We start from the raw sequence: 115,343 nt of genomic DNA, 5'->3' as shown, positions 1-115,343 counted from the left end.
CGACGCCTCCCGGCAGCGTGGTCGTATCCACGCGCACGGTGTACGTTCCGCCCGGCAGATTGCCGAAGAAGTACTGACCGAGCGCGTTGGTGGTGGTCACCGGCTCGCCTGCATCAAGCACACCATCGTTGTTCAGGTCGAGATACACCTGCACGCCGCCAATCCCCGACTCACCAGGGTCCTGTGCGCCGTCGCCGTTGCGGTCGAGCCACACGCGGTCACCCAACCCTGCGTCAGCCAGTTCCCCAAAGTTGTAGTTGATGCCGTCGGTTCCTGCTGACAGTGTGATGTTGCCGATCACGTCGTTGCTGACGAGCATGCCGACGGGTGTTCCGTCAATCGTGCCGATGCTCTCCAGCCCATCGCTATAGATCAGCGGCTGCGTCTCGCTAATGGTGTAGGTTCCCGCCAACAGGTTCTCGAAGCGGTAACTGCCATCCGCCAGGGTCAACGTCGTAAGAGTCACGGATACGCCGTTGACGTCAGTTCCGGTCAGCGTGACCGTCACGCCGCCAATGCCGCTTTCACCCGCATCGAACACACCATTGTTGTTGCTGTCCACATACACGTAGCCGCTCAGGGTGCTCACGGTCTCACCGAAGTTCTGATCGGTCAACCCTGTGAGCGGGACAGTCACGCTCAGGGTATTGGGGGTCGAACTGCCGTAGCCGGTTGGCTGCGTCTGCTCAATGACATAGGTGCCAGCTGGCAGGTTGTCAAAGATGTAGAAGCCGGTGATCGTCGTTGTGGTCGTCAGCAGCACACTGTTGCCCAGGAGATCGGTTCCCGACAGCGTGACGGTGACGCCGCCGAGTCGTCCGTTTTCACCACCGTCGAGCGTTCCGTCGCGGTCGGTGTCGATCCAGACGATGCCGCTGACGAAGGTTCCCCGTTCGCCGAAGTCGTAATTCACGGCATCGACCCCTGCGCCAAGCACGATGTTGCTGACCTGATCGTTAATCAGGTCGCCGCCTGCCGTCCCAGAGCGATCAATTCCGTCATTGTACGCGATTGGTTGCGTCTCGCTGACCGTGTAGGTCCCCGGACGCAGGGTGTCGAAGGTGTAGAACCCGGTGATGCTGGTCGTGGTCGTCAGCAGCACGCTGTTGCCCAGGTCGTCGGTTCCGGTCAGGGTGATGGTAACCCCGCCAATGCCCGGTTCGCCTGCATCAGGGATGCCGTCATTGTTGTCGTCGCGGTAGACCCGCCCCGACAGGCTCGCCGGACGCAGTTCGCCGAAGTTGTTGTTCAGGCTGGCAGCGCCGGAAGGCAGGGTGATGCTGGCGATCCGGTCGTTGAGCGTGGTGTCGCCGCCGAGGGTTCCCGCCGTGTCGCGTCCGTCGAGATAGCCGGACGGCTGGGTCTCGCTGACCGTGTAGGTCCCCGGACGCAGGTTGTCGAAGGCGTAGAAGCCGGTGATCGTGGTCGTGGTCGTCAGCAGCACGCCGTTGCCCAGGTCGTCGGTGCCGCTCAGGGTGATGGTGACGCCGGAGATGCCGCTTTCGCCCGTGTCGAACACGCCATCGTTGTCGTCGTCCTCGTACACGAACCCGGCGATGCGCGCCGCCAGCAGTTCGCCGAAGTTGTAGCCGGTCGCTGCAACGCCTGCGCTCAGGGTGACGTTGCCGATGACATCGTTGGTGATGACGCTTCCGCCCGCGCTGCCGACGCTCTCTGCGCCATCGAGATAGCCGGACGGCTGGGTCTCGCTGACCGTGTAGGTCCCCGGACGCAGGTTGGTGAAGGTGTAGACGCCGCTTGCATCGGTCGTCGTCGTCAGGGTGACCGTGTTGCCCAGGTCGTCGGTCCCGCTCAGCGTGATGGTGACGCCGGAGATGCCCGGCTCGCCCGCGTCGAGGCTGCCATTGTTGTTGTCGTCGCGGTAGACCCGTCCCGACAGGCTCGCCGGACGCAGTTCGCCGAAGTTGTTGTTCAGGCTGGCAACGCCGGAAGGCAGGGTGATGCTGGCGATCCGGTCGTTGAGCGTGGTGTCGCCGCCGAGGGTTCCTGCCGTGTCGCGCCCGTCGAGATAGCCGGTCGGCTGAGTCTCGCTGACCGTGTAGGTTCCCGGACGCAGGTTGTCGAAGGCGTAGAAGCCGGTCACGGTGGTCGTGGTCGTCAGCAGCACGCTGTTGCCCAGGTCGTCGGTCCCGCTCAGGGTGATGGTGACGCCGGAGATGCCGCTTTCGCCCGTGTCGAACACGCCATCGTTGTCGTCGTCCTCGTACCCGAACCCGGCGATGCGCGCGGGCAGCAGTTCGCCAAAGTTGTTGTTCTCCCCGTTGGTCGAGGCGTCAACTGGCAGAACAATGTTGCTCAACACATCGTTGCCGGTCGTGCCGCCCTGTGTGCCAATGGTGTCTCGTCCATCCAGGTAACCGGCTGGCTGGGTTTCCGCCAGCGTGTAGGTTCCCGGACGCAGGTTGTCAAAGCGGTAGAAGCCAGTGATCGTAGTCGTGGTCGTCAGCAACACGCTGTTGCCCAGATGATCGGTTCCCGACAGCGTGATGGTCACGCCGCCGATGCCGCTTTCGCCCGTGTCGAAGATGCCGTCGTTGTCGGCATCGACATACACGAAGCCGCTCAGACTGTTGCTGCGGATGGTCATGGTGTCGGACGAGTCGACCGGCGTCTGCACCCGCTCCGTCGGATCATCGCCTGGCAGACTGGTCGAACGCGCCATGCGCGCCGTGTTGACAATCGTCGCGCCGGGCGTCACTGTACCGGTCAGGTTGACGCGGAAGGTGAAGGTCACCGTCGCGCCAGCCGGGATCGGTCCGCCCTCGTAGCGCACCTCGCTACCGGTGCGCGATGGGGTGAACGTCGCCGGATAGTCGCTTCCCGCTGCGCCGAAGGTCGTGGTTGCAGCGTCGAAATCGGGTGGCAGCGTGTCGGTAATGACAACATCGAAGGCATCCGATGTGCCAGTGTTTGTCACCGTCAGCGTGATCGTGATCGGATCACCCGCATTTGCAACAGTCTGAACGATATTCTTGGTGATCGTCAGCTGCGGTTCGACGACGCGCACCGTTTCGGTATCGGTGAACGTTCGCGTGATGTTCGAGCCGTCGGTGTAGCGCATCGCTGCGGTGTTCGTCAGGGTGGTCTGCCCCGGCGGGATCAGCCCGACCATCCCCGGTTCGTCGAGCGCCCGCACGCGCACTACGACCAGGAAGCGGTTGTTCGCCGCATTGTTGTCGCCCGTCACCACAACGTCGCTATCGAACGTCAGGGTGACATCATCGCCGCTGCCCGCGCCGCCGGTCACGGTGATCGACGGAACGGTTCCGACGAAGTCCTGCGTCAGCAGTCCGCCGCTCTGCGCTGCGTCGGTGATGACCGTGAACCCTTCATAGTCGAGACCCGCAGGCAGATCGTCGGTCAACACCAGGTTGCGGATCGTGCCTTCCGGCAGATCGACGATCAGGGTATAACTGATGATCTCGCCGATGGTGATGTCCTCGCCGCTCGTATGTGGTGCGCTGGTGGCGAAGAGCTCCTTGCTGAACGCGCCCTGCCCGGTGGAAAGCGTCACGCTGCTGCTGGCGCTGCGGCTGCGCTCGCGGTCGGTTCCATCGCTGACGCCGGTCGTGTCCGGGCTGAGGTCCTGGTTCAGACCGGGCAGACTGGTGGAGGTCAGAGCGACGGTATTGGTGATCGTCTCGCCGGGCTGTACGCTTTGCCGCAACACGCCGGTGATCGTCACCGTGACGGTTGCGTTGAGCGGCAGCGTAAACGGTGTCGTGGTCGTCAGCGTGTTGCTCGTGACGCCAAAGTTGCCGGTAATATCACCATCAACCGAGTGCGTGGCATTCACCTGTGCAATCGTGATCGGCGCCGTGAGCGATGAGCCGATCGTTGCTGGCAGCGCATCAGTGATCGCCACGTCGAAGGCATCCGCCAGGCTGCGCGCCGTATGGCTCAGGGTGATCGTGTAGGTCACCGGGTCGCCGGCATCGCCGCTGGTCGGAGCGACCGACTTGGCAATCGCCAGTTCCGGCTCGACGACGGTGACGGTTGCGCCGTTGGGATCGATCAACAGGTCGACCGGCGGTTGCGGCGTCGAGGGCACATCGAATTGCCCGCTGTTCGTCAGTGTTGTCTGGCTGCCGGTGAAGCCGGTGTTGCCGGGCACATCGAGCACGACCGCCTGGTAGCGGATGAAGAACGTATTGTTGCGGGTGTCGTTGTCGCCCGGCAACGTGATCTGATCAAACGTGAAGCGCACGTCGGTTCCGTTGAGGAATTGCAGGCTGCCAATCGGCGTGACCGCCGGATCGGTCGGATCGCTGAAGACGCCGTTGAAGGCGAGCGTGCCAGCGCCCGCCGGATGCCCGCCGCTGAGCGCCGGGTCACCCGTGGCAAGCGTGCCGGTCACAAGCGTGGCGCTGCCCGGCAGGTACGCCATGCCTGCTGGAAGCGTATCGGTGATGACCAGCCCGCTCGTGACGCCTTCCGGCAGACTGACCGCCAGGCGGTAGGTGACGATCTCACCGATGGTGACATTCGTGCCACTCGTCGAAGGCGCCACCCCTTCGATCACCGACTTCGAGACGACCACCGGCGCAATGGCGGTGGTTGTCACCGATGAGATGAGACCGTAATTGTTGAGTTGCGTGTTGTCCAGGTTGCAGTTGCCGGGCAGACTGCTGCACTCCGGCGGGTTGGGAACACCGCTCCCATTGCGCTCATCAGGGTTGGCGCCGGGAGTGCTGCTCCAGAACATCGACGCACGGTTGGTAATGATCTGATCGGTCGTCACTGTGCTCGTCAGGTCGCCGGTGAAGGTGATGATCACCGTCGATCCGAGCGGCAGGGTGATCGGCGCAGTCGTGCGCAGGATGCGATCCGGTCCAACAGTTACGATCTCGAAGTCGGCGACGCTCACGGGCGCGCCTGTTGCGCTGACCGCGACAATCGTCGGGTTGATCAGTTCGGGCGCAATCGTGTCGCTGATCACCACATCGTAGGCGGTCATCTCGCTGCGCGGCGCGCTGTTCTCCAGACGGATCGTGTAAGTGATCGGGTCGCCGGCGTCGGCTGCCGCGCCGCTGACCGACTTCAGGATCGATGGCGTCGGCTCGACAACCGTCACCTGCGGCTCGGTCGGATCGCGCAGTGTCACATCCGCGCCGCTGTACCCATCGTTGTAGCGCAGCGCACCGCCGTTGGCGCGGGTTGCGCCGCTCTGGTTCGCCGTTGTGTTCGTCACAATCAGGCGCACGCGGATGATGAAGGCATTGTTGTTCGGGTTGTTGTCATCATCAACCGTGACATTCCCGAACGTGAACAGCGCGTCCACACCATCGTCGCCGAGCGTGCCTGTGCCGGAGACGGTCAGGGTCGGCGATGCAACCGCCGCCGGATTGCTGAAGTTGTCGGTGAGCAGACCGCCAGCAGAAGTAACGATCTGATAGCCGACGCCGTTGAACGACGTGTCGAAGCGCATCCCATCGGGAACGGCATCGACCACCCGCAGATTGTTGGTGGTTCCTTCGGGCATGGTGACGAGCAGGTCGTAGAGTACCGCTTCGCCAACGGTGACGCTGATGCCGGACGTGCCCGGCACGCTGGTGTCGTCATCGGAGATCGAACCACCCTGGAACTGCTTGTCGAAGGACGGTTGCGCCAGGCGGTTCAGCGCGATTGCGCCAACGCTGTAGTTGTTCCGAATGGTGTTGATCGATGGCGACGAGTTGTTGATCGGGTTGGGCACGTCGCCGCCGGTGCGCTCCCCGTTCTGCGTTCCGGCAGTTCCGGCTGCGACGCTCGATCCGGTGGGGTTGGCGATTGTGCCGCGCTCGCCGGGGAGACTGGTGTACTGCACCCGCGCCGTATTGGTGATCTGCGCGCCGGCGACCGTTCCCGCAACCACGCGCACCGTCGCCGTGACGACCACATCGGTTCTGCCGGAGGTAATGTCCTGGACTGAGTCGAGCCGGTCGAGCGTGTAACTGATCACCCCGCCGACACCCAGAGTTGAACCATTGGTCGCCGTCGTCCCCGTCGGCGCGTCGATCTGCACGCCGAGGAGTTCAAGGGTCGGCGGCAACTGGTCGTAGACAGTCACATCGAAGGCGGTCACCTGATCGACCAGCACGAATGTCAGTGAGGTTGTGATCGGTGTTCCAGAGGGCGCCCCTGAGACCGCGAACGTGCGCCCGGCGTTGATCGTTCCGCCGGTGACGTACACCTGCGTGCCGTCAATCGCTTCCGGGCGAGAGTCGAATTCAGCCACCCGTTCGAGGTTCATGGTCGATCCGCTGAAACCGGTCACGCGGTAGATGCCGTTCTGGCTTTGGGTCGTCTGGTTTTTGACGAGAATGCGTGTGCCGACCGGGAAGTTGGTTGCGTTGACCGTTACTCCGTCGATGACGGTTGCCGTTGTGCTGAGCGTGCCGCGTCCGAGCGTTCCGCCGGTCGCGTCGAACGTTCCGCCGCCCAGATTGCCGGTCGTTGCGACTGCGACCGTCAGCGCCGGATCGACGTCGCGCCAGAGGATCGGTCCGGCGTTGATCGACGACGGCAACGGCTCATCCAGGTAGTAGGTTCTGCCTGCCAGCGAGCCTTCCTGAACGATCACGCGGTAGCCGATCGCCAGTTCAGCGTTGCTGTCCAGGTCGGTAGCGCGATCCCAGGTGCGCGCGCCGGTGAACGGGTCGATGAAGACCAGCGTATAGACGCCGTTCTGCGCCGGGTTCGCCTGGCTGCGCACCAGGATGCGGTCACCGACATTCAACGTCACGCCATCGACGGTTGCGGGCGCATTGGTGAACTGACCGGTTCCGCCGAAGCCGCCAGTCGGATTGAACCCGGCGATGTTGCCGGTCGTGGCAACGCGCACCGGCACAGCCGGCGAGGAGGGCCATGCGACGCCGTTGGCGAAGCGCAGCGTGTAAGTGAACACGTCACCAGCGTCTGCCGGAGGCGCGCCGCTGATCGTCTTGCTCAGATTGTTGATCTGCGGCTCGACGACGGTGACGCGATTGACATCGTTGGTCACAGACGTCGTGCCAACCTGGATGCCGCTGCGGAGGTAGCGGAAATCGTTGTTCAGTTGCCTGCCGCTCTGGTTACCATCGCTGAATGTATTGAGCACCTGAGCATTGAACTCGACAACCACAAACTCCAGATCATCGTCGTTATCGTTGTTCACGACGTTCCCCAGGCGGAAGTACACATCACTCCCGTCGTTGAACGTGTCGGTGTCAGTAGTAACGGTGCTGGTGTTGGAAACATTGCCGTCAAATGCCGTTCCTTCGCCGATTGCCAGCCCGTTGCCGCTTCCGACTGCCAGGCTCAACCCGATGACGCTATCCTGGTTGCCGGTGATATTCAATCCTGCGCCGCTGAGCGCGGGAACCTGCGCACCAGCGCTTGTCGAAGTGATGACGCCGCTATTGCTGACAAACGCCACGCGCACGGTATCGTCGTTGATGAAGCGCATGCCGAAGGGAATGCGGTCGTGCAGTTGCAGGTTCGGCGATGTGCCTTCGGGAATGGTGGCGATCAGCCGGTAACGCACAATCTCGCCCGGCACGGCCGCATTGCCGAACGCGATGACCGCATCGATGTCGATGGCGAACTGAGCCGTGCCATTGTCGCCGCGGATTTCGAGCCGGGTGATGTTGCGCAGGTTGAGACCCGGTGTTGTACCGGCGGCGATGGTTGTGCTGTTGGGTCCGATCAGGCTCTGTGGCACGAGCGTGAATGTCGAGAAGTTGAAACTGCTCGCAGGGAAGCGCCAGCGCCAGTTGGTGCCGTCGGCGTCCTGGAGATGCACATCGATGTTGTCGGCGCCGTTCCCGGCGACCAGGCGTGCCGAAAGCGCCAGCGCCGTGTGATTGGAGAGGTCAACCGGCGAAGCGAAGGTGATGTACCCCCCGCCACTTTCGGTTGCACTTCCTGAGATGCGCACAAAGGTCGGGTATGTGAAGACGTTTGTATTCCAGGAACCTGTCAAGCCGTCAAACCCAGTGTTCGTGAAATCCGCCAGCACCAGCGGGTCGGCAGTGTGCGCTTCGGACGTGGCGACGATCCGCTTCGCCAGCGTCGGTGCAACGATGGTGACCGTCGCCGTGTCGCTGCCGGCATAGTCGTTGATCCCGCCAGAACCGTTGCGCTCGCCGGTGGCGCTGCCGCCGGAACCCGCCGTTGAGCCGAAGAAGCCGCCGGTGCCGCTGCTCCCCGGCAAACTGGTGTAGGTCAGCGTTGCAGTGTTGGTGATCGTCTGCCCCGGAATGACCGACACATTCAGCGTCGCCTGGTAGGTGACGGTCACACTGCACCCCGGCGGCACGCTCCCGACGGTGACATCGACCGTGTTCCCGGCGCTGCTGTTGGTGATGCCGGTGGCGCAGGAAGATGTGACTGCGACACTCCCGGTGATCAGGGTCATATCTGTGGGCAGGACATCGAGGAGACGCACATCGAAGGCGTCGGTCACTGTCACGCCAGTCGCGTTCGTGTAGGTGACCGTGTAGGTGATCACATCGAACGCATCGCCCGATGTCGGCGTCGCAATTTTGTTATTTGTCGCGACGTTGAAGGGAATGTTCGGTTCAACCACCGTCACCGTCACCTCTGGCGACGGAGCGGTCTCGAATGCGCCGAAGCCGGGCGGATTCATGCGCGCAACGACGGTGTTGGAACGCACATTGCCGGCATCGTTCGGGTCAAACGTGTCATTATCGACGATTGCGTTGAACTCAACAACGATAAACTCTTCACCCGGATCATTGTCGTTGTTCGACAGATTACCGAAGCGGAAGAACACGTCCGTTCCGCTGGCGTAGACATCCTGATTGACCGTTTCGTTGCTGGAAATGTTGCTGTCTCCAAAGGTGCAGTTAATGCTCGATGAGAGAAGGGTTGCTGGATTCAGCACATCCGCCAGCGTCGTTACCCCAGCCGGGCTGATTGCCGGGCACGATACCGGTGCAACATCGTAGACGCCTGCGGTCGTGATGTTGTTATCGGCGATGAAGACGAACCGCGCCGAGCCATCGTTGAGGAAGGTCAAACCTGGCGGGAGTCGATCAACCAGCGAGAAGGCATAGACCGAGGCTTCCGGTCCGCCAATGGCAATGCGGAAGCGCACAATTTCACCGATGGCAACGTTGCTGCCGGAGGTGTGCGCTTCAGAGGTGGCGATCAGCGCCTTGCCCGGCGTCACCGTCGGCACGATGAAGGCAACCGAGCCGGTGGCGGCATAATCGTTCAACGCGCCGCCGGGTCCATCATCGCCGGTGCGCTCGGTCGAAGCAGCGTTGTGCGTCGAACGCTGCCCTGGAGTCCCGTCGAGCGATGTCCAGCGCAGGAAGGCGGTATTCGTGATTGCCGCGCCGGGCATCGCCGCGTTGGAGAGCGTGCCGCGCACGGTGATCGTCACAACGCGACCGGGCGCAACGTCAACCGGCGTCGGGTTGCTGAGCGTCCAGGATGTCGCATTGCTGCCGGTCAGCGTGAAGTCGGCAGTAGTCAACGTACCGGCGCTATCGGTGACGCTCAGGATTGTCGGGGTGAGGATCAACGAGCCGCTGCCGAACGGATCGATCGGCAACGCATCGGTGAGCACCGCGTCGTATGCGGTTCCCTGGCTGCCAGCAGTATGGCTGAAGGTGATCGTGTAGTCGATCAGGTCACCGGCATCGTACACGCCGGGCGGGAGGGTCTTGGCGACGCCAAGGGTCGGCTCGATGATCGTGACATTGGCGGCTTCGACCGGCGTCAGCGCATATGAACCCTGACCGGAAACAACCCACGAGAACTCGACGCGGTTGTTGCGCTGCGCGCCGCTCTGGTTGGCGGACGTGTTCAGCACGATGGCGCGGTAGGTGATGACAATCGTTTCTTCGACGGTGTTGTCGCGATTGCTGTTGGTGATCGCGCCGAAATTGAAGGTGATGGTCTGTCCGCCTGCGCCGATCGTCGTGTTCGCCGGGGTTGCGCCGACCGTCGGCAGCCCGCCGCCGGTGAATGCGAGGGCCGGCGACGCGCTGACTCCCGTCACATCGACGAACGCCAGCCCCGCGTCGAGGGTGTCGGTGAGGGTGGCGTTCGACATGACCCCTTCGGGTACGGTGAGCGTCAGTGTGTACGTGATCAGTTCGCCGATGACTGCCTGCTGGCGGTTGTTGAACGAATCCTCGATTTCGGTAGCGGTCAGGGTCTTGGCAATGGTTGGGCGGCGGATGGTGACCTGCGCGGTGTCGAACGGATCGGGCTGATCATCCACCCCGCCGTCGCTGGTGGCGACATGGGTGAGGGTCGCCGTGTTGATAATCTGCCGGTTGGGTTCGACGTTATCGCCAAGGGTCACGTCATAGGTGATAATAACCGTATTTGAGCCATTCGTTACTGCGACGACATTGCTCGCCGGACCGGACGCGCCGCGACTGAGACCGCCGGGGCGATCATCGCGGGTTGGAGCGGTGGTGTTGCCCGCCGTGTAATTGTCCGCCAGCGTCACGCTGAAGACGCCGGTGAGCGGATTGTACACGGCGTAGTAATCGCTGACGCCGGCATCAGTCCAGGTGATCGGTGTGGTATTGAGGGTGATCGGTCCAGGCGTGCTGAAGGCGCGGTTGGCGTTGCTGCTCAGTCCGCCGAGCACCGCAACCCGGTAGCCGCCGGTCAGTTCGGCATCATCGTCGAAGTCGTCGGCGCGGGTGAGGGTCGCCTGATTGACGCCGGGAAAGACGCTCGTCACGACATAGATGCCATTCTGAGAAGCAACACTCTGGTCTTTCACCAGCACGCGGTCACCCACGTTCAATGTCACCCCGTCGATGATGCGCGGCGCATTGGTGAACTGACCGTTATTCGGCGACGTGGCATACGTTGCGCCGGTCAGTGGTGCGGTGGTCGCCACGCGCACCGTGCCGCTGACGACATCGCCGGTGAGCAGGGTTCCATCGCCGCGGCGCACGGCGAAATTCGCGGCAGCCAGCGTCGCCGGGCGGATGTAGTCGGCGGGAATAGTATCGGTGACAGTCACATCGTATGCGTCACCGCGCCCTTCGTTTTGCAGCACAATCGCATACCGCACCCGGTCACCGGCATCGGAGAGCAGTGACACATCGGACGAACCGATGGCGCTCGCCTGGGTTGCAGTATAGACCGGTGTCCCGCCGAAGGCGGTGGAACCGTCAGGCGGATTGAACGTCACCCCGCCGAGAGTCAGACCGACACCGTTGTACCCGACGATGCCCTTGTTGATCGTCACGTTCGGGCGAATAACTTCGAACATCACGATCTCGTCGAAGTACTGCGAACCGGCGTTGGTCGAAAACTCATTAACGCGCAGTTGGTTGGTCAGGAAGAGGTCATTCGCAAATGCGGCATCAGCAACGCGCAGGGTCACCAGCAGGTCGATCAACGACTCCCGTCGACCGCCGTCCACGTCGTCATGCCAGCCAAAGTTGAGGGTGAAACTGTTCCCGGCGGCATCGGTCGTGATGAACGGCGCCCACGTGATCGCATCGGTGTTGAAGGTGTTGAACGTGGGGTTCGACTGGCGGAAGTGCTGACCGGCATTGGTGGCGCCGGCAGTCACGCCGACGAGTGGACTGTTCGTGATTTCGCGCGCAGTGTCGAAGTCGGCGGCGCGGTTCCAGACGCCGCTTGCAGCATTCACAACCACATAGACGCCATTCTGTCGCGCATCGGTCTGATCCTTCACCAGCACCCGGTCACCGTTCGCCAGGGTGACGCCGTCGATGATGGAGGGCGCTCCGCTGAACGATCCAATGCCGGCAGGGTTGTAACCGGTCATATTGCCGGTGGTTGCGACGCGCACCGTGGTTGGCGGGTTGACCGTCGTCAGGTAGGTATCGCCAGGTCCACGGCTCACCATGTTCGCGCCGGGAACCGTGCCAGGCGCAGCGGAGGCGTCGAAGAAGAGTCGATCCGGCACAGGGAAGACCGGCAACGGCGGGAAGTCGATGAACTGGACATTCTCGAAACTGCTGATCGGCAGGCGATATGTCAACCGGTAGGTCACCAGATCGCCGGGCTGAACGGTCACCGGATCGCCGAGATTGGTCGTCTGCCCGTTGAGGGCGTAGATCGTCTTGTTTCGGTCGCCGATCGGCAGTTCGACGCTGGCGGCGGTATCATCGGTCGCCTGCCCGATAACCGTCGGCGTGGCATTGTTGATCGTGGTCGTATTGATCTGCTCGCCACGGATCTGCGGCACCGTATTCCTCAAAATATCCAGCTGGTCGACCGAGCGGTCGCCGGAGGGGAAATCATCGCTGAACTCGTCCTTGACTTCGGTGTAGAACGTAATGCGCCCTCTGGTTGGACCGAAGAGCGGCGGATTGTTGTTCTGGGGCGCACCGCCGGCATTCGGAATGTCGCCGCCGACCAGACGACCGCTCACGCCACGGGCGATCAGTTCACGCGAAATATCGAAGCGCACATACGTAGTGCCGCTCAGCGAGGGCGCCGGCGTCAGAATCGTGAACACTGGACCCGACGGCGGGCTGGTGGGATCGGAGAGTGGTGTGCCGCGAGTCGTGAAGCGTTGCTCGTATGTGATCACCCCCGTGCCGCTGAAGGGCGCAGCAGCGATAGTGGTGCGCGTGGGGGATGCACCGGTCACGTAAGCATTCTCGACCTGGAGCGTCGGAACGGTCGAGGTTATGCCTGATGTGCGCACAAACAGGCGCTGCCCATCGGAGATAATATCTTCGAGGTAGACATTCTGCACCGCGAAGTAGTCCGACACCTGGAAATCGATATCGTAGCGCAGCAGCGTCGAGCCGGGGATGATTGCACCGCCGGTAGGGTTCAGCGTGTTGCGGTCGACGGGTGTCACCGATTTCTGGGTTGCCAGGGAATGCTGCTGGAGCGTATGCGCATTGGGCGGCAGGGTGATCGTGATCGGCGTGGATGTGTCGCGGGTATCAATCGGCGTCCACGTTGCCGACGAACTGCCAGTATTGTTGGCGAATGTCGAGTCGGTTCCCTGCGGCACGGTTGGCGTCGCAGCGCTGGTATCGCGCGGGATGTAGAACTCGAACTCGAACGAGGCGTCAATTCCCCGGACGCCGGTTTTGTCGCCGAACGAATAGATCAGCGTACCGCCGGGCGCGGCAGGCGTGGCTGTGCCGGAGAGGTTCGCCGGTGTGAAGACCTCGGTGGGCATGCCTGGAGCATCGTAGCGGATCGCGCTCATCTGTGCGGCAGTATTGCCGGTGATACGCATGCTGTTCGCCAGCACGTCGGTGATCTGAAGGTTCGTCACGGGCTGGCCCTCGGCAATATCGACATCGAGGCGGTAGCGCCGCGGATAGTTGCGCCCGGTCGCAGTTTCGTCCTCAGGTCCCAGGTAGGTCTTCGTCAGCGTCCAGAGTGTCGGTGTGACATTAGCATCGGACGGCGTCGTCTGGCGGATGGGCGGATCGGCGCCGGGGTTGTCAAGCGGGTCGGCGCCGTAGCGGAAGCCAGCAACCGCCGTCACCGGCAGCGGCGTTCCCAGGTCTGCCAGATTGCTGATGCGAAGCGATACATCGATCGGCGCCGGCGGCTGCGTATTGGTGAAACTGCCGAACAGCAGGGTCAACACAACAATCGTATCGCCGTTCTGGAAGCGCGTTCCATAACCGGGAACCGACAGCGTCTGTCCGGTCAACGGATGGACATACGTCGGTCCGGTAATCGGGATCACTTCCATTCCCGGCAGCGGTTGCCCCAGATACGTCGCCCGCATACCGGTCGTCACCAGTCCATCGAAGGACGGAGCGCCATCAGGACCGGTGGTATCGAGAAACAGGTCGATGTAGGGACCGTAACCGGTCTGATCGCCCGTGCCGGTGCTGGCATTATCGAAGGTGACGGTCAGGGTCACCGTCTCGCCGATGAGACCGGTAGCATTGTTCACCGTTGCGACCGGCAGCGGATTGCCGCCGGCAAATACAGCGTTTGATGCGAGCAGACCCAGGCTCGCGGCCGTGACTGCAAGCACGAGAAACAATGACGCAAGGCGTGAACGGCGGTGCATGGCCAGGCTCCTTGTTGGACGAACATGTTTGGGTTGTACAAAGGGTAACAATCGGTTGCCCGATCATTGATGTTTTCTGCACAAAGTATATGAAGTCCCTGTAACCAGAACATAACAGAACAGGATCGAAACGATAGCGGATTTGATCGTGTACGATGAAGGGCGGAGGCAGTGCTGTTATTGTTCGTCTTGCGCCCCTCATCCCCCCGACCCCCTTCTCCCACGAGGGGAGAAGGGGGAGTTTGGGCGTTCTGATGGCTGAAGCGGGAGATGGCACGCAGGGGCTTGCCAAAACATCTGCTCCTGTGAGGGGTGAGACGGCGGGGAACATGCGAGCGGGACGCGCGCGCTCCCAGGGGTGAGGCGGCGGGGGATGCGGGCGCGACGCCCGCGCTCCCAGGGGTGAGGCGGCGGGGGATGCGGGCGCGACGCCCGCGCTCTCATCGCGCGGCGGTCACGACCCGCAGGGGTTCGGTGTGGGTCGTCGCATCGATGATCACCACCCAGCGGCGGGTGTGGTACGGCATCAGGATCTGCCGCGCCAGCGGCGCAGATCTCCGTTCTCGAGTCAGCCGCGGGGCATTGCGCACCCGCCGCAGCCAGCGTTCATAACGGGCTGCGCGCGTCGTCTGGGGCGTCAGGTACGCCAGGGCGCTGGCTATCCGGTGCAGCACAGGCGCGCCGCTGAGCAGGATGCCGGGCGTCAAAAACGCAAGGCGTTGGCGGGTTTGCATGGGCGGGGCGACGGCGCTCTGGCGGAACCACCCGTCGACCGCCGGTGGAAAATGACAGACACTGGCGCCAATGCAATGATCTCCTGGCATTAATCGCGAGTGCCACGACCAGCAGACCAGAACCATCACATTGGTGGGCGTTTCTTTCGCAATGAGACATTATCTCACGATATGAACGTATGTTCTGTCCGCCCTTGAGTCTGCTGGGATCTGGCGGGGTTGGATCGTGCGATATGGTCCGCCATCCATGCCCATCCGTGGTTCTTGCCAAACATAAGAGCGCACCGGAGCGTTACGCCTCTGCCGCTGCGACTGCCGAAACGACAGATTCGCGTCCGGGCAACGTCAGCGCCAGCGCTGCCGCCGGGAGCGCCAGCAGCACCGTGGCCTGCATCGCTGTGAACAGACCAACCGTATCAGCCAGCGCGCCGACCAGCGCAGTGCCGATGCCCCCCGTTGCGAAGGTGAACCCCAGGATCAACCCGGCGGCAAACCCCTGTCGCACCGGCAGCAACCGTTGCGCATGCACTACCAGCACACTGTGTTGCCCACCGATAACCATGCCGGCAACGCCGCATGCGATGAACGCTGTGAGTGGTGAAGGCGACCATATGCAGACCAGACCGGCAGGCACACTGATCAGGAGGGGCCAGATCGTCGCAGCACGCATACCAAAGCGATCGGCAATATCACCGGCAATGATATTGCCGATTGCAGCGGTAAACATGAATGTTCCGGCAATCGCGCCATAGGCAACCGGCGCCCAGCCGCGGTCGGCGAACAGTTTGGGCAGGAACGACATAAACACCGACTGAATAGACGAACGGAGCGCCACCAGCACAATGAACGCCGCCAGGATTGCCACCCCAACACGTACTGCAGCATGGGCGGCGCGTGCCGTACCGCCCACGGGTATCACAGGACGGGGCGCAGCAAACAGCAGCACCGCTGGCGCAAGCATCAACGCCGCAAGCACCAACATCAGACGTATGCCGTCTGGTGTCGTGAGTAATGCGCCGCCCAGCAACGGACCCAGTGAAAGACCGAGTTGCCCGCTGAAGAAGAAGATAGCGGTTGCACTCGCAGCGCGCGACGGTGCAGACGCCGCAGCGCTTGCCGTGCCGATCGGGTGGAAGAGACCCGATCCGAGCGCCATGAACCCGACGAGAAGAACGATCAGGGTCCAGTTCATCGAAAGCGCAATGGCGGCCAGGCAGATTGCCATCCACGCAACACCGCCGCCTGCCAGCGCGGCCGGTCGTGCGCTGAAGCGATCCGCCAGCCAGCCAAAGAGCGGTTGCGACAGCGCACCGGCAAAGATCTGGATCGTGAGCGCAACACCAATCTGGGCATTGCTGAGCGCCAGCGGCACTGCCAGCGTCGCCAGCAGGACCGGCACAACACTGTTGAGAACATCGACCGCAAAATGACCGGCGCTGATCGAAAGGAGAAGACGATTCTTGAGCACGGACGGAGACCTTTGTTTTCAATAAACGAGCGCTTACGATAATGCAATGACCTTTTCCGGCGACCAGACCTCACTGACGCCGATATGTGCCGGGGTAAGAGTCAGAGATGATCGATTATACACGATCAACACCACATGATTGTCATTTGTTTGAAAGGTGACAGGCTAAACCGGTTATGCTATAATTCCTTAACAATAGATTCGCCTTGGTGCGATGATCGTCCCGGCCGTTGTTCTTATCGCGTGATGACGCGCACCAGCCAGCATTTATGCACCCACACGCTGAAGAACAGCGGTCGGTTTTTTATGTCGAAGAACTATGCGTATCTTGATGTTGTCCTGGGAGTACCCGCCACACATCATTGGCGGCCTGGGGCGTCATGTCACCGATCTGTCCGATGCCCTGGCGCAGATCGGCGTTGAAGTTCACATTATCACTCCTCAACTCAAGGAGGGCAGCCGGTACGAGCGCACTGCACAGGGCGTTCATATCCATCGCGTTGCCGTCCCGCCGATCACTGATCGCATGCTCTTTCCGCTCACCCAGGAACTCAACGTTGCGCTGAAGCACGCTGCGCTCGATGTGCAGCGCTCCACCGGCAGCTTTGATCTGATCCACGCGCACGACTGGCTCGTCGCACAGGCAGGCATTGCCCTCAAACACCTGTGCCACCTCCCGCTCCTGGCAACGATCCACGCAACTGAACGCGGACGGCATCAGGGGCATCTGGCGAACGATCTCTCGCTTCAGATCGACCGTCTGGAACGCTTGTTGACCGGCGAGGCGCACCGTATCATTGCCTGCTCGCACTTTATGGCGCACGAGGTTCACACTACCTTCGATGCGCCACATGACAAGATCGATGTTGTCCCGAACGGTGTGGTTGTCCGCTCTTCCCCATTTCAGAGCGATGAGGAGCGCATAGTCTTCCGCCGTCGCTTTGTGCGCGACGATCAACCGCTTGTCTTCTCTGTCGGGCGGATTGTGTACGAAAAGGGGCTGCACCTGTTGATCGACGCCTGGTCACACGTGCTGGCTCAGTTTCCCCATGCGCACCTGATCATCGCTGGCACTGGCGGATATCTCGATACACTTCGTCAGCGCGCGCAGGACGCCGGTGTAGCCGACCATGTAACGTTTACTGGTCGCATCAGTGATGAGGAGCGTGACCGCCTGTATCACGCGGCGGATGCCGCCGTCTTTCCGTCGTTGTATGAACCCTTCGGCATCGTGGCGCTGGAGGCGATGGCAGCCAGATGCCCGGTCATCGTGGCGCACACCGGTGGTCTGGCGGAAGTGGTGAAGTTGCACGAAACCGGGTTAACGGTGTATCCCAATAATGTTGACTCGCTGGTCTGGGGGATTACACACACCCTGGCACACCCCAACTGGTCCCAGGCGCGTGCGCTCAATGCGTTCCACGACGTCTGCACCCGGTACAACTGGAACACGATCGCACAAACGACGCTGGATATCTATCGCCAGGTGTGCAACGAGTGGCGCCAGGTACAGCGCAACTCGCGCATGGTTTCGACATTCCAGTTTGCGGCGACGTATGGGTAGAGCGATGTGAGGTGCAGCAGACCCGCTCCTGCCCTTCATTTCTGCGCCCCCCAGCGCATATCACTGCGAGAAACAGAGCGACGACGCAATCTTCCAGCGCCCATATCCCTGGAAGATTGCGTCGTCTGCCGCATGCCCATATCCTGCGACGCGGACTCAATCAGGCGCAGGAGCTCACTTCTAACCCTTCTGCTCCTCCAGCACCGCCTGCGCTGCCGCGAGGCGAGCGATGACGACGCGGTACGGGCTGCACGACACGTAGTTGAGACCAACGCGGTGACAGAACTTGACACTTTCCGGCTCACCGCCATGTTCACCGCAGATGCCGGTCTTCAGATCAGGGCGGGTGCTACGCCCGCGTTCAACGCCCATCCGCACCAGTTGCCCCACACCTTCCTGATCCAGCACCTCGAAGGGATCATCCTTCAACAGTTTGCGTTCGACGTAGAGGGGCAGGAAACGCCCGACATCGTCGCGGCTCATACCGAACGTCATCTGGGTCAGGTCGTTGGTGCCAAAGGAGAAGAACTCGGCAACCGTTGCGATCTTGTCGGCGGTCAGCGCAGCGCGCGGCACCTCGATCATGGTGCCGAGCAGATAATCGATCTTCTGCCCGGTTTCCGCCATCACCTCATTGGCAACCCGCCGGACGATGTCGCCCTGCATCCGCAGTTCACTCACATCACCGACGAGCGGGATCATAATCTCGGGATGCACGTGAATGCCGCGCGCCTGACAGTTGGCAGCGGCACGGAAGATGGCGCGCGCCTGCATCTCGGTAATCTCCGGATATTCGATACCGAGACGGCAGCCGCGGAAGCCGAGCATTGGGTTCGCCTCGCGCAAACTCTCTACCTTTGCTTTGAGGCGGGCGAAGTCGATGCCCATCTTATGCGCCAGTTCCTCGATCTCCCGGTCGCCATGCGGCAGAAACTCGTGGAGCGGCGGATCGAGCGTGCGGATCGTTACCGGCAGACCATCCATGACCTCGAAGATGCCCTCAAAATCACCCTGTTGCAACGGCTCGATCTTTGCCAGCGCTTTGCGACGATCCTCAACAGTGTCTGCCACGATCATCTCGCGCACGGCATCGATCCGATCCCCCTCGAAGAACATGTGCTCGGTCCGGCAGAGACCGATGCCCTCGGCGCCGAACAACCGCGCAATCCGCGCATCGGTCGGCGTATCGGCGTTGGCGCGCACACCCAGGCGCCGCACTTCATCCGCCCAACTGAGGAATGTGCTGAAGTAGCCGTAGAGTTTCGAGTCCTCGGGCTTCATCTGGCCACGAATGACCTGAATGACCTCGGCTTCTCGCGTCTCGACCTGACCGGCGTACACCCATCCGGAGTGACCATCAACCGTGATCCAGTCACCCTCTTTGAGGATCGTGTCCGTCCCATGGACGTGGACTGTGCCAGCTTTGTAGTCGATCTCCAGATCGCCGCAACCGCAGACGCAGCACTTCCCAAGTTGACGCGCCACCACTGCGGCATGACTTGTAAGACCGCCGCGTGCCGTCAGGATCGCCTGCGAAGCGACCATACCGTGGAAATCCTCGGGCGCCGTCTCGGTGCGTACCAGGATGACGCGCTCACCCTGCTCCGAACGCGCCGCCGCTTCGTCGGGATCGAGCACGATCCGCCCCTGTGCAGCACCGGGACCGGCCGCCAGACCGTGCGCCAGCCTGGTTGCGTGTTCAGCAGCACGAGGATCGACGATGGGGAAGAGGAACTGATTGAGCATCTCCGGTTGCACCCGACGCAGCGCAGTACGCTTGTCGATCAACCCCTCGTTGACCATATCGACCGCGATCTTGACCGCTGCCATGCCGGTGCGCTTGCCGTTGCGCGTTTGCAGCATCCAGAGTTTACCGCGTTCGATAGTGAACTCGACGTCTTGTACATCTTTGTAGTGACGTTCGAGCATCTTGGCGATCTCGGAGAACTGCTGGTACACTTCGGGCATCTCTTCGCGCAGTTTGCTGAGCGGTTTCGGGGTGCGAATGCCAGCGACCACATCTTCACCCTGCGCATTGACCAGGTACTCGCCGTACAGTTCATCTTCACCGGTGGCGGGATTGCGGGTGAAGGCGACACCTGTGGCGCTGTCATTCCCCATATTGCCAAAAACCATCATCTGCACATTGACGCCGGTGCCTAGCGTATCAGGGATTTTATAGACACGGCGGTAATCGACGGCGCGGCGTCCCATCCAGGAATTGAAGACGGCGGTGATCGCCATGCGTAACTGCTCGTAGGGGTCTTCGGGGAAATCGATGCCGGTCTCTTCTTTGATGATCGCCTTGAACGTCTCAGCGATCTGCATCAGTTCGTCGGCTGTCAGATCAGTATCCTGACGATCCTTCCCTTTGGCTTCGTTCATCACGTGCTCGAACTTCTCGCCATCGACGCCGAGCACGATCTTGCCGAACAACTGAATGAACCGCCGGTAGGCATCAGCAGCGAAGCGCCGATTGTCGGTCAGGCGGGCAAGCCCTTCGAGCGTCTCTTTGTTGAGACCAAGATTGAGCACGGTATCCATCATGCCGGGCATTGATTCGCGCGCACCGGAGCGAACCGATACCAGCAGCGGATTGGACGGATCGCCGAATTTCTTGCCGACCTGCGCTTCGATCACCTTCAACGCTTCGAGAGTCTGCTCCCACAACCCTTCGGGGAACTGCCTGCCGCGTGCGTAGTATTCGTTGCATGCTTCGGTGGTGATGGTGAAACCGGGGGGAACGGGAACGCCGGTACGGGTCATTTCAGCGACGCCAGCGCCTTTGCCACCAAGGAGATCGCGCATCGACGCGTTACCTTCGGTGAAGAGATACACCCACTTTTTTGACATAGTGCTTCTCCTTTGCGGGACTGCCCGTGTTTCAACCGGCTGCGACAAAAAAAAGCGGAGTACTGTGAATATGCCGCAGCATTCGGAGTCTATCAGGATATTACATCAGTATGATGAATCGTGCAACGGGCATAATCGTGGGTATGGTTAAGAACCAAGAACCAAGAACCGAGAACCAAGAACCGAGAACCGAGAACCAAGAACCGAGAACCGAGAACCAAGAACCAAGAACCGAGAACCAAGAACCGAGAACCAAGAACCGAGAACCGAGAACCAAGAACCGAGAACCGAGAACCGAGAACCAAGAACCGAGAACCAAGAACCGAGAACCGAGAACCGAGAACCAAGAACCGAGAACCGAGAATCGAGAACCAAGAACCGAGAACCGAGAACCAAGAACCGAGAACCAAGAACCGAGAACCGAGAACCGAGAACCTGGAACCTGGAACCTGGAACCTGGAACCTGGAACCTGGAACCTGGAACCTGGAACTGGACGTTGTGCAGAGACCGGTCGTGCGTCTACCTGGCGCTTGACGAAGAATTAACATAAACCGGTATTCGCCTGGTAGCCCGGCGGCTCATGAAGATAACGTTCTGTCCGCAGGGCTGATGAAGATTGAGGATCACAGCATTTCTCAGATACGTTGACCATTGTTCATACCCGCCGTGTCGCACGAGGCGCCTGCTCCCGGCAGCGTGTAGACCGAAATTCATTTCGGTCGCGGCGTGGTGCGTGATGTTCGTTGCGGTCGTCCGCTACATTGACCATATGTGCCTATCCGCCACGTCGCACGAGGCGCCCGTTGCCAGCGGCGGGTAGACCGAAATTAGAGCCTATCCGAACCACTGGAACCGTTTCGCCTGCAGCGTGATCGCCGTGCGCGCCGCCGGGTTCTTCGGATAGGCTCTAAGACGTGGAAGTCCGACAGGCTTGTCTACGGGCGAGCGGGATGCGCCCCCGCAAGCCCGCGCAGGCGGGCTTCCCGCCTGCCAGCCGCGACTTCAGTCGCCAGGCGGCGAGCGGAACCACCCTGTCGCACAAGGTTCGTCGTTCCGCCACGCGAAACCGTCATGCGACCCGGTGTGCTCAGCGCCTATCCGAACCACTGGAACCGTTTCGCCTGCAGCGTGATCGCCGTGCGCGCCGCCGGGTTATTCGGATAGGCGCTAAGACGTGGAAGTCCGACGGGCCTGGCTACGGGCGAGCGGGATGCGCCCCCGCAAGCCCGCGCAGGCGGGCTTCCCGCCTGCCAGCCGCGACTTCAGTCGCCAGGCGGCGAGCGGAACCACCCTGTCGCACAAGATTCGTCGTTCCGCCACGCGAAACCGTCATGCGACCCGGTGTGCTCAGCGCCTATCCGAACCACGGTAACCTTTTCGCCTGCGGCGTGATCGCCGTGCGCGCCGCCGGGTTCTTCGGATAGGCGCTAAGACGTGGAAGTCCGACGGGCTGGTCTACGGGCGAGCGGGATGCGCCCCCTCACGCCCGCGCAGGCGGGCTTCCCGCCTGCCAGCCGCGACTTCAGTCGCCAGGCGGCGAGCGGAACCACCCTGTCGCACAAGGTTCGTCGTTCCGACACGCGAAACAGTTATGCAACCCGGTGTGCTCAGCGCCTATCCGAACCACTGGAACCTTTTCGCCTGTGGCGTGATCGCCGTGCGTGCCGCCGGGTTATTCGGATAGGCTCTTATGGAGATCGAGATTATAGCAGTCTGCCGCGTCGCACGAGGCGCCCGCTTCTGGAGTGTTCAATCTTCGTGCGCCTCCGGCGGGCTGAAGCCCTATCTGAGGTCGGGCAAGCCCTACGGGCTGGATCAACCCAGGTCCTCCCGGAATATGGCAAGGATGACTGAAACGCCAGCCCCGCAGGGGCTTCCATGCGCTCAGGGAGGGCTTTAGCCCGCACGAGCAGAGTCACGCCCGACGACGGATAATGTCGGGTGTCCTCTCTTACCGACTGACATTTCGGTCGCAGCGTGGGGCGCGATGTTCGTTGCGGTCGTCCGAGGAGTGTTCAACCTTGCCCGATAGGTTCAACCTCTGTGAGAACCGCTATGATTTCTTGAAGTTCATCATCCATACGATCAACAGGCGCGACGCGCACACTTCAGGATTGCACCGCTGGCGTCGCTGGCGACGCTACGGCGATACGCTCTGGCAGGCAGCGGAATGTCAGCGCCGCCGCGCCCAGCAGGACAAGTGCGGTAACAAGGAAAATCGACGGCAACCCGAACCAGGCGGCGAGAGCAGCGCCAAGCAGGGGCGCGGCGGCGCGCGCAGCGGAGTTCACCGAGTTGTCGATGCCAAATACCGCCCCTTCGTCGCCGCTGCCGGTGTAGCGCGCCAGCAGTGCGCTGAGCGCCGGATTCATGCCCCCTGTCGCTGCGCCGGTCAGCGCCTGAAGCATGAGCAGTTGCCATCCAGTTGTTACGAATGCCTGCGGAATGAAACCAAGCGCCGCAACCGCCGTTCCCGCCAGCAGCACCCGTCGGTGACCGATACGGTCGCCCAACCGCCCCAGGTAGAGCGCGCTGACAGTTCCTGCCGCCGAGGAGAGTCCGACGATAATGCCGGTAAAGGTGCTGACCCCTTCGTTGCCGTGCATGAGCGTGGCAATGTAGAGCGGCAGCACCGGCAGCAGCATGTTCGGACCGAGCCAGTTGAGGAAGCGGGTGGTGTATGCGGCGGCAACACCTGGCAACACCAGAATGCGCCGCCAATCACTCATAATCCCGGTTCTGCGCGTTCCCTGCGACGGCGGTGTGAAGCGCTCCTGCACGCCGAAGGTGACAACAATGCCCGATATGATCAACAGGATCGCGGTGACGATGAATGCTGCACGAAAGCCGAGCAGGTCGGCGACAACGCCGCCAAGCATAGGACCGGCAGCGATCCCTGCCCATAACCCGACCTGAAGCATCCCCATGGCGTACCCGACCCGTTCACGTGGCACGAGCGAGGCGGTGAGCGCATTGATCGCCGCAATGGTTCCGGTGATAGCGCCCTGGATGGCGCGCAACAGCGCCAGTTCTTCCGCCGAACGGGCAAAACCCATCAGCAAGATAATCACAGCGCCACCGTACATGGCACGCTCGATCATCGCTTTGCGCCCGAAGCGATCCGCCAGCGATCCCCAGATCGGTGAACTGATCGCCATGGTGAGCGCCTGCCCCGAAAAAACCATCCCCGCCCAGAATTCGAGGCTGAAGCCGGTGTTCGTACCGAGGCGCTCGACATACAACGGCAGGAACGGGAAGAACATACCGAAGCCGACGGCTGATACCAGTTGGGCGGCAACCAGGATGAAGAGCGTCTGCTGCCAGCGTGTCATGCGATGACCGTGCCTTCGCCGGCAAGCGCGCGCGAGACCGGTTCGGATACGCGCGCGTCACCGAGGATGACCCGCCCCACGCCCTGGTTGAGCGCTTCGGACGCGCCCAGGATTTTCTTCTTCATCCGCCCCTGCGCCAGCGGCAGGTACGCTTCGACATCGGCGCGCGGAATGTGCCGCACAAGGGTGCGTTCGTCGGGAAATGCGCGCAGCAGACCAGGAACGTTGGTCAGCAGCACAAGCGTGTCGGCGCCAAGCGCAGCCGCAATCGCTGCCGCCGCGCGGTCGCCGTCAACATTGAGCGCTTCGCCGATGGTGCTGACGGCAATCGGCGCAATGACCGGCAACAGTCCGGCGTCCAGCAGCAGACGCAGCAGGTCGGTGTTGACCTGTTCAACCGTCCCGGTCCAGTCGTCGCGCAGAACTTTCTGTTTGCCATCTTCGATGATGCGAATGACCGCCTTGCGCTGCCCCTGAAGGATGCGCCCGTCGAGACCGGAGAGACCGATGGCGTTCACTCCCATATGCTGGAGACGCTCAACGATCAGTTTGTTGACTTTGCCGGCGGTCGCCATCAGAAAGAGTTCCAGGGTCACACGGTCGGTGTAGCGACTGGTGTACCCGGAGGGTGATGTCACGAAGCGGGGTGGATGTCCGAGCCGTTCGGCAAGGGTGTTGGTTTCATGGGAGCCGCCATGCACCAGCACGAAACGCTGACCGGCGCGTGTCAGTGTCGCCAGGTCGTCGCAGAGCGGATCATAGGCGATGCTGGCGCCGCCGCCGACTTTGACGACAATCATGCGCATGCCTCCTTTGGACGGTAGAAGAGTCGGACGATCTCCATTGCCTGGTGATGGTTGATCCCGCCTTCGCGCACACTGGCGCAGCGAATCAACCGTGCAGCGAGTTCATCGGCGGTTGCCTCGTCGGTTGGAATATGCAGGCTCTCTTCGGCAAGATCATCGGCGTAGGGCGCAATTCTGAGGCGAATGTCATCGGGATGACGCAGGACCAGGTGTTCCCGTTCGCGCCAGAAGCGCACGTTGCTCTTGCCGCAGCCGAAGCAGGCGAGCACTGGCGTGCGCAGCGGCATGTCGTAGGGCGGCAGCGCCCCGGCGTAGGCGCTGTTGCCGAGATCAATCGCCCGCTGCCCTTCGTAGCCGTTCTCCAGCGCCAGGCGAAATGCGCGCAGGGTGGTGTCGGCGTGGACGCCGGAACCATCGTACTCGGTGTTCGATGAAAACGGACTCCGGTCGAACACAAAGCCGCTGCGCGCCAGAATCCGGTAGAAGAATGAATCGAGGTCACGGTAGCGGTTGACGAACAGTTCACCGTCGGGCAGCACACCAAGCTTCTCGCGCACTGCCTGACGGATGGCGGGCATCGACCGCGGGTAGAGGAGCAACAATCGCCGGTAGATGGCTTCGATCAGCGAACTGAGACCGATCGTCCCGTTGCGTTCGCCAATCCCCAGGATCGAGAAATCAGGGAGCATCATGATGCCCAGTCGCATGCAGAGGATCAGCGTATCGACGTATAACCGATCAGCGTGCCCGATGTCGTTGTGGATGTGACATTCGAGAAAGGCAAACCGGATGCCGATATGCTGCAGAATGGCGATCCGGTCACCGAGATCGTCAATCGTGCCAACGCCGACGGTGTCGGGGATGCCAATGCCATCGACGTGCAGGTTGTGACGGATCAGGCGATCCTGCAAGCGCTCATAGAAGGCGCGGTAGTCGTCCAGCGGCGTGCGGTAGGCGTCTTCGGTGCTGATGCGCACACAGTCGAAGCCGAGTTCGCGCGCCAGATGAATGGCATCGAAGGCGCGATCAGCAAGCTGCGTCGCGTTTGCGCGCACCGTTGCCTGCTTGATCGGGCTGACGCCGATGTAGAGGTGGAGACGGCGAAAGCCGGTTTCTGCGGCGGTGCGAATGTCGGTTGCCACACAGCGCGCATGCGCGGCGAAGGTCGTCGTCAGGCGATGGGCTTCGGCGCGCTCCAGCAGACGGCGGTTGAACGCCTGTCCCGGCGGGTTGGCGGGAAATGCGGGAAGTTCGATCACCCCGACTCCGAGCGAGTCCATGCCGCGCACGGCTTCCCATGCTTCATCGACGGTCAGATGAAATCCCTGGAGCGTCCCGTCGCGGCATTCGCCGACCGCCTGGAGGGACTCGCGGATGCTGAAGACCCCCCAGCGCATGGCTTTCAGGTAGTCGAACAGGGCAAACAGTTCAACCGCTTCGTGGTACCGCGGCTGCGCCGGGTTTTCGCTGCGCAAGAACTCTGGTATTGGTGACATGTCCATACATCTCTAGGCGATAGCCGATAGCCGATAGCCGATAGCCGATAGCCGATAGCCGATAGCCGATAGCCGATAGCCGATAGCTGATAGCCGATAGCCGATAGCCGATAGCCGATAGCCGATAGCTGATAGCTGATAACCGATAGGGTCACCGTTGGAGTTCGTGTTCCGCGCAGGCGGGCTTCGCCTCGCCTGCCCGAGGGCTTATGATCTTTAAGAAATTAAGTCCGGTATAGCCCGCGCAGGCGGGCTTTGCCCCGTATAGCCGAGGGCTTCAGCCCGACGGCAAAGGGCGAATACCGGCTCCATCAGCCCGACGGCATGCGTCAGCCCGCGCAGGCGGGCTTTGCCCCGTATAGCCGAGGGCTTCAGCCCGACGGCCAGAGGCGCAACCGGATTAAGTGCTCAATCTCCATTAGCCCCACGGCACGAGGCGCATACCGGTTTATTTCCTTAAGTTCTTCATCAACCGCCAGGTAGACGCACGACCGGTCTCTGCACAACATCCAGTTCTCAGTCCTCAGTCCCCGGTTCTCAGTTCCTGGTTCTCAGTCCTCAGTCCTCGGTTCTCGGTTCTTGGTTCCTGGTTCTTGGTTCTCAGTTCTCAGTTCTTAGTCCTCGGTTCTCAGTTCTCAGTTCTTAGTCCTCGGTTCTTAGTTCTTGGTTCTTAGTTCTCCTAAATCGGATGTAATCCAGGAAACTCCAGACCGGTACGCTCCTCGAAGCCGCACATCAGGTTCATACATTGCACAGCGGTTCCGGCTGCGCCTTTCATCAGATTGTCGATGGCGCAGATCGATACGATCCGTCCGGTCTCTTCATCGACGGCGAACCCGACATCGGCATAGTTGCTTCCCGCCAGGATTTTCGGTTCCGGCAGGCGGTACACCCCCTGCTTTTCACGTACAATGCGCACGAACGGCTCACTGCCATACGTAGCGCGGAATGCGCGCCACAGATCTTTTTCGCTCACCGGAGCGCTGGCGAATGCGTGCGCAGTGGCAAGCGCACCACGCACCAACTCGACGCTCGTGATCGACAGGTGAACTCGCGATAGCCCGAGTTCCTGCACGACCTCGGCAGTATGCCGGTGACCGACGGGCGCAAACGAGCGCACCGCCCCGCTCCGCTCCGGGTGGTGCGATGATTCGCCAGGTTGCGCACCACCCTCCGACGAGCCGACTTTCACCTCGACAATCACATCGCGCGTGGGGTCGATCAGTCCGACGCGCACCAGCGGCAGCAACGCCAGGTTGGTTGCGGTCGCGTTGCATCCGACACCGCTGACGTACCTGGCAGTGCGGATAGCGTCACGGTGCAGTTCCGGCAGACCGTACACGAACTGCTCCAGCCAGTGCGGCGCTGGATGCGTTTCGCCGTACCAGCGGGCGTACAACGCCGGATCGCGCAGACGAAAATCGGCGGAGCAGTCGATAATCTTCGGCGCAAGTTCTGCAAAGCGGTCGATAGCGCGGGCAGCGTCGCCGTGCGGCAGCGCCAGAAACAGGACATCGCACGGCGTCAGTCGATCCTGCGAGGTAAACTGCACCTCGCGCGCTGCGGGAATGCCACGCAGGTTCGGATGGGCGACAGTGATCGGCTTGCCCGCCAGACGCTCGGAGGTTGCCTGCGCGACGGTTACCAGCGGATGAAAGAGGAGCAACCGCAGCAGTTCACCACCGACGTAGCCGCTGCCGCCGACGATAGAGACACGGACGCTCATGCGAACACTCCTCCCGGTTATCCCTTCTTTGCCGCCGCCAGCGTGTAATCGATGATCCGCGCCGGGATGTCTACGCCGGTTGGCGCGATGCTGTTGCGAAACTCCATGGTGTAGTTCACTTCGTTCACCAGCAGCCTGCCATCGGACGCTTCGAGCACATCGATGGCGACTACCCCGCCGCCGACTGCATACGCCGCGCTGACGCACAGGTCTGCCAGCGCTGGCGTCACCGGGCAAACGCTTGCGATCCCGCCGCGCGCGGTGTTGGTGATCCAGTGCTCACTCGTGCGGTAGATCGCGCAGATGCACTCGTCGCCGACGACAAAGGCGCGGATGTCGCGTCGGTGTGGTTTGGGAATGTACTCCTGAATGTAGAAGATCGAATGATGGTATGAGCCGAGGATCTGTTTGTGTTCGAGCAATGCTTCTGCCGCTTCACGGTCGTTGACCTTGGCGATCAGGCGCCCCCAGGATCCAATCGCAGGTTTGAGCACGACCGGATAGCCAAGGTCTTCGATAGCGCGCAGCGCCGATTCCGGCGTAAACGCCATACGGGTGCGCGGCGTCGGCACGCCAGCGCGGATCAGCGCCTGGGTGGTCTTGAACTTGTCGCCGCAGATGTCGGCGACATACGCGGTATTGACCGTCGGAACGCCAGCATCGTTGAAGACCTTCAGTGCATAGAGCGCGCGTGAATGGTGAATGCTCCGTTCGAGCACAACGTCGTACTCGTAGCGTCCTTCGTTGAGATCGAAAATGACATCATCGTCGTCGATGCGTTCATAGGCGATGCCGCGTCGTTCCAGTTCGGCGAAGAGCAGTTTCTCCTCGACGCGGATGCGTGAGCAGAGGACGCCAACTCGCATACGTTACTCTCCCCAGTCCTCTTCAACTTCCGGCGCGAGCGCCAGTTCCGGCGGATCGATACTGACGACTTCCAGTTCGGCGGCGCATTCGGGGCAGGTGAGGATCTCCCCCTCGACTGTGCCTTCGGGAAGGGTGATTTCGGCTTCACACTCCGGGCATGTGGCACGCACGGCGATGTCTCCTTTCTTATGTGGTGAGCATATGGGATAATACTGCGTTGGTTATATCGGTTGTGACTGCGCTCCCCCCCAGGTCGGGCGTGTGTGGACCGGCAGCGCGCACGTGGCGAATGGCGCGCTGGATGCGTGCGCTCCAACCGCGCATGGCGGAAGCCAGGTCTGCCGGTGCACGACCGGCAAGATGGTCAAGAAGCAGCGCGGTGCATCCAATCGCCGCCAGCGGATTGGCAATCCCTTTCCCGGCAATGTCGGGCGCTGCGCCGTGCACTGGCTCGAACAGGGCATGCCGTTCACCCAGGTTCGCCGACGGCGCCAGACCCAACCCGCCGCCCCAGGCGCACGCAACGTCCGACAGAATATCGCCGAACAGGTTGGTGGTGACGATAACATCGAACCGTTCGGGGCGGGTGGCGAGCTGGAGTGCGCAGGTATCGACCAGCATCTCATCGATCTGGAGATCGGGGTATGCCTGTGCGACCTCCAGCGCGACGGAGCGGAACAGTCCGCACGTTTCGCGCAACACATTCGCTTTGTGAACGACGGTGACCCTGCCCGGCGGCGCGTCTGATCCGTTGCGCGCACTGCGCCGGGCGCGCGCGAGGTCGCAGGCGACGCGCATGATGCGCGCGCTGGCGCGCCGGGTGATGACACGCTCGGCGATCGCAGTCGCCCCATCATCCTCGACCCGTTCGCGTCCGGCGTACACATCTTCCGTGTTCTCGCGCACCACGACGAGATCGACCTTCCGCCGCCGGGGGTTGCTGCCGTTCTCCGGCAGATCGTCGAAAACCGGGCGGATATTGGCGTACAGGTCGAGTTCGCGGCGCAACCGGACAATCGGGCTGCGATACCCGGCGACCGGGTAGCCGGGCGAGGCGACGGCGCCGAACAGGATCGCGTCTGCGGCGCGCGCAGCAGTGAGCGTAGCGGAGGGAAGCGCCTCCCCCTGGCGCTGGAAACATTCCCACCCGGCGTCGGCGTTCTCGAAGTGGAAGGGCAAGCCGGTAGCGCGCAAGACTGCGACCGCCGCCGGGATCACTTCACGCCCGATGCCGTCGCCGGGGATGACCAGAATGGTGTACGGCGCTGCACTCATACCGTCACGGCTCCGGGGAAGCGTCGATACTTGCGGTAGAACGGAACGATGCCGCCCTCGCGCCAGACCTCGCGCATCCATTCGGGCGGCGGCGGCAACTGAATGGTGCGCCCATCGGCAATGATAACGCCGGTCTCGACATTGAATTCAACCTCCTGCCCATCCTCCAGTTGACCGGTCAGATCCGCCTCGAACAGCGGAATGCCCAGGTTGAGCGCATTGCGGTAGAAAATGCGCGCAAACAGCGGCGCGATAATCGCCCCGATGCCGACCATCTTGAGCGCCAGCGGCGCGTATTCGCGCGATGAGCCGCACCCGAAGTTCGGACCGGCAATGATCAGGTCGCCGGGACGCACGGTCGAAGCAAACTCCGGGCGCGCCTCGATGAACGGATAGTTGCGCAGTTCTTCCTCGCTCTTCAGCATATAGGGCGCATAACGACCGGGAACGATCTGATCGGTATTGACATTCGCGCCAAAACGCCAGATTCGAGCCATTGTTCTGTCCTTTCTGCATCTCACCGATGAGAATAGAAACCGGTATTCGCCTCGTGCCGCGGGGCTGATGAAGATTAAGAATTTACAGTATTTCTCAGATATGTTGACCATCGTCTGTATCCACCGTATCGCGCAAGACGCCCGCTTCCGGCAAAGTGTAGACCGAAATTCATTTCGGTCGCCGCGTGAGGCGCGCGACTCCGGGAATGTTCAACTCCGTCCATTGGGTTCAACCTTTGTGAGAACTGCTATAATCCGTATGGCCGCTTGCCGTCGGACTAAAGCCCTCGGCCAGGCGAGGCGAAGCCCGCCTGCGTGGAACGCGAACTCCAACGGCGACCCTCTCGACCATCGGCTATCGGTTATCGGCTACGATAACCCCTCGGCTATGTGGTGCGAAGCCCGCCTGCGCGGAACGCGAACTCCAACGGCGACCCTCTCGACCATCGGCTATGGGTTATCGGCTATCGGCTACGATAACCCCTCGGCTATGTGGTGCGAAGCCCGCCTGCGCAGACCAGACCGGACTTAAGAACCGATTCACCGCTGCGGCGAAACGTCATCAACCTCCAGCGCCTGCGCCAGGTCGGCGATCAGGTCATCAGGATGCTCGAGACCGACCGAGATACGCAGCAGGTTGGGCGGGGTGACGCTCTCCGGTCCTTCAACCGATGCGCGATGTTCGATCAGGCTTTCGACGCCGCCCAGACTGGTGGCGCGGGTGATAATCCGTACCCGTGCCGCGACCGCCATTGCCGCCGCCTCGCCACCCTGAACCTCAATCGAGATCATGCCGCCAAAACCGCGCATCTGCCGGGCGGCGACCGCGTGACCGGGATGGGTTTCCAGCCCCGGATAGTGGACACGTTCGATACGCGGATGGGTTGCCAGGAAACGGGCGACCCGCATCGCACTGGCAGCGTGAGCGCGCACCCGGTACGTCAGCGTCTGAATGCCGCGCAGCGTCAACCAGCAGTCGAACGGTGACGGAACCGCCCCGCCGTTGATCTGCAAGAAACGCACCCGTTCCGCAAACGCATCGTTCTCGCGGAAAACGACCACGCCGCCGAGCACATCACTGTGCCCGCCGATATATTTGGTTGTTGCGTGCATCACCATATCCGCGCCGAGTTCGAGCGGACGCTGCTGCACCGGCGTCGCCCAGGTATTATCGACCGCACATAGCGCGCCTGCCTGATGGGCAATGCTCGCAATCGCAGCAATATCGGCAATTTTGAGCAGCGGGTTGGAAGGGGTTTCGATCCAGACCAGGCGCGTATTCGGGCGCAGCGCAGCCGCAACGTTCTGCGGATCGCGCATATCGACGCGGGTATACTCCAGACCCCACGGCGCCATGATGTCGCGCAGCAATCGCGTCACCCCGTGGTAGGCATCGTCGGGCGCAACGACGTGGTCACCGGGACGCAACGCCTGAAAGATGCTCATTGCCGCCGCAAGCCCCGAACTGAACGCCACGCAGGTTGCGCCGCCCTCGAGCGTCGCCAGGCAGGTTTCGAGCATCGCGCGATTGGGGTTGCCATTGCGCGTGTAGATGTACCCGTGCGGAAAACTCCCGTCGGGCGCGCGTTCAAAGGTCGTTGTCAGGTAGATCGGCGGGATGACCGATCCGGTTGTCGGATCGATCTCCTGCCCGGCATGGATGGAGATTGTTTCGAGATGCACCGGTCGTCTCCCTCTACCCTGATCCTGACAGACTGCCAATCGCCAGGGCGCCGATCGCGGCGATGGCAACACCCGACACACGATTGATCCAGACCGTGGCGCGTTGATCGAGTCGCGTGCGCAACCGGCTCACACTCATGCACAGAAGCATCCACCAGATCGCCGAGCCGGTGAAGATTCCTGACACCAGAACCACAACGATGACAGCAGGATCGCTGGCGTGCGCCTGGTATGTCAGTCCCACACCGCCAAACATCGCAGCGAACGCCAGAATGGTCGCCGGATTGGTCAGCGTGAGCACAAACGTCGATGCCCATGCGCCAGACAGATGACGACGGTTGACCGACGTAGCATGCCCGGTTGGTCGAGCAAGAAACGTTGCGACGCCGGTAGCGAAGAGATACAAACCGCCGATCAAGCGCAACCAGAACTCTCCGCCGGTCAGCAATACCGTGACGAAGGTCAGCCCAAACCCGGCAACAATTCCATAGACGGCATCCGCAGTTGCAGCGCCCATTCCCGACGCCAGACCGGCAGCAAATCCGTCTGCCAGCGTGCGGCGGATGCACAGCAGACTGACAGGTCCGACAGGTGCAGCGATGCTGAGACCGATAAGCATAGCGCGCACAAACAGAGGTATGTCATCAATGATCACGAGGTGATTCCTTTTACTCACCGCCCGTTCACCACCTCCGCCGGATGGGCGATATACCCGAGCACTGCCGTCGCCGCTGCAACTTCAGGCGACGCCAGGTAGATCTGCGCCTCCGGCGATCCCATGCGCCCGCGGAAGTTACGGTTGCCGGTGAACAGGCAGACCTCGCCGGGCGCCAGGACGCCCATATGCCGCCCGATACATGCGCCGCATCCAGGGGTGCCAATGGCTGCGCCGGATTCAAGGAGTGTCGCCAGCGTTCCATCCGCCGTCGCCTGCTGCAACGCTTCGCTCGACGCCGGCACCACGAGCAGGCGCACACCGCGCGCCACTTTGCGCCCCTTCAGGATGCGCGCAGCAGCAGCAAGGTCGTTCGCATGACCGTTCGTGCAGGTGCCAATATAGACCACATCCACCTCAACACGCCCCAGATCGCTCAGGTCACGCACATTGTCCACGAAGTGCGGCACGCTCACCTGCGGCTCAAGGGTGTCGAGATCGACCTCCACGGTGCGACTGTAGCGCGCTCCCTCTTCGACGCGCAACCATGACGGGACGGTGATGCCGCGACGGGTGGCGTGCTCTTCCCAGCCGGGACCGACAGGCGGAATGATCCCTGCCTTCGCACCGATTTCAACAGAGAGCGTGGCGAGCGTCATCCGTTCGCCGATGCTCAATTCCTCGACGCCGTGCCACTCGACCGACTGATAGGTCGCGCCATCGGCGCCGATCAGACGCGCTACGCGCAGCCCCAGATCCTTTGCGCCCACCCCAGGTTGAAACCGCCCACGCGCCAGGATGCGCACCGTCTCCGGCACACGCAGCCACGTCTGCCCGGTCGCCAGCGCCAGCGCCATATCGGTGGAACCCATGCCGGCGCCAAACGCCCCGACCGCGCCATACGCCGTTGAGTGCGAGTCGCTGCCGATGATCAGCATACCGGGGCGCGCCAGCCCCTCCTCGACCAGTACCGGATGCGAAATGCCGCGCCCGACATCGAAGAAATGCGTGATCTGCTGCTGACGCACCCACCGTCGCAGCGCCAGTTGATGCTCAGCATTCTGGATCGTCGCCGCCGGTGCAACGTGGTCCACCACCACTGCCACACGGTCGCGATCCCACACCCGTTCGGCGCCCAATTCGTGGTGCAGGATTTTGATGATGCTCGGTGAGATGCTGTCGTGCATCATCGCCAGATCAATCCTGGCGACGATATTCTCGCCGGCGGAGACCGGACGCCCGGCAGCGTGTGAAAGGATCTGTTCTGCAAGCGTTTGCCCCACGATACCCTCCTGAGACACAAACAGAAAGCCCGCTTCACCTGGTCTGGCGAAGCGGGCGCCTGTCTACCACACAGCAGGACAAGCGAGCCTAACCAGACCAGGAGTCCGGCTTTTTGCTCTGCTTGACCTGCTTGACGAACAGGGAATGCATACTGATGTCCAACTCGTGCGATATTGCGTTGCGCAGTGTACCACCAGGACGCCAGGCTGTCAAGTGCGGGCGCGGCGTTGGTCTACGCTTGGCGCCGCCATGCTATAATTATCCCAATGCACCGCAATCGAGAGTGCTGCAACTTCTGTGGAGGACAGGACGCCATGGCGCTGCGCCGCATTTTGCGTATCGATAATCCCGATGACAAGAAAATCCTGACGACGCGCTGCCACCCGGTGCGGTTGCCGAACCCGGCGCTGAAACAACTGGTGGCTGATATGTTCGAGACGATGCATGCCGCCAGCGGCGTTGGACTCGCAGCGCCGCAGATCGGCATCACGCAGCGCCTGGCAGTCATTTCAATCCCGCCGGTGGTCGAAGAGCGCCCCGATGGTTCAAAGGTCGAAGTGGCGCCGGAGCAAAACTTCGTGCTGATCAATCCCGAAATTATCAAAGCCAGCGATCAGGAAGACGTGGGACTGGAAGGGTGTCTCAGTCTGCCGGGCTGGTACGGCGAAGTGCCGCGCGCGGCGTGGGTCACCGTCGAGTACACCGATCTCAACGGGCGGCGGCAGCGCATCCGCCGGGCGACGGGGTTGCTTGGGCGCGCCTTGCAGCACGAGATCGATCACCTGGACGGAATCCTGTTCACCGAGCGCATCCGCGATCTCTCGACACTGAAGGATTACAGCGAGGAGATGGCGCCGACGGCGGCGGAGTGAGGCGGGGTTGAAGGTTGAAGGTTGAAGGTTGAAGGTGGGAGGGTTGGGGGTTGAAGGTTGAAGGTTTGAGCGTTTGCCCTGGTGCTATGTGCCTGATGTGAACGTTCGCTGTGGCGCGATGCGCCGGATAACCCCTGACTGACAAAGATGAAAACCCTTGTGATGAGTTTTGTCTGGAATAGTCTGGGCCTGCCATGGCGCGCGAGGCGCCTGTTTCCGGCTGCAGGTCGGGGCACGGCATGCCGTGCCCTGACGGCGCCGCTTCGGCGTCGCATCGCCGTGCTCTAATCCAGCCCGCGCAGGCGGGCTTTGCCCCGTATAGCCGAGGGCTTCAGCCCGACGGCTGGCGCGGGATAGCGGATTTATTCTACACTAGCCCGCAGTCTCCGCATGCGGGCGGGGACGCCCGCGTACCCAGGACGCATGTGGTTCAATCGTGCTGCCCATCGCTCTCAGCGGTGAGCACGCTATAGCCCCGCAGGGGCTTCCGCGCGCTCAGGGAGGGCTTCAGCCCGCACGAGCAACGTCGCGCCCGCGCAGGCGGGCTTCGCCTTGCCTGGCCGAGGGCTTCAGCCCGACGGCTGGCGCGGGATAGCGGATTTATTTCTCAATCTCCACCAGCCCGCAGTCTCCGTATGCGGGCGGGGACGCCCGCGCACCCAGGACGCATGTGGTTCAATCGTGCTGCCCATCGCTCTCAGCGGTGAGCACGCTATAGCCCCGCAGGGGCTTCCACGCGCTCAGGGAGGGCTTCGCCTCACATAGCCGAGAACTTTAGCCCCACGGCTAGCGCGGTATAGCGGATTTAATGCTCAATCTCCATAATTTCGGTCTACGATAGGTGACCGAAATGAATTTCGGTCTACTGTTCAGGCGCCTGCAGCGACCGACGCACGATAGCCTGGCGACGAAAGAGAAAACAGGGGTAAACCAACGTTTACCCCTGTTTCGTTGCACGTCCGTGAGGTGGCGACGTTACTTCCCGCACCCCATATACATGGCAGCGTCCTGCTTCGTTTCCATCGCGCGCTGCGACTCGCTTGCGGGTGCGGCAGCTGGCGCTTTTTCAGTGCGATCAAACGTCTCCTGTGCATCGCTGGCGGGTGCGGCGGGCGCCTGCTCAACGCGATCAAACAAGGGCGCTGTGTTCGCGTCCGTCTGATTCAACTGCGCCGGAGACTGCGCCGGCTGCTGAATGACAAAGCCGTTCGGCGCCATTAACTGGTTCAACAACGGTTGATCCTGCACCTTCGCCTGGCTTGCGCAGGCTGCAATGCTCAGCGCCAGACCCAAACCGGCGATCAGCGCCACCCCGCGGCGTTTGATGGTTCGCAGCATGTGACTCCACTCCCTTCTGATGTGACTGTTGCGCTTGCGTTTCGACTCTGGGAACCTTGTGTGTGGACCTGTCTCAACTATACCATGAAGACTGTGCAGAAGCAAGATGAAAATCGTGCAGATCACGTGCAAGAAGCAGAGGTTCTACGTCCCGACAGACCGATTTGCTGATCGCTGGCGGCAACGTGGTACAATACGGGGCAGACACGTGTGCAACGCGGGCGAGATCGTGAGGAGATCATGGGATTTTTCAAGCGGATGTTCGGGCGCGGGCAGGATGCGCCGCGCACTGAGGAAGAAGCACGACAGGAAGAGCAAAAGATCGATCAGGCAACCGCGAAAGCGCGTCGTGGTCTGTTCGGACAGATCGCCAGCCTGTTCGCCACCGATGACCCGATCACCGATGATCTGTGGGACGATCTCGAGGCGCTGTTGATCCAGGCGGATGTCGGCGTCGAAACGACGATGTACCTGGTCAACCGCACCAAGGACCGTTGCAACCGTTACGGCGTCAAGCGGGCGCGCGAGGCGCGCGATATGTTGAAGGCGGAGATGGTGCGCGTCCTTCAGGAACAGGAACGTCAGCCCCAGATTGATGCGCGCCCGTACATTATACTGGTGGTTGGCGTTAATGGCGCCGGCAAGACGACCCTGATCGCCAAACTGGCGTACCGCCTGAAGAACCAGTTCGGCAGGCGCGTCCTGCTGGCAGCCGGCGACACCTTCCGCGCTGCGGCGACCGAGCAATTGGAAACATGGGCGGAGCGCGTGGGTGTGCCGGTGATCTCACGCGGTCAGGGCGCCGATCCCGGCGCGGTGGTGTATGATGCCATCGAAGCAGTATCCAATGGTGATGTCGATGTGTTGATCATCGATACCGCCGGACGCCTGCACGCCAAAACAAACCTGATGCTGGAATTGCAGAAACTGCGCAATATTATCCGGCGTCGCTTCCCGGACGCACCCCACGAGGTGCTGCTGGTGATCGATGCCACAACCGGGCAGAATGGTGTGTTGCAGGCAAAATCGTTCCTGAAGGCGGTCGATGTGACCCACGTGGCGGTCACCAAACTCGACGGTACTGCCAAAGGAGGGATCGCCTTCGCCATCGCGCAGGATATCGAGCGCCCGATCCGCTACATCGGCACCGGCGAGAAGATGACCGATCTGGCGCTCTTCGATGCCGAAACATTTGTCGAGTCGTTGTTCGCCCAGGATTAATCACTGCACGACTACGATGCCGCTCGAAGTGACAACGTGCCCGGTCTGCGGGCGAAAACTGGCGCTGCAAGAGTATGTGACTCCAGGCACGCGTCTGGTGTGCACCGACTGTGAGAGTAATCTGTATGTCGAAGCGCGCCGTCCGGTACGGTTGAAGCTCGTACCGGAAGAGGCAACGTACAATGCTGATGATCGCCCGGAGTCGTATGGGTAGAGAGTGCAACCGTTCTTGTGCCGGAAACGACGATACCTGGCGCTGATCGGCGCGGCAGTGATCCTGTTTTTTCTCCAGGCGTGTATGCTGGCGTCGGGGGAGCGGACGTCAACCGATGTGCGTCCCGATGCGGGAAATGTGACCCGCACATTTCTGGGCGCCGAAGGGTCTGAAGTGTATACCGTCCCTCTCGGTGATGGCGGAGCGTTGCTCCAGGTGATCGCAATCCTGGAACTCCAGCAGGGGGAAATGCGTCTGGAACTGTTGAACGCCGGGGGGAGCGTTGCATTCGCCGTCCAGAGTCGTCCTGGCGATCAGGTATCGCGATCTGGTATGGTGCGACTCGACGAAAACGGCGTGCTGCGCTACCGCGTTGTCGCACGTGGCGCGCGTGACGGCGGTTATCAGATTTTGTATCAGCGGGTGCAGAAGAACCAATGACAGTCTCTCCTGAAACTATTCTCAAGCAGGCTGCCGGGCGTCAGGTTGAGTTCGTCAGCCTTCAGTACACCGACATTGTCGGCATGGTGAAGAATGTGACCATCCCGGCATCCGAACTTCCCGATTGCCTCGACCACGGCGTCTGGTTCGACGGATCCTCGCTCGAAGGGTTTGCCCGCGTCGCCGAGAGCGACATGTATCTTGTGCCCGATCTCGATACATTTGCGATTGTTCCGTGGGACGAGGCGGCAGGATTCGTGACGGCGCGCATGATCTGCGATGTCCATACGCCGGAGGGAAAGCCGTTCGCCGGCGACCCGCGCTACGCGCTACGGCGCGCACTCGATGCGGCGCAGCGCGTGGGGATGACCTTCCTGGTCGGTCCAGAGGTCGAGTTCTTTCTGTTTCGCTCCGGTCCGGACGGTCGTCCGGCGTTGATCCCGCATGATGTCGCCGGATACTTCGATGCCACCACCGATGCCGCCACCCATATCCGCCGTCGCATGGTGCGCGCGTTGCAGGCGTTCGGCATCGAGGTCGAAGCGACCCATCACGAAGGCGCGCTTGGTCAGCACGAAATCGATCTGCGCCATACGCACGGTCTGCGCGCTGCCGATAATCTGGTGACCACCCGCGCGACGCTCAAGGCAATAGCGCAACAACAGAACCTCTATGCCACGTTTATGCCCAAACCAATCGCCCACCTGAACGGGAACGGGCTGCACATGCATCTGAGTCTGGTCGATGCAGCCAGCGGTCACAATCTGTTCTTCGATGCGCACGATCCGTACTGCATCTCGAAACTGGCGCGGCATTTCATCGCCGGGTTGCTGGCGCATGCGCGCGGTATGATCGCCATCCTGGCGCCGCTGGTGAATTCGTACAAGCGCCTGGTGCCCGGTTTCGAGGCGCCGGTCTACCTGATCTGGGGGCGCACCAACCGCGCGCAACTGGTGCGGGTGCCGCGTATCAGCACCGCTCGACCGCAGTCGGCGCGGGTCGAACTGCGCTGCGCCGATCCGTCGTGCAATCCGTATCTGGCGCTGGCGGTCATTCTGGCAGCCGGTCTCGACGGCATCCGGCGCGAACTGCCGTTGCCGCCGCCGGTTGAAGAGGATCTGTTCGAGGTCGATCTGCGCGCGCGTCAGTTCGAGGTGCTGCCATCGACCCTCGGCGCGGCGCTCGAGGAGTTGCAGCGCGATGAGGTGATCACCGAAGCGCTTGGTCCGCATATTCTCGAACGTTTCATCGAAGCCCGCGCACGTGAGTGGGAAGAGTACAGCCACGCGATCAGTCAGTGGGAACTCGACCGGTATCTGCCGGTTTACTAACGTTTCGGATCCGACGCCTGCTCAGATAACGTTGCTATGGCACAGGCTGCCAGACCACAACCGGAACAGGTCTACTACCAGCGCGTTGCGTGGACGTGGTTGCTCGTATTCTTCGCGCTGTTCTGCGTGCTGGTCGCCGTTGCCGGTTACGCCGGCTGGCAGTACTACGCGACGGCGATGAATCCTGTCGAAGGAGCGGTGCTGCGCAGCCACGTGAATGCCGGCGTCTCGATTCAGCCGCGCGGTCGGCTGGTTGCCGAAAGTATCGAACGCCTGCCGCCAGAACGCGATCCATGCCCCGGCGAACTCGATATTTGCGCAACGGTCGCCGAAGGAAGCGTGATCCGCACCAAAACCGAAGCAGGGTACGGTCCTGTCGCATCGCTGGTGCTCGCCGATCGGACGCAGATCGACTTCTGGGCGCATCCCGCTGGCGCAGAACTGGCATTGGTCAGTTACCGCGCAACTGCGTGGCACAACGGGCGTCTCGAGGCGCTCATGCGTCAGAATGCTGGCTACCTGCGCTACGACATCGCCGCCGGGCAACCCTACGATCAGGTTGACTACGTGGTCGATGTGGGTGGTGGAACGCGCATCCGCCTCATGCCCGGCGGGAGTTATTCCATTAGTGTGCTCACCGATGCGAGCAGAGCGGTGTCTGCGCCTGCCGTTACCGGCGAGCCGATCCGGGTCGAGGTCGCCACCCGCGCCGGTTCTGCAATCATCGAACATCGGGAGAACACGGTCGAGGTGCAGCCTGGTCAACTGGTGCAGATCGATGCCGCCGGCGCCCTCCTCGGACCTGGCGAAGCGCGCTGGGAGTTGATCCGCGATGGCGGGTTTGAACAGTATGCGGATCAGAACCGGTATGATCAGACATCCAAAACCTGGCGCAAATACGCTCTTCCAAATGCACCGGGCATGGCGCCCGAAGAGCACAATGGACGGTTTACCGTTGTGCGTTCCTGCCGCCCCGAAACACCTGACTTCTGCACGCCGGACGATCAGGTATTGATCGGGCAGTTCCGCCGCGACGGTTTGCAAACCCGTCCCTTCACCGTTGGCATCGAGCAGACCATCGATGCCGACGTTTCGGAGTTTCCCTCGCTGCGCCTGAGCATGTGGGTGCGGGTGCTGACCCAAACGGTGCAACTCGCCGGAGTCGCCGGGTCTGAATGCCCGGTGATGGTGCGGATCACCTACAAACCCACCAGTCCGACCGATCAGGAGGCGAGTCGCTATTTTTGCATCTACACCGGCAGCGGCGAGGTCTCCAACAGCGAGGATGCAGGAGAGATCCGGTATCGGCAGGTGCCGCAGTTTCAGTGGTATCGTCTGAATGTCGAACTGCGCGACGACGCGCTCTTGCGCCAGGCGCGTTATATCCAGAGCATCCGCATCGAAGCGCGCGGACACGATTATCTCTCAGAAGTGACCGGCATCTCACTGATCGGCAGGCAGTGACAGTCTACACCGGTATCGATATTGTGGAGATAGCACGGATCAAACGCGCAGTCGAGCGCTGGGGCGACCGATTCGTGCAGCGGATCTATTCTCCCGCTGAGATTGCGCTGTGCGCCGGGCGGATCAATTCGCTGGCGGCGCGCTGGGCGGCAAAGGAGGCGGTCGCCAAATTGCTGGGCGTCGGGATGCGTGGTCCTGGCAGCAGCGCACACAGCGTTGCGTTCCGCGACATCGAGACGCTCACCGACGACGACGGGCGTCCAACTGTGACGCTCAGCGGAGCGGCGCGCGCGCGCGCCCGCGAACTGCACATCGAGAGCATCTGTATCAGCCTGTCGCACGATCACGGTCTGGCAATTGCGGTCGCCGTCGCGTCGACTTCACCCGCAGCCAGAAGGAGGATGCCATGGTAACCGTTCGTCGCCGGGGATGCACACCGCTCTCCTGTCTCATCGCTGGCGTAACATTCATCGTCGTCGTCGGCTGCGTCGTCGGCATCTTCGCTGGCGTCATCAGTCTATTCCGCAACTCCGACGTGGCACAGGAGGCGCTGGCGCGTGCGCAACGCGATCCGCAGGTCGAAGCGGCGCTGGGGCGTCCACTCGAAATCGGATGGTTTCTGCCCACCGGCTCACTCCGCACCGATGCCAATGGGGGCGGCGAAGTTGACCTCACCCTGCCGATCTCCGGTCCGCGTGGATCGGGAACGTTGATCATCTCCGGGGTGCGCACCCGTGGCGTCTGGGAATATGACCGCCTGATCGTGACGGTGGATGGAACCGGTCAGCGGATCGATCTGCTGCGCGACCTGTAGCGTCTGACTCAAAAACGCTGCGACGACGAAGGGGGCGTCTGGTGCAATGCGGACACTGACGATCTACCACCTGGGTCTCATCGACTATCGCACTGCGTGGGATGTGCAGCGCCGAATTGCTCGCGCACGCTCCGCCGGTCAGGTCGGCGACACCCTGCTGCTGCTCGAACACCCGCCAACGATTACGCTGGGCAGTAGAGCCAGTACCGAACATCTGCTCGTTCCGGCGGAACACCTCAGCGCCGAAGGGGTGACCGTGGTCCAGAGTGACCGCGGCGGCGGGGCGACCTACCACGCGCCGGGGCAAATCGTCGCCTACCCGATCTTCAAACTCTTGCAGCACGGACGTGATATTGGTCGGTATCTGCGCGGGCTGGAAGAGAGCGTCATTCGTGTCCTGCGCGATGACGGTCTGATCGGTGAGCGCGTCCCCGGCTTGACCGGCGTCTGGGTTCGGAACGGCGCGGCAAAAATCTGTGCTATCGGCATCAAGGTGAGCGCAGGCGGCGTGACCACTCACGGACTGGCGCTGAATGTCAACATCGATTTGCGTGGCTTCGATCTGATTGTCCCTTGCGGTGTGCATGGGCGCGGCGTCACCTCAATGTCCGCCGAACTGGGTGAGGTCGTGGCGATGAGTTCGGTGGCTGAACGGCTGATCGGGCATCTCTGCGCCGTCTTCGACCTGGAACCGGCTGTGGTTGTCACTGCCGGACAGTGGACAGCGCATCTCCCGGCAGCCGAAAGAGATCACCTTGCGCAGCGGTAAAGCCGGTTCTGATGTATTGTGCTGTTAGCGATCAGGACAGGCGCATGTTCGCGATGTGCGCTACAATACAACGTAACAGACAACCGACAAGCGGATCACGTCGTCGATGATGATCGACGACGGCTGGAATGTGAGATCATCGATGGCAGACTTGATCCCGTTGATCGCAACCGATTCGTTGCCCTCAAACCGGGCGCGCCGACCCGAATGGCTCAAGGTGCGTGCGCCGGGCGGCGCGAACTATCACGATGTCTTTCGCCTCATGCGCGAGCAGAATCTTCATACCGTGTGCGAAGAAGCGCACTGCCCGAACATTGGCGAGTGCTGGAATCACCGTACCGCCACTTTTCTGTTGCTTGGAAACATATGCACCCGTGGCTGTCGCTACTGCGCTATCGGCAAAGGGAAGCCCGAACCAATCGACGAGCATGAACCGGAGCGGGTCGCCGCGTCGGTTGCGCACTTAAAGTTGAAATTTGCCGTCCTGACATCGGTCAACCGTGACGATGTGCCCGATGGCGGCGCGTCTATCTTCGCCCGCACCATTGAACTGATCCGACAAAAAGCGCCCGACTGCAAAGTCGAGGTTCTGATCCCCGATTTCGACGGCAATTGGGAGGCGCTCGAGACGGTGCTGGCCGCTGAACCGGACGTTCTCAATCATAATATCGAGACCGTCCCGCGTCTGTTTCGGCGCTTCCGTCCCCGCGCCCGCTTCGAGCAGAGCATCGAACTGCTGGCGCGCGCGCGCGCCGCACGACCATATCTGGTCACCAAGAGCGGGATGATGGTTGGCGCCGGTGAGACGAACGAAGAAGTGTACCAGGTCATTGATCGCCTGCGTGATGTCGATGTGAATGTGCTCACCATCGGTCAATACCTCTCACCCGGTGCAAGTTACTGGCCCGTGGATCGTTATGTCACCCCCGCCGAGTTTGCCGAATTTCGCAGGTATGCGCTGGAGCGTGGTTTTCGCCACGTCGAAAGCGGTCCGCTGGTGCGTTCGAGTTATCACGCGCATCTCCACGTCAACGCCCAACAGCATTAGCCCAAAGCGGCATCGGTCCTCACCCTTCAGCACAGGACACCCAATTTTGCTCACAGGGGCAGGTTTCTTGTGAAGCCCCTGCGTGCCATCTCCCGTTTCAGGCATCAGGACGCCCAACTCCTCCTTCTTCCTGTGTGGGTTTAAGGGCGGACAGAACATATGAGCCTTCTGACGATTTCTCGCATTCCAATGGGCTCGCCACCAGGCCGCCCGCCGCCCCAGGTCGGCGCCCGCCAGGGCGTGCCGGGCACGCTGCTCGGCCGACCAATTGCGCCCATCCAGGTCGGTGAGATCCCAGCGGATGGGGGTGCGGTCCCGCCGCCACAGCCGATGCCAGAAGGCCTCACGACCCAGCGGGAACCAACTCTGGCGGCTACGCCACGATTGGCGGCGGTGACGGCGCGCGGGACGGCTGCGTTCGGCTTCTGCCGCCTGCACGCCCAACACGAGCGTGATCAGCGTCGCCAGTCCCAGCCCCGCCACCAGATGCTCTTGATGCGTCAGATCGCGCACCCGGCTGGATTCCCGGCGCCGCCCGCTCGACTTCCCGTCGCGGAACAGCGCTTTACAGCAGTTCTCAGATACGTTGACCCTCGTCCGGATCTGCCGTGTCGCGCAAGGCGCCCGTTTCCGCTGCGCTCCCGCTCTCCGCGCCTAGTATAATCTAACGGGACACGGTATACCGTTCTGCGCCAGGTTCACGAGATCGCCGCGGAGTGTTGGGTAGCCGTGTCCTTCAACGCGACCAAGCCGAACAGGTATCTGGGCCCTCAAACCCGCATATGCTAGCAAGGCTGGCGCCGTTTTCCTCAGGAGGTTCTGTGTATGGCTTCCCGTGAGTCGCTCTTTATCGGCATTGATGTCTCCAAACAGACGCTGGATGTGGCGTTTGGCGCCGACCCGCACGCGCCACGCGAGACGATACCGTCTACCGACGAAGGTGTCCAGCTCCTGGTCACGCGACTCCAGCGCCTGCAGCCGACCCTGATTGTGCTGGAGGCGACCGGCGGGCTGGAGCGCATGGTGTTCGCCCAACTGCTCCAGGCTGGCGTGCCGACGGCGCGGGTGCAGCCACGCCGCGTGCGCGCCCTGGCGCACGCGGAAGGACGCCAGGCGAAGACCGACCGCCTGGATGCCCGGTTGCTCGCCCGCTTTGCCGAACGGGTGCGCCCGCCGCACCACCAAGCGACGGACGAGCAGCGCGCATCCTTGCGCGACCTGCTGGTCCGGCGGGAGCAGGTGATTCAGATGCGGACGGCTGAGATCAATCGGTTGACGGCTGCCGCGCCGAACCTCCGCCCGGGCATCCAGCAGCATATTGATTGGCTGGATCAGGAGATCCGTGCGCTTGAGCAGGAACGCGACAACGAGGCGGAGCGCACCGACGAGGTGCGCCGGAAACGGGAGCTGCGCGAAAGCGTGCCCGGCATCGGCGCGATCACCGCACTGAACCTGCTGCTCCGCCTGCCCGAACTGGGGACCATCAATCGCAAGGAAGCGGCGGCCTTTGTGGGCGTTGCGCCGTATGCCAATCAGAGCGGCGCACAGCACAAACCCCGGCATATCTCCGGCGGCAGGAGGGATGTGCGCAGCGTGTTGTACATGGCGACCCTGGCGGCCACGCGGCGCCGTCTGGTCAGGCGCGCCTTCTATCAGCGCCTGTGTCAAGCTGGCAAGCCGCGCAAGGTCGCCATCGTCGCTGCGATGCGCAAGCTGCTGACTATTCTCGGCGCAATATTGCGTCAGCAAAAGCCCTGGGATCCGGCTGTGCATACGAGCGCCCCTTGACAAGCAACACAGTTACTCCGCGTGAGCCGGTCTGATGCACACAGAGACGCGGAGCACGCGGAGGGAGGGCGCACACGGCGTCTGGTTTCGATGGCAAGTGCAACCCTGCCCAACCAGACCAATCTTTGTGAGAGCTGCTATACATGCTCAATCTCCATTGGCCCGACGGCTCGCGCGGGATAGCGGATTATAGCAGTTCTCAGATATGTTGACCCTTGTCCGGGTCTGCCGTGTCGCGCGAGGCGCCCGCTGCTGGAGCGTTCAATCGTCGTGCGCCTCAGGCGGGCTAAAGCCCTGGCTGAGGTCGGGCAAGCCCTGCGGGCTGGATCAACCCAGGTCCCCCTGGCTATGGCAAGGATACCTGAAACGCCAGCCCCGCAGGGGCTTCCATGCGCTCAGGGAGGGCTTTAGCCCGCACGAACGGAGTCACGCCCGACGACGGACGACGTCGGATTGCTTCTCCTGTAGACTGAAATTCATTTCGGTCGCCGTGTGGGGAGCGCGAGCGTGACTGTGCTTGTCCAAGGAGGTTCAACCTCTATGAGAACCGCTATAAAAACCTCTCCCTGGCCGTTCCAGCGATCCCCGCGTTGGGCGACCTGCTGGACCATCGGCGGGATGCGTCCCTGACGATCGCGCCAGCGCGTCTGACCGTGCACCGGCGCCAGCCCATCCCAGCCGTGCGCGGGCGCCTGATCGGTCAACACGTGACCGCCGAAGGCGCGATTTGCCACGACCACCACCCGTGCGTCCGCTGGCAGCGCCTGAGCCGCCTGGTCCAACACGTGACCACACCGGTTCCACTACGAGACCGTTGGTTTGGTCCGCCCCGGCCAGCAGACCCAGGCCAACGGAATGGCGCGACCGCGCTGCCAGAGCGCGGCGGTCAGGACCCGCAGGTGTTCCGCCTGCGCGGTTTCGTCGATGATCATCACCCGGCGGCGGGCCCGCCGTCGCGACAAGAGGCGTCGCACCACGGGCGCAGCGCTCCGTTCCCAGGTCAGAAGCGGGTCGTTCAGCACCCGCCGCAGCCGCCGTTTATGACGGGCTGCGCACGTCGTCTGGAGCGTCAGGTACGCCTGGGTGCTTGCCATCCGGCGCAGCGTGAGCGAGCCGCTGCACAGGATGCTCAGGGTGAGAACGACCACCCGTTGGCGGGTGCGTTGCGGCATGTCGCTCATGCTCTGGCGGAACAACGAGTCGACCGCCCGGATGAAAGAACGTCTGCTGGTGGCCATGCGGTGGTCTCCTGGATATGAGGCGGGTGATACGACCAGCATACCAGAACTACCGCATGGTTGTCACCGCTCCTGATCCCCATAGGGCCAGAATGGCTCAAAAACGAACACCTTTTCTGTCCGCCCTTGAACCCTCGTGGGAGAAGGGGGTTAGGGGGATGAGGAGCGCCAGCGCACGGGAATGCAGAAAACGCTCAACCCTCCCCCCGAATCGTGGCGTCGAGGTCGTGTTCCAGACCACGCACGATTTTCTGCCGGATCCGGGCAACCTCAGCATCATTCAGGGTGCGGTCAGGAGCGCGGAATACCAGGCGATAGGCGAGGCTGCGTTTACCTGCCCCTACCTGCTCACCTGTATACACATCGAAGAGTGTGAGCGACTCAAGCAGCGCGCCAGCATATTTGCGAATCGTGCGAGTGACCTGTTCCGCTGGCACACCGACCGATGTCACCAGCGCGAGATCGTTGGTTGTGGCGGGATAGCGTGAGATTGCGCGGTAGCGCACCGGTTCGACCAGTTCGCCGATCAGGTCCAGATCGAGTTCAGCCGCCATCGCGCGCGGCGCGGCGATCTCCAGGCGCTCACAAACATCGGGGTGCACTTCGCCAATGACGCCGATCACACGCCCATCGCGTTCGAGCCGCGCCGCGCGCCCCGGATGAAACCGTGGATCGTCGGTCAACGCCACGAAGCGGACATCGGCAATGTTCAGGCGCGCCAGGAGCATCTCGACAATCCCCTTCAGATCGAAGAAATCCATCACCGTCTCGTCGGGCGTATGCCACGAACGTTCATAGCGCCTTCCCGCCAGCGCCAGCGCCAGACGACGCGGTTCTTCCGGTCGCACTTCGCCGCTTCCGGGTGCGCGCTTCAGGTACACGCGCCCGATCTCGAACAGCAACGTCCGTTCGCGTTCCCGCAGATTCTGCGCCAGCGCCTCCAGAAGCGTCGGCAGCAGCGACCGGCGCAGATATTCGCGCTCCGGCGTCAATGGGTTCGCCAGACGCAGATAGAGCGACGCATCGGCATCAGCTGGATTGATCTTTGCGACTGCCGCCATACTGGTCAGCGAATAGGTCATTGCCTCATCCAGCCCTGCCCCGGCCAGCAGATCACGCACACGCAGTTCCAGTTCGAGCGATGGGTTGTTGCGCTGCTCAGGGAGCACATCCGCCATCAGCGTGAGCGGAATACGGTCGTACCCGTACATGCGCGCCACCTCCTCGCAGAGGTCGGCAAGCATCGTGACATCACGCCGGAAACCTGGTGCGGTCACCCGCACTGCCGCACCATCGTCGATCAGATCGCAGGCGAACCCCAGCGGTCGCAGCAGGTCGGCGATCTCGGCGGCGCTGAGCGAGACGCCAACGATGCGGCGCACCTCGCGCGGCGTCAGGTCGAGAACCACCGGTTTCCACGGACGCGGATAGTTGTCCACCATGCCCTGCGCTACTCTGCCGCCAGCAATTCGTTGCAGCAACGAGAGCGCACGACGCTGCACCAGCGGCGGCAATTCGTAATCCACACCGCGCTCGAACCGTTTCGACGCCTCTGAACGCGCCCGCAACGCAGTCCCCATCCGCCGGATGATCGTCGGATCCCACACCGCGACTTCCAGCAATATACGGGTCGTTGTTGAACTGACTTCGCTCGATGCGCCGCCCATCACACCCGCCAGACTCAGGGGTCCCTGCGGGTCACACACCAGCAACGGCAGCATTCCGCCGCCAACTGAAGCATCCAGGTTATGCTCCTTGCCGTCGAGCGTGACCAGACGCTCGCCGGGGCGCGCCAGGCGAATGATCAGGTGCTGTTCCGCCACGCGATCCGCGTCGAACATATGGTTCGGACCGCCGAGTTCGAGCATCACATAGTTGCTGATGTCCACAATGTTGTTGATCGGGCGCATGCCAGCCATCGTCAGGCGGCGCTGCATCCAGAGCGGCGATGGTCCGATGGTGACCCCCTCGATCAGGGTCGCTGTAAAACGCGGGCAGAGGTCAGGTTCTTCGATCGTCACCCGGACGCGCCCCTCGATGGGAGGACCATCCTCGACGACGTGCATCTCCGGCATCCGTAAGGGCACGCCGGTCAGCGCAGCCACCTCGCGCGCCACGCCGACAATCGACAGACAACGCGCCATGTTCGGCAGGACATCGAACTTCAGCACCACATCGCCGAGATAATCGCGCAACGGCATACCGACCGGCGCATCGTCCGGCAGGATCAGAATACCTTCGTGATCTTCGGAAAGCCCTAACTCTTTCTCTGAACAGAGCATGGCGTCGGACATAATGCCACGCACCGGACGACCTTTCAGTCGCGTTTTCACCCACCCTTCGGCGTGACCGTCGTACAGTTCAGCGCCTTCGCGCGCGAATACGCCCTTCAGCGGTTGCGACAATCGCCCCTTGTCTTTGTAAGGGAACAGATTGGGCGCTCCGGTGACAACCGTATGCGGGGCATCGGCGCCATAATCGACATCGGCCAGCACAAGCCGATCCGCATTTGGATGCTGCCGGACTTCGAGAATCCTGCCGATGACGATTCTCTCCGGGTCCCACGGCAGATCGGCGCCCTCGACGCCGATCCGTTCGATCCCCTCACACTCCAACCCTGCGCGGGTCAGGCGTTCGGCGAGTTCTTCTACCGGCAGGGTAATATCGACGAACTCTTTCAGCCATGACAATGGAACGCGCATATGAACTCCTTATTGTCCGGTGATAACCAGTGTGGTGAGCACGACATGATCACTATCAGGGTCGTAGACATTATCATCATCGAAGAACGCAGCGCGCCGTCCGGTCGCCGGGTCCCACAACCCAACCCAGAGCGCATATGATCCGGGCGGCAGATCGGCGGGAATGGCGAGCGTGTAGCGCGCCTCCACCCAATCGCCAGCAACCCATTGCGACATCGGGTACGCGCCGTCGCGTGGTTCGCGGTTATCCTCGGCGACAATCCGTCGGTTGTCATCGACCAGGTGAACGAATGTCCACCAGTCGCGATCCTGGCGTGAGCGTGCGTGCCACAGCAGCGCCACTTCGATGGTTGCGCCAGGGCGCGGCGTTCCGTCGATCCGCCAGCGGCGAATGACGGCACCGGGTTCGGTCGAACGGGCAAACCGCGCATAGGTGTCGATACCTTCCCAGTTGCGCGCCGCTTCTGCCGCAAGGGTCTGCCGTGGATACGCCGGTTGAATGACACCGAACGGCAGCCAGGCGGCCAGTCCCGCCATTCCGATAATGATCGTGAGCGTCAGTACACGGCCACGGATCCACACTCCCAGACCACACGCAATCAGGATCGCAATCGCTGCCAGCGCAGGAAAGAGCATCCGTCCCTGCCAGGCAACCAGCCCGGCGGTCAGAGCGAAACTCACCACCCACAGGAACGCCAGCAGCGGCAACGCCGCAAGCTGCCAGTTCCATGCGCACGTTATCTGGTGCGGTCGGATCGAACGTCGTATCCACCCGGCAGCCGCTGCCGCGATCACCAGCGTATAGACCAGCATCGTCCATGCTGGCGCTGGCAGGTTCATCCAGCCGAAGCGCGCCCAGAACGATTCATGCAGGGTCGTCAGCGCACCTGTCCAGGCTGCCGGGTTGGTCACCTCGAACGCCTGCGTTGTGAACTCCACCCGAAACGCCTGCAAACCGAGCGGATCGCCGTACAGAATCCAGTTGCGCACATACCACCAACCGCCAACCAGTCCTGCGACGCCAGTAACCACCAGCAGCGCAGCAGGAACCGGGATCGCGGCTGCGCATCGTTGCCGGACGCCGCCGGTTGCGCACCAGGCAAGCGCAAGCGGTAGAAAGAGCAGCGCACTCTGTTTGGTGATCAGCGCCATTCCCAGGATCGTTCCGATCAGCGCCGTATGCGGCAGCGACCGCGGACTGCTGATGAACAGCCAGAGAAGCGCCGCGCCGAGCGCCGCCAGCAGCGCATCATTCGTCACCAGCGACGATGTGAAGATGAACTGCGGGTTGAACGCAACCAGTGCGGCTGCCAGCAGCGCCTTCTGGTCGCTGTTCCCACGCGCCGGATCGTTGTTCAGGCGACGATGCAGCGCATCCGCCGCCAGACAGGTAAAGATGATCGTCGCCGCGCCGGCCAGACTCGACGCCAGGCGCGCCAATCGCCAGGACCACACCTGTGCGTCCCAGGGCCACTGTTCGCGGCTCCCGTGCGCCACCGCGTTCACCTGATCGCCGCCTGCCCAGGTAAAGCGTGGATTACCGGGCAGATCGAAGGTACGCAGCGTTGGCGGCAACCAGAGCGCCGCAGGCATCGCCAGCAGATATGCAAGCGGCGGATGATGCCCCGATCCTGGCACATCACTGGCGCAGGGCGGCGAACATTGCACCGGCAGACGCCCCTCGCGCGCCAGAAAGAACACATACGCCGCATGCCCCGGCTCGTCCGGTCCCTCACCGAGCGGCGTCACGGCGTTGTACACCACACACAGCGCCAGAAATAACCCAACCAATGCGATGAGCGGCGACGAGGCATTCATCAGAATTGTTGCAAGAACCGTTCATCACCGCTGAAGAACCAGCGAATATCATCGATGCCATAGCGCAGCATCGCCATCCGCTCCGGTCCCATGCCGAACGCGAAGCCGCTGACCGTATCGGGGTCATACCCGCCGTTGCGCAGCACAACTGGATGGATCATCCCCGCCCCAAGGATTTCGAGCCAGCCCGACTGCTTGCACACGCGACATCCTGCACCGCCGCACAGAAAACATTCGATGTCGAACTCGACGCTCGGCTCGGTGAATGGGAAGTAACTGGGACGGAAGCGCGTTTTCACTCCTTTGCCGTACAGTCGTTCAGCAAACGCCACCAGCGTGCCCTTCAAGTCCGAAAAAGAAATCTGCTCCCCGATTGCAATCCCTTCCACCTGATAAAACTGCATCTCGTGGCGTGCGGTCACCTGTTCGTAGCGGTAGCATTTGCCGGGCAGAATCGCGCGCACCGGATTGGGCGCATTGGCGCGCATCGCATAGATCTGCCCTGGAGACGTGTGGGTGCGGAGCAGCAGCGTCGGCTCGCCGGGCGCCGTTTCGACATAGAACGTATCCCACATATCACGCGCCGGATGGTCGGGCGGCATGTTGAGCAACTGAAAGTTGAACTCATCGGTTTCGACTTCCGGGCTTTCCCAGACCTGGAATCCCATCTCACCCAAAATGCCGTAGATGGTGCGGAGCATCTGGGTGGTCGGATGCAACCGACCAACGGCAGGCGCACGACCGGGGAGGGTAACATCGACCTGGTCGGCTTCGAAGGCATGCTGACGGGCAATACGCTTTAACTGCGCCTCGGCGCGTTCGAGCGCCTGTTCGAGCGTCGCGCGCGCAGCATTGAAGCGTGCGCCAGCGACCGGACGTTCTTCCGCCGGAAGCGCACCGAGTCCGCGGCTCAGGCGAGAAAGCGCGCCCTGTTTGCCCAGGTACGCACTCTTCCACTCCGCAAGCGCGGTCAGATCGGCGATCTGTTCCAGCGCTGCGAGGGCTTCGTATTCGAGTTGGTTCAACTGATCGATCAGCGACATCCTCGTATCCTCCGCGTTCAACAAAAAACCACGCACTCGCCAGGGACGAGGCGTGGCCCGTGGTACCACCCTGATTCGGCAGAGGCGCGTAGCGCGACCCTACCCTCATAGCCCTGCTAACGGCGGGCAACCGGCGATGACTACTCGGCGCCTGCGGAGACCAGGCAGTCTCCACTTCCTTTCCCCATCGCGGCTCAGAAGGGAACTTCAGCGGGGAGTCACGGCGACGGCTTCCACCCTTTGGCCCTCGCTCTCTGTCCGCTCTCACCCGCCTACTCGCTTCGTCACAGCCCTGTCAGTACTAACTGCGTCCCAGAGTACGCTGTCGCAGCGCCTCGAAAAGTATCACGCTCGCCGCGACTGCAACATTGAGCGATTCGGTTCCGCCGCGCATCGGGATGGCAATCTGCTTCGTCGCCAGACGACGCGCTGCATCGCTCAAGCCGTGCGCTTCATTCCCGACCAGCAGCGCCGATGGTTGACGCCAGTCGGCGGCGTAGTAGGGCATACGCGCCTCCGGATCGGCGGCATACACGTGATCAACCGACGCCAGGCGCTCACCGATCGCGTCCCACGACAAATCCTGTTCCATCGCCAGGCGGAAGTGCGCCCCCATTGCGCTGCGCACCACTTTCGGCGCATAGAGATCGACCGTTCCGACACTGCACAGCACCTGCGCCACGCCGACCGCTTCAGCGCTGCGCAGCAACGTTCCCAGATTGCCGGGGTCCTGCACAGCGTCGATCACCAGCAATAAGCCGGGTTTGCCAGGCGCGACATGGGGCCACGAAGCCAGCGCCACAACACCCTGCGGATGAACGGTATCCGACGCCGCAGCGACCACCTGCGGCGTCGCCTCATAACTGGCGGGCAGGTAGCGCAACTTTTGCAACAGCGCTGCGCCTGCTGGCGTGAGTTGCAACTGATCCGGCGCATAGAGCGTCAGGGTCAGTGTGGCGCCACTCTCGAGCGCATCGGCGACCAGGCGCACCCCTTCAAGCACAAGCATCCGCTCGCGGCGGCGTTCGTGACGATCGGAAGCCAGCGAGCGGATACGCTTAACGTGCTGATTCGCCGGACTGGTAATCACACCGCCTGTCGCGCCTGTTCGACGACGCGGCTAAACGCCGCCGGGTCGCGCACCGCCATATCGGCGAGAATCTTGCGATCAAGATCGATGCCAGCGCGCTTGAGACCGTTCATAAAGCGGCTATACGACATGCCGTGCATTCGGGCGGCGGCATTGATACGCACAATCCAGAGGCGGCGAAAATCACGCTTGCGGTTGCGCCGGTCGCGATAGGCATACCAGAGCGCCTTCATCACCGTTTCGCGCGCCACCTTGACGCGGCGACTGCGACTGCCGCGATACCCTTTTGCCTGTTCGAGCAACTTTTTGTGGCGCTTACGCACCATGACGCCACGTTTGACGCGAGCCATACAACCTGATCCTTATATACTAACAGGCGCTCCCTTTACCGGCTATGCTTCGCAATGTACGGCAACGCACGGCGCAGGCGGCGCTGAACACTCTTATGCACTTCGAACGTTCGATCAAGGTGTTGCAAAATGCGCAACGACATACGGCGACGGAAGTGACCACGACGACCGGCAGTGCGAACCATCTTGCCTGAGCCAGTCAACCGGAACCGCTTCGCCGCGCCTTTATGGGTTTTCATTTTGGGCATGCGTTCAATCCTCTTCGTCAGCCTGATCGTCGGGCGCTGCATCAGACGCGGGCGCGCTGACCTTCGCTACCGATGACGTTGTACTGCGAGATGTCTGCTGCTGCCGTTCGCGCTGCGCCTGCGTTTTGGCTTTCTGATTCGGCGCAAGTAATAATGTCAACACGCGCCCTTCCATCGTTGGCCGCTGCTCGACGACCGAGATGTCGCGCAGTTCCTCCGCCATGCGTTCCAGCATTTCCAGCCCAATCTCCTGATGAAAGATCTCGCGCCCGCGGAACCGCAGATTGAACTTGACTTTGTCGCCTTCCAGGAGAAATCGCCGCGCCTGTTTGGCTTTGACTTCAAGATCGTGATCATCAGTCTTCGGTTCCAGTCGGATCTGCTTGACCTCCACCTGCTTCTGGTTCTTGCGCGCCTCGCGCTCTTTCTTCGATTGCTCGTAGCGAAATTTGCCGTAATCCAGAATGCGACAGACGGGCGGGACGGCGTTTGGCGCAACTTCGACCAGATCAAGCCCGCGCTCTTCCGCCATGGATAGCGCGTCGCGGATCGACACAATGCCGATCTGCGCGCCGTTTTCATCAATCAAGCGCACTTCGCGGGCGCGAATGCGATTGTTGATACGAAGCCGGTCTCTAATTGCAGCGCTCCTTTCAAAATCGTGACAGCAACAGAAAACAAACCGCGCCGAAAAGACGCGATGTGAAGGTAAGTATAGCATCCCAACGCGATTTCGTCAATCGACATGCGCAGTGAGTCCTTTGCCGCAAAAGCGCACCGCAGAGGCGCCGGGCGCGCAGAGATTTCCATCCATGCTACGCCTGCTGCGCTGCTGTAGTCAGGATTACTTTTTTATAGCATTTCTCAGATACATTGACCATTGTTCCTATCCGCCGTGTCGCGTGAGATGCCCGTTTCCGGCAGAGCGTAGACCGAAATTATGGTCTTTGAATAAATAATCCGGTGTAGCCCGCGCAGGCGGGCTTTGCCCTGGTTAGCCGAGGGCTTCAGCCCCACGGCTAGCGCAGTATAGCGGATTTAATTTTCAATCTTCATCATTTCGGTCACCGTGTCGGGAGCGCGATTCTGGGAGTGTTCAACCCGGTCCAATTGGTTCAACCTCAATGGGAACTGCTATAGTATACGCGTCTGTGTTATCATGGAACTTGCACCACACAGGAGGCGCGTATGGAACCGCCGTTTCCGGGGATGGATCCGTATCTTGAAGATCCCGGCTTATGGCCCGATGTTCATCATCGCCTGATTACGGTTTTCTGCGACCAGATTCAGGAGCAACTTCCACCGCGCTACCGGGCGGTTATTACGCCATACGTCGCCTTCGAGAGCGTCGAGATCGCGCCGGTGCGCAAGATTGCACCGGATGTTGCGGTTCTTGATCGTGATCATCTCAACCTGCCGTACACAGGCGTTGCCGTGGTCGAAGAAGCCCCGCTGAGTCCGCCGGCAGCAATGCTCGTTCCGGTCGAGTATGGTCGCATTGAGATTCGCACGGTACGCGATCAGACGCTGGTTACTGCGATTGAACTCCTCTCCCCGGCGAACAAGCGCCCTGGCCTCGATGGCGCCGACGCTTACGAGAAAAAACGCCAGGAGATTTTTTTTAGCACGGCGCACCTCCTCGAAATCGACCTGTTGCGCGGCGGTAAGCGTCCACAGGTTGCACGCCCATTGCCTGAAGCGTCGTATTTCATCTTCCTCAGTCGTGTGCAGCGCCGCCCGTATATCGACATCTGGCCCCTGTCGCTGCGCACGCCGATGACGCCAGTACCGGTTCCGTTGCAGGCGCCCGATCCTGATGTGCGCCTCGATATTGGTGCGGCAATCCGCGAAACCTATCGTCGAGCGCGCTACGATCTTGAGATCGATTACCGCCAACCGCCGCCGCCCCCCGACCTGACGCCGGACGAAGCCGCCTGGCTCGATGCCCATCTGCGCGCCTGCGGCTTGCGTCCGTAACCGACCTGCCCTTCGTCGGCGATGCGCGAGCCGGTAGAGCGTGGTATCATAACGCAGCAGGAGGCGCGTATGGAACCGCCGTTTCCGGGGATGGATCCGTATCTGGAACGATCAAGCCTGTGGCCCGATGTTCACCATCGGATCATCAGCGCCATCTGTGACTATCTTCAGGCGCGGATCGCGCCGGGGTACATTGCGCAGATCGCCCCCTATGTTGCGCTGGAGCAGATTGAGATCGCCGCCCCGCGCCGTGCGCTCGTCCCCGATGTCGGCGTCTATGAACGCGACCCTGCCGCCGTCGCCGTCCTGCCCGCCGCCATCGACGCCCCGTCGCTCACCGGCGCGGCGCTCCTCGACATTCCTACTCGCTATGCCCGTGTCGAAATCCGCGCCGTCGCCGATGAGACCCTCGTCACCGCCATCGAACTTCTCTCCCCCGCCAACAAGCGCCCTACTCCCGACGGCGCCGACGCTTACGAGCAGAAGCGGCAGGACCTGTTTCGCAGCGGCGTCCATCTGCTCGAAATCGACCTGCTGCGCGGCGGTCGGCGTCCGCGCCTGGCGCGCCCCGACCCGCTCCCTCCCGCGCCTTACTTCGTCTTCCTCAGTCGCGCCGAACGCTGGCCCGCCGTCGATATCTGGGTTTGCCCGCTCGACCGACCGCTGCCCACCGTTCCCGTGCCGCTGCGTCGCCCCGACCCGGATACGCCGCTGCCGCTCACCCAACTGCTGCACCAGGTGTATCGCAATGCGCGCTACGATCTGCGGATCGATTACCGCCAACCGCCGCCGCCTCCCGACCTGACGCCGGACGAAGCCGCCTGGCTCGATGCCCATCTGCGCGCCTGCGGCTTGCGTCCGTAGCCAACCTGCCCTTCGTCGGCAATGCGCGAGCGGGCGGAGCGTGGTATCATAACGCAGCAGGAGGTGCGTATGGAACCGCCGTTTCCGGGGATGGATCCGTATCTGGAGCGATCAAGCCTGTGGCCCGATGTCCATATCGGGCTGATTACTGCTATACGCGACTATCTTCAGGCGCGGATTGCGCCGGGGTACATTGCGCAGATCACGCCCTACGTCGCGCTTGAGCAGATTGAGATCGCCGCCCCGCGCCGTGCGCTCGTTCCCGATGTCGGCGTCTATGAACGCGACCCTGCCGCCGTCGCCGTCCTGCCCGCCGCCGTCGACGCCCCGTCGCTCACCGGCGCGGCGCTCCTCGACATTCCCACCCGCTATGCCCGCGTCGAACTCCGCGCCGTCGCCGATGAGACCCTCGTCACTGCCATCGAACTCCTCTCCCCGGCCAACAAGCGCCCCACGCCTGACGGCGCCGACGCTTACGAGCAGAAGCGGCAGGACCTGTTTCGCAGCGGCGTCCATTTGCTCGAAATCGACCTGCTGCGCGGCGGTCGGCGTCCGCGCCTGGCGCGCCCCGACCCGCTCCCTCCCGCGCCTTACTTCGTCTTCCTCAGTCGCGCCGAACGCTGGCCCGCCGTCGATATCTGGGTTTGCCCGCTCGACCGACCGCTGCCCACCGTTCCCGTGCCGCTGCGTCGCCCCGACCCGGATACGCCGCTGCCGCTCACCCAACTGCTGCACCAGGTGTATCGCAATGCGCGCTACGATCTGCGGATCGATTACCGCCAACCGCCGCCGCCTCCCGACCTGACGCCGGACGAAGCCGCCTGGCTCGATGCCCATCTGCGCGCCCGCGGATTGCGTCCGTAGTCCTCTCAATCCTGCCAGCATCCGACAGGAATGTTGCACAGCGTCTTGACAGTCGCTGTCATCATGCGTATACTCCATACCGTTCCGTAGGGGCGCTTCGCTGACAGAGCGAGGCTGAGAAGTTACCCTTCGCACCTGATCCGGGTAATGCCGGCGTAGGAAATCGGAACCGGTCATCGGCTTCTTCTGCCGGTCGCCGTTTTCATCTCCTTCACGGTGCGCAGCCTCTCCATTGTGCGTTCCCCGACGGAAACACGGTCAAACCTTTTCACAGTTTGCGCAAAAAGGAGGGAACGCGATGCGCTTCACCGAAACGCTCTGGTCGTCAATCACCGACATCTACCAGGCGATCATCCGGCACCCGTTCAATGAGGAACTGGCGCAGGGCACGCTCCCGCGCGAAAAGTTTGCATTCTACATGCAGCAGGACGCGCTCTACCTGTCCGATTTTGCACGTGCGCTGGCGACGATGGCTGGACGCGCTCCCGATGAAGAAGCGTTGCTCCAGTTCGTGCGTTTCGCCGAGGGCGTGGCAGTGGTCGAACGTGCGCTGCACACGTCATACTTCCACGAGTTTGGGATCGAGACGCCAACCCGCCAGCAGTCGCCTTCGTGCTTCGCCTATACCAACTTCCTGCTGGCGACAACCGCCTGTCGCAGTTACCAGGAAGGGATGGCTGCGCTTCTCCCCTGTTTCTGGATCTACCGCGAAGTGGGACACGATATTTACAAGCGCGCAGCGCCGAATAACCCCTATCAGAAATGGATCGATACGTATGCCGGTCAGGAGTTCGGCGAATGGGTTGATCGCGCCATTGCGCTGACCGACAGGATTGCCGATCACGCCTCGGAGACGCAGAAAGAGCGGATGCGCGCCGCTTTCGTCTCTTCTTCGCGGCTGGAGTGGATGTTCTGGGATAGCGCGTACCGGCTTGAAGCCTGGTTGCCGTCATGACACAACGCACGCTGCTGGTGCTGGACTTTTCCGGGGTGCTGAGCCTGGAAGCGGTCTGCTTCGGAATGCCGGATCGCCTGGAGCAGGCGCTGCGGCATTCCGGGCTGTGGGAATTGGGCGTGGATGGTGCGCGCTACTGGAACGATGTCGTGAAACCGACATGGGAGATCGGAAGCACGACGCGCACCCCGTATGCGTACCTGGTGGCGCAGCGTGTGCATCCCCCGCACGTTGCGTTCGATGATGCGCTTCGCCGCGCTGAACAGTTCGTTCAAGCGTATATGCAGGCTTCCGTCATCGACCCGGTATGGCGCGCGCTGTTCGATGCGTTGCAATCGGCGAACAGCGTCGCGCCGCTGATCGCCACCGACCACTACGCCGAAGCGACGGCGCATATCGCACAGCAGATCGCGGCGATGGGATGGCGCGCGGCGGCATTGCAGACGGATGCATCAGGTCGGGTGTTGATCGATGGGAGCGCGTCTGCCTCCCTTCCACCCCACACCGTCGCGCTCGCCAACTCTGCCGACCTTGGCGCGCACAAAGAAGGTGCGCTGTTCTGGAGTCGCGTGCGTGCCGGACTTGCCATCGAACCGGATCAGATTCTGGTGATCGATGATTTCGGTGCGAATGAACATCTGCTCGACTTCTATGCCGATCCAGCAAAGGTCACCCGCCGGCAGGCGCAAACGCTTGCCGCGATCAGCAGCGCCTTTGGCGCACCGACTCGCACCCTTCCTTTTATCATTGAACGCCCCTTTCCCGATCTGGAAACGCTGCGTGCCACGTATCGCGCCCAGGCGGAACAAACGATCCGACGCGTGATGGAGACGATTCAGGCATAGCCATTCGGCACACACGCGCTGGTTTCCATTCAGAAAAACGTATTTGCGTCGCACTCCCGGCGTATACTGATAGAAAGCAGACGATCGTCCTGGTGTACGCAAAGGAGTCGTGCGATGTCGAACCCATCCCCCGAAGATACCGCAATGCTTCGTTTGATCGAATGCTGGATGCCGCTGGTGCAGGAGTTGAACCAGACCGAACAGTGGGACGATGATGGCGTAGCGCTCGAACGCCTGATCCGCCTGGCAGCGCCTGTCCTTGCTGCTGTTGATCACGTTCAGTCCGCTCGTGCTATACTCATGGTCTATCACGCCATTGCACGAAAGGAACCGTTATGACTCGCTACGGAGGCGGGATCAAGCGCAGTTCGCAACTGACGTTTCGCCGCCGTCTGCTCCTGGTTCGATTGCTGCTCCGCGGTCCGGCAACTGCTGAAGAACTCATCGAGGCGATCCAGCGCGAACTCGGAACTGAAGGGTATCCCGCTGCGGCGCAGGTCGCACTCCGGCATGACATCAAAGCGCTCAAGACGGAGTACGGTTGCCGCATCACGCTGCGCCGCGATGTCGGCGGGTATGTGCTCGAAGACCTGGGAGAACTGGCGCTGCTCGATCTGTCGGACGAGGCGCTGGAAGCATTCAGTTTCCTTGATGCCAGTTTTCCGCCCGGCGCAGCGATACCGGAACTCGCAAACGTGCGACAGCTTCTCGATCAGGTGCTGCGCCTGCTGCCGGTTGAGCGTCAGGAAGAGCAGCGGCGCCGGCGCTCTGCGCCGCGATTGCAACTGCCGGCGCAGCCGGAGTCGCGCGTCGATCCCGGTGTGCTGCGCACCGTCAAACGGGCGATCAATGAGCGCCGCGAATTGCGCTTTCTGTACTGGAGCACGTTCGATATCGACGCACCGCGCCAGCATCGTGTTGCGCCGTATGGCATCTTCTTCCGCCCCGAAGGGCATACCTATCTCGACGCAACCCTGCTGGAAGTGAAACCGGTCGGTGGCGAGACGATCCACGCCGCCATCGACTACCGTCTTGATCGGATCGTGCCCGGTTCGGTCAGGGTGCTGCCGACGATGCTGCCGCCGGAGCGGATCGTTCCGCGCTTCTACCCGTTGCGCTACCACCTGCTCCCGGTTGTTGCCCGCCGTCGTGATGTCGCAGCGTATTTCCCGAATACGCAGATCGAGTATCACGACGACGGCAGCGCAACCGTGACTGCCACCGTGACCAATCTCTGGCAGGCGCGTCAGGTGCTGCTGCGCTACGGTGACGCATGCACGGTTCTGTCGCCGCCGGAACTGATCGAGATGTTCCGCCGCACGGCACAGGGACTGTGGGAAAAGTACGGGTCTGCAACCGAAGGGTAAAGGTTCCCTCTGCGCCCTTCAACCTTCGACCCTCCATGCGATCAACAAGACATTGAGCGCCCCGACGCGCAGTGGACCGGCGCTGCACAGTGTGCGCAGGATATTGCGGAAGCGTTCGCGCGGAATAGGGGTGGTGTGCGCTGCCTGGTTGCGCGCCCGGCTCAGGTGTTCGATCTCGTCAATAAACTGATCGACCGTCACAACAACGTTCGGGTCGGCGTCATCCACAACACCGTTCCAGATACGCCGGAGGTGCGCCTCGATCACCTGCCAGGCAAGCGGATGTTTGCGCCGGACGCCGCCGAGCGATCCAAGCGTCGGTTTGCCGTGGGGAAAGGCGTCTGGCGGAATGTCGGGGATCGCCATGAGACGCCGTTGCAGTTCGCGCTCGAAGACGCGCGCAATGTGGATCACCGGCGCCGAATAGTCGCCAGCCTGCACCTCGTCGAGTTGATCGCGCAGGTAGATCGCCAATGCCAGCGATTCGCGCTCCGACGGCGCAAGCAGGTGCAGCGTGCGATCCAGTCCCATGTCTCCCAACTGCGCTTCATACCGTCCCAGATGGTTCAATGCGCCGGTGAACTGTGCAAAGCGACGGGTGAGCGACTCGATCCGCTCACTCACCTGAACGACCGTCTCTTCTGACAGATCGCCGACATCGCCGGTCAGGAACAGGCGTTCCATTTCGGCGAGCAACTCGACGGCGGTTCGTGGCGGACGCACCGGCGGCGTCGCTCCCGGTTGACTAATAATGTGACAGAAACGCGCGTCGCGGCAACAGTGCGCAGCGCGACTGACCAGATCGATGCGCCAGGCGCCGATGTGCGGCTTTGGGCAGATGAGCAGATCGTCGGCTGCCAGGACGGCGCCGTCGCGTCCTGGCAGTGCGCCGCGTTCCTCCAGGCTCAAGGTATCGAGAAAGACGCCAGAACAGCGCGGGGTGCGGGGCGTTCGCAACCGCGCATGCGCAGCGTCGATCAGGGCGGTCAGGGTCGCGCGCACGTGGCGCGGATCGAGCGCCGGACGCAGCGGTTGCACCACAATCTCCTGATCAGGAGCGGTTCGCTGATTCCAATCAACCGGACGAAGCCGATACCCGGACGCCTCACCCCCATCCACGAGAAAGGCGAACAACAGCGCGCCCCACGCCTCACCCAGGAGCGCCAGGTCGGCAACCATGCGTTTGACCGGCAATGATGGGGCGTTGGGACTTTCGCGCTCCCGGTAGTACTTGGCGTCCCACACCATGCCCGGTTCGCGCCAGATCAACGCGCCATTGTGCTCGACCCGCTCCGACGGCGGATCGATCCGCCACAGGTAGAAATCGGGGCGCACGCCGGGAACGGCGGAGCGCTGGCGCGGTTCCGCCTCCCATCCGTCGGGTGCACAGGGAACGCTCTGATCGTGGCGCAGTTCGTAACGGCGCACATCATTCCCTTCCCCCCAGCGGAAGCGCAACATCATCTGTCCCGGCGTCGGATCGAGACTGTCGAGACGGGCGATGTCCGGCGCGGCGAGCAGATCGGCGAGTTCGTAAAAGATCCAGACCTGGTAGAGATAATTGTCGCGCGCCGGGTCAGCGCCGAGCGTTTCATCGCGCGCCAGCTCGTCGCGCCGCAGCAGACGCAGCGATGCAAGACGCGCACGCCAGGTCAGCAGGTCCTGATAGGCGCTGTTGGAACCAGGTATCAACCATTCGCGCACCCGACGTTCGAGTTCGGCGACTCCGCCTTCGTCGCCTTCGACAATGCGCTGTGCTCTGGCGCGAATGCCTGCAAACTGCGGAAACGCAAGTTCGCGCTCACAGCGCTCCACCAGTTCGTGGAGCGGGTGGCGCAGCGCCGCCGACCGCGAGACGCGCGCTTCTTCCCACAACAGGTCCTGCGCGGCAGCGCGATACTCCAGCAACGTCGCAACCGTCAGCAGATTCTCCGGCGTGGCGAAGTCGCGCCAGCGCTGGCGCGCATACAGCAGCAGCGGCGGCTCCCCCGGTCGCTCATCCCACACGGCGTCGAGTGTGCGTTCCCAGTGAACCCGACCGCGTGCGGGAGGTTCTTCGACCACCAGGCGGTGTGGCGCGGTAAAACTGAGGCGGCGCACAATGCGCGGCACAATATCATCGAACAGGTCATCGCGCAGCGCAAACAACGCGCCGAGCACGCGGTAGGGCTTAAGCAGGTGTTCATCGCGTTCAGCCGCGTAGTCGCGCCTGGCGCTCACGCGCCGACGAAAGCCCGCTTCATCGTAGCGCAGCAGCAGCGCCACCAGACGCGCCTGCATCGCGCTGAAGGCTTCACGTTCGAGCGGAGAACGTGTCGCTGCTTCCATGTCACAACCCGCGTTCTGCAACAAACGTGCGCAACCGTTGGGCGAACAGACTGCGCCCATCGATGAGCAGCGACGAGTCGAGCGCAAACATGCGTTGGAGCAACGCTGCGTCGATCAGCTGAAGATCGAGATCGGTGAGATTCTGCGCTGGATCGGCATCGCTCAGCAACGCCAGATGACTCCTTTGCCGCGCGACCGGCAACTCGCTCAGGATAGCGCGCACCTGTTCGGTGAAACGCTCCGCATCACCGGCGTGATCGAGGTATGCCAGCAGCACCGCCTGTTCATCACGGGTCAACACCTGCAGTTGATCCGCCAGCGTATCCGCCAGCGCCGCATCGAGCGCAGCATCCCACGCCATTCCAACTACCACGCCGCTGATCAGCGCGGTGCAGACCGCCTCCGCCTGCGCGACGCCGAGACGCCGGTAGACGCGGATCGCGCGGAAGATGCGCCAGAAATGATCGAACGCCCGTTCGCCATCGGCATGATGCCAGGTCACCCGGTAGCGCGGCACAGCATCGCCCGCATCGTCTTCCGCAGTGATTGTGACGAACCCTTCCCACGCCAGATTGCCGCCATCAGTCGCAACACGTTCCACAACCCGCAGTTCATGCAGACGCCGCAGCGCATTCCGCAGCGCCACTGCTGGCTCGGTAGCCGCAAGTGCGCCGGTTGGCGGCAAAATATCGATAAACACGAAGCGCCGTTTCATGGCTTCGCTGATCTGATGGAGAAAATGGCGGTCGAAACTGTTGAGCGTGGCAATTATGCGGAAATCGCGCGGCAACGGAACCTGCGCCTCGCCATCGTCGGCGGGAACGGCAAGTGGCGCGCGTTGACCGCCAAGCGTCGTCAGCAACCCGCCGAATGCCGCATCGATCGGTGCGCGGGTCAACTCATCGATGACCAGCCATTGTCCACGATAGCGCACACCATTGTGGCGCACCTCACAGCGCCGAAACTCCTTCGGAAGCGTGGCGCCGTCACTGCCATAATTCGCCAGCACCGCGCGCGTCAGGCAACCGTAACGCACCTGATACACCAGCGACGTGCGCCCCTGATCACGCACGATCTGCGGCGCAATCCCGCCGATCACATGCCGCACTCCCCAATCTTCGGTGGCCGTCGTCAGGTCGGCGAAGTACCCCTGACGATACACCGGCGTCGGTTGCGGCGGCGCATCGGGCGGCAGACGCGGATCGGTCACCGGCAGCATGACCATTGTCGGTTCGGCATCGCGCCAGAGCACCCGCGGCAACAGGGTCGCCAGATGCGTTTTGCCGGCGCCGGGCGGACCGCTGAGAACGACGTGCTGCCCGGCGATCAGCGCCCGATAGATACGCAGAATAACATCGCGTTCGATGAGCAATTCGCGCTGGATCTCGGCGATACGCTCATTCAGCAACGCCGGATCGAGCGGCGGCAGCGCGTCATCGACCGGTTGCGCCGCAGTCTGCCAGGCGCGCGCCTGGCAGACCTGTTCGAGAAAGGCGTTGAGCACGCGGATGCAGGCAGTATCGGCAGGTTGCGGTTGCAACGCATCGGAGAGCGATTCCCACAACCCATCGTGGCGTTGCCTGACCAGACCGGCTTCAGCGTACCAGGGCAGCAGCGTTTCGTGGTGGGGCCAGGCATCCGGCGGATGCGGCAGACCGTCGAACGGCGCGCGCAGCACCGGCAGGTCATACGTGCCATCGGGCAGCGGCACGAGCAGCGTCAGCGCCACATAGCGCAGCGCCTGCACCTCAATCGCCCCTGCGAGATGTCCCCAGCAGCGGTACATCCCGTTTTCCAGCGGTTCGATCAGGCGTAGATGGAGCAGATCACGCACCAGCGCCTGCGGATCGGGCGGCGCGGCAAGGTGAGGCGTGAGCGGCGGACTCACCCGCATCAGACGATCCGCAATCTGTTCGGGCGTCGCAACGACCCCTTCAAGCAGCGCCGCCAGTTTCACGTAGGGCTTCAGCGCACTGCCAAGGGAGTGGGGGAGCAGATGATCGTTCATCGTTAACCTGTTGCAACCAGCACAGAACGAGCGGGTGGGGAGCGCCCCACCCTGCTCAAGACTCTTCGTCGAGGAGGGTCACATTGCGAGGATTGCGCAGAATATATCGCTCACCGGATTGCACCAGATCGCCGGTGCAGCGGATAACCTGACGCCGATCAAAGGCGCGACGGGCGCGGAGGTAATGCATTCCTGCGAGATCGCATTCCACCTTGTGCAAATCACCATCGATGAGTCCTTCGATGATCGCCCGTCCCTGCCGATGATCCGACTCTGGTTCCAGATCAACGACGAACCCTTGCAAGATAAAACCTTCACGCGGCGTCGTCTCACGCAGGATGCGGCTCGCTTCCTGCAAGAGCGGAACAACGCCCGCCGGGATCGTCACATCCGACACAGCATCATGCGGGACGCGTCGCAACGGCGACCAGGTAACGCTGAAGCGAATCTGATCCGCCTGGCTCCCCCTGTACAGATCGACGAGCGCATCGCACAGATTGGCGCTGATGCCGCCAGGCGCCACCTCCAGCAGGGTCTCGATGGCATGACCGGACTCGGAGCGATCAAGAGCGTCACGAACGACACTCAGCGACTGCATGAGGATCAGCGTTGTCCGACGGGCGAACGACGTCTTTCGCTTCCCAATATGCGTCTGTGTCGCTTCCAGATCAACGGGCGCCTTGATGGAAACCATAAAACTGCCGCGCCCCATGCTGATCCGCACCTGCTGCACATACGCCATCGCCGCTTCTGGCACAGGATCATAGAAGACCGGACGCGGCTGCACAGCGCTGCACGCCGCCGCCAGCATAAGATTCTGCACACCGGCGATAAACAGCGTCCCGCCGTGCAGCGAAATGGCGCCGCCTGCCAGCGCCTCCCCCTCCGCCGACATATGGATCGCATCACAGCCAACCGTCTGAATGTCGGCAAGAATGTCGAGTTGCGACCGCTGCTCGACCGCTTCCAGCGTCTGCAACACCCCGGCGATACGCGCAGCATAATCGCGGTATGCCGTATTCAGCGGGAGGAGAATCTCAACCGGCTCATCATCGGCGGTGCGCTGCCAGATGGCATACTCACCTTCACGACGTTCCTGCTCACGCCAGCGTCGCGCCTGCAGATAAACCGCCACATCCTGAGGACGAACAGCGCGTAATACCGCGCTGTTGCGAATAGTTGACGTCATGGTCGTCGACCCTGTCCAATCTCACACATGATATCTCTCAGCGCCGCGACGGTGAACTGCTGACGACGGGGTATCGGCACCGTCACCGAAGCCTTGCCGTCGCTTCGGGCGGGAAAGGTGCGCAGTGACAGAAAGTATCCGCACCGCTGGAGTATCATGCGCTCCTCGTTCTGATCGATCCACCGATCGACATCTTCAGGTACGCAAACAACGATCAGCATGCGTGGAACCAGCAGATCATCGCCGCGCAGATCGTCATAGTTCTTCTTTTTGAGGGTAAACCGCATCGGATCGGACTGCCATATCGGCTCAGCGGTGCATTTGAGTTGCACCTCCAGCCGCGGCGAACGCACCGTTCCCCTGCCGCCGCGCACTGCGATCCCCAGGTCAACGCTGTCGTCATCGACTTCCGGCTGGTAGACAGCATACCCGGCGACGCTGACAACAGCGCGCACCCAGGCGATGCTGAACTGCTCTTTCTGTCGTGACAGGTCCATTATAATCACTCATCAGGCGGCTGTCACCATGGAATGCAACATTCCACAAAAATGGAACATTTTTTCTATTATACCATTCACCAGCATGCCCGCATGGATCATACAGAAACCGCCGCCTGTGCGTGCTACGACACGCCTGCGCATGCCGTCCGTTGCTGATCGGTCACGCGGTGATGACGAACTACCCTGGGTGGTGGAAAGGAGACCGAAATGTCGTGCGGCTGATGAAGATTGAGCATGTATCGCGATGGGCAGGATGAGTGAACCCCGTGCATCCTGGGTGCGCGGGCGTCCCCGCCCGCATGCGGAGACTGCGGGCTGATGGAGATTGAGTACTTAGAGCCTATCCGAATAACCCGGCGGCACGCACGGCGATCACGCCACAGGCGAAAAGGTTACAGTTTTTCGGATAGGCTCTGAGCACACCGGGTCGCATGACTGTTTCGGTGTCGGAACGACGAACCTTGTGCGACAGGGTGTTTTCGCTCGCCGCCTGGCGACTGAAGTCGCGGCTGGCAGGCGGGAAGCCCGCCTGCGCGGGCTTGCCAGCAGGCCGCGTCAGCGGCCTTTGCCCTGCTCGTCGAGCCCTTCAGGGCGACGGCACGCCGTGGGGCTCATGGAGATTGAAAATTAAATCCGCTATACTGCGCTAGCCGTGGGGCTGAAGCCCTCGGCTATCCAGGGCAAAGCCCGCCTGCGCGGGCTATACCGGATTATTTCTTCAAAGACCATAAGCCCTCGGCTAGCCAAGGCGAAGCCCGCCGGCGCGGGCTATACCGAATTATTTATTCAAAGACCATAAGCCCTCGGCTAACCAGGGCAAAGCCCGCCGGCGCGGGCTATACCGGATTATTTATTCAAAGACCATAAGCCCTCGGCTCTGCGAGGCGACGCCCGCCTGCGCGGGCTGTAGCGGATTATTAAACAGTCTACTCTCCGCCGGAAGCGGGCGTCTCGTGCGACACGGCAGATATGAACGATGTCAATGTATCTGAGAAATGCTGTAATCCGTGCCGATCCGTCGCACCCGTGCACATCCGTGGGCTATTCATCAGGCAACCTCCGCGCCCATCCGCGTTCTATTCAGAAACCCATGCTACAATGTGCATAATGTATCGTTATAGAATCATGGGCACATCAATGCAACCCAAGGCGCCTGCCTTGCACCCGTTATCGCACAACCGGCAGTGAATCATATCGTTGCACGTCGTCGTCTTACCGTGCTGGAAAGGCTCTGCACCTATGCCCATCTCGCATGCCGAACTGATCACGCTCACCTGCCCCGCATGCGGCACATCACACACCGCCGACATCTGGCTGATCGTCGCCCCTGACGAACGCCCCGACCTGGTTGAACAGATCCGTAACGGCACTCTGCATACTGCGACATGCCCGCAGTGTGGCCAGACCCGCACCCTCGACGCCCCGCTGCTGATCTTCCGCCCCACCGCCGAGCCGCCCATCCTCTTCGCACCTGCGCAGCAAACAAGCACAGAGCAAGATCAACAACATGCCGCAGAATTGATCGGCATCCTGCGCCAGCGCCTGGGCGCAGCGTGGAACGACGCCTGGCTTGGCCAGGGACTGACAGTCGTGCCGCGCCAGATACTGCCGCTGGCGCTGGCCGACGATCCGGCAGCAGCGTTGCAGGAGCTGGCCGTCCAGATGCAGCAGGCGCTCGCCGAACTGCGCCGGCGCGACCCGGAGGCGTTCGCCCGGCTCGAGGCAGAAGCGCAGCAGGCAATGGCAGCATTGCTGGCAGCCGACCAGACGCCGGATGAAGCGCCAGCGAGCGCCGCGACGACCGACGCGCCTGCGTTGATCCAGGCTTTAGACGCCTTCCTCAACGCCCGCACCTGGATCGACAGTTACCGGCAAGTGCAGGCCCACCCCGAACTGCTGAGCGACGAGGCGCTGGCGCTGCTCGAGCAGCGCATTGCCGCTGCCCGCACGGTGGGCAACTCCCGCGCCGTCGCCTTCTTCGAGGAACACCTGTCTCTGCTGCGGCGTTGCCGCGAGGTCGGCATCCCACGCGCCTTCGCCGCGAAGATGCTACCGCCCGAGACGCTGGCGCAGGCTGAGGCGGCCGGGCTGACGCCGGCGCAGGCGATCGAGGCTGCGGCGCAGGCGATGGACATAGGCAGCGGCGTGGATGTCCCGTCCCGATTCCGTAATGATCTGCAGCAAGCCAAGGAAGCCGAGCAGCGCTACCGGCGCACAGGCGACCGTGCCGCGTTGGATGCCGCGGCTGCGGCCTGGCAGCGGGTGCTCGATGATCCCGCTTTTGCGCGTAGCCAGGAACGCTTTCAACTGGCAGCTATGAATGATGCAGGCGTTATCTTCTTGCAGCGTTATTGGTCAGTGGGTCACATTGCCGATTTAAATCGCGCTATCGAGTTGTGGCAACGGGCGGTCGAGCTCACCCCGCCCGACTCCCCCGACCGCCCCGCTCGGCTGAACAACCTGGGGACCGGGCTGCGCGCCCGCTATGCCCGCAGCGGGCGGCTGGAGGACCTGGATGCGGCCATTGCCGCCTGGCAGCAGGCGCTGGATGCCACCCCGCCCGACTCCCCCGCCCGACTCCCCCGACCGCCCCGCTCGGCTGAACAACCTGGGGACCGGGCTGCGCGACCGCTATGCCCGCAGCGGGCGGCTGGAGGAGCTTAAGCAAGCCCGACGGTCGTATGCACTCGCCTGCAAACAAGGCCAACTGCTTGCGCCCGAAAGTGCATTAGCCGCTTCCCAGTCATGGGGACGGTGGGCCGGCGAGCGTCATTATTGGAAAGAAGCAGCGTATGCCTTCGGGTTTGGACTGGAGACGATTGAACAGTTGCACCGCGCCCAATTGCGCCGCAGCGAGCAGGAATTGTGGCTGAGTGCCGCTCGTGGCTTGCACACCTCTGCCGCCTACGCCCTTGTCCGTGCTGCCCGTCCCAGCGCGCTGCGCCGCGCCGTTGAGGTCGCAGAGCTTGGCCGTGCCCGCGGTCTCGGCGAGACGCTGGCCCGTGATCGCAGCGATCTCTCCATCATCGAACGCCAATACCCGGACATCTACGAACGCTACCGTGCGGCAGCGGAGGTCGTGCGCAGTCTGGAGCGCACCGACCGCGCCACGACTGATCGCCAGGACGAAGCGCAACCGTCGTTCACCGAACTGGCGAACCGCATCCGCGCTGCCCGCGCCGATCTGGATGCCGCCATTGAAGCCATTCGCGCCATTCCCGGCTATGAAGCGTTCCTCCGGCCTCCCACCTACGCTGAGATCGCGGCAGCCGCCCAACCCGGCGTGCCACTGGTCTACCTGATCACCACTCCCCAGGGCAGTCTGGCGCTGATCGTTCCCGATGGCAATGCAGAACCTGAAGCGCTGCTGCTCGACGAATTTACGGAGAACGATCTGAAAAACCTCCTGCTCGTGCGCACAGGCGATGAAGTGGTAGGTGGGTATCTGCCGGGTCAGTTGCTCGGTGGTAAGATGCTGGAAACGGCGCTGGCAATGGCGCTGCCGATCCTTGGCGAGCGGCTGATCGCGCCGCTGGCACAACGGCTCCGCGCCTTGAATGCTACCGGCGTGACGCTCGTCCCCACCGGTCTGCTCAGCCTGTTGCCGCTGCATGCGGCAACCTACCGAATTGATGGCTCCTCCCGCAGCCTGCTCGATGAGTTTGATGTCGCTTATGCGCCGTCGGCGCGGGTGCTGGCAATTGCGCAACGCGAACAGCAGCGGCGGGCAGCAAAGGGGGTGCGGCTGGCTGGTGTTGGGAATCCTACCGGCGATCTGCGTTATGCCAGTGCAGAGTTGCACAGTATCTGCGATCTGCTGCCACCGGCGGCGACGACAACGTTCTATGAGCAGGCTGCGACTCGTAGCGCAATCTGGTCCGCTCTCGGTGAGAGCACCATTGGTCACTTTTCCTGCCATGGCAGTTTCGCCGACGATCCACTCGATTCGGCCTTGCACCTGGCGGCAGGTGATCGTATTACGCTGCGCGACCTGGTGGCAGGCGACACCACAGCACTGAGTAATCTACGTCTGGTGGCGCTCTCGGCCTGCCAGACTGCGATCACCGACTTCGGGCGCCTGCCCGACGAGAGCATCGGTCTGCCGGGCGGCTTTCTGCAAGCCGGTGTGCCCGCCGTCGTCGGCACGCTCTGGAGTGTCAACGACCTCAGCACGGCGCTGCTGATGCACCGCTTCTACGAACTGCACCTGCACGGCGATGACGCGGCAGGGCTGGCGCCGCAACCGCCGGTGCGGGCATTGCGCCTGGCGCAACAGTGGCTGCGCGATCTGACCTACAAAGAGATGTTTGACTATTTTCAGCGGCATCGCCAGCTCAAAGCGGTGCGGCAGCATAACTCGGCATCGGTGCAGGTTTCAGGTGTGCGGATGCCGTCTGCTCTGATCGAAGTGGGGCGCGCCCTGGCTGAGGAATATATGCTCGATCATCCGAACAACCGTCCATACGCCAACCCAATATGTTGGGCCGCCTTTACGTTCAACGGTGCAATGGAAGGAGCTGCATAAATGGCCGGTGAAGAGACTATAGCCGCGCTGGCAGCTATTTGGGACGAATGTTCATCCAGTGCGCGCTGGCCCGCATTACTGCCGGAGCTGCGCCAACTGGTCGATCAGTTTCAACAGAGCGCCGATGAAGACACTCGCGCAGAAATCGCTATGCGCATTACCGACCTGCTGCTCGATACCGATCCCGATCTCTACCAGAAGCTGATTACGATGCGCAAAGCCATGCGCGCTGGCGAGGCACATAACCGCTTCAGCACGCGCGGCATGCCATCTGACGCTGAACTCTCGGCAGCCTGGCAAGAGATTCGGACACGTGAAGCGTCAATCCACGGCGAGAGCATTACCACTGGCAACATCACCGGCACCGGCATTGCCATCGGTCAGGGCGCGCAGGCCACAGTGCATCAACACTTCTACGAGCCGCGCTTTACCCGCCACACCGACATCTCCTGCCCGCGACGGGCGCAGGTGAACAGCCGGGTCACCGTCACCGTTGCGCTGACGATGCAGCCCCAGCCGGAGAGCGTCGCGTGCGAGGCTATCGAGGTCTTCGAGGGCAAGGTCAAAGTACGGATCGATGCGCCCGGCTTTGAACCGCTGAGTCCGCTCGAACAAACAATCATTGTCGAGCGGGATGACGATAGCGCCCCGGTCGTGTTTCACCTCAAGGCGCGCGAAACCGGTCCCCACGAGATCGCCATCCAGTTCTGGCAGCGCGGCAATCTCATCGCCACGGTCGTGGCGCCCATTGAGGTGCTAGAGGTAGAGCCGGTCTTTGCGCCAGCATTAATACCGAAAACGCCCGTCAGTCCGCGCATGGCTGACGTAACACCGCCAGACCTCACCCTCGTCGTCTTTCGCGACCCTGCCGGGCGGATGCAGTTCACGCTGCACCGTGACAACGTTACGCTCTGCTACGCCGAACAGACGCTGCGCCATCCCCCCGACGCGCTGCTCAATGCGCTCTTTGACGAGTTACACCTGCTGCAACGCGGTACCGACAGCGCTAACCGACGGCGTGGTTCGTCGCTCCTGACTGCCGAACAGGTCGAGCGGCGCATCCGCAATCTGGGCTACAAACTGTGGGATGACCTGATCCCACCCGAACTCAAACTATACTATGCCCGCGAGCGCCACCAGTGGCAGAGCGCCATCGCAGCCGGGCAACGCTGGAGCCTGCTGGTGCAATCGAACGAGCCGGACATCCCCTGGGAGCTGGTGCGTCCGTACAGCGATGGGCCGGATTGCTGGGAAGAGGACTTCTGGTGCCAGACCTTCCACTTCGCCCGCTGGCTGCTCAAGCGCCCCGACAGCCCTGAGAGCGTGGTTCCCCTACCGCGACTGCGGCTGCGCACCCTGGCCGCAGTCGTGCCTACCTGCTACCCGGAACTGAAGGCTGTCCCTGAAGAACACAAACTGCTGCGCGACCTGATTGCCCGCTATTGCCTGACCGACCGCAGCCCGCAGCGGGCAACCGAGGCAGAGGTCATCGCTTTGCTCGAAACGGGTGGCTTCGACTGGCTGCACGTCATCACCCACGGCGACTTCTTCGCTCAATCGGCGTTGCACAGCAGCGCAATCGGCCTGGATGACAACCAGTGGCTGGCGAGCAGCGCGATCACTGGTCTGCGCATCCGGAGCGCGCTACGCAACCACCGCCCGGCGATCATCCTGAACGCCTGTCACGTCGGTCGTGAGCAACCTTCGCTCAGCGGCGCTGCCGGCTGGGTCACGCAGTTTGTCGGCTCCGGTGCGGGCATGATGATCGCGCCGCTCTGGTCGGTCAACGACGAGTTTGCTTTCCGCTTTAGCGAAGTCTTCTACACCGCGCTGCTCAACCCTGATCGCCCTGCCACCGTCGCTGAGGCAATGTGGCAGGCGCGCAACGCCATCCGTCAGCCCGACGATCCGACCTGGCTCGCCTACAGCCTGTTCGCCCACCCGAATGCGCGGGTCGAAGTGCAACCGTTGCAGGCGTAGAAGCAGGGTGCACTACAGCGCGCCGTCGCCCTATCGTAGCCGATAACCGATAGCCGATAACCGATAGCCGATAGCTGCTCGTCGAGAGGATCACCGTTGGAGTTCACGTTCCGCGCAGGCGGGCTTTGCATCAGACGCACGCAGGCTTACAGGGGGAGGTTTTTGGGGAAGCCCCTGCCTGCCATTCTCCGTTTCAGGCATCAGGACGTCCGAACTCCCCCTTCTCCCCTTGTGGTTCAAGGGCGGACAGAAAATATGTGCGATACAAACCTCGGACAGCATCATAACGCGGTAGACTTGCCTCAGATTCGCCCCTCTCCCGCAGTGCAGGAGAGGGGTCGGGGGTGAGGGCGGATTGCCCATTGCAACGCCAGAAAACGCATCTTTGCTCAAACGTTCTGTCCGCCCATAAACCCCTTGTGGGAGAAGGGGGCAGGGGGGATGAGGGGCAAAAGGCGCGGGAATGAAGCAAACTACATCATCATGCGGGCCGGAGTGGCGTCCATCGCCTCCTCCTGGTTGAGCAGCCCGCCGGTTGCGCCGGATGCGGGCTGGAAGCCCGCGCACCCTGGCAATTCAGGCAGGATGCTGCAGGAATAGATACGAGATGTATCCAGATCGAGCATAAGAACGTGTCACGTGCGTCTCCGCCGCAGCAGAATGATGCCGAGCAACCCGAGCAATCCCCCCCATTTCAGCAGAACCGCCAGTGCGTTGAGCAAGGCGAGGATGCCCATCAGCGCAAAAAAGCCGCCCACCCCGATGACGATCCCTGACGGCAACCAGAGTTCCCACGAATCGATCAACGCCGACTGTGGCGTTTGCGGGTCGTAGCGCACCCTGACCGTATCGCCGACACGGTACGACGATGGATTGCTGCCCGTGCTGCCTTCGAAACGGACACTCTCCCCGTCAGCCGTGCGAAACTCCACGACCGGATAGAAGTAGGTCTTGCGCTCGCCACCCGACGTTTTGGTGCGCGAAATGACTTCGACCACCCTGCCCTCTGACGTTAACATCGCGGCGATCTGATTCTGGGTGAAGGTGCGCCACTGCAATCCAAGGAACAGGATGCCCAATCCGATAACGAGCATGATTGGATCGCCCCAGAGACCTCGGATGCGATTGGTGGAGCGTACTCTCACGTTCATTGTCTTCCTCCCTGTGGTGGTGCGGTGGATGTTGGCGCTTACAAAAGCCTGCGAAAGGCGCCGGTAGGGGAAGAGGCGCGGTAGAGCCTCTTCCCCAGGAGCATGCATTTACCTGACAACCAGCGGCAGGTTCACCCGGTAACTGACCTCACCCAACATTGTCAACCCCCAGCGCCCTGGCTCGTGCGCCACGCTGCCACGCGGCCACGCCGCGACCGGATCATGGGCGACCAGCATACGCACCAGTTTGTTCCATCCACCCAGACGGGCGACCTCGATCTGTATCTCGGCGCTCCAGCTTGTGGTTGTTGCGTTGACGACGCCGATGTGTGATCACGCATCGGCGCATCGAGGTGGATTCAATAGCCTCACTGCTTCAGCAGCAGTGGTATGAATACCTTCATCGGCAGACTACCTACAATGCGCTCATCGGTCTCAACGCCATTGCGATTGAGGACGCGCACAATGTATTGACACTTCGCCGCACCAGCGGTCGCGTCGGTATAGCTCTGCGCCGTCGTGGTGGGAAAATCTCCACCCAGCAGCGCTGGTGTATCTTCCCCTTCACACTGGCGATAGACGTTGTAGCCCAGCACGTCGGTCGCCGTGCCGCTCCACGCCAGCGCATTGTTACCTGGCGCAGGCGTCAGCGTCAGCGATGCCAGCGTCGGCCGCTCGCAGGCGTCGCCAAGGTAATTCGCGTTGGCGTCGGCCTGGTCGGGGTTCGGCGTCTGCGGGCACGAGTCGATCGCGTCGGCGATGCCGTCGCGGTCGGTGTCCAGGCAGCCCTCGTCGATCTGATCGTCGCCGTCGTCGTTCACGCCGTTGCATTGCTCCAGGTTCGGTATTGGCGGCAACGATATATCGTTTTCTTCGATCGGTTCAGGTGGATAAACGTTGAGCGGCGCACCGGCTGCCGATGGTTGTTCCGGCAAAAGCGACGCCTCAGCATTGAGTGCGCTCATTCCGGCCGCTGGCGCGATACGGCAGTCGCTTCGACCGATCGCATTGCGGTAAGCATCGGGCATCACGCGCCGGATTGCTTCGCTGCTATCGCGCACGATCCAGCACCCGCTGCCGGGACCGTAGGGCAGGCCGCGCCAGTCGTCGGGGCTGGTCAGGATTTCGTTCGCGGGTCCTGTACCCCACATACCCTCGATGCCGTCACCGTTGATGTTATGGCTCACCGTCGCGGTTTGGATAGTGCCGTCACAGTTCCAATCCACGCCTGGAGCATGACTTGGCAGGTCGGTGAATTGCCAGTCGCTGTCCGGCGTGTCCGCACGAGTCTGACCGCCCCGCTGCCGACCCAGGGTGCGCCTTCCATCGCTCAGCACGATCCACCTTTGACCCATCGGATCGGTGCAGCTATACTCAAAGACGGGCACGAAGGCGGAGTCGGCCGTGGCGCACTGCACGTTGCGCGGTAGCTCGTAGATGCGGTTCTCTTGCAGCCTGGCTTCGTTCAGATCGAACCGCGAGCCGCTTTGGAAGTCCGTCGCCGCGAACCATTGGTTCGTGTCCTCCCTGTAGCACAGATGGCTGGCGTTGTAGCGATAGTTCATCACGCTGATGTAATTCGGCTTCATGTTGGTGTTATTCCAGGCACCCTCGTAATACACGATGTCACCTATGCGCGTCTGCCTACCCGATCCCGTCCGTCCGCCGTGACCAAGACCGAGGTTGTGCCCTAGCTCGTGAACGATTCGATAGATCTGATCCCAGATAGGCCGGTCAAAGCAGCCGGGAGCGTCAGGATCGAACACATCCTCCGGACATTGACGCATATCAATCGTCACGTGGTGCCACGCGCCGCTGCGGCCGGGGAAGTAGCGGCTGTAGATGTAGTGATGCGTCCAGCTCAGCTTGGGCGGGAAGTAGTATTGGCCAGTGGCAGGGTCAATCGTCGCAGCGGCCTGCTCGGCACCGATGGCCCCCCGGCCAGGCACGAAGCTCCGTGGCCGCTCATTCTCGGTCAGGTGGAGGGTGATGCCGTGGCGGCGGAACAGCTCGATGACGTAGGGCCATGTTTCTGGCTCGACCTTCGCCCCGCGCTCGTAGTCGTATTGCACGAATATGTCTTTGCGCAATGGGTTGGCGCCCAGCGCCGGTAAATTGACGAACTCGGAGCCGAAGTCCAACCCGATCACCTCCCAGCCATCGGGCAGCGCGTCGCGGTCGGTGTCGGGGTTATCGGGGCGCGTGCCGAGCAGCCGTTCGAGATCGTCTACAATGCCGTCCTGGTCAGTGTCGGGTCGTGTCGCGGTGGGTGTGTTGCCGAACAGGATGCTCACGCCGGATGTGTAGGCAGATAGTCCTTCGCTATCAATCGCGCTGGCCGAGTAGCCGACAATCCGCCGCCCACCGGGTGCAACGGTGACCGTGCACGTTTCGGTCGTGCGTGTGCCGTCGAAGGTGCATCTGCGGACCGATGGTGAATTGATGGTGATGGAGCGCACACCGCTGGGGTCAGTAGCCGTGGCATTGATGGTGACGGAAGCCCCAATGGCCGGTCGGCGCGGGGAATGATCAATGGTAATGACCGGTGCGCGGCCATCCACCTGCACTAGAAAACTCGACATCGGCGCGAAGCCGATCCGGCCACGATGATCGACCACGCGGGCGGAGTAGTATTGTCGGCCCAGCTCCCTAAACGTCATGGAGAAGGTACACGCACCATTGCGGTCGTTCGTGCCGGCGAAGTCGCACGTGCGTCGTGCTATGCCGCCCACAATGATATCAATGCTCTGGATGTCCACGTCATCACTCGCCGTAGCGGTGAAGGAGACTGTTGTGCCGCGCCGCACCACGTCGGGCGAGTGACGAACCGACACGGTCGGGTTGCCGCTGTCACTGCGGGGCAGGTCGATGTCGTTGATGACGAAAGTGAGCCAGGTGGCCGGCGAGTTCTGTGCCGCACCCAGCGGCCAGACGCGGTCGCTGCCCGCCGTGCCGCCGACGCCCTGATGTGCGAATGCCAGGCGGAAGAGGGCAGGCGAACCGGTCAGGAGTGAACGCGGGAAGCGAAACTCGGCGCTTTTCTCAAACTCGAAAGAGGAGGGAAGCACTGCCTGATAATCGCAGGACGATGCGTTGACGTAGCCGCCCGAACCATCTCCCTGCCTGCATTGGCTAGTCCTATCAGCCCTGACGATGAAAGCCCGGTCATCCGCCTGCGCCCATGCATCGCCACCGTTGTTGGGGTCGAGATAGACCACCATGGCAGATGTGCCAACCTCCACCCGCTCCATGCACACATACACGTTGCTTGACGTGGCTCCGATGTTCACCCACACCGGGCTGGGCGGGTAGCTCACCCCATCCAGCCACATCGGCAGGCGCAGCCGCAGCGCGCCGCTACCGTACTCGCCTGAACCGCACCAGCCATCGACCATCGGCGCAACGAACAGTCGTGGCACTTTGATCGGATGGTGCGTCGTTGACGGCGCAGCCGGGTCGTTGAAAGCATACGTGCCAACACCAGTGGCATTGTGGTTGCCGAAGATGTCGGCCGAAGTGCCTTCCAGATGCCAGGCTGCGATCAAACCTGTTTCCGGCGCCTCGAACAGGCGCACCATGTCGCGGCGGATCTCGTCGCGCCCCCGGGCCACACCCCACAAGCGCACGTCGGCCAGATGGCCGACAAAGGGGTAGGTGCTGAAGATATCGCCCACATCTGCGCCGATGCGCAGCGGTTGCGCGTTCACGGGCAACGGGCTGACGCGGACGCTTTCGGCGTCGAGGTTGCCGTTGACGTAGAGGCGGCGGGTCGTGCCGTCGAAGGTCGCCGCCACGTGCGTCCATTCGCCCGAGACAAAGGCCGTTGCGCCGTCGAACCAAGAGAGCGATCCGTTGCTGTAGAAGCGCAGTTTGTTCCCGCAGATGCCGAGCCAGAAGCCGGTCTGATAGCCCTTGCCGACGATAGTCTGGCAGGACGTTGAGGTGTCAATCCGGCGCACCCACGCCTCGACGGTGAGGCCGCCGCTGGGGTTGAGGGCCGGTGCGTTGGGCACTTGAAGGTAACCCGATCCTGAAAGATACAGCGTATTGGTAACTGCGGTAGGACTGGCCGACTCTGCCATGGTGGATCGTGACGGAGGTACAGATGAGAGAACGATCAACGCGATCCCGAGGATCAGGCCGATTCGAGCAAGAGCACGTCGCATGTCTCATTTCCTTTCCTTTTTTGATGATACCTGGCGTTCCTTTCAGTTCATGCCGTGAATCTGCAACGATGAGGTTTTGGGTCGTGATGATTTGAGTGCGCACATCCTACCGGAGAGGCGTCCACACAACGTCTACATCAGAGAACCCGGCGGAGAGTCATTACGATGGGGTGTGGTAGACTCATCCTGATGTCCGAAGGTCTCCTGCGTCTGCGCACGAGAGGGTTTACACAGGCAGATGTTGTGGAAACCCCTGTGTGCCTTCTCTCGTTTTGGGCATCAGGACGCCCGAACTCCCCCTTCTCCTCTCGTGGGAGAAGGAATTAGGGGACGAGGGACAAAAACACACGGGAATGCAGAAAACCGCGCATTTCTGCTGAGAACTCTACCCCTGAGAGCGGGAGAGCGTTACGGGAGGCAAGGAAAAAAGGGCGTCAGGTGCGGTACACACCTCTCGCCCTTGTAAAAGACCCGCTATCTGTGAGCAGAAGAGATTGGGGCGTTGAGAACCACTCACACCAGCATCGGCGGTTCGGGCCAGACGCCATTATCGAAGGCATGCAGGATCGCACGATTGAACGAAAACACGCTGCGGTAGCGTTCGCGGTACGGTGGCGGCAGTTGTTGCTCGCTGCGGTATAGACATTCCACGGCGGACTGCAAAGCATTGTTAGCTTCGGTTATCAAACCCTGAGCGCGGAGGACCTGAGCACGTGCAAACCAGACCTGCTGTGGGTTTTCTACCTGTGGCGCTCGCGCCAGGTACTCCACAGCCTCCAGGCTATACCGGTCAGCAGCCTCGATGTCGCCAAGACGCAGGCAGGCTATCGCCAGAAATGCGCGGTCGACACTCACATCGATATGCCCCTGCGCGACGCGCAACGCCAGTCCCTGTTCCATCAACCGACGGGCTTCTTCCAGCCGTCCCTGCTGGAGCAGCGCCGCGCCCAGGTTCGCCAGCGCTGCCGCCTGTTGCGCAGGCAGCGGAATCGCAACCGCACGCTCATACGACTCGCGCAGCCATGGCTCGGCTTCGGCGCCGCGTCCCATCCAGACCAGCGCCGCACCCCTGTTGCTGGCGGTGACACACATGCCACGCGCATCGTTGATCGCCTGGAACAGTTCCCAGGCTTCCTCTGCCAGGCGCAACCCGTTGTCAAAATTGCCAATGCGCAACGCCAGGGTGCACGCATTGATACGAGCGGCTGCCATACCCTGGCGCAGTTCGAGCGCAGCATACCCCGCATAGGCGGACTGGTACGCTTCGAATGCCGCTTCAAACTGCCCCAGGCGGGCGTGCATCCGGGCGACCAGCACCCAGGCGGCGGCTTCGCTATCGGGCGCGCCCCGCTGCGCAAACAGACGTTGCGCCTCCTGTCCATACGTCAGCGCACTGACGAAATCGTTGCGCACGGTAGCCATATTCCCAAGGTTCAACATCAGTTGCGGCAATGTTGGTGATGAGGGTTCGATCAGGTGCACGGCGTGCTTCAAGGCGCTTTCGGCAGCGTCGAAACGCTCCCGTCCCTGCTCGATGTCGGCGCGGGTCAGCCAGCAGCGCGCCTGCGCTTCACGATCACGCTGCTGCTGTGCCAGCGCCAGCGCGCGTTGGAGTATCTCGTCCGCTTCGTGCCACTGCTGGTTGTGTCCGAGGGCGCGCGCCAGCAGACACAACGTTGCCCAGTCGCTGTGAAGTGTGAACACTGCCGCTCGACGCAGCGCATCGATAGCGGCATTCCACTCGTTGCACGCAAGGGCAAGACGCCCGCGTTTGCGATAGACTTCGGCGCGCCAGTCGGGGTGATCGGGTGACTGTTCGACGAAACGCTCCAGTGTCTCCAGCGTCGCGCGTTGTTCATCGCGCAACCCGTGTTCGTGCAGAATTGATTCCTGTTCGCTCAACAATTCGAACAGCACGTGTCGATCACGAACCAGCCCCAGACCACACTGAAGCGCCGTGAGTGCAGCATCGCGCGCATAGAGCGACCGGGCGCGCCGCGCCGCCTGAAGCCACATCGCGGCTGCCTCATCTGGTTGATCGGCGGACTCAAGATGGGATGCAATTCGCGCAGGGTCCGCGTTGTGCTGACGCATCACCAACGCAGCCTGACGGTGCAGCCGCTGGCGACGCGCCGGACTCAGGCTTTCCAGCACTGCTTCCCGCACCTCTGGATGCGCGACGACGTACCGTGATCCGTCAAACGTGAGCCAGTCGCGTGCCTGAAGTTCCTCACAGGCGTGTTCCACCTCGTCGGCGGTGCGTCCGCTGACCTGCTGAATCTCAAGCGCATCACCGCTTTGCAGCACCGCTGCTGCTTCCATAACCTGGCGGATGGTCGGGGCAAGCGATTTCAACTGAATCTGAATGGCTTCGTGCAGTGACAAAGGAAGTGCGGAAAGGTCTTTTCCGGCAGCAACCATCGCACGCACCATCTCGCGGGTTGCCAGCGGCGCACCGCCCGTCTGCCGCCAGATCTGTTCAGCCGTCGTCGTCGGCAGACCGGCATGCTGCGCCAGACCGATGACTGTCGGGTGATCGAATGCAGTCAGCGTCAACGATTGCAGCATGCCGCGTGCGCGCAGATCGGAGAGCATCGCGTTGAGGGCGCCCTCTGCGGTGCGACACGTGATCACCAGCGCCAGATTCGTTCCGTGCAGCGAACGCGCCAGCCAGGCGACGGCTTCTATCGAGAGTGGATCGGCCTGATCCAGGTCTTCCAGCGCCACGATAACCGGCTCTCCGCCTGCCAGCGCATGGACGGCGCGTGGCAGCGCCTGCAACAACCGCCGCTGCAAGAGGTGGTGGGACGATGGTGATTCTTCTGTGGGCTGGCGAATGGGTTGCAATCGGAGGAAAACGGCGCGCAACTCCGGCAGCACGCGGACGGCCTCAGTCATCCGCACGTCGGTCGGCAAAGCACGCTCTGCGTCAGGATGGTTCAATCGCTCGCGCAGCGCCGTATCGAGCAGGTCGATCATGACGCCAAAGGGGCGTTGCTGACCTGATCGCCGTGCACCGGATAGCCAGACCAGAAGATTGGTCGTTGTCTGTCGAATCTGATCCAGCGCCTGGCGAACCATGCGCGTTTTCCCGCTGCCAGCCGGTCCCTCCACAACGACAACCGGCGACGATCCGGTGAGCGCGGTGCGCATGGCCGCGACCAGATCTGCTGTCAACGTCGTCGTGAGTGTCGCTGGCGAGGTATGTTCCGCACGACCGGTGGAACTGCGGATGGCGGATGGAAGCGACTGATCCCGGAATGCCAGCGACCGCGCAGTATCGAGCTGGTTATTCAGAATAGCCCGATAGAGCGCCGCAGTGTCTGCGTCCGGCTCAAGCGCCAGTTCGCGTTCGAGCAACGCAACACAGACGGTAAACTGCCGAATGGCGTCACTGCGACGACCGGTTTTTGCATAGAGCCATATCGCCTTGCGGTGCAGCATTTCAGAGAGCGGATCGAGAACGAGCGCATGTTCAACCGCAGCAATAGCGCGGTCAAAATCGCCTGTGCTGGCGTATCCATCGACGAGACGCCGCCAGATATCGAGGATCATGCGCTCGAAGCGTTCGCGCTGCTGGAGGAGCCAGTGTTCGAACTCCGGCGACTCTTCGAGTTCCAGACCGCTCAGCAGCGGTCCGGCATAGAGTCGCGTCGCCTGCTCGGCAGCGCGTAAGCCGTCCGGATCGGGCAATGTGCGCGCCTGACCGGATAAGCGCACGAACTCACGGGCATCGACCCGGCACATACTGGCATCGAAACGAATGACGCCACTGCCGATCCCGGCTTCACCGGTCAACAACCGGTCAGCCAGCGGACCGACCGACTGACGCAGTTGTGAGAGTAAACGGCGTAACCGTTGACGTCCGACGGTCTGCGGCGAGTCGGGCCACAACAGGTACGTCAGTTCATCGCGGGTGACGGAACGTTCGCTGAGCGCCAGCACAGCCATAATTGCCAGCGGTTGTCGCCGGCGGAACGGCACGTCGTGCTGGTCGAGCAAAAGGCGCGGCGTGCCGAAAACCCGGAGTTCGAGCGATGGATGTGGATGATGCGGACCGATCATGACGATGCGTTTGCGATTCGGGCGGATTGAACCGGATACTCTGCGTGTGATGGTATTATACCTGTTCAGACATCGCTTTTGTCGTCTTGCGCTATGCATCAGCCGCAAAGCGACATTGATGTCGAGCGTTGCGTTTGCTGAAGATAACGCAATGCTGAATTGTTTTCTCAAACATCTGCATTCACTCAATCGTTGCGTCTCAGACGCACAGGAGACCTATGATCGAGATTTTTACCGATGGCGCCTGCCGTGGCAATCCCGGTCCCGGCGGCTGGGCGGCGGTCATCGTTCAGAACGGCGAGGTGATCGAAATCGGCGGCGCTGAGGAGCGGACGACAAATAACCGCATGGAACTGCGCGCCGCAGTCGAGGCGTTGCGGCGGGTTCCGCCCAATGCGCCGGTGCGCCTGACGACCGATAGCGAGTACCTGCTGCACGGCGCGACTCACTGGCTTCTGTTGTGGAAAAAGCGCAACTGGCTCACCACTGAACAAACGCCGGTCGAACATCGCGATCTCTGGGAAGAACTGGATGCGCTCGCCGATCAGCGTGTCACGTGGCAGTACGTGCGCGGGCATAGCGGCGATCCATGGAACGAACGCGCCAACACGCTGGCTCAGGCGTATGCCGATGGACGTGCGACAGGTCGGTCCCAGGGGAAGGCACGCAGACACATGTCGTACCTGAGCCTGGTGCATGGCGTGCTGGCGCGCCATGCGACCTGGGAAGAGTGCCGCGCGCGGGTGCATGGCGTCTCTGGCGCGCGCTGGAAGAAATGCGCCTCACCGGAAGAAGAGCGCGAGACCGTCATCCGCTGGGGGATGCCGGTCGAAGCGCTCGAGGAGTTGGATGCCGGGGAGTAGGGATCCTTACAGGGGTAGGTTTTTTGGGAAGCCCTTGCATTTCTTTTCTCATTCTGGGTTTCAGGAAGCCCAGACTCCCCCTTTTCCCCTTGTGGGAGAAGGGGGTTGGGGGGATGAGGGGCAAAAGCGCACAGGAATGCAGCAAACCGCGCATCTCTCCCAGGAACTCTACACCTGAGAGGGGGAGGGATCAGGGGTACGGGTTCCGACGCTGTGATTTCGATAGACGTGATCGCTGATAGCGGCTGCGCCGCAGTCATCCCCTCGCCTGTGTAGCGTGGCTCCTCACGGATCGTCCGCGACGGCAGTCGCCCGTGGTAGTGGGTGTAGGGGCGCCCGTCTCTATCAAATCGTCGGCATCACCCGCAGGTCGATCATGTCCTCAACCGGCGATGACTCGCGTTCCGCCGCTTTTGCCAGGCGAACTTTTTCCGCATGCATCGCAGCGAGCCAGTGGTGCAGACCGCTCAACGCCTCCTGGTCATCGGGTTGATCGAGCAGACGCGCCATGTCCTGCAGCGTCCGTTTGTTCATGCGCAACAGGATCGTATTGAGGCGCGCCGTTGTTTCTTCATCGAGATCGCTCCACAGGGTGCAGAGCGCAATCAATGCCTCGATGCGCCGCGCAAAGAGCGCGCGTTCTTCCGGGCTGCCAGCGTAGTAGGGCGGGCAAACCGGCAGATTGTCATTCGTCAGCGCGTTGCGCAGAAACGTGGCATAGTCCGCCTGAACATCGTCGTAGGCGGAGCGCATATCGTTGAGTTGCTGATCGATCTCCGAAAGGAGCGTCACGAGGCGCACCCAGCGATGATCGTCGAAGGTGAACCCGCCGCGCCTTCTCCCGGCTGCCTCTGGTTCCTGCGGCAGCAACGCGCGCCCGGCAAGTTGCCCCTTGTGCATAATCGCCGCGATGGTCTGGCGCGGCATGCGCAGGTTGAGTCCGCCTTCATCGGGTTTCAGCCGCACGCGCACCACGCGCTCGTTGTACCCTGGCAGGCGCGCCTGCGCCGTGTCGCGGTAGTTCTGCGCTGTGCCGAAGATCGACCAGAAGAACGCCGGAAGGCTGCCGATTGCGCGCCATTCGATGTAATCATCGCCCGGTCCAGCAGGCGGCAGATACACCTCACCTCGCGGATCGCTGAACGGTGCGGCGGAGCGCATCTGTGGCGGCGGTGCGGGCGCGGCAGCACGAAAGTCGGTGCGCCCAAGATGCGCCTGTTTGACAGTAACGCCGGGTTGCACCGGTTCTGCTGCGGCTTCCGCAACATCGTCGGCAAGGAGGGTCTGGAGAAACTGTTCATTGTCGGCTTCATCGGCAGGGAGTTGCACCAGGTTGATGCCAAAGGTCGGATGGGTCGGCAGCCAGCGGTCGAAGAAATGGATCGGGAAGTTGCTGGCAATCCCGCCATCACTGAAGACATGACGCTGAACATGATCCGCGCGCAGAGTCTTTCCGGCGCTCGCCTCGCGTTGCCCGGCGACGCTGATGGTGTAGAGCGGCACGGCGGCGATCAGGAGCGGAAAACTCAAGCTCATGCGCGCTCCCACAACCACCGGTATATCACGCCATGCAGGGAGCGGCAGCAACGTTTGCGAAGCGCCCCGCGCATCGGCGATGCGGTATACGGCGCCAGCGCTGTGTGCGCGCAGATGTTCGACAACAACATCGGGAAACAGGCGCGCCCACTCGTTCGGATCGAAGAGAAACCGCCCCAGGTCTTTCGGCAGCACATACGGCATGTGCTCACTCAGGTTGCTGGTCATCGTGCGCAGCGCAATGCCCTTCCTTTCCAGATCGCCGAACGTCAACGGCGGCTGGCGCGCGTCGCGTCCCGCCAGCCCGTTGATGACCGCGTGGAGCCAGTCGGTCAGCGCGGGAGGTCTGCCACGCCCCTGATCGTCTCCCAGTGTCGGCGGCCATCCTGTCGGTGATGCGTCTGCGACGTGACCGCTGCACAGCCCAAACAGGTTGCGCGGCAGTTCGTAAACCGCCAGCCAGACAAGATGCCCTGCGCCTGCCAGGATGCCGACAATCGCGCCGATCAGAATGGCAGACGCCACCCATCCGACGACGTGTATTGGAGAAGCGAAACCATCGTTGGATATTGAAATCAGCATCTGGAAGGCAAGAACGATTAACACAACCATCACGCCGACTCCCAGCGTCACCTGCGGATGATGGCGTATCAACACCCGTGCACTGCGAAGGAACAGTGTCAGGGCGCGCCAGGCAAAGCGCATTCCAATCGCAGGAATGCGGAGTGCGCCTGCGCCAGGCATGTGCGTCGATGGACGCCCCGGAGAAGTCTGGGATTGTGTTCTGGACGCGATAGTCAGGTCGAGCAGGACGTTGAACAGGGGTTTCATACGTGGCAGCGGTTGAAACAGCCCAGGAATATGATCCTCGCGTTCGCCAAGCCAGGCGCGCAATCGGTCAAGCCGCAGAAAACTGCTGCGATACCCGGCGTATGGCACATCGCGTCCACATTCTGCAGCGGCAGCGGCTGCGGCAGCAATCGCGCCTGCCGACGTGCCGCCGACATTGACAAAACGGTAGCGCGTGGCAAGCTCGATGATTGCAGGCGGGTATACGATACCGCTGGTGATCCCGCCTTTCATCACCAGATCGCAGCGACGCAGATCATCCTTGATGAAATCGGCGTCGGTGTAGACTGGAGTGCTGTCGTGGCTCATGCCGGTTTCCCTTCGTTCAGGTATGCGACGTTCAGTGACAGCGTGCGTCGAAGCAGTCTACCACAATCTGGTACAATGTTCAGTATGTTGAATGAACTGTTTTTGATCCGACATGCCGCGCCGGATCGCACAACCGGATTGCCCTACACAGTGATGCCAGGTCCGCCATTGACGCTGCGCGGTGAGGAAGAGGCAGTGCAGGCGGGGCACTGGCTGCGAGATCGTGGTATCGAACGTCTGCTTTCGTCGCCGTTCACCCGCACGGTTGCAACGGCAACGGTGATCGGGCAACTGATCGGGCTGACGCCGACCGTTATCGAGGCGCTGCGTGAAGTTGCACCGGGTGAGCAGCATTCAGAGGTGCGCGCCCGGATCGCCGATCTCCTCAATCAACTCGACGACACGCCGTTGCAGCGTGTGGCGCTTGTGACCCATGGCGGTTGCATCCTGGCTGCGCTGCACTACACAACCGGCGACCGTATCGATCTGAGCGGGCATCGGTACGATAACGGCAACCACGCCCCGACCGCCGGAATCTGGCATGGCGTGCGCACCGATCAGGGGTGGCGCTGGTCGCTCGCGTTCCGCCCGGATATGGCGGTGGAGAGTTGAAGGTTGCAGATGGAAGGTTGCGCGTTGAAAGTTGCACGTTGAAGGTGAAAGGTGGAAGGTTGCACGTTGAAGGTGAAAGGTGATCTCCCACCCCTATAGCGAAATGCAAAATGATTGAGCCACGTGCGTGCCGGGGGCGCGGGCGGCTCGCCTGGCTCCAATGATTGAGCCGCGTGCGTGCCGGGTGCGCGGGCGGCTCGCCCGCATGACCGTATGAGGCGCGCAATTCCGAAGGTCACCTGTTTTTGCACGTCGCTGTAACCTCATATCCCCTCAGTTCAGTTCTTGTCACTTCTCTGGTATTGTCGTACAATACGACATACGATAGTAAAATTGTCTGGACCCAGCAATGAGGCTTCCATAGCCCGGATTTTCCGAGAATGCAGCGTATTCGTAACGTTCTTCGGAAGAAATACATCGCAGCCTCTGGCATGATGCACTGCTCGACATCATATCGAACACTTGTATGAATGACACGCTCTGTCCCCGCCCATGCCCGGCAGTTGCTGCCATGCGCAACGATTTCAACGCCCTGCGCGATCACCTGGCCACCGGTCATCGCTGTGTCGATGCATGGCTGGCGCTGGCAGACCTAGTGACCGTTCCAGCGCACCGTCTCGATTGCCTGGCGCGTGCCAGCGCCCTGGCGCCCGACGATATCGAACTGGAAATCACCTACCTGGAGCAGCGCCTGATCATTGATCCAGGTGATACCGAAGCCTCCGGTGCGCTGCGTGCCGCGCGCGCGCGGCGGGTGTTGATGGGACACAAGCCGCGCATCTTCAAGCAGATGGACGCCTCGCCAACCCTGGGGTCAATCCTGGTGCAGATGGGGGCAATCACGCAACAGGAACTGGAATGGTTGCTCGAAGAACAGGCGGCAATTCGTCGCCGCGGTGAACAGATGATGTTCGGCGATGTTGCCATTGCGCGCGGCAAAGTAACCCCCGAAACGCTGGCGCGCGCCCTGATGACCCAGATTCAACAGCGGATCGGGAATGATGCCGCGCCCCGCGCCCTTGGCGAATACCTGATCGCCAGCGGGCTGCCGCCAGAGCGTCTCGAACAGGCGCTAACCGAGCAGATCTACCTCCGGCGGGTTGGTCGGCGCGAGACGCTTGGCGAGATTCTGATCCGGCGGCGGTGGATTACGCGCGATCAACTGGAACGCGCACTGGCGCAGCAGCAGCACGATGCGCTGTCGCTGTTCCGTTGAAGGCGCAACGTTCTCGCAGCGGGCACCCGCTGCACGTCAGGCAGTGGGTTGCGCACTTGCGCGGATCGGCAAACGTGCGTCGCGCGCCGGGCTGGTTGCAGCGCGGGTGACGCGCCAGGCAATGGTGAACGCAGGCTTCGATGATCAGCGCGTGGAACTGGGCGAAGAAGAAGGTGCTGCTGCCGTTCGCCTCGATTGCCCGGTGCACATGGAAGTTCTCTCGAACGGTGATCGAAACCTCGGGCAGGAGCGGGATCAGCGCGTGCTCGACCAGGCGCTGGACTGCATCATACGGCGCACGCAGGAAGTCGAACCCCGGCGCCAGATCGAGGCGCGCAAACAGGCGTCGCGCATACGCATCCACCACAAATAGCGACCATCCGCCGCCGTAGAGCATGATCGTGTCCGCCGTTTCGCGCCCGATGCGCGGTAGCGCCAGCAGACGGTTGCGCACGGTCATACGGTCGCCGGTGAGCAACCGTGTCGTGTCACCGTCGTACTCCTGCACAATCTCACGACAGATGGCGTGCAGCCCCGTGGCTTTTTGGGCATGGAAGGCGCAGGGACGGATCAGCGCAGCAAGCGAGTCGGTCGTGACCGTCGCAAGCCGCTCTGGCGACATCAACCCGGCGTCGCGCAACCGAATGATCGCCGTCTCGACCGTTTCCCAGCGCGTTTGCTGCACCAGCACCGCGCCGACCAGCACCTCGAACGGCGGATCATCGGTGATAACGGGCCACCAGTGCGGTTCGTGACCGAAGTGTTCGTCGAGGGCGGCAAAGCACGCCAGCAACCGTTCCCCCAACGCGCGATAGTCAGTCACACCAGCTCCAGAGCGAAATCGACCTCGAACAGACGATTCCAGGGCAAACGGGTGCTGCCGGGTGTCACGCGCCAGCGACCGGCAAAGCCGGGAAGTGCGCCAATACGCGCATTGAGGTGGGTTTCGATCCAGCGACAGATCGCACCGATCGTTGTATCGTCCGGCTCATGTACTCCCGCCATCCGTTCGAGCAAGGCGCGCGCAGCGCGCCGCACCACATGCTGATACCCCCAGTCTTCGACAAAACGGTGGAGCAGGAAGCGGAGATGAGCGATCTGCTGCACCGGCGTCGTCGCCAGCAGCGCCGCGCATCCCTGCGCCAGCGCCGTGCCGATCGTATTACCGGCGGTATTCCAGGCGCCGAACCCTGCCAGTTTGAGGAGATCGACCTTCTCGATCAGCAACTCCATCAACACCGGATCGGCGCCATTCGGGTAGGCCACATCCGCCACAATCACCTTTTGACCATGCTCCTGAAGTTCATGGACGCGATCCACCAGCGCGTCGAGATGATCGTAGCGCTCATCGCGCTCTTCGGCGGCAAACGACTCGTCCCACTCGGTGCGACGCGGCGACGGCGTATTGACCGCCAGCCACAGATCAGGTTCGCCATCGCCGGTTGCGAGTGTCCCGCCGATAGCCTGGATCTGCCGTTCGACTGTCAAACGGACGGGACCATCTTCATACGGCGCGACGATCTCCTCGCCGCCAGGGATGGCGTACAGCGGCGCAATCCGCGGCGTCCGTCTGGTATGCTGATTGATAACCCGCGCCAGCAGCGCACATCCCACTTCATCGGCGCCGGGATACATCAGGAGCGTTCCTGGCGTTTGCAACGCCTGATCCTGTCCATCCGTCAGCGGGTGATCCCTGCCGAGCGTCAACAGTTCCGCCCAACTCGCCAGCCATCGTTTTTCGCGCGATCCAAGCCCGAACGGACTGGTATCGTCGGAACTGAGGACCAGCAGATTGATCGCGCCCGAGTCGAGCAGATGGAGCGACGCAAGGTTAACGATATGGTTGCGCAACCGGCGGCGCAGCATATCGCGCAGAACTTCAGGGGGGATTTCGTCGCGGAGTGCAGCAATCTCGTCGAGCAGCGGCTCACCCTGCGCAGCGCGGTCGAGCAACTGCGATAGACGGTAGAGGCGTGTGCCGTAGGTTTCCCAGTAGAGCGGCTCTTCGGTGCAGGCATTGGCATTGGAAATACGGGTGATAACATTGAACGCCAGGATCGGCAGGTCGGGCAGTTCCGCCCTGATCGCCCGCAAGACATCCAGACGGCTCACCACAGCGCCGGGTGGATCATCAGAGATGCGCGATGCGATCAGTCCCCCGAACGCCAGCATCTCAACATCGACGATCAGCGCATCCAGTGCTGGCGCAATCGCGCGCAACCAGGCAGCGAGATCGTCGCAGCGCGCCGGTTCTCGCAGATGGCTGAGCAGATCATCCGGCGGCAGCGCCAGTTCGACCCCGGCGATTGCCGCAATCATCGCCGGATATCGGGTATTGACCGGCCGCTCATCGAGCGGAAGCAGACCAACCCTCATGGTGACAGTATCCCCCCTGATGATGAATGAATATTGACTTCGCTGCAAACACGCACCGCTGAGACGCCGAGGGCACAGAGAACCCTCCAAACGAACCATGATGGATTGCTGGCGCAGCATGCGGGTGCGTGACTCACGATGGAATCCGTCGCTGCGAATGCTGCGCCGCAGCGGTGACGCACGTTTTTGCAGTGGCCTCAATAATAAGAAACCGCACGATGAGCGCCATCATGCGGCTTCGGAACACATCGACGCGCAGCAACGCGCTACTTGGTTTCGCGGTAGATGACGTGCCGCCGCAGGGTTGGATCATAGCGGCGCAGTTCGAGCCGGTTGGGATCGTTCTTGCGGTTCTTCGTTGTTGTGTACGTATGTGCGCTTTCGGTGCTGCGCAGTTTGATGATGATCCGATTTCCTTTTTTGCTTGCCATAGTCTATCACTGCCTCGAATGTCATCTGCTATCGTATAACGCTATAAGTATTGTAGCAGTAAGCGTCGGTCCTGGCAAGCAGCTGATTGACAGCATCGGTTTATACCACGTATAATTCTCCTATCCCCCGCTCGCGCTCTGAAAAATCGGACATAGTTGTTCACCAAAGGAGGGACTCGATGCTGAATCTCGCCATCTTGCTGGAGGAGAGCGCTCGCCGCACGCCTGGAAAGACCGCCGTCATCCTCGATAGCATCCGCCTGAACTATGCCGAACTGAACGGCGCCGCCTGCAAAATCGCCAATGGTCTGACGAAACTCGGTGTTCGTCCTGGCGACAAGGTTGCGATCATGCTCCCCAACACGCCGCACTTCGTCATGTGCTACTACGGCATCCTGAAGGCAGGAGCGACCGTCGTGCCGCTGAATGTGCTGTTCAAGCGCCACGAGGTCGAGTATCATCTAGAGGATAGCGATTCGGTAGCGTTGATTGTCTGGGAAGGTTTTCTCGACGAAGCGGCGTATGGTTTTCGCATGGCTGAAACCTGTCGTCATCTGATCGTCGCACAGGCGCCCGGTTCAACTGCAACCCTCCCGGATGGCGCGATTCCACTTGGCAACATCCTTGCCGAAAATCCGCACGTCTTCGACACCATCCAGACGATGCCGGACGACACGGCGGTCATTCTGTACACCAGCGGCACCACCGGCCGTCCGAAGGGCGCCGAACTGACCCACGCCAACATGTTCCTCAATGCGACGATCTGCGCCGATAAGTTGCTCGATATCTCATCCGATTCGGTGGGCCTGGCAGTGTTGCCGTTATTCCACAGTTTCGGGCAGACGTGTGTGATGAACACGCTGCTCTACCTTGGCGGAACAATCACGTTGCTGCCGCGCTTCGAGCCGCAGAAGGCGCTGGAGGTGATGGCGCGCGACCGGGTGACCTATTTTGCCGGTGTGCCAACGATGTACTTCTACCTGCTCAATTTCCCGAATGCGGATCAGTACGATCTGTCAGCGCTCAGGTTCTGCGTGTCGGGTGGCGCAGCGATGCCGGTGGAGGTGATGCACGCCTTCAACCGCAAATACAACGTCACCATTCTCGAAGGGTATGGTCTCTCCGAAACCTCGCCGGTTGCATCGTTCAACCACCTCGACCGGGAGCCGAAGCCTGGTTCGATCGGCATTCCGATCTGGGGCATCGAGATGCGCGTGGTGGACAGCGAAGGGCGTGAGGTTCCCAACGGCGAGTTGGGGGAGATCGTCATTCGCGGTCATAATGTGATGAAAGGGTACTACAAGCGCCCCGACGCCACCGCCGACGCGATCCGCAACGGCTGGTTCTACAGCGGCGACATTGCGTACCGCGACGATGACGGGTTCTTCTTTATCAAAGACCGCGTGAAAGATATGATCATCCGCGGCGGCTTCAATGTCTATCCGCGTGAGATCGAAGAGGTGCTCTACGGGCATCCCGCTATTGCCGAAGCGGCGGTGATCGGCGTGCCCGATCCGGCGCTCGGCGAAGAGGTGAAGGCAGTGGTGGCGTTCAAACCGGGGCAAACCGCCACCGAGGCTGAGATCATCGAATACTGCAAAGAACGCCTGGCAGCCTACAAGTATCCGCGCTTCGTCGAAATCCGCGATACGCTGCCCAAGACGGCAACCGGAAAGATCCTCAAACGTGAACTTCGCCAGGTTGATACCGGTGTGAGTCAGATGGAAGCGACCGCCAGCGCATAGTTGTTGCAGAACGCTCGACGCAGGAGAGACCGGCGTCGAGCGTTCCACACTGCCGATCGATTATGCTGCAACCGTGCCAGCATGTCGCGCCAGCGCCTGGCGCAGCACCGGGTATGGTTGTGCGCCGATCAGTCGCTCGACCACACGCCCCCCTTTGAAGATGTACAGCGCAGGGATGCTGCTGATGCCAAAGCGCTGCGCCGTGCGCGGGTTGTCGTCCACATTCAATTTGGCCACCACCGCGCGCCCGGCAAATTCCTGCGCCAGTCGCTCGACTGCTGGCGCGACGGCGCGACACGGACCGCACCACGGCGCCCAGAAATCGACAAGCACCGGTTGATCGCTGCGTGCGACGATCTGATCGAACGTGGCATCACTGAGCGTCACCGGCATTGCGCTGACGCCGCGTTCCTCCGCTTCCTGTCGCGCGGCGCGCACATCGGATGTCGGATGGGCAACCGGTCGCCGCAGCGGCACGCTCGGACCGGCGGGCAATGGCGGTTGTGTGCCTCCCTCCGCCAGATACGTCAACCATGCCCGCAAGGACTCTTCCGCTACAGCGCCGGTTGTTTGCGCCACCGGCGCGCCGTTTTTAACGAAGACCAGACCGGGAAGGGCAGTGATGGCGTACTTCCGCACCAGCGCCGGATTATCATCGGCATCTACCCGTGCCAGGAGGACGCGCCCCGCGAAGAGTTTCGCCAGCCGCTCGATCACCCCATCGAGTTGCTGACAGGTCGGACAACCGTGGCGGTCGAATATCAATACCACCGGCAAACCGGCGCGCAGCACGCGGTCGATGCTCTGCTCACTTGTACGAACAGGTGTTGCAAATGCCATTGTCGTCTTCTCCTGATCATTGTCGTTGTTTGCACCTGACGCTGGCATAACTATACGCTGTTGACATTGGTTCTGCGGTAGCAGTGTGTTAGAGGAATGCTAACGTCATAGTACGGTGTGCTCTGTAACCGAACAACGGCGCCGTGCATCATATGGGCGGAACAGGAGGGGGACAGTATGTTCTGGCGCAGAACATCGGCGGTGCGCGCATCAAACGTCACCGCGCCATCGCAACAAGAGTTGCAGCATCTGCACGAGCAGGCCATCAATCGGCGGTATGATTTGCGCGTCTGTAACCCGGCGCACGGCGGCTTTTACGCATATATGGCGCGCTACAAGGATACCGTGAACGATGCCGACGCTCTTGATCATCTGGCGGAAGAGATCGTCGCGCGCCAGGCGCGTCTAACCCATGATCCTGGATTGTACGAGTCGTTCGGGCGCCTGGCGGAACTTGCACGCTGGCGTGCCCGAATGCTACGCTCTGGTCATTCGTGATCTGGTGCTCTAGCCGCCCATCAGCGTCGCGCGGATCAGCGCCATGCCCGCCAGGAACGCACCGGTCGCCAGGAGTGCGAACGTCGCCGGGCGCGCCAGTTGCGTCACACGTGTGATCGTTCCATCGTAGTTCATCACCGCCGCAATTGCGGTCACTGCTGTCACAAACAGCGTCCCTGCAACACCGATCAGGTCGAGCAGCGCGAGGGGCCACGCCAGCAATCCGACATCGAGTAGAATGGCGGTCAGGATCGCGGTATTGATCAGGGCGATCATGCCCAGCTCGCGCCATTGCCCCAGCACCGGCAGATTCACCGCCACATCACGGCGCAGTGAGCGGTTGAAGAGAAGCGTCAACGCCACTGCCAGCCCTACACCAGCGCCCATGCCGGTTGCCGCGCGCAGATCGTTGCGCGGTTCGTACCACGGCGTCATCCCGATCTCATTGATCGTCGAATTAATGCCATCGACCGCCATGAGCGCCACGAGTCCGATCAGCGACGCCAGGATATGCCAGGGCGGAAGCGCGCCAGCGCGTGTTCGCCCGCGTAGCCGGATGACCCCCAGTGTTGCCAGGACGCTGAGATACATCCCCGTATCACGCGCGCAGAGCGGCAGCTGGATTCCGCCAACAAACAGGTTGTGCTGCTGAGCGCAGACGCCGCTGAGGATCAGAATCAACTTACGCTCCAGCGTCGGTGCAGGAACGAAGAAGATCGCCGTGATCAGCGCGATCAGGATGATGAGAAAGAACATTCGCCAGCGATGATCCTCTTCGGCGCGCCGCATCCGTATTGCTTCGGAGCGAGCGGCAAGCGTGGCGTGCACCTCTGCAATGACCCGTTCGGTGACCGGATCGCTGGATGATGGCTGATGTTCCCGCATAGATCTCCCCATCTGGTCCAGCGATAGTATACCGCGCTTTGTGTTGTATACGGATCGCTTTACACTTCAAAAATATGCAATGCGATAGCATAGGGCAGATTCGCACGTTCCTATTGCACATGTGCCATGCATCGCGTATAATCATTCAAGGTGTCAAGCACAAACATCGCGGGTGATGACCCGAAATCATGTCTGTACAACCGCCTCGCCAGTCCAGTTCAACGCACCAGGAAGACGAAACGCTGCTCGAAACGCTGATCAGCACGCCGCTTGCGCCGACGAAAGCATGGCAAAAGCCGATTGTGCTGCGTTCTCTTGATGAGCACCGTCGTTATGCGCTCAAAGGGTATCGCCTGCGCACATGGGTCGATCACTGGCTCCATCATGCAGAACGCCTGTTCAGCATTGCAGCGCTGTTGATCTTCATCGTATGGGCAGTGGACGGACCGATACGCGACTGGTGGCGCGCGCAGCAGGCGGTGCGGCATGCTGCACCGGTGCAGGCCGCTTTGCGCGCAACAGCAGTCGTGCGTGTATCGGCGCCAGCCACGCCTGACCGTGTTGTTCCCGCGAACGTGCCACTCCCATTCACAACGCCGGACATGCAGCAACCGCTGGCGTCGGAAGGGTTTCTTGCGCCGCGTGCGATCATCAGCGCGCCGGAAGACGGTCAGCGCGGATCGCTGCCCCATCGCCTGATCATTCCAGATATTGATCTCGATACGCCGGTTATCGAGGTATTTGTCGTTGATGGTGCATGGCAGGTCGCCGACTACGCCGCCGGGTATCTGCACGGCACAGGGTTGCCGGGCGATCCCGGCAACATGGCGCTGGCAGGTCATGCCGGTCTGCGCGGGGCAGTGTTCCGCGACCTGGGGCGCCTGCGCGCAGGGGCGGATATATTTGTCGATGCCGGTTCATGGCGGTATCAGTACCGGGTTCGTGATACGCGAAACGTCTGGCCCACGGAAGTCAATGTGCTCGATCCAACGCCAACGCCGACACTTACCCTGATCACCTGCACCAACTGGGATACGCAGCGGTTGATCGTCATCGGTGATCTGGTGGGGGCGCAGCTGCTGACGGGCGATTAGCGCAGCGCCTGGATCGCAAGGAGGAACGTTCCCATGCAGCGTCTCTCTGGTCGTCATCGTTCACCCCGCTCGGGGCGCGGGCGCGCGCCGGCGCGCTGGACATTCTACGAACTGGCGTTGATTGCCCTGAGCATCGCGCTGATCGTCTTCCCGCTGTATGCGGAGGTGTATCGCTGGGTGTATCCCGCCTTTGTTCCGGCTGCTCCGCGCGCACAGGAAGAGCCGCCGGGGGGCGCCACGCCTGCCCCGGCTGAAAGCGCCACCGATGCACCGACCAGTGTACCAACCAGTGCGCCAACCGATGCGCCAACCAGTGCGCCCGCAAATGAGCAAAACGAAACGCCGCCTGCGGAACCGCAGCAGCGCGCGACAGAAACGCCTGAACCAAGCCCGACGGCCGGACCAAGCCCGACGAGCAGCCCAACGTCGGTGAATACGCCGACGCCGACCAATACACCCACCCCGACGAGCGGTGGAGGCGCGACCCCGACGCCGACCAATACACCCACTCCAACGAGCGATGGAGGCGCGACCCCGACGCTTATCCCGACATTCTCGCCGACCAGAACCCCAACCCCATCGTCAACGCCCGGTTCCAGTCCAACGCCGGTGTTGGATGTTCCGCCACTGACCCTCTCGAAGTCTGCGTCGGTGCAGTTTGCTTCACCGGGCCAGGAGTTCACCTATTCTCTGGCAGTCGGCACGAATTCATCGGTTCCAATGCAGATCGAGGTGCGCGACCCGATCAACGCGCAACTCGAGGTAATCGGAACAAGCGCCTCGAACGGTTCATGCCAGGTGAGCGGCAATACGGTGGTGTGTAACGTTACCGCGATTGTCAATCAACCGGTATCGATCAACATCAATGTCCGTGTGCGCCCTTCCGTGCAGTCGGAGGTGATTATTACCAATCAGGCAGCCGCTCAGGATGCCCGCAGTTTTACCGCAGCCTCGGATCCGGTGATTGTGCGTATACCGGGCGGCGGCGTTGTTCCGCCTACCCCATCGCCAGACCCCAACCGACCCACCCCGCCGCCGGTAACGCCGGTTCCTCAATCGCCCACGCCGCCATCAGCACCGACGCAACCACCGCAACCACCGCAACCGCCAGCCCCTCCCGGTGATGGCGGGGGCGCGCCGCCTGAAGGCGCACCTCCACTGCCGCCGCCGGTTGATCTGGTGCTTCCGCCAACCCCCGCGCCGGTTGCGCCTGCCACGCCGGTGGCGCAACAACCGCGTCCAACCCGCCCCGGCGGTACCGCTGCCCCCCGCACCGCAACTCCGGCAGCGTCACCAACCGCCATTGCTGCCACCGATGCAGTCTTTTTCCGAATGGCGAGCAACTGGGGCAGCGCCTTCCCCGGCGATGCGGTGACCTACGTGATCGCCGTGCGCAACACGCATCCCACCCAGGCGCTCCGCGACCTGGCGCTGCGCAGCGTCTTTCCGGCGAACCTGGAGATTACCGGGGTCTCTTCCCGTCCGATGGATCGCAACCCTTCGGGCACGTTCGGACCGAATGATTTATCTCGTGCCGATAACCGCGTCTCACTCGGTGTCGTGAGGTCGTCTGCAGGACGACCGCGTAAACTGGCGCTGCGCAGCGTCTTCCCGACAAACCAGGAGATCAACGGACTCTCCTCCGGTTCAGCCAATCTTAGCCGTGCAGTCGGGTTTGATCCGGGCGTCCCTTCCCTTGAAGGTAATCGCGTTTCGCTCGGTATCGCCGAGTTACCTGCCGGGCAGGGATTCGAGGTCATCGTTCAGACCAGGATCAAACCAACGGTTCCCGCCGGAACGCGGATTGTGGCGCAGGCGGAGTTGACCTTCGCCGGTCTCGCCATCCCGCTCTACTCCAATATTGTGACCGTTGATGTGGTCAATGCAGTGCAGGCGCAGGTGTTGCCGACGAATACCGCGACGACTGCGCCAACCGCAACGCCGACCGTTACTGCCGAACCAACCCAGCCACCGGCGACCGAAGCGCCGACGGTCGTCGTCGAAGCGGCGCAGCCGGTGGCGGTCGTCCCAACCGCGACCTCCGGCGCAGCCGGAAGCGCGATCGGTCCGGCGCCAGTCGCGCCGTTGCCAGCGACCAGCACAGGCGTGCCGCTGGCGGGGTTTGCACTACTCGGCGCGACCCTGCTGGCGCGGACATGGCGCCTCCACCGCGCCCGGTCTCGTATCTGAGGCGCTGGCGCGTAATCCAGTATCGTGACGCCAGGGCAGGTGCAGGCAACGTCTGCACCTGCCTTTGATGTTGCGCGCACCCTCCGGAATCTACCGACATCCACATTGCGTTCAGCGCGTATCATGAACGCTGTGAGTATCGCCGCAAGTGCAGGAGAAAACAAGTGTGGCTGATTGTTGGGCTTGGCAACCCTGGCGACACCTACGCCCGGACGCGCCACAACATCGGGTTTCGCGTCGTCTCAGAACTGGCGCAGCGACACCGGCTCGAATTCACACACAAACGCGCACATGCACGGATTGCTGAAGGGATCATTGCCGGGCAGCGGGTGGCGCTTGCGCTTCCCCAGACCTATATGAACCTCAGCGGACAGGCGGTTGTCGGATTGCGCCAGTGGTACAAGATCGACCCGGCAACAGAGTTGCTGGTTGTGTATGATGACGTCGATCTGCCGTTCGGCGTTCTTCGTTTGCGCGAACGCGGCAGCGCAGGGACGCACAACGGCATGCGCTCGATCATCACCCTGCTCGGCTCGCAGGTCTTCCCTCGATTGCGGATCGGCATCGATCGTCCGCCGCCTGCGTGGGATCTGGCGGACTATGTGCTGGGACGTTTCACTCCGGAACAGGAAGCGCAATTGCCGGACATCATGCAAAAAGCGGCGGATGCGCTGGAGACCGTCGTGCGTGAAGGGATGGCTGTGGCGATGAACCGGATCAACGCGCCGCCGCCGAAGCCGAAGCGTGAGCAAAAGCGCTCGTCAGATGCGCCCGACTCGTCGTCCGATACGAACACGAGCAATGCGTCTGATGGATAAACTTCTGGTTGTGAAATTGATCGCATTCCGTTATCGAACTGTACAGACACCCGTCGTGCACCTGTTGTATAGTATGGCGTGATGCTATAGAAACGCCAGCGTCGGCGATCATGCAATGAAGCAGGTAGAGCCATATGAACACCAACGATCTGCGAACGTTTCAGTCACAACCCGAACTGCGCGCTATCCTCGAAGAGCGCGCGCGTGCGCTTGCAGCGCACGATGTCACCGACACGGCAACCGGCGGCGAGGTGATGATCCGTTTTCGTCTGGGTGACGAGCGATATGCGCTTCCGGCGCGTTACGCGCGCGAGGTGCAACCGCTGCGCGCATACACGCCGTTGTTCCGCGCGCCGCCGTTCATCGTCGGGCTGGTCAACATCCACGGGCGTCTGCTGACCTGTCTCGATCTGCGTCCACTGCTCGATCTGCCGGTCGATCCGCCTTCTCCCGGCTCGTTCCTGATCGTGCTCCAGGGGACAGGCGGCGATGCAGTGCTGCTGGCGGACAGCATTCTGGATATGACATCAGATACGCCTGAACTCAGCCCTGCACCCGTCACGACTGCAAACGCCGCCATCTCGTGGATCCGTGGCGTGGACCGCGATCTGTCCATCGTGATCGACCCGGTTGCACTGCTCGCCGATCCGCGTCTGATCGTCGACCATCAGGCGGTCGCCTGAGATTATCGTTCGGCGTCTTCTTCCTGTCCAGAAACCGTCGTGCATGGCACGACGGTTATGTTGCTATCTCCATCGTGTGCTGAGCGAGGATGGTATGAAACTCTCGATCCGCTTCAAACTCCTCGGCGCTTCTGGACTTACACTGGCGCTCATGATCGTCCTGGGCGTGATTGCGCTCTATCAGATGGATCTGATGAATGATCGCGCCCAGCACTTGAGCGGGAATATTGTGCCGGCGACACGCACCAGCAGCGATATGCGGCGTATTGTCAACCGGCATCGCAGTCTGGCGGCGGTGCGCATCGCCGATCCGCGTCCCGAACAGGTGACTCGCACGAATAGCGAGCGGCGTGAACTCGAGACCGAAATGGAAGCCCTGTTGCAGAAGTATGAAACATTTATCGTAACGGATATTGAGCGTGAACTATACACGCGCATCCGCAAAAACTGGAGCGCATATATTGAGGAGGTTGGAACAAAGATCTTTGAGACCGATGATCCGCAATCTGCACTGGCCGTCTTCGTCGGGCTGAAACCGTTATTCGATCAGTTGAACCAGGATACCACCGCGCTCGAGCGGGAGAACAACCGTCAGGCGCTCGAAGCTACCGGCGCAGCACAGGAAGCGTACCGCAGTGCCACCATGACGATCACCGGATTGCTGGTTGTGGCGCTGGTTGTTTCTGCGGTGGTCGGCATCGCCCTGGCATCGATGATTGCGCGAAGCATCGGGCGTCTGACCGAAGCGACGAACGCAGTGGCGCAGGGCGATCTGTCGCGTGAAGTTCAGGTGTCATCGGATGACGAAATCGGAATGCTCGCCGCTGCCTATAATCAGATGGTCGCCAGTCTGCGCGCCAGTCGCGCTGCGGAGGCGGAGGCGCGCGAAGCCGAAGCGCGATTGCGTCAGGCGGAAGCCGAGAGCCGTCGGATGCTGGAAGAAACAGTCGCCGAATATCTGGCGTTCACCCGGCGCATCGCCGAGGGCGATCTCTCCCGACGCCTGGAAGTACGCCAGAACGGGGCGCTTGGGCAACTTGGCGAGGGCTTGAATGCCATGGTCGCCAGTCTGCACACCATGACGCTCCAGATTCAGCAGGCAAATGCCGCGATCGCCTCCGCCGCCGCCGAAATTCTTGCCGCCACGACGCAACAGGCGGCATCGGCGACCGAACAATCCGCCGCGATTACCCAGACATCGACGACCATTGAAGAGGTAAAGGCGATTGCGCTTCAGACGGCGCGCCAGGCGGCGCAGGTGGCGCAGGATAGCCAGACTGCGCTTCAGGTGGCGCGTCAGGGCGCAAAAGCGGTTGAAGACACGATCAACGGCATGGGGCAGATCCGCGCGCGGGTCGAGAGCATCGCCCAGACGATCCTTTCGCTGGCGGAGCAAACGCAGGCGATCAGCGCCATCACCACCACCGTCGCCGAACTGGCCGACCAGTCGAATATGCTGGCGCTGAATGCCGCCATTGAGGCAGCGCGCGCTGGCGAGCAGGGCAAGAGTTTTGCCGTCGTGGCGCAGCACGTGCGTGATCTGGCGGAACGCTCGAAAGCGGCAACGGTTCAGGTGCGTGAGATTCTGAGCGAAATTCAGCGCGCGACCAACGCTGCCGTTATGGTGACGGAGGAAGGAACGAAAGGTGTTGAGCAGGGAGTGAGTCTGGCGACCCGCGCCGGTCAGGTGATCCATCAAATGTCGAACGAGGTTGAGAGCGGAGCGCAGGCGAATGTGCAAATGGCGGCCGCCGCCCAGCAACAAACCGCAGGCATGGATCAGATCGCTCAGGCGATGACGTCCATCCAGCAGGCGACAACCCAGGCGCTCGCCAGTACGCGCCAGGCGGAACGCGCAGCGCAAGATCTGCACACACTCGCTCAATCGTTGCAGGCGACGATTGCCAGGTATCGACTCTAGCAGGCAGGTGCGGCGGTATGGAGAACGACGATGACATCATGGCGCAGGTCTTTGCCGCCTTTTGCGAAGAGCAGGCGGAGCATCGCGCCGCAATCGCGTCATTGTTGCTCGAAATGGAGCAGCATCCCGATCATCCCGATGATCGCGCGCTGGTCGACCAGCTTTTTCGCGCTGCGCATAGCCTGAAAGGCAGCGCCCGCGCGGCCGGTTTGCCGGGTATCGAGCAGATTGCGCACGCCATCGAGGATCTGTTTGCCGCGCTGCGAGAGCGTCGCCTGCGCGTGACGCCAGCGTGGTGCGACCCGGTGTACGCCGCGCTGGACGTGATCGGCGTTCTGGTGGATCGGGCGATTGCCCATCACCCGCCGGACGACGCCCTTATCGAGACGACGGTTCACCGGTTGCGCGCCGTCCTTGCGCAACCGCCGTCGGAACAGGAGTTGGCGGAACGCACAGAAGGCGCCGCAATCCCCGGCGACGAGACGTCGGTCGTTTCTGCCGGTCTTCCTGCGGCGCCGACCGGCATTGGGGAGGTGACCACCGTTCGCCTTGCGATCGAGGTACTGGACACCCTGCTCAACGATGTCGGCGAACTGATGACCGGGGTGATGCGAATACGCGCTCAGGCGCGCCGCATCCAGGATCTCAGCGGCATGTCGGCACCCTGGAAACGCCTCTGGCGTCAGGTGCGCCCGCTGGTTGCACAGTATCAGGCGCGCAGCAATGCCTTCCACCCGGTGGTGCATCACCTGGACATCCGTCCAATCACCCCTGAACGCTCTGGCGACGGGCTTCAGCAGCGTGACCTTCAGCAACTGGCAGGCGCACTAACCCGTGCAGCGGCACTGATTGATGAGATCGATCAACAGTTGACGGCATGTGCGCGTGATCTTGCTGCCGATCAATCGATGTTGAGCGCGGTCACCGACCGACTGCATCTCCAGATCCGGCGCGCTCGTATGCTGCCGCTGCGAACGATCTTTCAGCCACTGCGTCTGGTTGCGCGCGATGTCAGTCGCGGCGCCGGCAAACCGGTCGATCTGTTTTTCGACGATGGGGGCGCGGAAGCCGATCGTCAGGTGCTCGACACGCTGCGTGAAGTGCTCACCCATCTCCTGCGCAACGCCATTGATCATGGCATCGAAGAGGCCACGGTGCGCCAGCGCCATGGCAAACCGGAGCGGGGGGCGGTTCGCCTGAATGCAACCGTTGACGGCGACTGGTTGACGATTGAGGTTGCCGACGATGGCGCCGGGCTGGACGATGAGGCTATCCGACGTCGGGCGCTCGAACTGGGTTTGCTGACGGCGACCGATCTGGAGCGTCTTACGCCGACCGACGTTGCCAATCTCATTTTCCTGCCGGGCTTTTCGACACGCACAACGGCCAGCCATCTGTCAGGGCGCGGGGTTGGTCTCGATATCGTCCATTCGCATATCGAGCGAATGCAGGGCCGGATTCAGGTGCACAGCGCGCCAGGTGCAGGATGTCGCTTCGTGTTGAGCGTCCCAGTTTCATTGACCAGCGCCCACGGCTTGCTGGTGAAACTCGGGCAACACACATGCGCCGTGCCGCTGGAGTCGATCCAGCGGATTGTGGCAGTCCAACCCGGCGACGTGCGCGTCCTTGAAGGCAGGACGGTCGTTCTCGTGGACGGTCGTCCGGTGGTGCTGGTGCATCTGGCGGATCTGATGGAAGCCGGTGATGGGATGAGATCATTCTCACGCGGCGAGGAGCGCCGTCCGGCACTGTTGCTGGGAAGCGGCAGCGAACGCCAGGTGGCGTGTCTGGTCGATGGCGTGGTGGGTGAGCAAGAACTGGTGGTGCACCGGTTGCCGTTTCCGATCAGGCGGGTGCAGTTCATTGCCGCTGCTGCCATCCTGCCCGATGGCGCAATCGCGCCAATTCTGGACACGGTTGATATTGTACGGGCGGCATCGGGGGCGCAGCGTCTGCCGGCGCCGGTGACGCCTGATATCAGTCAACAGCGGCGCATACCGCAGATCCTGGTTGTGGACGACTCGCTGACGACACGGATGCTGGAGAAGAACATTCTCGAAGCGGCTGGCTACCAGGTGCATCTGGCGACCGACGGCGTCGAAGCGCTGGATGTTTTGCAGCGTCTATCCACGAATGGCGGATGCGATCTTGTGATCAGCGATATTGATATGCCGCGACTGAACGGCTTTGAGTTGACCGAGAAATTGCGCGCCGGTGAGCGTTTCAAACACCTGCCGGTTGTGCTGGTGACATCGCTCGATGCGCCGGAACACCGCGAACGCGGGGTGACCGTCGGCGCGGATGCGTATATCGTCAAGCGTGCATTTGATCAACAAACATTGCTGGACACCATCGCTCGTCTGATATGAGAGGGGGAAGCAATGACGCCACACATCCTGATCGTTGAAGATAGCCGGACGCAGGCGCTGCGCTTTCAGCTCGAACTCCAGCGCTGCGGCGCGCGCGTCGATATTGCCCGTGATGGCATCCAGGGGTGGGAGTGCGCCCGTGCATTGCGTCCCACAGCGATCGTGCTTGACATCGATCTGCCGGGCATCGATGGATATACCCTCTGCCAGCGCCTGAAGCAGGAACCGGCAACATCTGCCGTGCCGATCATCATGCTCACGCATCGAGAAGATGCACGCAGTGCGCAGACCGGGCTGGAGGCCGGCGCCGACGATTACATTCCCAAAGACGAGTTCGCCGAACAGAATCTTATCGAGTCGCTGCGCGCTCTCGGTGTGTTGACGCAGACGTGAGGTTTCATATGGCACACAGCATGGCTCCGGATACGCACCAGGTGCGTGTTGCGTCAGGGTACGATGTGGTACTCGTGCGCCAGCATATGCGGCAGATGGCGCGGGAAGCCGGTTTCAACCTGCCATCGCAGGCGCGTATGACTGCTGTGGTCAGCGAAATCGCGCGTGTGGCGCTCGAACATCACTGGAATGCGCATTTTACGTTTCGCCTGTCCTGTCATCGCGGGTGGAGCGTGATCGAAGTGCAGTGCATTTCCGACAGCATCCGGCGGGACGGCAATACGCTGGCGCATCTCACACACGATGTCCAGGCGCTGGTTGGCGACAATGTACTGACGACGAATCAGGCGGCCGGCCAACTGACCCTGCGTTTTCACACATAGCCTGACGATAAACGATGGAAACTCAGATGACAATGCAGACACTGGTGGTCTGTCGCATCGGGGTGCAGGATTATGCGTTGCCGCTCGATGACGCGCTGCGCGTGGTGCGGTTGCCGGCGCTGACCGCCGTCCCCGACAGTCGCCCGGAAGTGTGCGGACTGATCAATCTGAACGGACGCCATCTGCCGGTGATCGATGGCTGGCGGTTGGTCGGAGAGCCGCCGCACTACGACGTGACCAACCATATCGTCATTATCGGCGACGATCAGGATCACACGACACCGGCGCTGGGTCTGCTGGTCGACGAAGTGTATGGTCTCGCGCAGCATCCGTCGTCGGCAATCCATCCGTTGCGCGACAATTATGCGGGCGCTCTCTTTTGCGGCATCATCCATCTGGAACAACGATCATGCCTGGTGTTCAATGTTGCTGAACTGCGAAGGATGGTCTTGTGAACAAGGCGGCGTCGCCGATCCGCGTGCTGCTGGTGGAAGACTCGCCCGGTCAGCGCGCATTGCTGGTTGGGTTGCTCAATGCGAGCGACTCGTTCACCGTGGTTGGCGTGGCGGGGAATGGTCGTCAGGCGGTGCAGGAGACACTACGTTTACGCCCAGATGTGATCGCTATGGACATTCATCTCCCGCTAATGGATGGCTACGAGGCGACCCGCGAGATCATGCAGCGCTGCCCGACGCCGATTGTCCTGATCAGCGCCAGCGCCGGCGAGAAGAAGTTGATCGACGCGCTGGCAGCCGGCGCTCTGACCGTCATTCGCAAGCCGGGAGGTCGTCACGCCGATCCTGACGAGCGCGAGACCTTTCTGAAAACGTTGCGGATCATGGCGGGCGTGCGGGTCGTCACACGCTTCGCACCGCGCGTGCCTCCGCGATCCTCAACAGGGCATGTGCAGAAGGCGCCGGCGCCGGGCGCTGCGCAGGTACTGGCGATTGCAGCATCGACCGGCGGACCGGCGGCGGTGCAGACGGTTATCAGCGGACTGGGAGCGCAGTTTCCGCTGCCTGTGTTGCTGGTGCAGCACATTGCGCGTGATTTCGTGGCGGCGCTCCAGGACTGGCTTCAGCGAACGACGCCGCTGCCGGTGCGGGTTGCGACCCACGGCGAACGTCTGGCGCCTGGATGCCTGTACCTGCCGCCGGACGGCTTTCACCTGCTGGCGGGCAGGCGCGGCTTTGTCGAGTTGCGTCCGGCGCTCGCCGGAGACCGGTACTGCCCTTCCGCCGATCTGCTGTTCCATTCGGTAGCGCAGGCATATGGCGCACACGCAATCGGTGTGATTCTGACCGGTATGGGAGACGATGGGGCGCGCGGTCTCAAAGAACTCCGCGACCGAGGCGCCGTCACCATCGCTCAGGACGAGGCGAGTTGCGTTGTCTACGGCATGCCGCGCAGCGCTGTCGAAGCCGGCGCGGTGGTGCAGGTGGCGGCGCTTGACGAGATCGCACCGCACATACTGACGCTGATACCTGCATGAGCACGACATTGACGAGCGATCTCTTTCGGCGATTTCGTGATCTGCTGCTGACCCGCAGCGGTCTCTACTTTCCCGACCATCGGCAGAACGATCTCCACCACTGCCTGATGTCGGTTTTGCCCGCCACCGGTTGCACGTCGCTCGAAGCGCTGTACACTGCTGCGGTTGCCAGCGAGCGCGTGCTGCATACGATTATCGAGAGCGTCACCGTCGGTGAAACCTATTTCTTCCGCAACGCTTCGCAGTTCGCCGCGCTGCGGGATCGGATCATTCCCGACCTGATAGCCCGACGGGAGGCGATCCGGTCACTGCGTTTCTGGAGCGCCGGCTGCTCCACAGGAGAAGAACCGTACTCGCTGGCGATCCTGCTCCGCGATACGCTTCCTGATTTCGACAACTGGCAGATCACCATCCTGGCAACCGATATCAATGCTGGATTCCTGGAACGGGCGCGCGCGGGGGTGTACGGCGCGTGGTCGTTTCGCGAGACAGAGCCGACAGTGCGTGATCGTTACTTTGAACCCGTCGAAGTCGCGCGCTGGCGGATTCGTTCGGACATCCGTCGTCAGGTGCTGTTCACGCGGCTGAACCTGGTCGAGGACGAGTATCCTGCCGTGATGAACGGCACAAGTATGCAGGATGTCATTCTGTGTCGCAACGTGCTGATCTATTTCGACGACGAGACGATTCGCGCAGTTGTGCGCCGCCTGTATCGGGCGCTCACCCCCGGTGGCTGGCTGATCGTCGGGCATGCCGAGGCGCGTTCCGACTTTTTTGCCCGTTTCGAGGTGATCAACTGTCCGGGTACGGTCATCTATCGCAAGCCGCTCAACGCACCGCTCTTCGATGAGACGGCGGTTCCCCCGCTTTCGCCAGCGCGCACCACGCCCGTTTCGCTGCCGAATGTCTCTTCCAGCGATGTTTCGTCAGATCTCCCTGCACTGCCGGTTGCGTTGTCATCTTCTGAACCGGCGCCGGTGAGGGCCGCCGACGCCGACGCTCAGGCGTTCGACGACCTGCAAGCCGCGCGGCAGGCAGCCGATCGCGGCGATCTGGAAGAAGCGTTGCGCCTGTGTGCGACTATTATCCAGCGTGAGCCGCTGCGCGCTGAGGCGCATCTGCTCACCGGACAGATTCTGGAGCAACAGGAGCGTTTCGATGAAGCGCTCGCCGCCTACCGACGCGCCATCTATCTCGATCACACACTGTACCTTGCATCGCTGGCAATGGCGGGCATCTTGCAGCGCACCGGTCACACCGATGATGCGCGTCGCGCATACCAGCGGTTGCTCCGTTCACTCGCAACCCTTCAGCCGGACGCGCCGGTTCCTTCGCTAAACGGCGCGACAGCAGCGGAACTCCAGATGTTTATTCGCAATCGGATGGCAGCGTTAGGCTCGTGACGTGAACACCATCACGGATTCAACTCCACCACCTGCGCCTTTACCAGGTACACCACCCGTTCGCCGATATTCGTCGCGCGATCTGCGACTCGCTCCAGGTAGTGCGCCGCAAACAACAAGCCTGCATTCCACGCAACGGTGAGAGGGTTCTGTGCCATCTGGTGCGTGAGCATCGTTTCCACACACTCATACAGCCGGTCGACTTCATCGTCGTCCGCAGCAAGCATCTCAGCGGTGGCGCTGTCTCTGGCAGCGAAGGCATCGAGCGCTTTTTGAAGCATTGCCATCGCCATCCGCGCCATACGTTCCATTTCAGCAGGAAGCGCAGGTTCTGGCGCAGGCGTATCGCGCAGCGCCATCCGGGCAATCCCTTTGGCATAGTCTGCAATGCGCTCAAGCTCGCCAGCGATCTCAATGGCAACAATCAACCGACGCATGTCAGAGGCAACCGGTTGCTGGGTAGCGATCAGTCTCAATGCGTGCGCCTCGATGTCGCGCTCGACCTGATTGATCTCCCTATCGTGCTCAATCACGCGCTGTGCGCGTTGCATATCACGCCTGCTCAATGCCTGGAATGACTCCCGGATCGCCTGGATGACCATATCGCCGAGATTGTACAGTTCCGCCGTCAATGTTTCCAGATCCTCATCGAAGTGGACTCGCGCTCGCATAGATCACCTCCTGAGCGCGAGGGAGTGGGTGCTGCGCTGCACCATGTGCCGCCATTGGTCCCTCGCACTCTTTATCATACACCCGGCAGCGTATCGTGCGAAGAAATGCTTCGCAATCCGGTGAACAGATTCGGCGACCCGACGAACGGGGGCTTTCAAGAGCGATTTTCTGCATTTCCGTGCGCCTTTGTCCCTCATCCCCCCAACCCCCTTCTCCCACAAGGGGAGAAGGGGGCGTTTGGGCGTGCTGATGGCTGAAACGGGCGATGGCGCGCAGGGGCTTGCCCAAACATCTACCCCTGTAAGCGTGCACAGGAGAGGATGGAACTGGACTTCCTGATGCCCCACGTGGGGAGTGCGAGACCAGGAGACGCCAGAAAACGCTCTACCTGTAATCTCATCCTGCCAGGTGGGTGCTGCCGCCTCTTTTTCTGCGAATAGTGAGCGGTCAACCGACGTGCTTTGCGTATGAGTGTATCGTGTACAATACGTTCCGGCGGATATGCGCCCCTTTCTGCGCCGTTTCTGTGATACGAGGTTCCAATGCTTTCCTATCACATGCCGCTTCCCGGTCCCTGGGAATTTCGTTTCGACGATCAATCCGATTGGACGCCGATCACCGTTCCTGGCTGTTGGGAAGATGCCGGTTTCCCGAAGGATCGCGCCGGTCCGGCGTGGTATCGCACGACATTCGTTCTTCCGCAAGAACTGGCAGGACGTCGTCTCTTCCTGCGCTTTGGCGCCGTCAGTTACCATTGTGAAGCATTCATTGCGCGCGATTCGGGCGAGATGCGCAGTATTGGCACACACACCGGCATGTGGGACACATTCGACCTGGCGCTTGGCGATGCAGCGGCAGCCGGTGAGTGCGTCACACTGCTGGTGCGCGTTGAAAAACCGGCAAGCCTGACGGGAGGACCGGAGTCGCCGTCGCAGCCGGGGCGCTTCCCACTGCGCGAGACCCTCGCCGGTTTTCTGCCGTATGTCTGGGGGCATAGCCACGGTGGAATCTGGCAGGAGGTTGCGCTGGTCGCTGCTGGCGGAACCCGCTTCCTCGATGCATGGGTGCGCGGTTCAGCCGATGGGTATGTCTTCGTGGAAGCAGAGCTCGACGGTCCGGCGCGGGTAATGCTGGAGTTGTACCGACCCGACGGCGGGTTCATTCTGTCTGCCGAAGAAGATGCCGTGCGTGAGGACACGCCGACTGGAGAACGCTACATGCTGCGGATGAACGGTCCTATTCCTGATCCGCGCCCCTGGTCGCCCGCCGACCCCGCGCTCTACCGCGCTGTGCTGCGCGCTGGTCACGACGACCGGGTTGAACTGCGCTTCGGGTTGCGCTCGTTCGAGGCGGACGGAACAATGCTGCGGCTCAACGACAAACCAATCTACCCGCGCATGATCCTGTCGTGGGGATGGCGCTGGGAAACATTCGCCCCCAATCCCGGCGTGGAACGGGTGCGCGTCGATTTCGAGCGCCTGAAGCGCCTGGGGTACAACGGCATCAAGTGCTGCCTGTGGTTCCCGCCGCAGTACTACTTCGATCTGGCGGACGAAATGGGCATGCTGGTGTGGGTCGAGTTGCCGATGTGGCTGCCCCGCGTGACCGACCACTTTCGCCAGCAGGTGTACGTCGAATACGAACGCCTGATCCGCCAGGCGCGCCGTCATCCGTCGGTCGTGATCTACAGCCTGGGGTGTGAACTGGGAAAGGACGTCGGCGCCGACATCCTTGGCTCGCTGTACGCAATGACGCGCAGTATGTGCGGCGAGGCGCTGGTGCGCGATAACAGCGGTTCAGGCGAGGCGTATGGCGGCTTGCTCAACGAGTTTGCTCAGTACTACGATTACCATTTCTATGCCGACCTGCACTTCTTTCGCGGTCTTCTCGACGCTTTTACACCGCGCTGGCGCGGGGCGCACCCCTGGCTGTTCGGCGAATACTGCGACTATGACACCTTTCGTGATCTGCGGCGCTACCGCAACGTTGATGGTTCGCGTCCCTGGTGGTTGAGCGCCGATGAGACGATCAACCCGACCGGTGCACGCTGGATGAACGAAGCGCCCTTCCTTGAGGAACGGCTGCGCGCCCAGGGATTGTGGGAGCGCAGCGCCGAACTCGAAGCCATTTCCTACGCCCATGGACTGCTTCACCGCAAGTGGACGGTCGAACTGACACGCGCCTACCGCGAAATTTCCGGCTATGTCATCACCGGTGAAGCGGATACGCCGATCTCCAGCGCCGGTATGTGGGACGCAACCGGAGCGCTCAAATACGATCCCACCGAATTTCGACGCTTCAACGGCGACCTGGTGGCGCTCATCGGGTGGGATCGGCGGCGCGATTGGGTGCGCGGCGGCGATCGCGTGGCGTGGTGGGATGTCTGGAGTTACACCGCCGGCGCGCTCGTCCGTCCACATCTGATCGCGTCGCACTACGGCGCGGAGAGCGGGCCGGCGCGCGCGGTCTGGAGCATTGCCTTCGACGACAGACCGCCGTTCGCGTCCGGTGAAGTAACGACCGACCGCGACCTGATGCCGGGAGAGGTGCGCGAAATCGGCGTGGCGGAGTTCACTGCGCCCGACGTGAGCGCGCCACTGCGTGCAACCTTGCAGGTAACGCTGAGCGTCGGCGCCCAACAGACAGAAAATGCGTGGTCACTCTGGTTCTTCCCCGCCGATTTCTGGGCATCCGTGCAGCATGTCGCACTCTACGATCCGATAGGACGGCTGCGCGACCTGGCGCGTCTTGCGCCGCAGGCAGTGGAAGTCCTGCATGGCGATCTGCGGGGTGACGCGGGAGCGCGCATCAATCTGCGCGGATCGACATTTGTTGTTGTCGCCAGCGCCTGGACGCGCGCATTATCGGCGTATACCCGATCCGGAGGGCGTGTTGTGCTGATCCAGGACGGCGACGGTCCTCCAGGACCGGTTGCAACGGCGGCGATGCCGTTCTGGCGCGAAGCGTTGCGACTCTGTGAGCCGCATCCGGCGTGGGGCGACTTCCCACACGATGGATGGGCCGGATTGCAGTTCTTTGGGTGCGCAACCGACCATGCGCTCGATACGCAACCGCTCGGCGGGTTGAGCCGCCCGATCCTGCGCCGGATCGACACCCGGACGGCGGCGGTTCACGATTATGCTGCTGAACTGACGTGGGGCGATGGACGGGTGATCGTCAGCACCCTTCGTCTCTACGGCGGCGCAGGTGAACAACCTTCCGGCATCGCCCGCAACACCGCAGCCGCGTACCTGCTGCTGTGCTGGGTGCGGTATCTGCAAGGTTGAACGTCGGACATGTCGTGGGGTGCGCGCCCTCCCGACAACCGGTTTCTTCGTAGTTGATGCACCATCGGTTGACAGTTTGACGGTGACGGCGCCACTAAAATGGAGATTGAGAAATAAATCCGCTATCCCGCGCCAGCCGTCGGGCTAAAGCCCTCGGCTATGGAATGCGAAGCCCGCCTGCGCGCCACGCGAACTCCAACGGTGACCCTGTTAACCATTCGGTTGTCGGCTATCGGCTATCGACTATCGACCATCGGCTATCGACCATCGGCTATCGGCTACGAGAAGCCCTCGACTATGCAGGACAAAGCCCGCCTGCACGGGAGAGAGCGGACTATGTATTCAAAGACCATAATAGCGCGTTGGAATGTGCGTTCCAACGTTACCGTCTCAACTGCTCCAGCATAGGACGCAATTTGTATTTCTTGTAGTGTTTCTGGATCAGATCGTTCAAGACGGTATTCCAGACATCGTGCTGACCGCTTACGAGGAGGATGTCCCGTCCTTGCCGCAGCCACGTAATGGCGTTGATATACGCTGAGGCAAGCCCCCTGTCCATGATCGCAGCCGCCTGGCGATAGCACTGTTCAAACGCCCAACGAGGATGGGTCGCCCTGACAGCATCGATGACCTGACCCAGTTTGCTCGACCACGGATTTTTCTCAACCAGCGCCATCGCCTTATCGAACATCTGCTCCATAAGGTAGATCTCCACCTGCTCATCAATATTATTAATATTGGCGGATGCCAGTTCGACCGTTTGCAGCGCCTGCTCACGATGACGATCCCACTCGTCGTGCAACCATGTTCGTAACCAGCGATAATGCTCTGCCAGGGGATACGCGCCAAGTGCGATCCAGCCAGCGTGAAGCGCAAGATCACGGCGTCCATGGCGGGCTGCTTCATCACGCAACCACCGGGCGAGACCTTCTCTCTGGCGGTGCGGCGCATTCAGGGTCAGTCCATGGGTTGCCAGATCGAGCGCCTTTTCGACGTCACCGTGGTCGATCAGGGTTTGCGCGATGGCAAGAATGTCGCCGAGATCGGTCAGGTACGTGCGCGCTTCCGCCGCAGCTGCTTCACGTCTGCCCAGGGTCACGAGCATCTTCAGATAATCGAGGAATCGCCGCTCAGCCCGCGCCAGGTTGAGATACTCTTCATAGCGGCCGCGCGCTTGCAGGATACGCAGGCGAATGGTCACGAGTTTGTCGGCGAACCTGGGGCGATCTCCTTCCCAGATGCCGTGCTCGCCAGGGTGACCCTGCATTGCCGCGACGAGAGGCGGATAGCGCCAGCCCTGTTCAGCGGCCGTAGCAGCGATCAGCAGCGCATATCCGCCCCCCAGAGCATCATTCCACGTCTGCAACGTTCTTGCCCAGCGCTGGCTTTCCTGCGGCTCAAGGTCGGCGCGGAGCAGCGCTTCAGCCCATAGCTCGCCCCACGTCGCCAGCGTATCGCTGGCGAACCCAATCACGTCACCCATGGAGTCGTGGTCGATCCACTGGCATCCATCCAGCCAGGCAATCGTTCCCGCCTCCAGAACGGCAAGGGCGCCACGTGCATCATCGGCGCTCAAAAGATCGCCGACGACCTCGATTGCGGGCATCAACGCCTCTCCCAGATCGATGACATCCTCATAGTAGTCACCGGTATCGTAGTCTCTGAGCAGGCGACGCATATCGGCTCTGATCCGACGTTGCAGCACTGCCAGATCGACCGGCAGAGACACAGTGGCGCTCGTGGACGGGGTTGCGAGCGTCGCCAGCAATTCCTCAACATCGTCGATCAGGTCGGGATGCACGGCAACCAGTTGCACCACGAGTCTGGTCAGTTGTTCGGCGTCCAACGGGGCAAGCAGGCTGGTCAGATCTGGTCGCTGTTCCACCTGCTCGGGTCGGTTGAGCAGGTACAGCAGAGTCGCCACAATGTGCTTGCAATCGCCGCCCCAGTCATACGGGCAGGTGCATTCGGCGTTGATGATGGCGCCCTGCGCGTCAAAGCGAACAGTCACACGGTACAGTTCGTGGTGAGAACCGACGACCTGAGCGGTAAGGACTCCCTCCCGCCAGACGACCTGGCGGACTGCTCCCTGCGCAAAGTACGCCAGCCCGCGTGTCCAGGATTGCGCTCCGGCGCGTTCGCGAATCTGCTGCTTATCCAGATCCGGCAATCGTGACACGTCAACTCCTCCGGGCACACATAATGGGCATGTTTCCATACCGGATTGTACCACGTCGTCCAGGAAGATGGGTGTGACCGCGCCGTTTGCGCTCTACGGTCTTCCGACCATCGTCCGTCTACTCAATTCACCACCACTGACAAGCAGCGCTCACGTGCCACGGCGGTTTCCTTCCGCTGCGCCGTGCGCCGGTTGTATGCTATAATGCCTCGTCGAAGGAAAGGAACAGAGCGCAACCAGGGTTCAAGACCGATGCGGTGCCCCTACTGTCAGCATCCCGACAGCGACGTCATCGACACACGCAAACTCCACAATGGCGAAACGATCCGCCGACGGCGCAAGTGTGAAGCGTGCGGGCGGCGTTTCACCACCTACGAGCGTGTCGAGATGGTCAGCATTACGGTCGTCAAAAAGAATGGCGAGCGCGAGCCATACGACCGTGAAAAGTTGATGCGCGGCGTGCGCACCGCATGCTACCGTCGCCCCGTTCCGGCACAGGCGCTCGAAGCGCTGGCGAACGACATCGAAGCCGAACTCATGGCGCGCGACGAGCCGGAAGTGCCGTCATCGCTGATCGGTGATATGGTCATGCGCCGGTTGCGCGCCATCGATGATGTTGCCTATATTCGTTTCGCCTCGGTCTATCGTTCGTTTGCCGACATTGGGAAACTGCGCGAAGCGGTTGACGAATTGCTGGGGCAGGGACATTGAAAGAGACGGAACAGATGAGCATAGACGTGTCCGATCAGCCACAACCATCGTCTCCTGAAGAACGCCGGGCGAGTCCCATCACGCGGTTTTTCGGCGAACTGAGCGCCGGGCTGCGCGAGATCCGCTGGATCATGGTGCTGCTGTACGGGATCGCTGGCGGCATACTGATGCCGTTATCACTCACCGTGGGCGGGTTTGCCGGATTCCTGGCAGGCATCGTCCCGGTTGGCGTCGGGTTGCTGCTGGCGCGGAATGTTCCCGGTCATTATGCACTGCATGGGTTCCTGACCGGTGCGCTGGCGTCGCTGGTGGCAGCCGCAACCCTCTGGTTCTTTATTTTCCAGACCCAGTTTGGCGTCAATGGGGCAGGCATGGTCGAACCGGGAACGCCGCCGTGGGACGCCTGGATGGTGCTCAGCGGCTTCTTCGGTTTTTCGCTGATCGTCTTCTGCACCTTCGGCGCCAGCACAGCCGGGCGCATTGAAGAGCGCAACCGTGCACTGCGTGAAGAGATCAAGCAGCGTGGCGGCGCCCTCGAACGACCGGGCGCGATTCGTGAGCCGGACGATATTCGCGGGCTATCATTGCCCCAACTCGGCTACTACGTCAACAATCTGTTCAAAAAGCAGGGGTTTACCTTCAAAGATTACCGCTTCCTGCACAAAGACAAATATCTTGATATCTGGATGGAATATAAAGAAGAACCCTGGCATTTGCGCCTGTCGGTCGCCGATAAAGTGGCGCCTGGAGCCGTCGAAAGCCTGAT

The 115,343-nt window shown here is 61.9% G+C and carries 85 protein-coding genes and 1 riboswitch (2 of these 86 cut by a window edge); of the genes, 41 read left to right on the top strand and 44 right to left on the bottom strand.

The window, feature by feature from the left end; all coding sequences use genetic code 11:
- From ROSERS_RS05495 to ROSERS_RS05485, 3 genes are all read right to left on the bottom strand, one after another.
- On the bottom strand, positions 1-14,008 hold the 5' portion of the coding sequence (locus ROSERS_RS05495) for an SdrD B-like domain-containing protein (protein ID WP_011955830.1). The gene continues 1,493 nt to the left of window position 1, outside the view; the window shows 14,008 of its 15,501 coding nt (coding positions 1-14,008); the start codon lies at positions 14,006-14,008; the stop codon falls past the left edge of the window.
- A gap of 440 nt (positions 14,009-14,448) precedes the next feature.
- Entirely contained in the window at positions 14,449-14,832 is a 384-nt protein-coding gene (locus tag ROSERS_RS05490) for a hypothetical protein (protein ID WP_041333096.1), read from the bottom strand.
- A 202-nt stretch (positions 14,833-15,034) separates the two neighbouring features.
- Positions 15,035-16,210 (bottom strand): MFS transporter, encoded by a 1,176-nt coding sequence (locus ROSERS_RS05485; RefSeq protein ID WP_011955828.1) that lies wholly within the window; start codon positions 16,208-16,210, stop codon positions 15,035-15,037.
- Positions 16,211-16,529: 319 nt separating this feature from the next.
- On the opposite strand from ROSERS_RS05485, the gene ROSERS_RS05480 reads away from it, so the two are divergent.
- Positions 16,530-17,774 (top strand): glycosyltransferase family 4 protein, encoded by a 1,245-nt coding sequence (locus ROSERS_RS05480; protein WP_011955827.1) that lies wholly within the window; start codon positions 16,530-16,532, stop codon positions 17,772-17,774.
- 180 nt (positions 17,775-17,954) lie between these two features.
- On the opposite strand, the gene ppdK is transcribed toward ROSERS_RS05480, so the two are convergent.
- The 14 genes from ppdK to ROSERS_RS05420 form a co-directional block, all read right to left on the bottom strand.
- Complete coding sequence (gene ppdK / locus ROSERS_RS05475; RefSeq protein WP_011955826.1) at positions 17,955-20,627, bottom strand: pyruvate, phosphate dikinase; 2,673 nt, start codon at positions 20,625-20,627, stop codon at positions 17,955-17,957.
- 936 nt (positions 20,628-21,563) lie between these two features.
- Positions 21,564-21,701 carry a hypothetical protein gene (locus ROSERS_RS25850; RefSeq protein ID WP_157040978.1) on the bottom strand — a complete coding sequence of 46 codons (138 nt, stop codon included), beginning with the start codon at positions 21,699-21,701 and terminating at the stop codon, positions 21,564-21,566.
- A gap of 122 nt (positions 21,702-21,823) precedes the next feature.
- Complete coding sequence (locus tag ROSERS_RS25845) at positions 21,824-21,961, bottom strand: hypothetical protein (protein ID WP_157040978.1); 138 nt, start codon at positions 21,959-21,961, stop codon at positions 21,824-21,826.
- 775 nt (positions 21,962-22,736) lie between these two features.
- Complete coding sequence (locus ROSERS_RS05470; RefSeq protein WP_011955825.1) at positions 22,737-23,960, bottom strand: MFS transporter; 1,224 nt, start codon at positions 23,958-23,960, stop codon at positions 22,737-22,739.
- Positions 23,957-24,760: a [LysW]-aminoadipate kinase gene (locus tag ROSERS_RS05465; protein WP_011955824.1), complete on the bottom strand. Its 804-nt coding sequence runs from the start codon at positions 24,758-24,760 to the stop codon at positions 23,957-23,959. Before ROSERS_RS05465 ends, ROSERS_RS05470 begins: the two co-directional genes overlap by 4 nt.
- Positions 24,757-26,262 (bottom strand): pyruvate carboxyltransferase, encoded by a 1,506-nt coding sequence (locus tag ROSERS_RS05460; protein WP_198136361.1) that lies wholly within the window; start codon positions 26,260-26,262, stop codon positions 24,757-24,759. Before ROSERS_RS05460 ends, ROSERS_RS05465 begins: the two co-directional genes overlap by 4 nt.
- A gap of 679 nt (positions 26,263-26,941) precedes the next feature.
- A complete protein-coding gene (gene argC / locus ROSERS_RS05455) occupies positions 26,942-27,988 on the bottom strand; it encodes an N-acetyl-gamma-glutamyl-phosphate reductase (RefSeq protein ID WP_011955822.1) in 1,047 nt (348 codons plus the stop codon).
- Positions 27,989-28,005: 17 nt separating this feature from the next.
- Positions 28,006-28,854, bottom strand: a complete 849-nt coding sequence (gene lysX / locus ROSERS_RS05450) for a lysine biosynthesis protein LysX (protein ID WP_011955821.1) — start codon at positions 28,852-28,854, stop codon at positions 28,006-28,008.
- Positions 28,855-28,857: 3 nt separating this feature from the next.
- Complete coding sequence (gene lysW, locus ROSERS_RS05445; RefSeq protein ID WP_011955820.1) at positions 28,858-29,025, bottom strand: lysine biosynthesis protein LysW; 168 nt, start codon at positions 29,023-29,025, stop codon at positions 28,858-28,860.
- 16 nt (positions 29,026-29,041) lie between these two features.
- Positions 29,042-30,130, bottom strand: coding sequence for an isocitrate/isopropylmalate dehydrogenase family protein (locus ROSERS_RS05440; RefSeq protein WP_011955819.1), 1,089 nt, complete (start codon positions 30,128-30,130; stop codon positions 29,042-29,044).
- Entirely contained in the window at positions 30,127-30,627 is a 501-nt protein-coding gene (locus ROSERS_RS05435; protein WP_011955818.1) for a LeuD/DmdB family oxidoreductase small subunit, read from the bottom strand. The genes ROSERS_RS05440 and ROSERS_RS05435 overlap by 4 nt, the downstream gene beginning before the upstream one ends.
- A 540-nt stretch (positions 30,628-31,167) precedes the next feature.
- Entirely contained in the window at positions 31,168-32,310 is a 1,143-nt protein-coding gene (locus ROSERS_RS05430) for a trans-sulfuration enzyme family protein (protein ID WP_011955817.1), read from the bottom strand.
- A gap of 13 nt (positions 32,311-32,323) precedes the next feature.
- Complete coding sequence (locus ROSERS_RS05425) at positions 32,324-32,965, bottom strand: LysE family translocator (protein ID WP_198136360.1); 642 nt, start codon at positions 32,963-32,965, stop codon at positions 32,324-32,326.
- Positions 32,966-32,982: 17 nt separating this feature from the next.
- Complete coding sequence (locus ROSERS_RS05420) at positions 32,983-34,248, bottom strand: 3-isopropylmalate dehydratase large subunit (protein WP_011955815.1); 1,266 nt, start codon at positions 34,246-34,248, stop codon at positions 32,983-32,985.
- Between the two features lie 315 nt (positions 34,249-34,563).
- Between ROSERS_RS05420 and def the strand changes: the two genes are divergently transcribed.
- The gene (gene def / locus ROSERS_RS05415) at positions 34,564-35,121 is read left to right on the top strand and encodes a peptide deformylase (RefSeq protein WP_011955814.1); all 558 of its coding nucleotides are present in this window, start codon (positions 34,564-34,566) and stop codon (positions 35,119-35,121) included.
- A gap of 975 nt (positions 35,122-36,096) precedes the next feature.
- Here the strand turns inward: def and ROSERS_RS05410 are convergent.
- Positions 36,097-36,459 carry a hypothetical protein gene (locus ROSERS_RS05410; RefSeq protein WP_011955813.1) on the bottom strand — a complete coding sequence of 121 codons (363 nt, stop codon included), beginning with the start codon at positions 36,457-36,459 and terminating at the stop codon, positions 36,097-36,099.
- Between the two features lie 240 nt (positions 36,460-36,699).
- On the opposite strand from ROSERS_RS05410, the gene ftsY reads away from it, so the two are divergent.
- The 10 genes from ftsY (at position 36,700) to ROSERS_RS05360 (ending at position 45,549) form a co-directional block, all read left to right on the top strand.
- Positions 36,700-37,680, top strand: coding sequence for a signal recognition particle-docking protein FtsY (gene ftsY / locus ROSERS_RS05405; protein WP_011955812.1), 981 nt, complete (start codon positions 36,700-36,702; stop codon positions 37,678-37,680).
- Positions 37,681-37,696: 16 nt separating this feature from the next.
- Positions 37,697-37,894 (top strand): hypothetical protein, encoded by a 198-nt coding sequence (locus ROSERS_RS05400; protein ID WP_011955811.1) that lies wholly within the window; start codon positions 37,697-37,699, stop codon positions 37,892-37,894.
- Positions 37,895-37,897: 3 nt separating this feature from the next.
- Positions 37,898-38,335 (top strand): hypothetical protein, encoded by a 438-nt coding sequence (locus ROSERS_RS05395; protein ID WP_011955810.1) that lies wholly within the window; start codon positions 37,898-37,900, stop codon positions 38,333-38,335.
- Positions 38,332-39,666, top strand: coding sequence for a glutamine synthetase family protein (locus ROSERS_RS05390; RefSeq protein ID WP_011955809.1), 1,335 nt, complete (start codon positions 38,332-38,334; stop codon positions 39,664-39,666). The genes ROSERS_RS05395 and ROSERS_RS05390 overlap by 4 nt, the downstream gene beginning before the upstream one ends.
- Before the next feature lie 36 nt (positions 39,667-39,702).
- On the top strand, positions 39,703-41,130 hold the full coding sequence (locus ROSERS_RS05385; RefSeq protein ID WP_011955808.1) for a hypothetical protein: 1,428 nt from the start codon (positions 39,703-39,705) through the stop codon (positions 41,128-41,130).
- A complete protein-coding gene (gene acpS / locus ROSERS_RS05380) occupies positions 41,127-41,543 on the top strand; it encodes a holo-ACP synthase (protein ID WP_011955807.1) in 417 nt (138 codons plus the stop codon). The genes ROSERS_RS05385 and acpS overlap by 4 nt, the downstream gene beginning before the upstream one ends.
- A complete protein-coding gene (locus ROSERS_RS05375) occupies positions 41,537-41,944 on the top strand; it encodes a cytochrome c oxidase assembly factor 1 family protein (RefSeq protein ID WP_011955806.1) in 408 nt (135 codons plus the stop codon). Before acpS ends, ROSERS_RS05375 begins: the two co-directional genes overlap by 7 nt.
- Before the next feature lie 46 nt (positions 41,945-41,990).
- On the top strand, positions 41,991-42,713 hold the full coding sequence (lipB, locus tag ROSERS_RS05370; protein ID WP_011955805.1) for a lipoyl(octanoyl) transferase LipB: 723 nt from the start codon (positions 41,991-41,993) through the stop codon (positions 42,711-42,713).
- A gap of 142 nt (positions 42,714-42,855) precedes the next feature.
- A complete protein-coding gene (lipA, locus tag ROSERS_RS05365; protein WP_011955804.1) occupies positions 42,856-43,761 on the top strand; it encodes a lipoyl synthase in 906 nt (301 codons plus the stop codon).
- Positions 43,762-44,586: 825 nt separating this feature from the next.
- A complete protein-coding gene (locus ROSERS_RS05360; RefSeq protein ID WP_011955803.1) occupies positions 44,587-45,549 on the top strand; it encodes an IS110-like element ISRfsp2 family transposase in 963 nt (320 codons plus the stop codon).
- Between the two features lie 476 nt (positions 45,550-46,025).
- Here ROSERS_RS05360 and ROSERS_RS05355 read toward each other — a convergent pair whose 3' ends face one another.
- The 9 genes from ROSERS_RS05355 to infC all read right to left on the bottom strand — a co-directional run bounded on the left by ROSERS_RS05355 (position 46,026) and on the right by infC (position 54,759).
- Complete coding sequence (locus tag ROSERS_RS05355) at positions 46,026-46,334, bottom strand: hypothetical protein (protein WP_011955802.1); 309 nt, start codon at positions 46,332-46,334, stop codon at positions 46,026-46,028.
- 18 nt (positions 46,335-46,352) lie between these two features.
- Positions 46,353-46,787: a hypothetical protein gene (locus tag ROSERS_RS05350; RefSeq protein ID WP_011955801.1), complete on the bottom strand. Its 435-nt coding sequence runs from the start codon at positions 46,785-46,787 to the stop codon at positions 46,353-46,355.
- Positions 46,788-46,981: 194 nt separating this feature from the next.
- Positions 46,982-49,489 (bottom strand): phenylalanine--tRNA ligase subunit beta, encoded by a 2,508-nt coding sequence (gene pheT / locus ROSERS_RS05345; RefSeq protein WP_011955800.1) that lies wholly within the window; start codon positions 49,487-49,489, stop codon positions 46,982-46,984.
- A gap of 9 nt (positions 49,490-49,498) precedes the next feature.
- The gene (locus ROSERS_RS05340; protein ID WP_011955799.1) at positions 49,499-51,307 is read right to left on the bottom strand and encodes a glycosyltransferase family 39 protein; all 1,809 of its coding nucleotides are present in this window, start codon (positions 51,305-51,307) and stop codon (positions 49,499-49,501) included.
- Positions 51,307-52,350, bottom strand: a complete 1,044-nt coding sequence (gene pheS, locus ROSERS_RS05335; RefSeq protein WP_011955798.1) for a phenylalanine--tRNA ligase subunit alpha — start codon at positions 52,348-52,350, stop codon at positions 51,307-51,309. Before pheS ends, ROSERS_RS05340 begins: the two co-directional genes overlap by 1 nt.
- A 301-nt stretch (positions 52,351-52,651) precedes the next feature.
- On the bottom strand, positions 52,652-53,440 hold the full coding sequence (locus ROSERS_RS05330) for a TrmH family RNA methyltransferase (RefSeq protein WP_011955797.1): 789 nt from the start codon (positions 53,438-53,440) through the stop codon (positions 52,652-52,654).
- Positions 53,437-53,790: a 50S ribosomal protein L20 gene (gene rplT / locus ROSERS_RS05325; protein WP_011955796.1), complete on the bottom strand. Its 354-nt coding sequence runs from the start codon at positions 53,788-53,790 to the stop codon at positions 53,437-53,439. Before rplT ends, ROSERS_RS05330 begins: the two co-directional genes overlap by 4 nt.
- Before the next feature lie 35 nt (positions 53,791-53,825).
- Positions 53,826-54,038, bottom strand: coding sequence for a 50S ribosomal protein L35 (gene rpmI, locus ROSERS_RS24760; protein ID WP_011955795.1), 213 nt, complete (start codon positions 54,036-54,038; stop codon positions 53,826-53,828).
- A gap of 4 nt (positions 54,039-54,042) precedes the next feature.
- Positions 54,043-54,759: a translation initiation factor IF-3 gene (infC, locus tag ROSERS_RS05320; RefSeq protein WP_011955794.1), complete on the bottom strand. Its 717-nt coding sequence runs from the start codon at positions 54,757-54,759 to the stop codon at positions 54,043-54,045.
- Between the two features lie 467 nt (positions 54,760-55,226).
- Between infC and ROSERS_RS05315 the strand changes: the two genes are divergently transcribed.
- The 7 genes from ROSERS_RS05315 (at position 55,227) to ROSERS_RS05285 (ending at position 60,910) form a co-directional block, all read left to right on the top strand.
- A complete protein-coding gene (locus tag ROSERS_RS05315) occupies positions 55,227-56,015 on the top strand; it encodes a DUF4058 family protein (protein WP_011955793.1) in 789 nt (262 codons plus the stop codon).
- Between the two features lie 69 nt (positions 56,016-56,084).
- A complete protein-coding gene (locus tag ROSERS_RS05310) occupies positions 56,085-56,879 on the top strand; it encodes a DUF4058 family protein (protein WP_011955792.1) in 795 nt (264 codons plus the stop codon).
- A gap of 69 nt (positions 56,880-56,948) precedes the next feature.
- Entirely contained in the window at positions 56,949-57,743 is a 795-nt protein-coding gene (locus ROSERS_RS05305) for a DUF4058 family protein (protein WP_011955791.1), read from the top strand.
- Between the two features lie 78 nt (positions 57,744-57,821).
- A riboswitch (TPP riboswitch) is annotated at positions 57,822-57,923 on the top strand.
- 118 nt (positions 57,924-58,041) lie between these two features.
- The gene (gene tenA, locus ROSERS_RS05300) at positions 58,042-58,698 is read left to right on the top strand and encodes a thiaminase II (protein ID WP_011955790.1); all 657 of its coding nucleotides are present in this window, start codon (positions 58,042-58,044) and stop codon (positions 58,696-58,698) included.
- Complete coding sequence (locus ROSERS_RS05295) at positions 58,695-59,543, top strand: hypothetical protein (RefSeq protein WP_011955789.1); 849 nt, start codon at positions 58,695-58,697, stop codon at positions 59,541-59,543. The genes tenA and ROSERS_RS05295 overlap by 4 nt, the downstream gene beginning before the upstream one ends.
- A 114-nt stretch (positions 59,544-59,657) precedes the next feature.
- Positions 59,658-59,882 (top strand): hypothetical protein, encoded by a 225-nt coding sequence (locus tag ROSERS_RS05290; RefSeq protein WP_041333087.1) that lies wholly within the window; start codon positions 59,658-59,660, stop codon positions 59,880-59,882.
- Positions 59,879-60,910, top strand: a complete 1,032-nt coding sequence (locus ROSERS_RS05285) for a helix-turn-helix transcriptional regulator (protein ID WP_011955788.1) — start codon at positions 59,879-59,881, stop codon at positions 60,908-60,910. Before ROSERS_RS05290 ends, ROSERS_RS05285 begins: the two co-directional genes overlap by 4 nt.
- 18 nt (positions 60,911-60,928) lie before the next feature.
- Here ROSERS_RS05285 and ROSERS_RS05280 read toward each other — a convergent pair whose 3' ends face one another.
- From ROSERS_RS05280 to ROSERS_RS05265, 4 genes are read right to left on the bottom strand one after another with little or no spacing between them, the layout of a single operon-like run.
- Positions 60,929-63,238: a hypothetical protein gene (locus tag ROSERS_RS05280; RefSeq protein WP_011955787.1), complete on the bottom strand. Its 2,310-nt coding sequence runs from the start codon at positions 63,236-63,238 to the stop codon at positions 60,929-60,931.
- Position 63,239: 1 nt separating this feature from the next.
- The gene (locus tag ROSERS_RS05275) at positions 63,240-65,246 is read right to left on the bottom strand and encodes an AAA family ATPase (RefSeq protein WP_011955786.1); all 2,007 of its coding nucleotides are present in this window, start codon (positions 65,244-65,246) and stop codon (positions 63,240-63,242) included.
- 55 nt (positions 65,247-65,301) lie between these two features.
- Positions 65,302-66,435, bottom strand: a complete 1,134-nt coding sequence (locus ROSERS_RS05270) for a hypothetical protein (RefSeq protein WP_011955785.1) — start codon at positions 66,433-66,435, stop codon at positions 65,302-65,304.
- Positions 66,432-66,932 carry a DUF4365 domain-containing protein gene (locus ROSERS_RS05265; RefSeq protein WP_011955784.1) on the bottom strand — a complete coding sequence of 167 codons (501 nt, stop codon included), beginning with the start codon at positions 66,930-66,932 and terminating at the stop codon, positions 66,432-66,434. Before ROSERS_RS05265 ends, ROSERS_RS05270 begins: the two co-directional genes overlap by 4 nt.
- 1,242 nt (positions 66,933-68,174) lie before the next feature.
- Between ROSERS_RS05265 and ROSERS_RS24755 the strand changes: the two genes are divergently transcribed.
- Genes ROSERS_RS24755 through ROSERS_RS05255 form a run of 3 tightly spaced genes read left to right on the top strand, consistent with a single transcriptional unit; the run spans position 68,175 to position 73,440 of the window.
- Positions 68,175-69,599: a CpXC domain-containing protein gene (locus ROSERS_RS24755; RefSeq protein WP_011955783.1), complete on the top strand. Its 1,425-nt coding sequence runs from the start codon at positions 68,175-68,177 to the stop codon at positions 69,597-69,599.
- On the top strand, positions 69,484-71,460 hold the full coding sequence (locus ROSERS_RS05260) for a CHAT domain-containing protein (RefSeq protein ID WP_041333083.1): 1,977 nt from the start codon (positions 69,484-69,486) through the stop codon (positions 71,458-71,460). The genes ROSERS_RS24755 and ROSERS_RS05260 overlap by 116 nt, the downstream gene beginning before the upstream one ends.
- Positions 71,461-73,440 carry a CHAT domain-containing protein gene (locus ROSERS_RS05255; protein WP_011955781.1) on the top strand — a complete coding sequence of 660 codons (1,980 nt, stop codon included), beginning with the start codon at positions 71,461-71,463 and terminating at the stop codon, positions 73,438-73,440.
- 473 nt (positions 73,441-73,913) lie between these two features.
- Here ROSERS_RS05255 and ROSERS_RS25840 read toward each other — a convergent pair whose 3' ends face one another.
- The 5 genes from ROSERS_RS25840 to ROSERS_RS05240 form a co-directional block, all read right to left on the bottom strand.
- Positions 73,914-74,066, bottom strand: coding sequence for a hypothetical protein (locus ROSERS_RS25840; RefSeq protein ID WP_157040976.1), 153 nt, complete (start codon positions 74,064-74,066; stop codon positions 73,914-73,916).
- 9 nt (positions 74,067-74,075) lie between these two features.
- Positions 74,076-74,591, bottom strand: coding sequence for a DUF3592 domain-containing protein (locus ROSERS_RS05250; protein ID WP_011955780.1), 516 nt, complete (start codon positions 74,589-74,591; stop codon positions 74,076-74,078).
- A 108-nt stretch (positions 74,592-74,699) separates the two neighbouring features.
- On the bottom strand, positions 74,700-74,828 hold the full coding sequence (locus tag ROSERS_RS27130) for a hypothetical protein (RefSeq protein WP_011955779.1): 129 nt from the start codon (positions 74,826-74,828) through the stop codon (positions 74,700-74,702).
- Between the two features lie 131 nt (positions 74,829-74,959).
- On the bottom strand, positions 74,960-78,757 hold the full coding sequence (locus tag ROSERS_RS05245) for a LamG-like jellyroll fold domain-containing protein (RefSeq protein WP_011955778.1): 3,798 nt from the start codon (positions 78,755-78,757) through the stop codon (positions 74,960-74,962).
- A gap of 513 nt (positions 78,758-79,270) precedes the next feature.
- Positions 79,271-82,822 carry an ATP-binding protein gene (locus ROSERS_RS05240; protein ID WP_041333079.1) on the bottom strand — a complete coding sequence of 1,184 codons (3,552 nt, stop codon included), beginning with the start codon at positions 82,820-82,822 and terminating at the stop codon, positions 79,271-79,273.
- A 218-nt stretch (positions 82,823-83,040) separates the two neighbouring features.
- On the opposite strand from ROSERS_RS05240, the gene rnhA reads away from it, so the two are divergent.
- Positions 83,041-83,685, top strand: a complete 645-nt coding sequence (gene rnhA, locus ROSERS_RS05235; protein WP_011955776.1) for a ribonuclease HI — start codon at positions 83,041-83,043, stop codon at positions 83,683-83,685.
- A 345-nt stretch (positions 83,686-84,030) separates the two neighbouring features.
- On the opposite strand, the gene ROSERS_RS05225 is transcribed toward rnhA, so the two are convergent.
- Positions 84,031-86,379 carry a patatin-like phospholipase family protein gene (locus ROSERS_RS05225; RefSeq protein WP_011955775.1) on the bottom strand — a complete coding sequence of 783 codons (2,349 nt, stop codon included), beginning with the start codon at positions 86,377-86,379 and terminating at the stop codon, positions 84,031-84,033.
- Positions 86,380-86,481: 102 nt separating this feature from the next.
- Here ROSERS_RS05225 and ROSERS_RS05220 point away from each other — a divergent pair, with 102 nt between their 5' ends.
- Positions 86,482-86,991 carry a histidine phosphatase family protein gene (locus ROSERS_RS05220; RefSeq protein ID WP_232282770.1) on the top strand — a complete coding sequence of 170 codons (510 nt, stop codon included), beginning with the start codon at positions 86,482-86,484 and terminating at the stop codon, positions 86,989-86,991.
- 466 nt (positions 86,992-87,457) lie between these two features.
- Positions 87,458-88,207, top strand: coding sequence for a hypothetical protein (locus ROSERS_RS05215; RefSeq protein WP_011955773.1), 750 nt, complete (start codon positions 87,458-87,460; stop codon positions 88,205-88,207).
- Here ROSERS_RS05215 and ROSERS_RS05210 read toward each other — a convergent pair.
- The 3 genes from ROSERS_RS05210 to rpmG all read right to left on the bottom strand — a co-directional run bounded on the left by ROSERS_RS05210 (position 88,140) and on the right by rpmG (position 91,014).
- The gene (locus tag ROSERS_RS05210; RefSeq protein WP_011955772.1) at positions 88,140-89,030 is read right to left on the bottom strand and encodes an endonuclease III domain-containing protein; all 891 of its coding nucleotides are present in this window, start codon (positions 89,028-89,030) and stop codon (positions 88,140-88,142) included. The two genes, ROSERS_RS05215 and ROSERS_RS05210, sit on opposite strands and share 68 nt — an antisense overlap.
- Positions 89,027-90,583: a DUF4127 family protein gene (locus ROSERS_RS05205; protein ID WP_011955771.1), complete on the bottom strand. Its 1,557-nt coding sequence runs from the start codon at positions 90,581-90,583 to the stop codon at positions 89,027-89,029. The genes ROSERS_RS05210 and ROSERS_RS05205 overlap by 4 nt, the downstream gene beginning before the upstream one ends.
- Positions 90,584-90,849: 266 nt before the next feature.
- The gene (gene rpmG / locus ROSERS_RS05200; protein ID WP_011955770.1) at positions 90,850-91,014 is read right to left on the bottom strand and encodes a 50S ribosomal protein L33; all 165 of its coding nucleotides are present in this window, start codon (positions 91,012-91,014) and stop codon (positions 90,850-90,852) included.
- A 179-nt stretch (positions 91,015-91,193) separates the two neighbouring features.
- Here rpmG and ROSERS_RS05195 point away from each other — a divergent pair, with 179 nt between their 5' ends.
- A complete protein-coding gene (locus tag ROSERS_RS05195; protein WP_011955769.1) occupies positions 91,194-92,759 on the top strand; it encodes a long-chain-fatty-acid--CoA ligase in 1,566 nt (521 codons plus the stop codon).
- 60 nt (positions 92,760-92,819) lie between these two features.
- On the opposite strand, the gene trxA is transcribed toward ROSERS_RS05195, so the two are convergent.
- Positions 92,820-93,599 carry a thioredoxin gene (gene trxA / locus ROSERS_RS05190; RefSeq protein ID WP_011955768.1) on the bottom strand — a complete coding sequence of 260 codons (780 nt, stop codon included), beginning with the start codon at positions 93,597-93,599 and terminating at the stop codon, positions 92,820-92,822.
- A gap of 177 nt (positions 93,600-93,776) precedes the next feature.
- Here trxA and ROSERS_RS05185 point away from each other — a divergent pair, with 177 nt between their 5' ends.
- The gene (locus ROSERS_RS05185) at positions 93,777-94,097 is read left to right on the top strand and encodes a hypothetical protein (protein WP_011955767.1); all 321 of its coding nucleotides are present in this window, start codon (positions 93,777-93,779) and stop codon (positions 94,095-94,097) included.
- 9 nt (positions 94,098-94,106) lie between these two features.
- Here ROSERS_RS05185 and ROSERS_RS05180 read toward each other — a convergent pair whose 3' ends face one another.
- Complete coding sequence (locus tag ROSERS_RS05180; protein ID WP_011955766.1) at positions 94,107-94,982, bottom strand: DUF2085 domain-containing protein; 876 nt, start codon at positions 94,980-94,982, stop codon at positions 94,107-94,109.
- Positions 94,983-95,170: 188 nt separating this feature from the next.
- On the opposite strand from ROSERS_RS05180, the gene ROSERS_RS05175 reads away from it, so the two are divergent.
- From ROSERS_RS05175 to ROSERS_RS05125, 11 genes are all read left to right on the top strand, one after another.
- Positions 95,171-96,076, top strand: coding sequence for a sortase (locus tag ROSERS_RS05175; protein WP_011955765.1), 906 nt, complete (start codon positions 95,171-95,173; stop codon positions 96,074-96,076).
- A gap of 33 nt (positions 96,077-96,109) precedes the next feature.
- A complete protein-coding gene (locus tag ROSERS_RS05170; protein ID WP_011955764.1) occupies positions 96,110-98,266 on the top strand; it encodes a DUF11 domain-containing protein in 2,157 nt (718 codons plus the stop codon).
- A gap of 164 nt (positions 98,267-98,430) precedes the next feature.
- A complete protein-coding gene (gene pth, locus ROSERS_RS05165) occupies positions 98,431-99,084 on the top strand; it encodes an aminoacyl-tRNA hydrolase (protein ID WP_011955763.1) in 654 nt (217 codons plus the stop codon).
- A gap of 134 nt (positions 99,085-99,218) precedes the next feature.
- Complete coding sequence (locus ROSERS_RS05160; protein ID WP_011955762.1) at positions 99,219-99,767, top strand: chemotaxis protein CheW; 549 nt, start codon at positions 99,219-99,221, stop codon at positions 99,765-99,767.
- 94 nt (positions 99,768-99,861) lie between these two features.
- Positions 99,862-101,688: a HAMP domain-containing methyl-accepting chemotaxis protein gene (locus tag ROSERS_RS05155; protein WP_041333069.1), complete on the top strand. Its 1,827-nt coding sequence runs from the start codon at positions 99,862-99,864 to the stop codon at positions 101,686-101,688.
- Positions 101,689-101,705: 17 nt separating this feature from the next.
- Positions 101,706-104,057 carry a hybrid sensor histidine kinase/response regulator gene (locus tag ROSERS_RS05150; protein ID WP_011955760.1) on the top strand — a complete coding sequence of 784 codons (2,352 nt, stop codon included), beginning with the start codon at positions 101,706-101,708 and terminating at the stop codon, positions 104,055-104,057.
- A gap of 12 nt (positions 104,058-104,069) precedes the next feature.
- Positions 104,070-104,450, top strand: coding sequence for a response regulator transcription factor (locus tag ROSERS_RS05145; RefSeq protein WP_011955759.1), 381 nt, complete (start codon positions 104,070-104,072; stop codon positions 104,448-104,450).
- Between the two features lie 8 nt (positions 104,451-104,458).
- On the top strand, positions 104,459-104,833 hold the full coding sequence (locus ROSERS_RS05140) for an anti-sigma regulatory factor (RefSeq protein WP_011955758.1): 375 nt from the start codon (positions 104,459-104,461) through the stop codon (positions 104,831-104,833).
- A gap of 26 nt (positions 104,834-104,859) precedes the next feature.
- A complete protein-coding gene (locus tag ROSERS_RS05135; protein ID WP_232282769.1) occupies positions 104,860-105,288 on the top strand; it encodes a chemotaxis protein CheW in 429 nt (142 codons plus the stop codon).
- Complete coding sequence (cheB, locus tag ROSERS_RS05130) at positions 105,285-106,325, top strand: chemotaxis-specific protein-glutamate methyltransferase CheB (RefSeq protein WP_011955756.1); 1,041 nt, start codon at positions 105,285-105,287, stop codon at positions 106,323-106,325. The genes ROSERS_RS05135 and cheB overlap by 4 nt, the downstream gene beginning before the upstream one ends.
- On the top strand, positions 106,322-107,728 hold the full coding sequence (locus tag ROSERS_RS05125; RefSeq protein WP_011955755.1) for a CheR family methyltransferase: 1,407 nt from the start codon (positions 106,322-106,324) through the stop codon (positions 107,726-107,728). The genes cheB and ROSERS_RS05125 overlap by 4 nt, the downstream gene beginning before the upstream one ends.
- An 11-nt stretch (positions 107,729-107,739) precedes the next feature.
- Here the strand turns inward: ROSERS_RS05125 and phoU are convergent, their stop codons facing one another.
- Positions 107,740-108,399: a phosphate signaling complex protein PhoU gene (phoU, locus tag ROSERS_RS05120; RefSeq protein ID WP_011955754.1), complete on the bottom strand. Its 660-nt coding sequence runs from the start codon at positions 108,397-108,399 to the stop codon at positions 107,740-107,742.
- A 543-nt stretch (positions 108,400-108,942) separates the two neighbouring features.
- On the opposite strand from phoU, the gene ROSERS_RS05115 reads away from it, so the two are divergent.
- Positions 108,943-111,687, top strand: coding sequence for a glycoside hydrolase (locus ROSERS_RS05115; protein WP_011955753.1), 2,745 nt, complete (start codon positions 108,943-108,945; stop codon positions 111,685-111,687).
- A gap of 382 nt (positions 111,688-112,069) precedes the next feature.
- On the opposite strand, the gene ROSERS_RS05110 is transcribed toward ROSERS_RS05115, so the two are convergent.
- Positions 112,070-113,866, bottom strand: a complete 1,797-nt coding sequence (locus ROSERS_RS05110; protein WP_041333064.1) for an SWIM zinc finger family protein — start codon at positions 113,864-113,866, stop codon at positions 112,070-112,072.
- A gap of 252 nt (positions 113,867-114,118) precedes the next feature.
- On the opposite strand from ROSERS_RS05110, the gene nrdR reads away from it, so the two are divergent.
- The gene (gene nrdR / locus ROSERS_RS05105; protein ID WP_011955751.1) at positions 114,119-114,577 is read left to right on the top strand and encodes a transcriptional regulator NrdR; all 459 of its coding nucleotides are present in this window, start codon (positions 114,119-114,121) and stop codon (positions 114,575-114,577) included.
- Between the two features lie 14 nt (positions 114,578-114,591).
- Positions 114,592-115,343: the 5' portion of a restriction endonuclease gene (locus tag ROSERS_RS05100; RefSeq protein WP_011955750.1), read on the top strand. Its footprint extends 142 nt past the window's final position; only the first 752 of its 894 coding nucleotides appear in the window; its start codon is at positions 114,592-114,594; its stop codon lies off the right edge, out of view.

It is taken from the genome of Roseiflexus sp. RS-1 (assembly GCF_000016665.1).
GTDB lineage: Bacteria > Chloroflexota > Chloroflexia > Chloroflexales > Roseiflexaceae > Roseiflexus.
The sequence above is the reverse complement of the archived record's forward strand: the minus strand, read 5'-3'. Positions and strand labels throughout refer to the sequence as shown.

Excerpts from the sequence above, each read along its gene's own strand:
- ROSERS_RS05410 (WP_011955813.1), bottom strand. The coding sequence starts at position 36,459 with ATGCTGCGAACCATCAAACGCCGCGGGGTGGCGCTGATCGCCGGTTTG.
- ROSERS_RS05360 (WP_011955803.1), top strand. The coding sequence starts at position 44,587 with ATGGCTTCCCGTGAGTCGCTCTTTATCGGCATTGATGTCTCCAAACAG.
- argC (WP_011955822.1), bottom strand. The coding sequence starts at position 27,988 with ATGAGCGTCCGTGTCTCTATCGTCGGCGGCAGCGGCTACGTCGGTGGT.
- pheS (WP_011955798.1), bottom strand. The coding sequence starts at position 52,350 with ATGTCGCTGATCGATCAGTTGAACCAACTCGAATACGAAGCCCTCGCA.
- ROSERS_RS05385 (WP_011955808.1), top strand. The coding sequence starts at position 39,703 with ATGGCACAGGCTGCCAGACCACAACCGGAACAGGTCTACTACCAGCGC.
- ROSERS_RS05465 (WP_011955824.1), bottom strand. The coding sequence starts at position 24,760 with ATGATTGTCGTCAAAGTCGGCGGCGGCGCCAGCATCGCCTATGATCCG.
- ROSERS_RS05295 (WP_011955789.1), top strand. The coding sequence starts at position 58,695 with ATGACACAACGCACGCTGCTGGTGCTGGACTTTTCCGGGGTGCTGAGC.
- ROSERS_RS05225 (WP_011955775.1), bottom strand. The coding sequence starts at position 86,379 with ATGAGCCACGACAGCACTCCAGTCTACACCGACGCCGATTTCATCAAG.
- ROSERS_RS05240 (WP_041333079.1), bottom strand. The coding sequence starts at position 82,822 with ATGATCGGTCCGCATCATCCACATCCATCGCTCGAACTCCGGGTTTTC.
- ROSERS_RS05195 (WP_011955769.1), top strand. The coding sequence starts at position 91,194 with ATGCTGAATCTCGCCATCTTGCTGGAGGAGAGCGCTCGCCGCACGCCT.
- ROSERS_RS05440 (WP_011955819.1), bottom strand. The coding sequence starts at position 30,130 with ATGAGTGCAGCGCCGTACACCATTCTGGTCATCCCCGGCGACGGCATC.
- ROSERS_RS05285 (WP_011955788.1), top strand. The coding sequence starts at position 59,879 with ATGACTCGCTACGGAGGCGGGATCAAGCGCAGTTCGCAACTGACGTTT.
- ROSERS_RS05490 (WP_041333096.1), bottom strand. The coding sequence starts at position 14,832 with ATGCCAGGAGATCATTGCATTGGCGCCAGTGTCTGTCATTTTCCACCG.
- ROSERS_RS25840 (WP_157040976.1), bottom strand. The coding sequence starts at position 74,066 with ATGCTCGATCTGGATACATCTCGTATCTATTCCTGCAGCATCCTGCCT.
- rpmI (WP_011955795.1), bottom strand. The coding sequence starts at position 54,038 with ATGCCCAAAATGAAAACCCATAAAGGCGCGGCGAAGCGGTTCCGGTTG.
- ROSERS_RS05305 (WP_011955791.1), top strand. The coding sequence starts at position 56,949 with ATGGAACCGCCGTTTCCGGGGATGGATCCGTATCTGGAGCGATCAAGC.
- ROSERS_RS05260 (WP_041333083.1), top strand. The coding sequence starts at position 69,484 with ATGCCACCCCGCCCGACTCCCCCGCCCGACTCCCCCGACCGCCCCGCT.
- ROSERS_RS05310 (WP_011955792.1), top strand. The coding sequence starts at position 56,085 with ATGGAACCGCCGTTTCCGGGGATGGATCCGTATCTGGAACGATCAAGC.
- ROSERS_RS25850 (WP_157040978.1), bottom strand. The coding sequence starts at position 21,701 with ATGACGGTTTCGCGTGGCGGAACGACGAACCTTGTGCGACAGGGTGGT.
- ROSERS_RS27130 (WP_011955779.1), bottom strand. The coding sequence starts at position 74,828 with ATGCTGGTCGCCCATGATCCGGTCGCGGCGTGGCCGCGTGGCAGCGTG.
- rnhA (WP_011955776.1), top strand. The coding sequence starts at position 83,041 with ATGATCGAGATTTTTACCGATGGCGCCTGCCGTGGCAATCCCGGTCCC.
- ROSERS_RS05140 (WP_011955758.1), top strand. The coding sequence starts at position 104,459 with ATGGCACACAGCATGGCTCCGGATACGCACCAGGTGCGTGTTGCGTCA.
- ROSERS_RS25845 (WP_157040978.1), bottom strand. The coding sequence starts at position 21,961 with ATGACGGTTTCGCGTGGCGGAACGACGAATCTTGTGCGACAGGGTGGT.
- phoU (WP_011955754.1), bottom strand. The coding sequence starts at position 108,399 with ATGCGAGCGCGAGTCCACTTCGATGAGGATCTGGAAACATTGACGGCG.
- ftsY (WP_011955812.1), top strand. The coding sequence starts at position 36,700 with ATGGGATTTTTCAAGCGGATGTTCGGGCGCGGGCAGGATGCGCCGCGC.
- def (WP_011955814.1), top strand. The coding sequence starts at position 34,564 with ATGGCGCTGCGCCGCATTTTGCGTATCGATAATCCCGATGACAAGAAA.
- lipA (WP_011955804.1), top strand. The coding sequence starts at position 42,856 with ATGGCAGACTTGATCCCGTTGATCGCAACCGATTCGTTGCCCTCAAAC.
- ROSERS_RS05150 (WP_011955760.1), top strand. The coding sequence starts at position 101,706 with ATGGAGAACGACGATGACATCATGGCGCAGGTCTTTGCCGCCTTTTGC.
- ROSERS_RS05470 (WP_011955825.1), bottom strand. The coding sequence starts at position 23,960 with ATGACACGCTGGCAGCAGACGCTCTTCATCCTGGTTGCCGCCCAACTG.
- ROSERS_RS05185 (WP_011955767.1), top strand. The coding sequence starts at position 93,777 with ATGTTCTGGCGCAGAACATCGGCGGTGCGCGCATCAAACGTCACCGCG.
- ROSERS_RS05205 (WP_011955771.1), bottom strand. The coding sequence starts at position 90,583 with ATGAGGGTTGGTCTGCTTCCGCTCGATGAGCGGCCGGTCAATACCCGA.
- ROSERS_RS05115 (WP_011955753.1), top strand. The coding sequence starts at position 108,943 with ATGCTTTCCTATCACATGCCGCTTCCCGGTCCCTGGGAATTTCGTTTC.
- ROSERS_RS05400 (WP_011955811.1), top strand. The coding sequence starts at position 37,697 with ATGCCGCTCGAAGTGACAACGTGCCCGGTCTGCGGGCGAAAACTGGCG.
- lipB (WP_011955805.1), top strand. The coding sequence starts at position 41,991 with ATGCGGACACTGACGATCTACCACCTGGGTCTCATCGACTATCGCACT.
- ROSERS_RS05245 (WP_011955778.1), bottom strand. The coding sequence starts at position 78,757 with ATGCGACGTGCTCTTGCTCGAATCGGCCTGATCCTCGGGATCGCGTTG.
- ROSERS_RS05250 (WP_011955780.1), bottom strand. The coding sequence starts at position 74,591 with ATGAACGTGAGAGTACGCTCCACCAATCGCATCCGAGGTCTCTGGGGC.
- ROSERS_RS05375 (WP_011955806.1), top strand. The coding sequence starts at position 41,537 with ATGGTAACCGTTCGTCGCCGGGGATGCACACCGCTCTCCTGTCTCATC.
- ROSERS_RS24755 (WP_011955783.1), top strand. The coding sequence starts at position 68,175 with ATGCCCATCTCGCATGCCGAACTGATCACGCTCACCTGCCCCGCATGC.
- ROSERS_RS05170 (WP_011955764.1), top strand. The coding sequence starts at position 96,110 with ATGCAGCGTCTCTCTGGTCGTCATCGTTCACCCCGCTCGGGGCGCGGG.
- ROSERS_RS05160 (WP_011955762.1), top strand. The coding sequence starts at position 99,219 with ATGAACACCAACGATCTGCGAACGTTTCAGTCACAACCCGAACTGCGC.
- ROSERS_RS05290 (WP_041333087.1), top strand. The coding sequence starts at position 59,658 with ATGTCGAACCCATCCCCCGAAGATACCGCAATGCTTCGTTTGATCGAA.
- ROSERS_RS05155 (WP_041333069.1), top strand. The coding sequence starts at position 99,862 with ATGAAACTCTCGATCCGCTTCAAACTCCTCGGCGCTTCTGGACTTACA.
- ROSERS_RS05270 (WP_011955785.1), bottom strand. The coding sequence starts at position 66,435 with ATGACGTCAACTATTCGCAACAGCGCGGTATTACGCGCTGTTCGTCCT.
- tenA (WP_011955790.1), top strand. The coding sequence starts at position 58,042 with ATGCGCTTCACCGAAACGCTCTGGTCGTCAATCACCGACATCTACCAG.
- ROSERS_RS05135 (WP_232282769.1), top strand. The coding sequence starts at position 104,860 with ATGACAATGCAGACACTGGTGGTCTGTCGCATCGGGGTGCAGGATTAT.
- ROSERS_RS05280 (WP_011955787.1), bottom strand. The coding sequence starts at position 63,238 with ATGGAAGCAGCGACACGTTCTCCGCTCGAACGTGAAGCCTTCAGCGCG.
- ROSERS_RS05390 (WP_011955809.1), top strand. The coding sequence starts at position 38,332 with ATGACAGTCTCTCCTGAAACTATTCTCAAGCAGGCTGCCGGGCGTCAG.
- ppdK (WP_011955826.1), bottom strand. The coding sequence starts at position 20,627 with ATGTCAAAAAAGTGGGTGTATCTCTTCACCGAAGGTAACGCGTCGATG.
- rplT (WP_011955796.1), bottom strand. The coding sequence starts at position 53,790 with ATGGCTCGCGTCAAACGTGGCGTCATGGTGCGTAAGCGCCACAAAAAG.
- ROSERS_RS05460 (WP_198136361.1), bottom strand. The coding sequence starts at position 26,262 with ATGTCACCAATACCAGAGTTCTTGCGCAGCGAAAACCCGGCGCAGCCG.
- ROSERS_RS05275 (WP_011955786.1), bottom strand. The coding sequence starts at position 65,246 with ATGAACGATCATCTGCTCCCCCACTCCCTTGGCAGTGCGCTGAAGCCC.
- trxA (WP_011955768.1), bottom strand. The coding sequence starts at position 93,599 with ATGGCATTTGCAACACCTGTTCGTACAAGTGAGCAGAGCATCGACCGC.
- ROSERS_RS05175 (WP_011955765.1), top strand. The coding sequence starts at position 95,171 with ATGTCTGTACAACCGCCTCGCCAGTCCAGTTCAACGCACCAGGAAGAC.
- ROSERS_RS05125 (WP_011955755.1), top strand. The coding sequence starts at position 106,322 with ATGAGCACGACATTGACGAGCGATCTCTTTCGGCGATTTCGTGATCTG.
- nrdR (WP_011955751.1), top strand. The coding sequence starts at position 114,119 with ATGCGGTGCCCCTACTGTCAGCATCCCGACAGCGACGTCATCGACACA.
- ROSERS_RS05315 (WP_011955793.1), top strand. The coding sequence starts at position 55,227 with ATGGAACCGCCGTTTCCGGGGATGGATCCGTATCTTGAAGATCCCGGC.
- lysX (WP_011955821.1), bottom strand. The coding sequence starts at position 28,854 with ATGCGAGTTGGCGTCCTCTGCTCACGCATCCGCGTCGAGGAGAAACTG.
- ROSERS_RS05350 (WP_011955801.1), bottom strand. The coding sequence starts at position 46,787 with ATGGCCACCAGCAGACGTTCTTTCATCCGGGCGGTCGACTCGTTGTTC.
- ROSERS_RS05180 (WP_011955766.1), bottom strand. The coding sequence starts at position 94,982 with ATGCGGGAACATCAGCCATCATCCAGCGATCCGGTCACCGAACGGGTC.
- ROSERS_RS05145 (WP_011955759.1), top strand. The coding sequence starts at position 104,070 with ATGACGCCACACATCCTGATCGTTGAAGATAGCCGGACGCAGGCGCTG.
- infC (WP_011955794.1), bottom strand. The coding sequence starts at position 54,759 with ATGCTATACTTACCTTCACATCGCGTCTTTTCGGCGCGGTTTGTTTTC.
- ROSERS_RS05480 (WP_011955827.1), top strand. The coding sequence starts at position 16,530 with ATGCGTATCTTGATGTTGTCCTGGGAGTACCCGCCACACATCATTGGC.
- pheT (WP_011955800.1), bottom strand. The coding sequence starts at position 49,489 with ATGCGCGTTCCATTGTCATGGCTGAAAGAGTTCGTCGATATTACCCTG.
- ROSERS_RS05215 (WP_011955773.1), top strand. The coding sequence starts at position 87,458 with ATGAATGACACGCTCTGTCCCCGCCCATGCCCGGCAGTTGCTGCCATG.
- ROSERS_RS05435 (WP_011955818.1), bottom strand. The coding sequence starts at position 30,627 with ATGGCTCGAATCTGGCGTTTTGGCGCGAATGTCAATACCGATCAGATC.
- ROSERS_RS05265 (WP_011955784.1), bottom strand. The coding sequence starts at position 66,932 with ATGGACCTGTCACGACAGAAAGAGCAGTTCAGCATCGCCTGGGTGCGC.
- rpmG (WP_011955770.1), bottom strand. The coding sequence starts at position 91,014 with ATGGCAAGCAAAAAAGGAAATCGGATCATCATCAAACTGCGCAGCACC.
- ROSERS_RS05340 (WP_011955799.1), bottom strand. The coding sequence starts at position 51,307 with ATGAATGCCTCGTCGCCGCTCATCGCATTGGTTGGGTTATTTCTGGCG.
- ROSERS_RS05255 (WP_011955781.1), top strand. The coding sequence starts at position 71,461 with ATGGCCGGTGAAGAGACTATAGCCGCGCTGGCAGCTATTTGGGACGAA.